General features: G+C 59.8%; 93 protein-coding genes, 1 tRNA gene and 6 pseudogenes (2 of these 100 cut by a window edge). 48 read left to right on the top strand and 52 right to left on the bottom strand.

Features of this window, described 5'->3' with window-relative positions; genetic code table 11:
- Positions 1 to 178 carry the end of a response regulator transcription factor gene (locus HV782_RS15270; RefSeq protein ID WP_123468784.1) on the top strand. Its footprint begins 482 nt before the window's first position, so the window shows 178 of its 660 coding nt (coding positions 483–660); its start codon lies beyond the left edge, outside the window; its stop codon occupies positions 176 to 178.
- Positions 175 to 1,497 carry a sensor histidine kinase gene (locus tag HV782_RS15265; RefSeq protein WP_186745361.1) on the top strand — a complete coding sequence of 441 codons (1,323 nt, stop codon included), beginning with the start codon at positions 175 to 177 and terminating at the stop codon, positions 1,495 to 1,497. Before HV782_RS15270 ends, HV782_RS15265 begins: the two co-directional genes overlap by 4 nt.
- A 190-nt stretch (positions 1,498 to 1,687) precedes the next feature.
- Here the strand turns inward: HV782_RS15265 and HV782_RS15260 are convergent, their stop codons facing one another.
- From HV782_RS15260 to HV782_RS15250, 3 genes and pseudogenes are all read right to left on the bottom strand, one after another.
- Complete coding sequence (locus tag HV782_RS15260) at positions 1,688 to 2,128, bottom strand: YeeE/YedE family protein (RefSeq protein WP_186745359.1); 441 nt, start codon at positions 2,126 to 2,128, stop codon at positions 1,688 to 1,690.
- Between the two features lie 2 nt (positions 2,129 to 2,130).
- Positions 2,131 to 2,565, bottom strand: coding sequence for a YeeE/YedE family protein (locus tag HV782_RS15255; protein ID WP_186745357.1), 435 nt, complete (start codon positions 2,563 to 2,565; stop codon positions 2,131 to 2,133).
- A 79-nt stretch (positions 2,566 to 2,644) separates the two neighbouring features.
- A pseudogene (locus HV782_RS15250) lies at positions 2,645 to 2,818 on the bottom strand (aldehyde dehydrogenase family protein); the annotation flags it as partial.
- Between the two features lie 295 nt (positions 2,819 to 3,113).
- Here HV782_RS15250 and HV782_RS15245 point away from each other — a divergent pair.
- Positions 3,114 to 3,659: a hypothetical protein gene (locus tag HV782_RS15245; protein ID WP_186745355.1), complete on the top strand. Its 546-nt coding sequence runs from the start codon at positions 3,114 to 3,116 to the stop codon at positions 3,657 to 3,659.
- A 145-nt stretch (positions 3,660 to 3,804) separates the two neighbouring features.
- On the opposite strand, the pseudogene HV782_RS15240 reads toward HV782_RS15245, so the two are convergent.
- A pseudogene (locus tag HV782_RS15240) lies at positions 3,805 to 3,996 on the bottom strand (solute carrier family 23 protein); the annotation flags it as partial.
- On the opposite strand from HV782_RS15240, the gene HV782_RS15235 reads away from it, so the two are divergent.
- On the top strand, positions 3,934 to 4,377 hold the full coding sequence (locus HV782_RS15235) for a LysR substrate-binding domain-containing protein (RefSeq protein WP_225931018.1): 444 nt from the start codon (positions 3,934 to 3,936) through the stop codon (positions 4,375 to 4,377). The pseudogene HV782_RS15240 and the gene HV782_RS15235 sit on opposite strands and share 63 nt — an antisense overlap.
- Here the strand turns inward: HV782_RS15235 and HV782_RS15230 are convergent.
- Positions 4,337 to 4,741 (bottom strand): acyl-CoA thioesterase, encoded by a 405-nt coding sequence (locus tag HV782_RS15230; RefSeq protein ID WP_186745353.1) that lies wholly within the window; start codon positions 4,739 to 4,741, stop codon positions 4,337 to 4,339. The genes HV782_RS15235 and HV782_RS15230 overlap by 41 nt on opposite strands.
- Before the next feature lie 362 nt (positions 4,742 to 5,103).
- The gene (locus HV782_RS15225; protein WP_186745351.1) at positions 5,104 to 6,669 is read right to left on the bottom strand and encodes a carbohydrate porin; all 1,566 of its coding nucleotides are present in this window, start codon (positions 6,667 to 6,669) and stop codon (positions 5,104 to 5,106) included.
- A gap of 167 nt (positions 6,670 to 6,836) precedes the next feature.
- Between HV782_RS15225 and HV782_RS15220 the strand changes: the two genes are divergently transcribed.
- The 10 genes from HV782_RS15220 (at position 6,837) to HV782_RS15175 (ending at position 16,156) form a co-directional block, all read left to right on the top strand.
- Positions 6,837 to 8,111 (top strand): ABC transporter substrate-binding protein, encoded by a 1,275-nt coding sequence (locus tag HV782_RS15220; protein ID WP_186745349.1) that lies wholly within the window; start codon positions 6,837 to 6,839, stop codon positions 8,109 to 8,111.
- Between the two features lie 21 nt (positions 8,112 to 8,132).
- Positions 8,133 to 9,095 (top strand): carbohydrate ABC transporter permease, encoded by a 963-nt coding sequence (locus HV782_RS15215; protein WP_186745347.1) that lies wholly within the window; start codon positions 8,133 to 8,135, stop codon positions 9,093 to 9,095.
- Positions 9,092 to 9,934 (top strand): carbohydrate ABC transporter permease, encoded by an 843-nt coding sequence (locus tag HV782_RS15210; protein WP_186745344.1) that lies wholly within the window; start codon positions 9,092 to 9,094, stop codon positions 9,932 to 9,934. Before HV782_RS15215 ends, HV782_RS15210 begins: the two co-directional genes overlap by 4 nt.
- 27 nt (positions 9,935 to 9,961) lie before the next feature.
- On the top strand, positions 9,962 to 11,107 hold the full coding sequence (locus HV782_RS15205) for an ABC transporter ATP-binding protein (RefSeq protein WP_186745342.1): 1,146 nt from the start codon (positions 9,962 to 9,964) through the stop codon (positions 11,105 to 11,107).
- Positions 11,104 to 12,606, top strand: coding sequence for a glycoside hydrolase family 32 protein (locus tag HV782_RS15200; protein ID WP_186745340.1), 1,503 nt, complete (start codon positions 11,104 to 11,106; stop codon positions 12,604 to 12,606). Before HV782_RS15205 ends, HV782_RS15200 begins: the two co-directional genes overlap by 4 nt.
- 75 nt (positions 12,607 to 12,681) lie before the next feature.
- Positions 12,682 to 13,674, top strand: coding sequence for a LacI family DNA-binding transcriptional regulator (locus tag HV782_RS15195; protein ID WP_186745338.1), 993 nt, complete (start codon positions 12,682 to 12,684; stop codon positions 13,672 to 13,674).
- A gap of 272 nt (positions 13,675 to 13,946) precedes the next feature.
- Positions 13,947 to 14,504: a GTP cyclohydrolase I FolE gene (folE, locus tag HV782_RS15190; protein WP_123468712.1), complete on the top strand. Its 558-nt coding sequence runs from the start codon at positions 13,947 to 13,949 to the stop codon at positions 14,502 to 14,504.
- A gap of 82 nt (positions 14,505 to 14,586) precedes the next feature.
- On the top strand, positions 14,587 to 15,129 hold the full coding sequence (locus HV782_RS15185; RefSeq protein ID WP_128614731.1) for a DUF3833 domain-containing protein: 543 nt from the start codon (positions 14,587 to 14,589) through the stop codon (positions 15,127 to 15,129).
- Entirely contained in the window at positions 15,126 to 15,836 is a 711-nt protein-coding gene (locus tag HV782_RS15180; protein ID WP_186745336.1) for an SDR family NAD(P)-dependent oxidoreductase, read from the top strand. Before HV782_RS15185 ends, HV782_RS15180 begins: the two co-directional genes overlap by 4 nt.
- A gap of 14 nt (positions 15,837 to 15,850) precedes the next feature.
- On the top strand, positions 15,851 to 16,156 hold the full coding sequence (locus HV782_RS15175; protein ID WP_064587549.1) for a DUF6482 family protein: 306 nt from the start codon (positions 15,851 to 15,853) through the stop codon (positions 16,154 to 16,156).
- 9 nt (positions 16,157 to 16,165) lie between these two features.
- Here HV782_RS15175 and HV782_RS15170 read toward each other — a convergent pair whose 3' ends face one another.
- Complete coding sequence (locus HV782_RS15170; protein WP_128614732.1) at positions 16,166 to 17,038, bottom strand: patatin-like phospholipase family protein; 873 nt, start codon at positions 17,036 to 17,038, stop codon at positions 16,166 to 16,168.
- A gap of 164 nt (positions 17,039 to 17,202) precedes the next feature.
- Between HV782_RS15170 and HV782_RS15165 the strand changes: the two genes are divergently transcribed.
- Entirely contained in the window at positions 17,203 to 17,841 is a 639-nt protein-coding gene (locus tag HV782_RS15165) for a cytochrome b/b6 domain-containing protein (RefSeq protein ID WP_128614733.1), read from the top strand.
- Complete coding sequence (locus HV782_RS15160; RefSeq protein ID WP_128614734.1) at positions 17,838 to 18,614, top strand: molybdopterin-dependent oxidoreductase; 777 nt, start codon at positions 17,838 to 17,840, stop codon at positions 18,612 to 18,614. The genes HV782_RS15165 and HV782_RS15160 overlap by 4 nt, the downstream gene beginning before the upstream one ends.
- A 55-nt stretch (positions 18,615 to 18,669) precedes the next feature.
- Here HV782_RS15160 and HV782_RS15155 read toward each other — a convergent pair.
- Positions 18,670 to 19,206, bottom strand: a pseudogene (locus HV782_RS15155) (NmrA family NAD(P)-binding protein); the annotation flags it as partial.
- A gap of 529 nt (positions 19,207 to 19,735) precedes the next feature.
- Here HV782_RS15155 and HV782_RS15150 point away from each other — a divergent pair.
- The 9 genes from HV782_RS15150 to HV782_RS15110 all read left to right on the top strand — a co-directional run bounded on the left by HV782_RS15150 (position 19,736) and on the right by HV782_RS15110 (position 29,653).
- Positions 19,736 to 20,482, top strand: a complete 747-nt coding sequence (locus tag HV782_RS15150) for a DJ-1/PfpI family protein (RefSeq protein ID WP_128614735.1) — start codon at positions 19,736 to 19,738, stop codon at positions 20,480 to 20,482.
- Between the two features lie 104 nt (positions 20,483 to 20,586).
- Positions 20,587 to 21,093 carry a cupredoxin domain-containing protein gene (locus HV782_RS15145; RefSeq protein WP_202894574.1) on the top strand — a complete coding sequence of 169 codons (507 nt, stop codon included), beginning with the start codon at positions 20,587 to 20,589 and terminating at the stop codon, positions 21,091 to 21,093.
- Positions 21,051 to 22,763, top strand: coding sequence for a multicopper oxidase family protein (locus HV782_RS15140; protein WP_202894573.1), 1,713 nt, complete (start codon positions 21,051 to 21,053; stop codon positions 22,761 to 22,763). The genes HV782_RS15145 and HV782_RS15140 overlap by 43 nt, the downstream gene beginning before the upstream one ends.
- 16 nt (positions 22,764 to 22,779) lie before the next feature.
- Positions 22,780 to 23,205, top strand: coding sequence for a hypothetical protein (locus HV782_RS15135; protein WP_123468693.1), 426 nt, complete (start codon positions 22,780 to 22,782; stop codon positions 23,203 to 23,205).
- A 101-nt stretch (positions 23,206 to 23,306) separates the two neighbouring features.
- Positions 23,307 to 24,830, top strand: a complete 1,524-nt coding sequence (locus HV782_RS15130; protein WP_186745334.1) for a tyrosinase family protein — start codon at positions 23,307 to 23,309, stop codon at positions 24,828 to 24,830.
- Positions 24,831 to 24,924: 94 nt separating this feature from the next.
- Entirely contained in the window at positions 24,925 to 26,382 is a 1,458-nt protein-coding gene (locus HV782_RS15125; protein ID WP_186745332.1) for a DUF7868 domain-containing protein, read from the top strand.
- A 10-nt stretch (positions 26,383 to 26,392) separates the two neighbouring features.
- Positions 26,393 to 27,163: a DUF2182 domain-containing protein gene (locus HV782_RS15120; protein ID WP_186745330.1), complete on the top strand. Its 771-nt coding sequence runs from the start codon at positions 26,393 to 26,395 to the stop codon at positions 27,161 to 27,163.
- A 4-nt stretch (positions 27,164 to 27,167) separates the two neighbouring features.
- Complete coding sequence (locus HV782_RS15115) at positions 27,168 to 29,141, top strand: hypothetical protein (RefSeq protein ID WP_225931017.1); 1,974 nt, start codon at positions 27,168 to 27,170, stop codon at positions 29,139 to 29,141.
- Positions 29,142 to 29,185: 44 nt separating this feature from the next.
- Positions 29,186 to 29,653, top strand: a complete 468-nt coding sequence (locus tag HV782_RS15110) for a hypothetical protein (protein ID WP_186745326.1) — start codon at positions 29,186 to 29,188, stop codon at positions 29,651 to 29,653.
- Here the strand turns inward: HV782_RS15110 and HV782_RS15105 are convergent.
- Positions 29,605 to 30,624, bottom strand: coding sequence for an NAD-dependent epimerase/dehydratase family protein (locus HV782_RS15105; protein WP_186745324.1), 1,020 nt, complete (start codon positions 30,622 to 30,624; stop codon positions 29,605 to 29,607). The genes HV782_RS15110 and HV782_RS15105 overlap by 49 nt on opposite strands.
- A 93-nt stretch (positions 30,625 to 30,717) precedes the next feature.
- Here HV782_RS15105 and HV782_RS15100 point away from each other — a divergent pair, with 93 nt between their 5' ends.
- The 3 genes from HV782_RS15100 to HV782_RS15090 all read left to right on the top strand — a co-directional run bounded on the left by HV782_RS15100 (position 30,718) and on the right by HV782_RS15090 (position 35,667).
- Complete coding sequence (locus HV782_RS15100; protein ID WP_186745322.1) at positions 30,718 to 31,605, top strand: LysR family transcriptional regulator; 888 nt, start codon at positions 30,718 to 30,720, stop codon at positions 31,603 to 31,605.
- A gap of 262 nt (positions 31,606 to 31,867) precedes the next feature.
- The gene (locus HV782_RS15095; protein ID WP_186745320.1) at positions 31,868 to 34,273 is read left to right on the top strand and encodes a glucose/quinate/shikimate family membrane-bound PQQ-dependent dehydrogenase; all 2,406 of its coding nucleotides are present in this window, start codon (positions 31,868 to 31,870) and stop codon (positions 34,271 to 34,273) included.
- A gap of 104 nt (positions 34,274 to 34,377) precedes the next feature.
- Entirely contained in the window at positions 34,378 to 35,667 is a 1,290-nt protein-coding gene (locus HV782_RS15090) for a carbohydrate porin (protein WP_186745318.1), read from the top strand.
- Positions 35,668 to 35,741: 74 nt separating this feature from the next.
- Here the strand turns inward: HV782_RS15090 and HV782_RS15085 are convergent, their stop codons facing one another.
- The 4 genes from HV782_RS15085 to HV782_RS15070 form a co-directional block, all read right to left on the bottom strand.
- The gene (locus HV782_RS15085) at positions 35,742 to 37,262 is read right to left on the bottom strand and encodes a sensor domain-containing diguanylate cyclase (protein WP_128614555.1); all 1,521 of its coding nucleotides are present in this window, start codon (positions 37,260 to 37,262) and stop codon (positions 35,742 to 35,744) included.
- 174 nt (positions 37,263 to 37,436) lie between these two features.
- A complete protein-coding gene (locus tag HV782_RS15080) occupies positions 37,437 to 39,296 on the bottom strand; it encodes an ABC transporter ATP-binding protein (protein ID WP_123468671.1) in 1,860 nt (619 codons plus the stop codon).
- Between the two features lie 169 nt (positions 39,297 to 39,465).
- Positions 39,466 to 39,714 (bottom strand): hypothetical protein, encoded by a 249-nt coding sequence (locus HV782_RS15075; RefSeq protein ID WP_186745316.1) that lies wholly within the window; start codon positions 39,712 to 39,714, stop codon positions 39,466 to 39,468.
- A 95-nt stretch (positions 39,715 to 39,809) separates the two neighbouring features.
- A complete protein-coding gene (locus HV782_RS15070) occupies positions 39,810 to 40,397 on the bottom strand; it encodes a TetR family transcriptional regulator (protein ID WP_186745313.1) in 588 nt (195 codons plus the stop codon).
- 147 nt (positions 40,398 to 40,544) lie between these two features.
- Here HV782_RS15070 and HV782_RS15065 point away from each other — a divergent pair.
- The 5 genes and pseudogenes from HV782_RS15065 to HV782_RS15050 form a co-directional block, all read left to right on the top strand.
- Positions 40,545 to 40,670: pseudogene (locus HV782_RS15065) on the top strand (alkene reductase); the annotation flags it as partial.
- 175 nt (positions 40,671 to 40,845) lie between these two features.
- Positions 40,846 to 41,634, top strand: coding sequence for an SDR family NAD(P)-dependent oxidoreductase (locus tag HV782_RS15060; RefSeq protein ID WP_186745311.1), 789 nt, complete (start codon positions 40,846 to 40,848; stop codon positions 41,632 to 41,634).
- Between the two features lie 40 nt (positions 41,635 to 41,674).
- A pseudogene (locus HV782_RS28605) lies at positions 41,675 to 41,773 on the top strand (alpha/beta fold hydrolase); the annotation flags it as partial.
- 59 nt (positions 41,774 to 41,832) lie between these two features.
- A pseudogene (locus HV782_RS15055) lies at positions 41,833 to 42,822 on the top strand (NADP-dependent oxidoreductase); the annotation flags it as partial.
- A 386-nt stretch (positions 42,823 to 43,208) separates the two neighbouring features.
- On the top strand, positions 43,209 to 43,745 hold the full coding sequence (locus tag HV782_RS15050) for a DinB family protein (protein ID WP_186745307.1): 537 nt from the start codon (positions 43,209 to 43,211) through the stop codon (positions 43,743 to 43,745).
- 873 nt (positions 43,746 to 44,618) lie between these two features.
- Here HV782_RS15050 and HV782_RS15045 read toward each other — a convergent pair.
- From HV782_RS15045 to HV782_RS15035, 3 genes are all read right to left on the bottom strand, one after another.
- On the bottom strand, positions 44,619 to 44,876 hold the full coding sequence (locus tag HV782_RS15045) for a DUF3630 family protein (RefSeq protein ID WP_225931016.1): 258 nt from the start codon (positions 44,874 to 44,876) through the stop codon (positions 44,619 to 44,621).
- 204 nt (positions 44,877 to 45,080) lie between these two features.
- Positions 45,081 to 45,824: an SDR family NAD(P)-dependent oxidoreductase gene (locus HV782_RS15040; protein WP_186745305.1), complete on the bottom strand. Its 744-nt coding sequence runs from the start codon at positions 45,822 to 45,824 to the stop codon at positions 45,081 to 45,083.
- Between the two features lie 11 nt (positions 45,825 to 45,835).
- Entirely contained in the window at positions 45,836 to 46,246 is a 411-nt protein-coding gene (locus HV782_RS15035) for a DoxX family protein (RefSeq protein WP_186745302.1), read from the bottom strand.
- A 95-nt stretch (positions 46,247 to 46,341) separates the two neighbouring features.
- Between HV782_RS15035 and HV782_RS15030 the strand changes: the two genes are divergently transcribed.
- A complete protein-coding gene (locus HV782_RS15030) occupies positions 46,342 to 46,722 on the top strand; it encodes a winged helix-turn-helix transcriptional regulator (RefSeq protein ID WP_128614456.1) in 381 nt (126 codons plus the stop codon).
- A 297-nt stretch (positions 46,723 to 47,019) separates the two neighbouring features.
- Here the strand turns inward: HV782_RS15030 and HV782_RS15025 are convergent, their stop codons facing one another.
- From HV782_RS15025 to HV782_RS14995, 7 genes are all read right to left on the bottom strand, one after another.
- Positions 47,020 to 48,417, bottom strand: coding sequence for a hypothetical protein (locus HV782_RS15025; protein WP_186745300.1), 1,398 nt, complete (start codon positions 48,415 to 48,417; stop codon positions 47,020 to 47,022).
- Between the two features lie 321 nt (positions 48,418 to 48,738).
- Positions 48,739 to 49,599, bottom strand: a complete 861-nt coding sequence (locus tag HV782_RS15020) for a hypothetical protein (protein ID WP_186745297.1) — start codon at positions 49,597 to 49,599, stop codon at positions 48,739 to 48,741.
- A 185-nt stretch (positions 49,600 to 49,784) separates the two neighbouring features.
- Entirely contained in the window at positions 49,785 to 51,131 is a 1,347-nt protein-coding gene (locus tag HV782_RS15015) for a glutamine synthetase family protein (protein WP_186745295.1), read from the bottom strand.
- A 21-nt stretch (positions 51,132 to 51,152) separates the two neighbouring features.
- Entirely contained in the window at positions 51,153 to 51,710 is a 558-nt protein-coding gene (locus tag HV782_RS15010; RefSeq protein WP_123468651.1) for a helix-turn-helix domain-containing protein, read from the bottom strand.
- A gap of 15 nt (positions 51,711 to 51,725) precedes the next feature.
- Positions 51,726 to 53,015 carry an NAD(P)/FAD-dependent oxidoreductase gene (locus HV782_RS15005; protein WP_186745293.1) on the bottom strand — a complete coding sequence of 430 codons (1,290 nt, stop codon included), beginning with the start codon at positions 53,013 to 53,015 and terminating at the stop codon, positions 51,726 to 51,728.
- A gap of 228 nt (positions 53,016 to 53,243) precedes the next feature.
- Positions 53,244 to 54,572 (bottom strand): ATP-binding protein, encoded by a 1,329-nt coding sequence (locus tag HV782_RS15000; RefSeq protein WP_186745290.1) that lies wholly within the window; start codon positions 54,570 to 54,572, stop codon positions 53,244 to 53,246.
- The gene (locus HV782_RS14995; protein WP_186745288.1) at positions 54,569 to 55,276 is read right to left on the bottom strand and encodes a response regulator; all 708 of its coding nucleotides are present in this window, start codon (positions 55,274 to 55,276) and stop codon (positions 54,569 to 54,571) included. Before HV782_RS14995 ends, HV782_RS15000 begins: the two co-directional genes overlap by 4 nt.
- A gap of 167 nt (positions 55,277 to 55,443) precedes the next feature.
- Here HV782_RS14995 and HV782_RS14990 point away from each other — a divergent pair, with 167 nt between their 5' ends.
- The 3 genes from HV782_RS14990 to proP all read left to right on the top strand — a co-directional run bounded on the left by HV782_RS14990 (position 55,444) and on the right by proP (position 58,169).
- Positions 55,444 to 55,767 carry a hypothetical protein gene (locus HV782_RS14990; protein WP_186745286.1) on the top strand — a complete coding sequence of 108 codons (324 nt, stop codon included), beginning with the start codon at positions 55,444 to 55,446 and terminating at the stop codon, positions 55,765 to 55,767.
- 55 nt (positions 55,768 to 55,822) lie between these two features.
- On the top strand, positions 55,823 to 56,473 hold the full coding sequence (locus HV782_RS14985) for a DUF3313 domain-containing protein (RefSeq protein ID WP_429540956.1): 651 nt from the start codon (positions 55,823 to 55,825) through the stop codon (positions 56,471 to 56,473).
- Positions 56,474 to 56,663: 190 nt separating this feature from the next.
- Positions 56,664 to 58,169 carry a glycine betaine/L-proline transporter ProP gene (gene proP, locus HV782_RS14980; protein ID WP_186745284.1) on the top strand — a complete coding sequence of 502 codons (1,506 nt, stop codon included), beginning with the start codon at positions 56,664 to 56,666 and terminating at the stop codon, positions 58,167 to 58,169.
- A gap of 144 nt (positions 58,170 to 58,313) precedes the next feature.
- Here proP and HV782_RS14975 read toward each other — a convergent pair whose 3' ends face one another.
- Positions 58,314 to 58,919 carry a TetR/AcrR family transcriptional regulator gene (locus HV782_RS14975; RefSeq protein ID WP_123468641.1) on the bottom strand — a complete coding sequence of 202 codons (606 nt, stop codon included), beginning with the start codon at positions 58,917 to 58,919 and terminating at the stop codon, positions 58,314 to 58,316.
- A gap of 158 nt (positions 58,920 to 59,077) precedes the next feature.
- Here HV782_RS14975 and HV782_RS14970 point away from each other — a divergent pair, with 158 nt between their 5' ends.
- The 3 genes from HV782_RS14970 to HV782_RS14960 all read left to right on the top strand — a co-directional run bounded on the left by HV782_RS14970 (position 59,078) and on the right by HV782_RS14960 (position 64,376).
- Positions 59,078 to 60,460 (top strand): aspartate aminotransferase family protein, encoded by a 1,383-nt coding sequence (locus tag HV782_RS14970; protein ID WP_186745282.1) that lies wholly within the window; start codon positions 59,078 to 59,080, stop codon positions 60,458 to 60,460.
- Positions 60,461 to 60,704: 244 nt separating this feature from the next.
- Complete coding sequence (locus tag HV782_RS14965; RefSeq protein WP_186745280.1) at positions 60,705 to 62,408, top strand: amidase; 1,704 nt, start codon at positions 60,705 to 60,707, stop codon at positions 62,406 to 62,408.
- Positions 62,409 to 63,080: 672 nt separating this feature from the next.
- Positions 63,081 to 64,376, top strand: coding sequence for an OprD family porin (locus HV782_RS14960; RefSeq protein WP_186745278.1), 1,296 nt, complete (start codon positions 63,081 to 63,083; stop codon positions 64,374 to 64,376).
- Positions 64,377 to 64,575: 199 nt separating this feature from the next.
- Here HV782_RS14960 and HV782_RS14955 read toward each other — a convergent pair.
- The 7 genes from HV782_RS14955 to fdnG all read right to left on the bottom strand — a co-directional run bounded on the left by HV782_RS14955 (position 64,576) and on the right by fdnG (position 73,647).
- Positions 64,576 to 64,671 (bottom strand) — tRNA-Sec (locus HV782_RS14955).
- A gap of 6 nt (positions 64,672 to 64,677) precedes the next feature.
- Positions 64,678 to 66,594: a selenocysteine-specific translation elongation factor gene (gene selB, locus HV782_RS14950; RefSeq protein ID WP_186745453.1), complete on the bottom strand. Its 1,917-nt coding sequence runs from the start codon at positions 66,592 to 66,594 to the stop codon at positions 64,678 to 64,680.
- On the bottom strand, positions 66,591 to 67,994 hold the full coding sequence (gene selA / locus HV782_RS14945; protein WP_186745451.1) for an L-seryl-tRNA(Sec) selenium transferase: 1,404 nt from the start codon (positions 67,992 to 67,994) through the stop codon (positions 66,591 to 66,593). Before selA ends, selB begins: the two co-directional genes overlap by 4 nt.
- A 45-nt stretch (positions 67,995 to 68,039) precedes the next feature.
- Positions 68,040 to 68,966: a formate dehydrogenase accessory protein FdhE gene (fdhE, locus tag HV782_RS14940; RefSeq protein ID WP_186745276.1), complete on the bottom strand. Its 927-nt coding sequence runs from the start codon at positions 68,964 to 68,966 to the stop codon at positions 68,040 to 68,042.
- A gap of 3 nt (positions 68,967 to 68,969) precedes the next feature.
- Positions 68,970 to 69,635, bottom strand: coding sequence for a formate dehydrogenase subunit gamma (locus tag HV782_RS14935; protein WP_123468631.1), 666 nt, complete (start codon positions 69,633 to 69,635; stop codon positions 68,970 to 68,972).
- Positions 69,632 to 70,567 carry a formate dehydrogenase subunit beta gene (fdxH, locus tag HV782_RS14930; RefSeq protein WP_128614945.1) on the bottom strand — a complete coding sequence of 312 codons (936 nt, stop codon included), beginning with the start codon at positions 70,565 to 70,567 and terminating at the stop codon, positions 69,632 to 69,634. The genes HV782_RS14935 and fdxH overlap by 4 nt, the downstream gene beginning before the upstream one ends.
- A 14-nt stretch (positions 70,568 to 70,581) precedes the next feature.
- Positions 70,582 to 73,647 carry a formate dehydrogenase-N subunit alpha gene (fdnG, locus tag HV782_RS14925; RefSeq protein WP_186745273.1) on the bottom strand — a complete coding sequence of 1,022 codons (3,066 nt, stop codon included), beginning with the start codon at positions 73,645 to 73,647 and terminating at the stop codon, positions 70,582 to 70,584.
- Between the two features lie 357 nt (positions 73,648 to 74,004).
- Here fdnG and HV782_RS14920 point away from each other — a divergent pair, with 357 nt between their 5' ends.
- The 4 genes from HV782_RS14920 (at position 74,005) to HV782_RS14905 (ending at position 78,060) form a co-directional block, all read left to right on the top strand.
- Positions 74,005 to 75,159, top strand: a complete 1,155-nt coding sequence (locus tag HV782_RS14920) for a MalY/PatB family protein (protein ID WP_186745271.1) — start codon at positions 74,005 to 74,007, stop codon at positions 75,157 to 75,159.
- Between the two features lie 113 nt (positions 75,160 to 75,272).
- On the top strand, positions 75,273 to 76,130 hold the full coding sequence (locus HV782_RS14915) for a glucose 1-dehydrogenase (RefSeq protein WP_186745269.1): 858 nt from the start codon (positions 75,273 to 75,275) through the stop codon (positions 76,128 to 76,130).
- A 98-nt stretch (positions 76,131 to 76,228) separates the two neighbouring features.
- The gene (locus tag HV782_RS14910) at positions 76,229 to 77,572 is read left to right on the top strand and encodes a cation:proton antiporter (protein ID WP_186745267.1); all 1,344 of its coding nucleotides are present in this window, start codon (positions 76,229 to 76,231) and stop codon (positions 77,570 to 77,572) included.
- A 191-nt stretch (positions 77,573 to 77,763) separates the two neighbouring features.
- Entirely contained in the window at positions 77,764 to 78,060 is a 297-nt protein-coding gene (locus HV782_RS14905; protein ID WP_123468620.1) for a hypothetical protein, read from the top strand.
- A 57-nt stretch (positions 78,061 to 78,117) separates the two neighbouring features.
- Here HV782_RS14905 and HV782_RS14900 read toward each other — a convergent pair whose 3' ends face one another.
- The 4 genes from HV782_RS14900 to HV782_RS14885 all read right to left on the bottom strand — a co-directional run bounded on the left by HV782_RS14900 (position 78,118) and on the right by HV782_RS14885 (position 84,624).
- Positions 78,118 to 78,654: a hypothetical protein gene (locus tag HV782_RS14900; protein WP_064118033.1), complete on the bottom strand. Its 537-nt coding sequence runs from the start codon at positions 78,652 to 78,654 to the stop codon at positions 78,118 to 78,120.
- Positions 78,655 to 78,731: 77 nt separating this feature from the next.
- A complete protein-coding gene (locus HV782_RS14895; RefSeq protein ID WP_186745265.1) occupies positions 78,732 to 80,651 on the bottom strand; it encodes a hybrid sensor histidine kinase/response regulator in 1,920 nt (639 codons plus the stop codon).
- 5 nt (positions 80,652 to 80,656) lie between these two features.
- On the bottom strand, positions 80,657 to 82,975 hold the full coding sequence (locus tag HV782_RS14890; RefSeq protein WP_186745262.1) for an ATP-dependent DNA helicase: 2,319 nt from the start codon (positions 82,973 to 82,975) through the stop codon (positions 80,657 to 80,659).
- The gene (locus tag HV782_RS14885; RefSeq protein WP_186745260.1) at positions 82,972 to 84,624 is read right to left on the bottom strand and encodes a VRR-NUC domain-containing protein; all 1,653 of its coding nucleotides are present in this window, start codon (positions 84,622 to 84,624) and stop codon (positions 82,972 to 82,974) included. Before HV782_RS14885 ends, HV782_RS14890 begins: the two co-directional genes overlap by 4 nt.
- Before the next feature lie 194 nt (positions 84,625 to 84,818).
- On the opposite strand from HV782_RS14885, the gene HV782_RS14880 reads away from it, so the two are divergent.
- Positions 84,819 to 85,043, top strand: a complete 225-nt coding sequence (locus HV782_RS14880) for a YgdI/YgdR family lipoprotein (RefSeq protein WP_123468612.1) — start codon at positions 84,819 to 84,821, stop codon at positions 85,041 to 85,043.
- An 83-nt stretch (positions 85,044 to 85,126) separates the two neighbouring features.
- Here the strand turns inward: HV782_RS14880 and HV782_RS14875 are convergent, their stop codons facing one another.
- The 14 genes from HV782_RS14875 to HV782_RS14810 form a co-directional block, all read right to left on the bottom strand.
- Complete coding sequence (locus HV782_RS14875; protein WP_186745258.1) at positions 85,127 to 85,504, bottom strand: hypothetical protein; 378 nt, start codon at positions 85,502 to 85,504, stop codon at positions 85,127 to 85,129.
- A 182-nt stretch (positions 85,505 to 85,686) separates the two neighbouring features.
- Positions 85,687 to 87,540, bottom strand: coding sequence for a polyurethane esterase (locus HV782_RS14870; RefSeq protein ID WP_186745256.1), 1,854 nt, complete (start codon positions 87,538 to 87,540; stop codon positions 85,687 to 85,689).
- Positions 87,541 to 87,740: 200 nt separating this feature from the next.
- Positions 87,741 to 89,429 (bottom strand): polyurethane esterase, encoded by a 1,689-nt coding sequence (locus HV782_RS14865; RefSeq protein ID WP_128616421.1) that lies wholly within the window; start codon positions 89,427 to 89,429, stop codon positions 87,741 to 87,743.
- Positions 89,430 to 89,485: 56 nt separating this feature from the next.
- The gene (locus HV782_RS14860) at positions 89,486 to 92,572 is read right to left on the bottom strand and encodes an autotransporter serine protease (RefSeq protein WP_186745254.1); all 3,087 of its coding nucleotides are present in this window, start codon (positions 92,570 to 92,572) and stop codon (positions 89,486 to 89,488) included.
- Between the two features lie 224 nt (positions 92,573 to 92,796).
- Positions 92,797 to 95,748, bottom strand: a complete 2,952-nt coding sequence (eprS, locus tag HV782_RS14855; protein WP_186745245.1) for an autotransporter serine peptidase EprS — start codon at positions 95,746 to 95,748, stop codon at positions 92,797 to 92,799.
- Positions 95,749 to 95,967: 219 nt separating this feature from the next.
- Positions 95,968 to 97,338 (bottom strand): TolC family outer membrane protein, encoded by a 1,371-nt coding sequence (locus HV782_RS14850; protein ID WP_186745234.1) that lies wholly within the window; start codon positions 97,336 to 97,338, stop codon positions 95,968 to 95,970.
- A gap of 2 nt (positions 97,339 to 97,340) precedes the next feature.
- Positions 97,341 to 98,690, bottom strand: coding sequence for an HlyD family type I secretion periplasmic adaptor subunit (locus HV782_RS14845; protein ID WP_186745231.1), 1,350 nt, complete (start codon positions 98,688 to 98,690; stop codon positions 97,341 to 97,343).
- Positions 98,687 to 100,462 carry a type I secretion system permease/ATPase gene (locus tag HV782_RS14840; RefSeq protein WP_123468597.1) on the bottom strand — a complete coding sequence of 592 codons (1,776 nt, stop codon included), beginning with the start codon at positions 100,460 to 100,462 and terminating at the stop codon, positions 98,687 to 98,689. The genes HV782_RS14845 and HV782_RS14840 overlap by 4 nt, the downstream gene beginning before the upstream one ends.
- 211 nt (positions 100,463 to 100,673) lie before the next feature.
- On the bottom strand, positions 100,674 to 101,096 hold the full coding sequence (locus HV782_RS14835) for an AprI/Inh family metalloprotease inhibitor (protein ID WP_158277043.1): 423 nt from the start codon (positions 101,094 to 101,096) through the stop codon (positions 100,674 to 100,676).
- 92 nt (positions 101,097 to 101,188) lie between these two features.
- Entirely contained in the window at positions 101,189 to 102,652 is a 1,464-nt protein-coding gene (locus HV782_RS14830; protein ID WP_186745229.1) for a serralysin family metalloprotease, read from the bottom strand.
- A 465-nt stretch (positions 102,653 to 103,117) separates the two neighbouring features.
- The gene (locus HV782_RS14825; protein WP_186745220.1) at positions 103,118 to 104,203 is read right to left on the bottom strand and encodes a polyamine ABC transporter substrate-binding protein; all 1,086 of its coding nucleotides are present in this window, start codon (positions 104,201 to 104,203) and stop codon (positions 103,118 to 103,120) included.
- A 55-nt stretch (positions 104,204 to 104,258) separates the two neighbouring features.
- Positions 104,259 to 104,603 (bottom strand): cupin domain-containing protein, encoded by a 345-nt coding sequence (locus HV782_RS14820; RefSeq protein WP_123468586.1) that lies wholly within the window; start codon positions 104,601 to 104,603, stop codon positions 104,259 to 104,261.
- A gap of 30 nt (positions 104,604 to 104,633) precedes the next feature.
- A complete protein-coding gene (locus HV782_RS14815) occupies positions 104,634 to 106,040 on the bottom strand; it encodes an NAD(P)/FAD-dependent oxidoreductase (protein WP_186745218.1) in 1,407 nt (468 codons plus the stop codon).
- 52 nt (positions 106,041 to 106,092) lie between these two features.
- The gene (locus tag HV782_RS14810) at positions 106,093 to 106,908 is read right to left on the bottom strand and encodes an AraC family transcriptional regulator (RefSeq protein WP_186745215.1); all 816 of its coding nucleotides are present in this window, start codon (positions 106,906 to 106,908) and stop codon (positions 106,093 to 106,095) included.
- A gap of 263 nt (positions 106,909 to 107,171) precedes the next feature.
- On the opposite strand from HV782_RS14810, the gene HV782_RS14805 reads away from it, so the two are divergent.
- Both HV782_RS14805 and ltrA read left to right on the top strand, forming a co-directional pair.
- Entirely contained in the window at positions 107,172 to 107,444 is a 273-nt protein-coding gene (locus tag HV782_RS14805) for a DUF1652 domain-containing protein (protein WP_123468581.1), read from the top strand.
- A gap of 477 nt (positions 107,445 to 107,921) precedes the next feature.
- Positions 107,922 to 109,343 carry a group II intron reverse transcriptase/maturase gene (ltrA, locus tag HV782_RS14800; RefSeq protein WP_186748782.1) on the top strand — a complete coding sequence of 474 codons (1,422 nt, stop codon included), beginning with the start codon at positions 107,922 to 107,924 and terminating at the stop codon, positions 109,341 to 109,343.
- A 71-nt stretch (positions 109,344 to 109,414) separates the two neighbouring features.
- On the opposite strand, the gene HV782_RS14795 is transcribed toward ltrA, so the two are convergent.
- Positions 109,415 to 111,889 (bottom strand): UvrD-helicase domain-containing protein, encoded by a 2,475-nt coding sequence (locus tag HV782_RS14795; protein ID WP_186746069.1) that lies wholly within the window; start codon positions 111,887 to 111,889, stop codon positions 109,415 to 109,417.
- A 262-nt stretch (positions 111,890 to 112,151) separates the two neighbouring features.
- On the opposite strand from HV782_RS14795, the gene HV782_RS14790 reads away from it, so the two are divergent.
- A complete protein-coding gene (locus tag HV782_RS14790) occupies positions 112,152 to 112,847 on the top strand; it encodes a pirin family protein (protein WP_128616375.1) in 696 nt (231 codons plus the stop codon).
- Between the two features lie 217 nt (positions 112,848 to 113,064).
- Here the strand turns inward: HV782_RS14790 and pgm are convergent, their stop codons facing one another.
- Both pgm and HV782_RS14780 read right to left on the bottom strand, forming a co-directional pair.
- Positions 113,065 to 114,711 carry a phosphoglucomutase (alpha-D-glucose-1,6-bisphosphate-dependent) gene (pgm, locus tag HV782_RS14785; protein ID WP_186746067.1) on the bottom strand — a complete coding sequence of 549 codons (1,647 nt, stop codon included), beginning with the start codon at positions 114,709 to 114,711 and terminating at the stop codon, positions 113,065 to 113,067.
- Between the two features lie 105 nt (positions 114,712 to 114,816).
- Positions 114,817 to 115,343, bottom strand: the 3' end of a protein-coding gene (locus HV782_RS14780; RefSeq protein ID WP_186746065.1) for an aminotransferase-like domain-containing protein. Its footprint extends 871 nt past the window's final position; the window shows 527 of its 1,398 coding nt (coding positions 872–1,398); its start codon lies off the right edge, out of view; the stop codon is at positions 114,817 to 114,819.

The raw sequence follows: 115,343 nt of genomic DNA, 5'->3' as shown, positions 1-115,343 counted from the left end.
TGTCCAGCGCCCCAGCGCCTTGCTGTCGAAGTCGCAACTCGAAGAGCGCTTGTACGCCTTTGGCGCCGAAATCGAGAGCAACACCATCGAGGTCTACATCAGCCGCTTGCGCAAAAAACTCGGTCGCGAGCTGATTGAAACCGTACGCGGCATGGGTTACCGGTTGATGAGCGCATGAAGTCGCCGTCAAGCCTGCAAAAACGTCTGGGCCTGGGGTTGACCCTGGGCATGACCTTACTCTGGCTCGGCGCAACGGTCGGCGCATGGCTGGTGGTGCAGCATGAGCTGAACGAAGCGTTCGACAGTGCACTGGAAGAGACCGCGCAGCGCATCCTGCCTCTGGCCGTGCTGGAAATCAGCAATCGCGAAGCCCCTCGTGAGTCGCAACATGTCGCCACCCTGAAAATGCACAAGGAATACCTGACCTACCTGGTGCGCGATGCCTCGGGTGAGATTCTCATGCAATCCCACGACGCAAACCCGAAGATCTTCAGCAAACAGCCAAGTGAAGGGTTTTCCACCACTGAAAAGTACCGTCTGTACAGTGCCTCGGCGCTGCGAGGAACGGTGTTTATCGAAATCGCCGAACCTCTGGGGCATCGCCGAGAAGCTGCGCGTGAAGCGCTGTTTGCCTTGTTATTGCCGTTGCTGGCACTGATCCCGATCAGCTTGTTGGGCACCTGGTTATTTGTGCGCATCAGCCTGCGTAGCGTGTTGGCCTATCGTCGCGCCGTGGAATCGCGGGGTGTGGGCGATCTGTCGCCGATCAACGTGGCGCGTCTGCCGGCGGAAATCGACCCGTTGGCCGATGCGGTCAACCATTTGCTGGAGCGTTTGCGCAAGGCGCTGGAGGCCGAGCGCAGCTTCACGGCCAACAGCGCCCATGAATTGCGTACACCGTTAGCGGCGACGTTGGCGCAGATTCAACGCCTGCGCCACGAAGCCCCCGAAGGCCCGTTGCAGGTGCGTGCGGAGAAGATCGAGCACTCGTTACGGGAATTGGCGCGGCTCTCGGAAAAACTCATGCAACTGGCCAAGGCCGAGGGGGGCGGCCTGTTGTCCGAAGCGCCCCAAGACTTGATTCCGTTGTTGGCCCATGTCGTTGATGAGTGGAACCACAGCAGCGGGCAGCGCATCAAGCTGCAACTGCCAAGCCAAGCCAGCGTTTTCTCGGCCATTGATCCCGATGCTTTCGCCATCCTGTTGCGCAACCTGATCGAAAACGCGCTGAAATACGGCGCGACAGACCAACCGGTCGAGGTCAGCCTGACCGATCAAGCGCTTCTGCGGGTGGTGAACGGCGGCCCGGCGGTGCCGCGAGCGGTATTGCATCGCCTGACCGAGCGCTTTGTGCGAGGTAACAACGAAGCCAGTGGGACAGGATTGGGCTTGGCCATTGCTAAAACCATTGTGCAGGGTGTCGGCGCCCACATGACCCTGGTGTCACCGGCGACAGGAAGGGGGGACGGGTTTGAAGTGAACGTCCAGTTTGTGTAGAGGGTAAAAGTTGGATGCTGATCGTGGACGTCATATAGGACTGTCCTTCGTCGCGCACCGATCAATGTCCTCGGTACATGGAAAGGCAGCAGGCCGATTATTCGACTTGCCCAAGGACAGCGTGCGCTTTGGCCGGCGTCAGGTCTGTTCACTGACGCACGTTGAAGGGACAGGAATCAGCTCGGTTTATTCACGGAGGAGGGGGTTGACGTAGCACGTTGTTTTTTCGCTCCAGCCATTCAAACAGCCCCATGCCGACCAGCATGGCGATGACAAAAACGGCGCCTTTGCCGATGCCTGAACCTAGCAGGACCAAGGCCGGGCCCGGACAGACGCCTGCAAGGCCCCAGCCGATCCCGAACAGGAGGCTGCCAACGATCAGTCGCCGGTCGATGTGTCGAGCGGTGGGCAGGTTCATGGGCAGGCCGAGCAGTGACCGGGTTCGGGTTCTGGCGAATTTGAAGCCTACCGCCGCCACCGCAATGGCACCGGCCATGACGAAGGCCAGCGATGGATCCCAGTGCCCGGCCAAATCGAGGAAGCCGATGACTTTGGCGGGATTGGTCATGCCGGAAATCAGCAAACCGATACCGAAAATCAGCCCGGCAAGCCACGCGTAGAAGAGCGCCATGGTCAAAGACCTCCCAGAAGGTGCTTAACGACAAAAACGGTAACGAAACCCGCCCCCATGAACACCAGTGTCGCTATCACAGAGCGCGTCGATAAGCGCGACAGTCCACACACACCGTGGCCGCTGGTGCAGCCAGCGCCATAACGGGTGCCGATGCCGACCAGCAGGCCCGCGACAATCAATAACGGATATCCGGCATCAATCTGTATTGCGGGTAAAGAGGCGAACAGGCGAAAAGCCAATGGCGCCATTAGCAGGCCCAAAATGAAAGCCGCGCGCCACGCTACATCCCCGGTTATCGGGCGCAGCAGACTGCCGACAATGCCGCTAATGCCTGCGATGCGCCCGTTGAACAGTATCAACAGCACTGCCCCCGTGCCGATCAGCAAGCCTCCGAGCAAGGCGCTCAACGGCGTGAAGTGGTTCATGTCGATCATGACGCTCTCCTTACAGGGGCGTGTGTAGTGAAGGTTAATCGCGATGCAACCTTGATCATCTGATGGACGTCGCATTGACCGCAAGAGCGGTCAGTTGCATTGCTCGGGCGAAACCGATGGCAGCGCCCATTTCCAGAGAAAGCGCCTGTGCAAGTGGCTCTTTTCGTTCAAGGATCAGGTCGTAAATCTTTCCAAGGAAACCCGCACGCTCTGCAACTACGCTTTCAGTCGCCGGATTGACTACGGGCAAACTCAAGCGCATCAAAGCCGATAGCTAATGCCCGGACCCGCTGAAGAAGGCGCGTGGTTGAATGCGCCAGCTGTTGGTCGTAAGCCTGAAGGGTGACCATCGAGGCGTTCAGCAAAGCGTTGATATATAACTAAACTAAACAAGCATTTAGTTTAGTTATAACTATATAGCATCAAAAGAGTAGGGTAGCTCATCAGATGAGCTAGGGGTAGCTCATCCTTGAACGCTATCTTCCAAAAATGGACGATAACGCTCAAGGTGAGAAAATCAGCATCTGCCAATAAGGGAAAAAACATCAATGAATCATTTCCCAGGCTGGATGCTGGAAAGCGCGCACAGCTACCTAAAAGCAGCGGAGCTGCTGGATGCGCAACATCTACCGCACGTAGCGCAAGTCAATGCAGCGATCGGTATGGAGATCCTGCTAAAGAGCTTTATTTCGATTCCTGACCAGCACCAAGGAACCACTGGTGAAACCTACGACCTTGATAAGGATGCCATCAAGGCGGCTCACAAACGGCTTCAGGACTCGGGGAAAACCGATCGTAACCAACGTCTTGATGGGCATGATTTGCTGACGTTGTTTCATGCCGTTCCTGAACAGATCCGGTGCAGCCTGGCACTGGACAGCCAAGAAGATTGCTTTGAGAGATATCGACGCGTGTTCACCAACAGCCGGTATCCATACGAGTCCACCAGCGCAAAATTTTCTGACCCGATTCTGATGAGGATGCTGCGGTGGACGTTGGCCAACGTGGTTGGATATCACAAAGAGCGCGGATCGCAGGATGCATTCATTGTGAGTTACATCGCCAACCAGCAAGCTGGACCAGGTGATGCGTAAGAGGCAGTGCCTGCCTTCAAATCTGACCACCAGAGCCCCCCAGACCTCTATAGGACGCTTCGCATAATGTATATTATGTTAAATGATATATTGCGCTAGGCACCCTCACGCTAAGCATGTCTCCACTTCGACAATCAACCCAGCACCTCCTCGTAGCATCTTCAAGCGCAATCAAACCGATGTTCTGGGTGAAGACGTTGTAGGGAAAGCTGTTGAACAAGCAGCCGAGCATGGTCGAGAAACCGTCAGCGCGAAACGCGTTATCGAGAGTCCGTTGCGTGGTCGGTTTGCCGATCGCCAGGCAGTTGTCGGTGGTCCCGGCCATGATCACCAATGTCACACTGACCGTGGCCAAGCCCGGCAACAGATTGGCGGGTTACCCAGGGAACTTGCGTTCCAGCAACTGGGCAAATTGATCATGCTGCATGTCTGCCAATCCGGCCATCCATTGGCACAACTCGATACCGTCACTTTCGACGACCAGCACGCTCATCGCCGCCTGGCCTTCAGCGCCCACGCGAGTAAATTGCCGCGCAGCGAATACCTGCGCTCGACCCAGTTGTGGCAAGCGGAAAGCTATCTGGCGTTATTCGAAATGGTTCGTGCCGTGCTCGACTGGACCACCCTGCCCCGGCAACTGATCAAGCGTGAATTGGCCATGGGTGAACTGGTGGAGTTTATGAAAGAAGTGCTCTCAACTGAGCGGGAATGGGTATAACTTCCTTGCTTTCTGGTGAGACGCATACGTGGGTGATATTCGCCGTAAAAGCCAATACGTCCTTACCTAAAAAACCCTCAACCAAAAAGGTAAACGAGTGCGCGCCCAACTTGGCCACACCGACTTTTATAATCATTTCATCATCCCACGTTACAGGGCTCAGCAACTCTATCGACATCGCGCGCACCGGCGGCAGAATATTAAAACCCATTAAAGTTCTAAGCCCTGGAGCGCCCAGCCACCGGTCAAGCGCTACATAGATAGCTTCTACAGCAAAATATGAGAACCGCGGAGTGTAAACCACTCCTGCCGGGTCACAATCTCCGAACAAAATGGTTCGACTTACAAAAACTGCATCCGGCATTAAATCATCCCTGTCGTTATTGGTTAGCCACGCCGCCGGCATCTTGCCTATTAACGCAACGGCCGCCCTACCACTCTATCAGGTCATTCAAACGAATGGCCGAAGCGACTCTGGGGCCACGTTCAGCGCCGTGGGCGCAGGCATGCAAAGTATCTATGTCGACGGTAAGGCGCTTAACAAGGGTTTGGTTGTGCGGACAGACAACGATGCCCCGGCAAGTAGTGCATATGATAACGATCAGGAAAATACCACCGCCATGCTTGAAAATGGCTAGTTCTTGACCGGGGATATAGGCTTCTTGCATGTAGCACTGCTGGCTTGGTGCAGTGCGACCAAGCCGCACTGCACTTGTCTCTCGGCCTTTAAAACCAGGTCTCCATCTGAATGCCGTACTGCCAGACACCTCCCGCATGGAAGTCGGTCATGCCAAAGGCATCTGTGGTGCTGAATCTGTCCAGATCCGAAGACCAGTTCATGAAGCTTGCGAACACTCGCAGTTCAGGACGCGTAAGAAGATCTGCAACGTCAAGTTTGAATGTCGGGGCGACCGTGAATTTCCAGAAGTTACCGTCAACCGCATTACGTTGCAGATAGCCCTTGGGGTCGAGGTTCATGGTTTGCCAGCTCAGTTCGTAGGCCATCTCGAAGTTACTGTTGATTTTGTTAGCCAGTCGCACGTTCAGAGTCAGCCAGCGGTAGTCGTCACCCTTGACGTATCGGTCCTTGCTTTGCTCGGCCAGCAAGCTGGGCCCGATACGCCAGTCAGGCGCAAGCGGGGTCTCCCCGTAAAGTGCCAGACGCAGCGCGCGGGCCTCGTCGATCAACTCCCCGTCCGAGCCAACGTTCTTGACCTCTGCACCCAGGCCTTGCCCATAGAGCAGCGCCGTTTTGAAGAAGCCTTCTCTGCCGAAAAAAGTTTTCTGGTGATTGGCCAGCATGCTGTGCAAGCCGGAATCCGCAGGCGTCAAACCGGCTTTATTGGTGCGGGTCGAGAAATCGTTTTTCTTCGCACCGATGGCGTTGTACATCCATTGCCACTGGCCATCCGCGAAAAACTGGTTGGAGGTCAGAATGTAGCTTTCCACATCGGCATTGATACCGCCTTGACTGAAATCCCCGTAGCTACGCCCAATCAAGGAGTAATTCGAGCGCCAGTTCTTGTTCATCTGCACATCGTAAATGCCACCGCCGGTGCCAGCCAGGTAGACGACGTCCGAGTCCAGCCAGTGGATATCGAAGTTGTCTCTGTCGAAGCGCTTGCCTGCCCACAGCGTGGCGTTCTCGAACACTGAATTGCCTTTGAACGCGGCGACATGGTCGAGCGTGGCGAATACCTGGCGCACGTTGAGTTTGCTTTCGTCGGCCGTCCAGTCGTTGGAGCTTTCCACCCCGTCGGCGATGGAAACCGTGAACTTGGAGCGGGTGCCGTTTTGTGCATGGATCTCTTTCGACAGGTCGATACGCATGTAGGTGTCGTCTTCGTTGCCGAGTCGCCCCACTGCACCGCCCACCGAGCCGGCCGGCGTTGTATAAGGGCCGCCACGGCCACCACCGAGTCCCTCGTCGACCAACAATCCGGAGCGCGCATAGCCGTTGAAGCTGAACCCATCAGTGAGGTGTCCGGTACTGCCCTCTTTCTCCGGGCTTTGCTGACGGGCTTCGAGTTTTGCCAGTCGGGTATCCAGGTCAGGCGCCGAAATGGCTGTTGCGTTAGACGCGGCGGGCTGCAAGGGAGGGGACGCAAGTTTGATCTGCTGCAATTCGCGGGCAAGTATTTGGGTCTGCTGTTCGGCCGTGGCTGCGCGCTTTTCGGCTGCGCTGGCACGGGCTTCAAGTGCGGCCATGCGCTGTTCCAGTGTCGCTGCCTGAGAGGTCGCCGCGGATGTGCCGAGCACACCTGCCAGGAGCCAGCCTGTTGCTTTCTGCATGTGAAATCCCTGTTTGTTTTTATTGTTGGTTGACGCTATTGGCGTTTTTTTACCGGAGCAGCGCGTTGTCGCAATCGACGAAAAAAAGGGTGCCTCATCGCAAATACGCTGCTACATTTGGCGATGTTAACGTTAACTTTTCTAAAAACAAAAATAAAGGACGCTCGATGAAACACCTGAAATCGCTCCTGCCCGCCACATTGATCACCCTGTTTGCCGCACTTCCATCCGTATCGAGCGCAGCCGATCTGACGATCTCGTGCGGTGCTGTGGGTGCGGAGTTGCAACTGTGCAAGGAGGCCGTCGAGAGGTGGTCGAAACAGACTGGCAACAGCGTCGAGGTGGTCTCCACGCCTAACTCGGCGACCGAGAGGTTGTCGTTCTATCAACAGATCCTCAGTGCGCAGTCCGCCGACATCGACATCATTCAAATCGACATGGTCTGGCCGGGGATGCTGGCCAAACATCTGATGGATCTGCGTGAGGTGCTTCCAGCCAACGCGACCCAAGGCTACTTCCAGGCACAGGTCGATAACGCCACCGTAAACGGACGTTTGGTGACGATGCCCTGGTTCACCGACTCGGGCCTGCTGTATTACCGCAAAGACTTGCTTGAGAAATACAACCGGCAGGTCCCCCAGACCTGGGAAGAAATGACTGCTACCGCGAGGGATGTTCAACAGGCCGAGCGCACCGCCGGGAACGCCAATGTCTGGGGTTACATCTTTCAGGGCCGCGCCTACGAGGGACTGACGTGTAATGCGCTGGAGTGGATCAGCAGCCAGCCGCAAGGCGGGCTGATCAATCAACGCGGCGACATCGTGGTCAACAGTCAGGCTTCAAGAGCAGCTTTGACGTTGGCGAAAAGCTGGGTCGGCGACATCTCCCCGCGTGGCGTGCTCAATTACACCGAGGAAGAAGGCCGTGGCGTTTTCCAGTCGGGCAATGCGCTGTTCATGCGTAACTGGCCCTATGTCTGGGCCCTGGTGCAAAGCCAGGACAGTGCCGTAAAAGACAAAGTCGGGGTCGCTCCCCTGCCCCGCGGCGGCGAGGCCGGCGACCATGCCTCCACCCTCGGTGGCTGGGGCCTGGCGATATCGCGCTACAGCGCCCATCCCGAACTTGCCGCCAAGCTGGTGAGCTACCTGACCAGCGCCCAGGAGCAAAAACGTCGAGCCCTGGCAGGCGCCTATAACCCGGTGATCGAGTCGCTGTATCAAGATCCCGAGTTACTCGCGGCCATGCCTTATTACGCTCAGTTGCACAGCATTCTCAACGATGGGGTCATGCGCCCCGCGTCAATCACCGCCGATCGCTATCCGCGGGTCTCCAATGCGTTCTTCGATCGCGTGCATGGCGTGCTCGCGGGCGAGTTGCCCGTCGATCAGGCGCTGGCCGAACTGGAAAGCGAACTCACGCGCATCAAACGCCAGAACTGGTAAGCCACAAGGAAGGAAATCACCATGTCTGTCTCTACTGCCCATGCCCCCTTCGACGAGCTGCTGCTCACGAGGGAAACGCCCGTACAACGCCGTCGGGTACGCGCCGCCTGGCTGTTCCTGACACCGATGCTGTTGTGTCTGGCCCTGGTCGCTGCCTGGCCGCTGCTGCGCACATTCTGGTTCAGCCTGACCGACGCCAGCCTGGCGGACAGCGGTGGCGCAACCTTCATCGGCTTGAGCAATTATCTGGTCCGCAACGGTTCCGCCTGGTCGGGCATCCTCGTCGATCCACAATGGTGGAATGCGGTGCGCAACACGTTGTATTTCACTGTGGTGTCAGTGGGCCTGGAAGTCGTACTGGGGCTGTTGGTGGCGTTGCTGTTGAACATCAAGTTCACCGGCCGTTCTCTGGTGCGTGCGCTGATTCTGATTCCGTGGGCGATTCCGACCATTGTCTCGGCAAAGATCTGGGCATGGATGCTGAACGACCAGTTCGGCATCATCAATCACTTGATGCTGAGCCTCGGCCTGATTGACGCGCCCCTGGCCTGGACGGCAGATGCAGACCTGTCGATGTGGGCGGTGATCATCGTCGACGTCTGGAAGACCGTGCCTTTTGTCACACTGCTGATGCTGGCGGCCTTGCAGATGTTGCCAAGCGATTGCTACGAAGCGGCCCGGGTCGATGGCATCCACCCGCTGAAAGTGTTCTGGCGTGTCACCCTTCCCCTGTTGATGCCTGCACTGCTGGTGGCAGCGATCTTTCGCATTCTCGACTCGCTGCGGGTATTCGACGTGATCTATGTGCTGACCTCGAACTCGTCGAGCACGATGAGCATGTCGGTGTATGCCCGCCAGCACCTGGTGGAGTTCCAGGACGTCGGTTACGGCAGCGCGGCTTCGACCCTGTTGTTTCTGGTGGTGGCGGTCATCGCCATGCTTTATCTCTACCTCGGCCGCCGTCAACTGGAGGCCCGTTCATGAGCCCGCGCCTGCTGAAAAAAGCGTTGTTGCGCCTCGGCTTCTGGTGTCTGATCGGGGTGTTGTTGCTGTATGCGGTTTTCCCCTTCTACTACGCCATCCTCACGTCGCTGAAGCCGTCCAGCGCCTTGTTCGAGGTCAGCTACTGGATCGCAAACCCGGACTTTTCCAATTATGCGGCGATCCTCCATCAAGCCTCATTCCTGCGGGCGATCGGTAATTCGCTGGTGGTTGCGCTGTGCGTGGTGACACTGGCGCTGTTCCTCAGCCTGACCGCCGCCTATGCCTTGGGCCGGGTGAAATTCCGCGGGCGTGGCACGGTGTTGATGATGGTGCTTGGCGTGTCGATGTTTCCCCAGGTTGCGGTGTTGTCGGGGCTGTTCGAAGTGATCCGTGCCTTGGGGCTGTACAACACGTCCTGGGCGTTGATCCTGAGCTACACGATTTTCACCCTGCCCTTCACCGTCTGGGTGCTGACCACATTCATGGGGCAATTGCCCCATGAATTGGAGGAAGCGGCAATCATGGATGGCGCCTCGCCTTGGGTCACGCTGACCCGAGTGCTGTTGCCGTTGCTATGGCCCGCGCTGGTGACCACTGGTTTATTGGCCTTCATCGCCGCGTGGAACGAGTTCCTGTTTGCCCTGACCTTCACCCTCACTGACACCCAACGCACGGTGCCGGTCGCCATCGCCTTGATTTCCGGCGGCAGCCCCCATGAGTTGCCTTGGGGCTTGTTGATGGCGGCATCGGTGCTGGTCACCGTCCCACTGGTGATTCTGGTGCTGATCTTCCAGCGCCGAATCGTTTCCGGTCTCACTGCCGGCGCGTTAAAGGGTTGATGCCCAACAAAGACAAGGAACAGCATCGTGATCAAATTAAAACTGGACAACGTGAACAAACAATTGGGCGGCGTGCGGATTCTTCGCGACATCAACCTGGAGATCGCGGCGGGTGAATTCGTGGTGTTCGTCGGCCCTTCGGGCTGCGGAAAGTCGACCCTGCTGCGGCTGATCGCCGGACTGGATTCGATCTGCGCCGGCGACCTGCTGATCGACGGGCGACGGGTCAACGACCTGGAGCCGCGCGAGCGTGGCGTCGGCATGGTGTTTCAGTCTTATGCGCTATACCCGCACATGAGCGTCTACGACAACATCAGTTTTGGTCTCAAGCTTGCGAAGACGGAAAAGAGCAGCCTGCGCGAGCGGGTGCTGAAAACTGCGCAAATCCTGCAATTGGACAAGCTGCTGCAACGCAAGCCAAAAGAGCTGTCCGGTGGGCAGCGTCAGCGTGTGGCCATGGGCAGAGCCATGGCGCGAGAACCGGACATTTTGTTGTTCGATGAGCCGCTTTCCAACCTGGACGCGTCCTTGCGGGTGCAGATGCGCAACGAAATCGCCCGGCTGCATGCCCGACTGCGCTCGACCATGATCTACGTTACCCACGATCAGGTAGAAGCGATGACCCTGGCCGACAAAATTGTCGTGCTCAATGGCGGCCATGTAGAGCAGGTCGGCGCACCGCGCGAACTCTATGAGCGCCCGGCCAGCCGCTTTGTCGCCGGTTTTCTCGGCTCGCCCAGAATGAATTTTCTGCCGGTGCGCCTGCAGACGCCAGGCGAAACCAGCCTGGTCGATACCCTTGTATGGGGAATCATGCCCCTGCCCTTCGACAGCTCGAACCTGGCGACGGGCACGCAACTGAGCCTGGGGATTCGTCCGGAGCATGTGTCGCTGAAGGTGGCGGATAAAGCCGCTGGCGTCATCGTTACCGCGGTCGAATACCTGGGCAGCGAAACCTATGTGCACCTCGAGACAGGTCAAGACGATCCACTGATCTGTCGTTGCGAAGTCAGCGCCGGATGGCAAGCCGGCGATCGGGTTGAGCTGCAACTGGACATCGACAACCTGCACTTGTTCGACGTCGACGGCGCGGCCTTGAAGCGCTACCCACAAGCCATTGAAACCCTTCCGGATGGCGTCTGTCTGCGCTCGGCACGAGCAAGCGCCCTATGACTGAGTATTTGAATTCTATGAACGACCCAATGTCTTGCGCCCTTGACCTTGCGCAGCATGCACTGAGTGATGGTCTGACTCGCGTCATCCAGGATTATCGTCCCGGTTATCATCTTGCCCCGCCGGCAGGCTGGATGAACGACCCTAACGGCGTCGTGTACTTTCGTGGCGAATATCACGTTTTCTATCAGCATCACCCCTTCGATGCGCAGTGGGGACGGATCTATTGGGGCCACGCCAAGAGTGCCGATCTGGTTCATTGGCAGCACCTGCCCATTGCGCTGGCTCCCGGCGATGACGTCGACCGTGACGGTTGTTTTTCCGGTAGCGCCGTGGTGTGTGGCGATACCTTGGCCCTGATCTACACCGGGCACACTTGGCTGGGTGATGTGGGAGACGAGCGTTTCATCCGTCAAGTGCAGTGCCTGGCAACCAGTACCGATGGCATCCACTTCGTCAAACATGGCGCCGTGATTGACCGCGCGCCGCAAGACACCATCATGCACTTCCGTGACCCCAAGGTCTGGCAGGAGGATGACTGTTGGTACCTGATTGCCGGCGCGCGTCTGGGCGACAGGCCGCTGCTGCCGTTGTACCGTTCCACGGATCTGCACACCTGGGAATTCCTCGACTATGTGTCCGCCGGCAGCGAGGGCGATGGCTATATGTGGGAGTGCCCGGACCTGTTTCGCCTGAATGGACGCGACGTGCTGCTGTACTCGCCCCAAGGCATGCAAGCCGACGGTTACGACCGGCTCAACAAATACCAGACGGGTTACCGAGTGGGCCAACTCGATAGCGCATGGCATTTCACCGGTGGGCCTTTTATCGAGCTGGATAACGGCCACGATTTCTATGCAGCGCAAACGCTACTGGCCGCCGATGGTCGGCGCCTGGTGTGGGCGTGGCTCGACATGTGGGAAAGCCCGATGCCGAGCCAGGCCCATCACTGGTGCGGCATGCTAGGTGTGCCGCGTGAACTGGAACTGCGCGGCGATCGCCTTTGCGTGTATCCGGCACGGGAGCTCAGCGCTCTGCGCCTGGCGCCATTGCCGGATACGCCCGGCTGGGAAGATACGGGATCGCGGTGGGTGCCGGAAGTGCGCGGCGATATGCTCGAAATCCATGTGCAACTGGATCTGCTCGACTGCACCGACGGCCACTTGGGGATCGCCTTGCGTTGCAGCGACGATGGCCGTGAAGAAACCCTGCTCTACTACGATGCAGCACTGCAGCGCCTGGTGCTTGACCGCAGTCGCTCGGGTGCGCAAGTCACAGGCCAGCGCAGCGTATGGATAGACCCGACACAACAGCGACTCGAACTGCGCGTGTTCCTCGATCGTTCGTCCGTCGAGGTGTTCGACGAAAACGGGCGCTTCAGCCTCAGCAGTCGCGTCTATCCGCGGCCCGACAGCCTGGGCGTGAAGCTTCTGGCAAGCGGGACTGGCGGACGTGTGTCGATTTGCAGGGCATGGCCTCTTGGTTCTGGATGGCTATGAACGGCGTCATTCGGGTCGCGAGAAGCGCGGGCCCTGTGTCATGATCCGGCGTCAACCTGACCGATTTTGCCTCACATGACTTCAGTGAAAGACGTTGCACAGCTGGCCGGCGTGTCCCTGATGACGGTTTCTCGTGCGCTCAACAGTCCGGAAAAACTGAGCGCCGAAACCCTTCAGCGGGTGCGTCGGGCCATTGATGAATTGCAGTTCGTACCGAGCCTGTCAGCGCGCAAGATGCGCGGCGATAACCTGCAGTCGCGGACCATCGGTGTGTTCGCGCTGGACACGGCAACCACGCCGTTCGCGGTCGAGTTGCTGCTGTCCATTGAGCAGACCGCACAGCAGGCAGGCTGGAATGTCTTTATCCTCAACCTGCTCAGCAACCCGCCCACCGACCAGAACATCGACCTGATGCTGTCGCACCGTCCGGACGGCTTGATCTTCAGCGCGATGGGATTTCGCCAGGTTTCCATTCCCGAACGATTGAAGAGCAAACCGTTGGTCCTCGCCAATTGCCTGGCCGATGACCGCCGTCTCGTCAGCTATGTACCCGACGATGAAGCGGGCCAATACCGGGCCGTACACCATGCGTTGAACCTCGGCTACAAGCGCCCGCTGTGTATCAATCTGCCCAAACAGAGTCTGGCCTGGGGGCTGCGCCAAAAAGGCCTGCACCGTGCCTGTCAGGCATTCGGACTGGCGCCGGAGGCACTCCTGCAATACGACCTTTCCGACCATGATGCCTATAGCGAAACAGCCGCTATCCTCGACCGGCACATCAACGATGGTCGCCCCCAATTCGATATCCTGATCTGTGGCAACGACCGCATTGCCTTTTGTGCCTATCAGCTGCTATTGGGCCGAGGCCTGAAAATTCCCGAAGATGTCGCGGTGCTTGGCTATGACAACATGGTCGGTATTGCGGAGCTGTTCATCCCCCCGCTGACCACGGTGCAACTGCCGTACTACGAGATCGGGCGCAAGGCTGTCCGGCACCTGATCGAGACCCTCGACGTATCGGGCGCCCAGCCGGTTGATTGTCCATTGGTGGTCAGAACATCGCTATGAGCCTGGAAGGGCCCGCGCAGGGCCCTTTTCGTACTTCAAGCAAAATGGCCCGGCCATTGAGCCAATCCTTCACCGTCTGATCGAAACCTGTCCCGACAACCTCACACACTGCGATGTGAGGTTTTCGCATCTGCACAAAAAAGATTGCCGATTCATTGTCAGGTGATTTTTTTCAGCCTATCTTGAATAAATCCTATACAGAACGCTTTGTCGCGTACAACTCTTTCGCTATGGATCGGCCTTAACGTACAGCACCGCCGCGAGAACCTTGAATGAACCCACTACTAGCCAGCCATTACCGTGAAATCCTCGTCGGCGTCGGTGAAAACCCCGAACGCGAGGGATTGTTGGACACGCCCAAGCGTGCCGCCAAAGCGATGCAATATCTGTGCAATGGCTACACGATGAGCCTGGAAGACGTCACCAACGGCGCGCTGTTCGAATCGCAGAGCGATGAAATGGTGATCGTCAGCGACATCGAGCTTTATTCCTTGTGCGAGCACCACATGCTGCCCTTTATCGGCAAGGCGCACGTGGCCTATATCCCCACCGGCAGAGTCCTCGGGCTGTCGAAGGTCGCGCGCGTGGTGGACATGTTCGCGCGTCGCCTGCAGATCCAGGAAAACCTCACCCGGCAGATTGCTGAAGCCATCCAGCAGATCACCGACGCTGCCGGTGTGGCAGTGGTCATTGAAGCCCGGCACATGTGCATGATGATGCGCGGCGTGGAGAAGCAGAATTCGGTCATGACTTCCTCCGTGATGCTCGGCGCGTTCCGTGACAGTTCAACGACGCGGCAGGAATTCCTGCAACTGATCGGACGGCGATAAACCTATACAGGGCCAAGGCACTGTACAAGCCGATCGTTCGACACTTCACCCTCTTCGCTCGAGTACTTCAGGGAGTAAGGCAATGACCCGATTTCTGCTGTTACTGACATTGGTCCTCAGCGTCGCGAGCTGCGGCAGTGTGGATGTCACCCGCTATGCGGACCAGCAACCGGCGTTGGATCTGGAGCAGTTTTTCAGTCAGCCCGTCAAAGCCTGGGGGATGTTTCAGAAGCGCAGCGGTGAGGTGGCCAAGCGGTTCGAGGTCAACATCGTCAGCCGTCGTGAGGGCAACAACCTGATTCTCGACGAGCATTTCCTGTACAGCGATGGCACCCGCCAACGCCGCGTCTGGACCCTCACGCCCGAGGGCCAAGGGCGCTGGAGCGGGCGCGCGGATGACGTGGTGGGCGTCGCCAAGGGCCAGGTCGCTGGCAATACCTTGCACTGGCGCTATCGCCTGAACCTGCCGGTCGACGACTCGACGTACGAAATGAGCATGGACGACTGGATGTACCTGATGGACGAGGACACGCTGATCAACCGCACCGCCATGTCCAAGTTCGGGGTAGAGGTCGGCCAGGTGACGTTATTCTTCCGTCGCCAGGGTGCCGGAGCAAGCCAATGAACCGCGCACTGACCATGGCCTCGCTCGGCGACGGTTACCGTGCGCTGGTGATCGGCGCCAGTGGAGCCCTCGGCACAGCTTTTTGCGAACAACTTGAACAGGATCCGCGCTGTGCCGGGGTTCGTGCGCTGGGGCGCCGGACCGTTCCCGCACTGGACCTGGAACGCCCCGAAACGATTGCCGGTGCTGCCACGGAGCTGGCAGCCGAAGCACCGTATCAGTTGATCATCCACGCGGCCGGCCTGCTCCATCGCGACGCGATCAAGCCGGAAAAAAGCTTCAGCGCGATCGAGCCGGAGGCGCTGCAAGCCGTGTTTCAAGTGAACACGCTGGGACCGGCATTGGTGCTGCGCCACTTTCTACCGCTGCTCGATCCTCAGGGAGCGATGGCGATGCTTTCGGCCAAGGTCGGGAGCATTGGCGACAACCGTTTGGGCGGCTGGTACGCCTATCGTGCATCCAAGGCTGCACTGAACATGCTGATCAAGACCGCAGCCATCGAACTGGCGCGCACTCGCCCGCAGAGCCGCTTGCTCAGCCTGCATCCGGGCACTGTCGTGTCGGCGCTGTCGCAACCTTTTCGCGGGGCGTCCAGCGCCCGGCCGGCAGACGTCGCCGCTGACCAGCTACTGACCGTGATTGACCAGTTGACGCCGGCCGACAGCGGCCATTTCTTTGCCTACGATGGAGAACGCCTACCCTGGTAGGCAAGGAGTGAAGCATGAACCTGCAAACCCTCACCGAACGTGCGGCCAACAGCGAAATCCGCGAGCTGGAGCTGCTGTCACTCGAAGGCGGTTTTTACCTGGCACGGATCCGCCTCGATCACGGCCAGTTCACCCTGCTTGATGATGCAGCCAAGCCGATGCACCTGCGTTCGATCACTCACCTGCGGGACCTGCTGCAAACCGTGCCGGCCTTTCCGTGCGTGCTGGTGCAGCAATGCGTACACGACGAAATGTGTGGCCGGGATACGGGGCCTGTCGAAGAGCTGCGTATTCCGTTTTCGCTCACCACGCCGTTATGAGGCGGACAATCACTCGTCATCCAGATGATGCGTGTGAGCCAGCAACGAATCGGGTATCCCGTCACGGATCAAACCACCCTCGCCTATCCAGGCCTGGGTGGATTGATATGCGCGTTGCAGCAGTTGATCGGTCTGATTGAAATCGAATACCGAAGCATCCAGCGGGCACAACGGCGGCACGACATGGATAGCTGCGCGCGCGCGATACAACTCGATGTCACGCACCAGCTGACGCATGCTCATCAAGTTAAGCGTATGCAAGGCCAACGCCACTAGCCCACTGGGCGGACACGGGCAGGCACAACCGAACCCGGTGGGTAAAACCACAACCCGTGTCGCACCCAATGCCACGGCACTGGCAATCGGTGTGTTGCTGGTGACCCCGCCGTCGACCAGAAATTTTTCGCCGAGTCGCACGCAGGGAAACACCAGAGGTATCGCAGCGCTGGCGAGCAAAGCCTGTTCAGCACTGCCACTGGATAAAAGCTCTTCGGCACCGCTGAGCAAATTGGTGGTGACGATATAGAGCGGTAACTCGGTATCTTCGATCAATTTGACCGGCAGTGACCTGCTTACCAAACGGTGCAAGGCGGATGCACTCAGCAGGTGACCGCGACGATTCAGAAGGCCCTTGAGGGTGTCGAGCGCCGAAAACGGGAACACGTCCGACTTGCGCAGGCTACGCCAGAAGTCCGCGAGCTCGCTCACGCCTTTGGCATTCGGTCTGGCTGCAAAGTAAGCACCGTTGATGGCGCCGACCGACGCGCCAACCACCAGGTCGAATACAACGTCAGCCTCCACCAGGGCCCGTAACATCCCGACCTGAACCGCCCCCAGGCTTCCACCGCCGGCCAGGACAAGCGCCGTTTTTATCGTTGGCATAACCCTGCCCTCACCGCTCTGTTCAGATGACAAGCCTAGCTGCTGGCGACCGTTACCAAGAGAATGTTTACGCTGCGCCCATATTGAAGGCAGGCGCTCTGGTCCGGGGTAGCGTCTACACTCGTCAATAGGTAAGACGTTGTTCAGAGCTGGAGGCTCCTCCAATGCCATCTGTACCTGAAACAACCAGTGCCGCTGCGCCGGCCCCGCCCAACAGCCATCCTGCCTGGCTGAGACTGGCCCATTGGCTGAACGCTTTGGCGGTAGTGGTGATGGTCACAAGCGGATGGCGTATCTACAACGCCTCTCCGCTTTATGGTTTCAATTTCCCCAACGCGATCACCTTGGGCGGCTGGTTGGGGGGCGCGTTGCAATGGCATTTCGCAGCCATGTGGGTGCTGGTCGGCGTCGGCCTTCTCTATGTGCTTTTCAATATTTTCAGCGGTCGACTGTCACGGCGTTTCTTCCCCGTTTCCCCCAAAGGCTTTTTTCATGACCTGTGGTCTGCACTGCATGGTCAGCTAGGGCATGACGATATAAGCCATTACAACCATGTGCAGCGTGTGGCGTATCTGTTTGTGATGCTCGACATTATCGTTTTGGTGATTTCCGGGTTGGTGTTGTGGAAATCAGTCCAGTTTCCGCTGTTACGCGAACTGCTCGGCGGCTACGACAGCGCACGGCATGTGCACTTCATTGCGATGTTTTTATTGGTGGCGTTCATCGTCGTGCATTTGGTGATGGTCGCACTCGTGCCGAAGACGTTATGGGCCATGATTGCAGGCCATAAGGAGCACGTATGAGGAAGCGCCCGGAACTGGATGAATCGGCCATTTTGAAGGACGCGCGAAAAATTATCTCGCTCAAGGTCGAAGATCACTCGCGACGCGCCTTCCTGCTGCGCAGTTTGACCCTTGGCGGCGTGGCCATGTTGTCCGGCTGCAATATCTCAGATAACGAACAGGTTGAAACGGCGCTGGCGTCCATGTCGCGCTTCAATGACCGGGTTCAGGGCTGGCTGTTCAACCCCAACGCCTTGGCCCCCACCTATCCTGAGTCGATGATCACACGGCCATTTCCCTTCAATGCCTTTTACGGCATCGACGAAGCACCGGCCGTCGATGAAGAGAGCTACCGCCTGGAAGTCTCCGGCATGGTCGCCGACAAGCACAGCTGGAAGCTTGAGGAACTGCGCGCCATGGCCCAGACCGAGCAGATCACCCGGCATATTTGCGTCGAGGGCTGGAGCGCTATCGGACGCTGGGGCGGTGTGCGCTTCAGCGAGTTCCTCAAGCGCGTCGGGGCCGACACTGATGCGAAGTACGTCGGTTTCAAATGCGCAGACGATTACTACACCAGTATCGACATGCCCACGGCGCTGCATGCACAAACCCTGCTGACACTGACTTACGATGGTGCCGTACTGCCGCGTCAATATGGCTTCCCGATGAAACTGCGGATGCCGACCAAACTTGGCTACAAGAACCCGAAACACATCCAGGCAATGTTCGTCACCAATACCTATCCCGGTGGTTACTGGGAGGACCAGGGCTATAACTGGTTCGGTGGTAGTTGACACCCAAGGTAACCTCATCGCGCGAAATGATCTGCGCTTATTCGCGAGTTGAGTTTCAAGGCCCAGGAAATGAATCGGAAATGGCATCGCGTACAAAGTCTTCATAGGTGCGCAGTGGATGCTCTATGAGGGTCTGTAGGTGTTCTACAGTTCCTTCGGCTGATCGCATGCCGAAGTTCTGAATACCCGACATCATCAGACGCATGTCATACGCCAGCCAGGTGGGGCCATACGAAGCCAGTTGTCCTTCGAAAGCGGCCACGTCATCCCCTCCATAGGCGATCTCACGGCCCAGGGCATGGCTCCAGATATTCGCCACCGACGTACCTGTGAGCACTTGCGGCCCAACCAATTCCAGAGTTTCACGGCGCAGCGCAGAGGGCGCCGTATCGCGTCGCAGTAACTCTGCGACCGCGACATCAGCGATATCGTACGTGTCAATCATCGACACGCCTGCCCCGCCGATTGGCATGGGGTAAACCGAGTAATTCTGAATAGTCTGCTGCACCATGTGGTCGTTTTGCATGAAGTAAGCCGGACGCAGAATCGTGGCTGGCATGTCCAGACTCTCGATCATGCGCTCAACCGTATAGTTACGCTTTTACGCGTCTGCCAGAATCGCTTGGTCATAGGCCACCGCACTTGGCGAGCACTCTGCGCTGAAAGAGTATCCGGTTTGATTAGATCACTCCGCGAAAAGGCTTCGAATTCGCTGCTCATTTCTCACTGCCCAGTTAACGTCGTGGCTAGGCGTTTGCAGTGTGCGACGACGGATGAATGTGCTGTAGGCCTTATCCGCACCCCTCCAGTGGCTGCACAAAAAATACGAAGTAGAAGTCATTTCCAGGCCAACATTTTGCATTGATAGGTGTGACTGTTTCAGGCTTCTTACAAGTCATGGTGCGAAAACCACCAGGCCCAATACCATTGGGCGGTTGCGCATAAAATCTTCTTGCACGCATGACAACCCCGACTATGCTGCCAAAACCCTCTCTACTGGCCATTGGCCTTGGGTGGACGACCTCCGGTTCCGCTGTCCGGGCATCGCATTGCTGATTGGCGCAACGCTATACACCTGACGACGCCAGTGCGTTCGCCGCGGTGTTCCCAAGGAGGGAGTCATGCCTGCACCAGGACACTACCTGATCGCAATTGCCATCTACGATGGTGTGGATTTGCTCGACATCAGCGCCCCTTACGAACTGTTCAACTGGATGAAGCTGGTTGAACCGCAGACGAACACCAGCGCCCCTCGCCGCTCCGTCCGGCTGATTTCCCTTGATGGGCCATCCATCACCACGCGTGATGGCATGACCATCGGTGGCGATCTACCGGTGTTCGATCAACATTCCGATGACATCGACCTGCTGTGGATTCCCGGCGGTGAACCCACCGATTTGCAACGTCTGATGAAAGATCCCCGGCGTATGACCTGGCTGTTTCAGCAAGGCAGTGCTGCGCAATATTGCGCCTCGGTCTGCGAAGGTGCCTTGCTCGCGGCCGCAGCAGGTTTGCTGGACGGTTATAACGCCACCACGCATTGGGCCTTTATCGCCTGCCTGAAACTGTTCACTCGGGTCAATGTGGTAGACGGTTATCCTCGTTACATCGTCGACAGACAACGTATCACCGGCGGTGGCATTTCATCGGGGCTCGACGAAGCCTTGGCAATCATTGCCTTGATTGCCGGTGAGCTGGTCGCCCAAAAGGTGCAGTTGAACATCCAGTACAACCCCCGTCCTCCCTTCACCAGCGGCGACCCTTCCGTCGCCAAACCACCGGTCTACACCCCGGGCGCCGGGCGCACCTGCGATTCGGCTCTCGCTGAAACCATCGCCCTTGTGCTCAAGCGCACCGGTTCTTCATAGGAGGCGCACAGCTACCGGCGTTCACATTGCCCGGTCGAACTATCTCAACGGACACCCGGCTGTCATGGCTGTGGGACATTTGCGCAATGCGCAGGGAGCAGGAAATGAATTCGCGTTACAGGATCTTCGCAGGGCTGATCGTGTGTGCAACCACCTCCACGGCGCTCGCCGAACTCACGGCTCAACCGTTCCTTTCACCGCCCAGGCTCCTTGAAAAAAGCCAGACAGGCACGCTGAAGGCCATTGAACTGGCCCAACCATCAACAGGGTGCGATCCGGCAGGTGACATCACGCGTGACGGGCAAACAGTCGAACTCAACCTGCAAGTGCAGAAGCGCGAAAACTACATCTACAACCCGGGGAGTCCCGACGGTGCCAAAGACAAGGTCATGTTGCGCTCATACGGCGGCTGTCTGACGGGGCCGCTCATTGATGTGCAACCGGGCAACACCCTGCGAGTGCATCTGGACAATCAACTGGAGAAAACGATCCCAGTTGTCCGGGGGGGCTTGATCCGGCGAATGGCGATCCCGGCTGTTTCAACACGATCAATCTGCACTACCACGGAATGCACGTCTCACCGTCCGGCAACAGCGATAACGTGCTGCTGAACATCGCGCCGCAAACAAAGTTTGAGTACGAGGTCAATATTCCCACCGATCACCCTTCAGGTACGTTCTGGTATCACGCACACCGACATGGTTCTACGGCGCTTCAGGTCGCCAGCGGCGCAGCGGGCGCGCTGATCGTGCGCGGCAATCGCCCCTACACCGGTGACAAGCCGGGAGACATCGACACCATCCTCAAGGACGCGGCGGGCAAGCCCCTCACCGAGCAAGTCTTTCTGTTCCAGCAAATTCCTTATGCGTGTTTCGACGACAAGGGCAACATCATCACGCAGAAGGACGGCACCTGGTCGTGCCCCGGCGATAAAACCGGTGTGGTGGAGAACTTCGACGCGCAACTCTCCTCCCCCACGGTCTGGGACAACAGCGGCCGGTTCACCAGTATCAACGGTGCGGTCCAGCCGACTTTGCGCGGCATAGCCGCAGGAGAAATTCAACGCTGGCGCTTCATTCACGGCGGCATCCATGACACCGTGAATTTGCAAATCGTGCCCATGAACACCAGTGGTGCCAAAGCCAGTCTTGCGCTGCAGGGCATACTCGGCGGCACGCCAAAGGAACAAGCAGCGCTGATCGCCGACCTGTGCCCGGTGACAGTGCCTGACTCCAGCAAACCGGTCGAACTTGTTCCGCAATTCGAGATCGCCGCCGACGGCCTGACGCGCACTGCCATCCGCCCGATCGGGGTGAACAAGAAAAGTGTCAGTGGTGGCATCGGCAGTAACTTTCTGCAACCAGGCTATCGCAGTGATGTGTTGCTGATGTTCCCCCGTGATGGCACCTATTGCGTGCTGAACCAGGCGGCAACGCCGGCAGAGCGCGCGAATGCCGGCCCCAATGGCGGCCCCGGCGGACAAGGTCCGAATGAAACCCAATTGCTGGCAACGGTGATCGTCTCCGGCGGTAAAGTGGTGACCGACGATCCGCAAAGCTATATCCAGCAGGCGCTCTATGACGCCAACAAAGGCTCATCGTTGCCGGTGGCAGCCCTCGAAGGACTGCGTAGCGGCAACCTGAAGCCGTGGCGCGCAATGCCCGACCTCAAGGATGCAACCGTCAACGACGACATCCAGAAAGCTGACTTTTTCATCGGGTATCCGCCATTTCCGCCGGCAGCTCCGGCCACGGCGCCGAAAAAACCGGGGGATCCGTGGTCTGGCGCCTTCGGCTTTTTCATCAACTACAAATCCTATGACCCGGACCGTATCGACTTCACCCGTCAGGTCAACACCACCGATGACTGGGTGCTGACGTCGCAGGGCGAACCTCACATCTTTCACATCCACGTCAACCCGTTCCAGGTGATGGACGTGCTCTACGCCAAACCCGGCGAAAAGCCCAAAAGCATCTTCGGCCCCAATGGCGAATGCCTGGTTCCGGCCGACGAGCTGGGATTGCAAAACCAGTACTGCGGGATGTGGCACGAGTTCAAAGACACGATCTTTGTCCAGAACGACTATCAGGTATTGGTGCGCACGCACTACGACCGCTACATCGGTGAATTCGTCATTCACTGCCACATCCTCGATCACGAAGACGGCGGGATGATGACCAATATCCAGATCGTGCCAGACCTCAATGCCGTCGGCGGCGGCATTGGCATGGCAGGGATGAAGCACACGTCGCATCAACATTCGGACGTCAAAAAACAGTGATAAGGAGATGTCAGTCATGAGCAATCCCTTTGCAGGAAAATGGACCTATAGAAGTTTCCTCAATAACCCCGCATTAACTGGAGGAGCGCCGGACAAACTCGCGGCACTGTTATTCGCCGAAGGCGTGTGGACCGTGGAGGACACTGCCGACGGGACATTTGCAGGTGAACTCGGTTTCGGCTCGAACGCGGTCATGGACTTGAAGGGCGTCATCACGCGCGCCCATGACGGACTACCCGACCACGTACACATTGTGGGCAGCGGGCGGCCCGGGACCTCCACTCAAGACTACTTCTACGACTATGACGGGGTGCTGACGGAGCACTGGCCAAACGGCGTGAATCAGGTGCCGGCCATCACTGGATCAGTCATCCGTGTGAAGCCTCACGACGGCGCGTCTGCCGGACTGGTCGCTTCGTTCATCGCCGTCAAGGCCAGTTAGCTATCGCTTGCAGGACGCTCGCGGGTCGTCTGGGTAGTTCCGCCTGCGAGCACGCTCGATTCACTGAAACTTCAATTGTTACCGACGACAAGGAGTCAGACATGACCGCAACCCCCGTCACCAACCCCACCTGGTATGCGCAGATTCGCGACATGTTCACATCCGTGGACCGCGCGCACATGGCCAGACAAGGTCTCGACCTGGCCAGCTACGACGCGGTGATGAACCACGCCGGCGACATCTATCAACAAGTTGCAGCAGGCAACATGCCGCCGGGTAATCCCTGGCCTGCCGACTGGGTGGGTACCTTCCTCAACTGGATGAACAATGGCTACCCCAAAGGCGTGCCCGTGACTCAAGCGAGCCAGGCCGACTTCGCGGCACGCTCATTGTTCAGTACAGCGGCCCCGGCCGGCAGGATGCGCAAGGACATCACCACGTTGTCGAGCAACGAACTCGACCAGCTCAAAAAAGCTTTTTCCGCCATTAAGGCCCTCGATCCCGCTGACCCGAACAGCTATTTCGTCCAGGCGGGCTATCACTGGTTTCCGGCACCCAATACCTATTGCATGCACCACGTACCGGGCTACAACCCCTGGCACCGGGCCTATCTGGTCAGTTTCGAAAATGCCCTGAGATCGGTGCCTGGTTGCGAGAACGTGACCCTGCCTTATTGGGATATCACCACGCCCTTCCCCGACGTGCTTAAAAGCCCACCCTTCGACCAATACGTGCTACCGAAAACCATTGGCGCGGATTTCCCCGAAGGGTACGTCACCACACGTTTTGACTACGACACGATTGCCCAGAACCTGATTGATAACGGCGTGACCGATGACGTCAACCGGGCAATGAGCAAAACCGACTGGGAAGACTTTCACGGCTACTGGTCCGGTGCCAGTCACAACACCATCATTGCCGCCCACGACAGTGGCCATGACTCCATTGGTCCGACGATGCAACAACAGGAAGTTGCGGCGTTCGACCCGGTGTTCTGGTTCTTCCACTGCAATTGGGACCGACTGTTCTGGGAATGGCAGAAGAAAATGCTGGCCACCGACCTGCAAGGGCTGTTGACCACTATCAACGAGGCTACCGACCCGATCAGTTTTCAGATATTCAACGATTCAGCGCTCGAGGTTCTGAATCCATTCACCCACAGCGCACTGGAACTGAACACCCTGGCAATCATCGACTCGGCAGGTCAGCTTGATATTGATTACGACCCGCCTGCCACAGCTTCGAACGTCGATTTTCTGCCCAAGACCCAGCGTACGCTCGCCGCGAACAAACAATTCACGGTCGAGACCGATCGAGTCAACGTACGCGTCAGCGGCATCAATCGTCTGAAAATCCCCGGCAGTTTCCGGGTGCACCTGCAAAAGGACGGAAGGACGATCGCCTCCAGAGCGCTGTTCCAGCCGGTTGAGGTGCAAAGCTGTGCCAATTGCGTGAGCAACGCGATGGCGCAGTTCGACTTCGAACTGCCAATGGCGGATATAGCGGGCGGCAAACTGAGTGTCTGGGTAGAACCGGTCGACAAGACCTTCGTAGGGGATCGCTTCCCGCAGAAGCTGATGGGCAACCCGGTCATCGATGTCCATCTATTACTGCTGACAGAGTAGCGCTGTGGCTGCTTGAAAAGTGCCGGATCTGACGTGATGAAGACCGGCACTGAAGTTGGGGGAGACATCACCTAACCGCAACGGAGCACCTATCATGACCGCTTTTCGCCAGGATGTTGCAACACTGGGTTCAGGATGGAACAAGACATTGCTGAACTACGCCAAGGCAATGCAGGCGCTGGACGCGCAACCGATACAGGACCGCACGAGCTGGAAATTCCTCGGCGCCATGCATGGATTCCATCCTCAGTTGTGGCTCAACGAAAATCTGATCAAGGCGAATACCCCGATTCCAGCAGACTTGACCAACAAGACGTACGGCAATCAGTGTCAGCACGGCAGTTGGTATTTCCTCTCCTGGCACCGGGCGTACCTGTTTTCGTTCGAAGCAATCGTCGCTGCGAAAGTGAAAGAGTTGACGGGGGACGACTGGACCCTTCCCTACTGGAACTACCTCAACAGCAGCGATCCGAAAGCCCTGTATCTGCCTGAGGCCTTTGTAGAAAAAACCTTACCCGACGGCAGCCCGAACCCGCTGTGCAAATACCCTCGACGCCCCGGAATCAAGGCGATCAAGCCCGGGGGCGGGTTCAGCCTTGAAGCGATGGAAGAGAATGATTTTATCGTCGGTAACGGAAACCTGGGATTCGGTGGCGGAATCACTGGCGATTTCGTCCAGTTCGCGGACATCACCGGAGAACTGGAGAGCAACCCGCACAACACGGTTCACGGTCTCGTCGGTGGTTATATGGGCAATGCCTATCTGGCAGGTCTTGACCCTATATTCTGGCTGCACCATTGCAACATTGATCGCCTCTGGGAAGCCTGGATGAACACGCCGGGCAAGACCATGGTCCACGACCCACTCTGGCTCAATGGTCCGGCCAACCGCAGCTTTATCATGCCGGTCCCCGGCGACAACGCACCTGGCGTAACGTTTACTAGCAAAGACACGTTGAAGGGCGGCAAATTTTATCGGCCCTATGATGATTTGAGCATCGGTACGGGTGTAAAGCCGGGAGTGAATGCAGTGGCACGGGTCAATATGGGTTCGCCCAGCAAGCAAACGGTACACCCCATCGGCGCCAATGCCGCTGCCGTCACGATCGGCAGTGCGCCGGTAGACAGTCATATCGACCTCGAACCCACGGCAGCCTCCAGTAGCATCGCGACCATGGGCGCGACATCGCCGGGTAAGGCGGTGGCCCGACTCTACCTGGCCCTGGAATCCGTGCGTGGCTCCGCACCTTCACCGCTGCTGGATGTGTACGTCAATCTGCCTGACGGCGCCAACCCGGCGCTCGACCCTGACCGGTACGCCGGCAGCCTGACGCTTTTCGGTCTCAACGTTGCTTCGGAAAAAGACGGCGAACACAACGGGTTGGGTTATACGATTGATATTACCGACCTGGCTCAACGGCTCACGGCCGCCGGGGACTTCGATCCGAATCATCTGCGCGTGACGCTTGTACCTGTCGAGCAGATTTCCGATGAAGCACCGATAACGGTTGAGCGCATCAGCGTTCTCAAGCGCAGTGGCGTCGTGACTTGAGGGCAGACTGATGCGGCCAGGTCTGGTTCTACGCAGTTTTACTTACGCACCGTGGCCAATTCTGCTGGCCACGGCAGGCGTGGGCCTGGCCCTTTCCCTCTACAACGATGTAAGCAGTGAAGGTCCCGCATTTTGCGTAGCGGTGAACGGGCTGTCGATCGTCACTCGCTGGCCGGCGGCGTTACAGGCGGAGCTCGCACTGAACCCGCTGCACCGCATCCTCGCCGGCTGGTTCCTGATGCTTTTGGCCATGATGCCGCCCCTGTTGGCAATGCCGCTCATGCATGTCTGGCACTCCAGCCTGGCACGTCGGCGAATGCGTGCATCCGCGCTGTTTCTGTTCGGCTATTGTGCGTTGTGGATGGCCGCCGGCCCTGTTCTATGGGTCTTGGCGTTGTTGCTCCAGTTCACGCTGGGCCAAAACGTGTTCATCGTGACATTGCTGATCGCGCTGGTCTGGAGCGCAAGCCCGTGGCATCGCGCAGCACTCAATCGAGTGCATCAACCCCAGCGGATCGGCTTGTTTGGCTGGCCAGCCGACAAGGACTGCCTGACCTTCGGCATGCGCCATGGCCTGTTTTGTATTGTTTCGTGCTGGGCGTGGATGCTGGTGCCGCTGGTGAGCGGGACCTGGCATATTCCGGTGATGCTATTGGCAGGTCTCATCGTGCTGGCCGAACGGCTCACGCCTCCTCGTCCTCCAGGCTGGCACTGGCTTGTGTCACCCATGCACTTTTATACGTTCGTCACCAAACATCTTTCGGAGCGTCCCCATGGTTAGGCGAGTGTGTCTGGCAATCGGCGTAAGCACCGTGACACCTGTTGCTAAAGAGGTCCTGGATTTCGCCTATCTGGATGGCGCCGTTTTAGCCGCGCGCTCCATGGGGGAATGGGCACTGCGCTCTGGTTTCGGCGTCGACAACGTCAAAGTCGTCGACGACGGCTGGGTCAATAACAAGCCAAACCCGGTCACACGGGTGCGCGTACAACAAGCCGTCGACGAACTGTTTCCAGCGGGGGCCGACGTCGTTGACCAATTGATCCTGTCATTTTGCGGACACGGGCTGACGGGGTCGAATTTTGGCGAGATCTTCTGGCTGTTCAGCGACTCGCTGCAGATGAAGTACCGCATTGTGGTCGACAGGTTTTACGAGGAAATGTTTCTGCTCGGCGTCAAGCGCATAACGCTGATCACCGACGCGTGCCGCGAAGCCCCCCAAAGCCTGGAGCTAATGCGCCTCGATGGTTCGCGCGGGATCCTTGTGCAAGGCACCCGGGCCGACGAAACAAATTTCGATAGCCTCGCTTGCTGCCATGACGGCCAACTGGGCTACATGGTTCGAGACCCTGCTGGCGCCGCACCGGGCAAATGCATTTTCTCGGGTGTCATCGCGGATATTCTCTGGGGACTGGAGCCCACTGCCATTGAAAATGGGCTCATAACCACGAATGCGTTGGGTAAATTCGCTCGCTCGCGCACGGCCGAACGCGCTCGCGATTACCACCTCAAGCTCGACCCTCACTGCCAGGTCGATCCCGACGCCGTGGTGCTTTACGACACTGCGACCCCACTCAAGCCCCCTGACGACATGCAACCGTGGCCATCCGGAAACACGGTAGCGGTGCTGGGCACTGAAAAAAAAGACGAGGCTCTGGATTCTGCTGGGTTCACCGCCGAGGAAATAACAACCCAGCGTTCAGTTCAGCAGCGCACCTTGCGCTATCGCCTTTTCAACAAACTCCCATGGTTCAGGCGATCTAAATCAAAAGATCCAGACAGTCGCGAAGTGGTCTCGGGAATCACACATCTGCGAGAGGACATGGATGAACTGCACAACATCGACATGGATACGCCTCGCCATAGGCAAATGATAAAGGAGTTGTCCGAACAGCTCAGAGCAGATTCGATCACCATGATGGTTCAACGTCGATTCCTGGAGATCGACCGCCCCGCTAACGCAAATCTCATTGTCTGGGGTGAGCAGGCGACACTGCTGTCCAACCGCGCGACTCATTCCCTCAGATCCGAGCCCCCCGTCAACGAGTTTTACGTTGAACCCCACACTAAAGGGGCGCCTGTTCTGGTGCGCATGGGCAAGGAGCAAGTTACGCCTGTCGTACCTTACGCAGGTCTGTATACCGCCGTCGTCCCCAGCCCCAACGGAGATGTTTTCCAGGTGTACGGAGCGCACAGTTCGCCGCAAAGGTATCTGGCGGGCATGCGGACCCTTCGTGAATTCTCTGCCGGGTACTTGCGAGCCGATAGCGTTGATCGACTGGCTGCAGACCTGCGGCACGAAAAGCATGCCGACCCGATGTTGGGCGTCATCTGCGCCTACCTTTACCGGGCGCTCGCCGACTACGACAACATCCGGCGCATGGCCTATTTTTATGCGACCCGTGGTCAGGCTGTGCCCTTCGACATCGCGCTGCTCGGAGGTATGGAGGTAACACGCAACACGCATGGCGCCCTGCAACTGCATGTACCAGCAGTGAAGGCCCGGGAATCGCGACCAAACGCGCCAGCACTCCCCGACTATGCCACCCAAGCTACCCCTGCCATCTTCGCCAGCGTCGGCGGACGATGCCCATGGCTCGGACTTGGCTGGGACTATGTCGTTGAGCCTCGATTGGAGTCGGCTCTGCTTGTCGAAGGTCTTGGCAAGCATGCGTCACTGATTCGGCGCAGCGGTTCGACCGTGTTGCCTGCGGCCTCAGCAAGGCAACTTGCAGAGGCCTGGGGTCTGCCGCCAGGTTAATTCGTTTTTTCTGCGTTGGCCGAGGTGTTCTCAGGGAGGAAAAGATGCTTGCAGAGTTGAGTTGGGCAGACGTCGTGGATGCACCCGCAGAGCCGCTTGAGTTCGGCGCCTGCCATGTCCACCAAGCGTGGCGACGCCATAAGACGCTCCAACAAAAATTCCCTGGGCTGCAGGCGGCTTTCGTGACCAGTCAGCATCGGCTGCCTCGCCTGCTGCAGTCTGTCGGATCAAACTCCAACGCACGAAACCATGCTGAAAGAGGACAAGCAATACTCGCGGCCGTCTGGTCACGCAATGCTCCGTGGGCAATTCTTTGCGATGCCACCCAGGCCGCTTTGATACCCAAAGACTGTATTGAAACCATTGCGGAAACCAGGGTGCGTGACGACGATCTCGTGGCTGTGCTCAGAGACCTTCTTGAGCGCTGTCCGCTGGAGCGAAAAACTCCGCTTGATGAGACGTTCTACGAACGCATTCTCGCTGCGGGCCGACGGCGAGAGAGGGCATCATAAGACTGATCAACACACTCCAACCCCACCAGCGTCGCCTCCACAGCTTCATCCAGCGGCGTATGCGGCTCGCGACCCAAGGTCGATTGCAACTGCGCGCCGTTCAGCCTTACCGGTTGTTGCCACAGGTAACGCATCTCCTGCATTTCGCGAAACGTTTCGACAAAGGGCGACAACACGTTGATCAACCACCAGGGAAACGCTTTGATCCTTGGCGTTTTACCGCCATGTCTTGCCACAACGCGGCGTATGGCTTCGGCCATTTGCCTGCCATCCGCATCCCAATGACCGTCCATATGAAACGCGGCGAACGGTGCAAGCGTTTCTCTGCGCTCCAGCAGTTGCGTCATGGTGTTGGCGACATCCGGCAAATAGGCCCATTGATTGCCGATGCCCTTGGCACTGGGTACCAGCACACGGGTGACTGCCCGCCCCGGTTTGACCAGCCCTTGGGAAAACCAGTTGTTGCCCGGCACCGGCCCGAAAAAGTTGCCGGCACGCACGATGATTACCCGGCATCCCTGGGTGCTGGCTTCGCGCAGATGTCGTTCAAGCTCGACCCGCAGCGCGCCTTTGCGGGTCACGGGGTGTTGTGGTGAGTCTTCGTGCAGCAACGGGAATGCGTCTGGCCCGTAGTTATAAACAGTGCCCGGCAGGACGATGGTCGCCCCTTGTGCAATGGCGGCCGCAATGGTGTTGTCGATCATGGGCAAGACCCGCTTGTCCCAGTCACGATAACCGGGTGGATTGACCGCGTGGACAATGACCGAGCAGCCCTGTGCCGCCGCCATGACCTGTTGGCGATTCATCGCATCCCCGTCAAACCAGGTAAAACCTTCAGCCCCTTCGTGAGGTGGACGACCACCGCGTCGCAGCGCACACACCTGCCAGCCGGATTCGCGCAGCTTGCGCGCCACTTCACCGCCGATACCTCCCGTTGCACCCAGTACCAAAACGCGTCGACTCAAGATCATGTTGATCGTCCTCTCGATGGAATGAGAAGAGTCTGAATGCGCCGTCGACTCAATGAAATTGCTTAAAATCGGCTACCAGCTATACATTTATGCATGGACAACAACATCAGCTGGGAACTGTACCGCTCGTACCTGAGCGTGCTGCAGGAAGGATCATTGTCGGGTGCCGCTCGAGCACTGGGGGTTGCGCAACCTACGGTCGGGCGCCATATCGACACGCTCGAGCAACAATTGGGCGTGAGTTTGTTCACTCGCTCCCAACAAGGGTTGCTGGCGACCGAAGCCGCGCAGGCCCTCAAGCCCTTCGCGCAATCCATGCAGGCCAATGCCGCCGCACTGTTGCGCGCAGCCGAGGCGCAAGGAAGCGGCGTCAGAGGCACGGTGCGCATCAGTGCCAGCGAAGTCGTGGGCGCCGAAGTGCTGCCTCCGGTTATTGCCGGCTTAAAAGGACAGTACCCGGAACTGAACGTTGAGCTGGTCCTGACCAATCGCGTTCAGGACCTGTTGCACCGCGAGGCTGATATCGCCGTGCGCATGGTTGCGCCCGAGCAAGGTTCGCTGATTGCCCGGCGCATCGGCGATATCGAACTGGGCCTGCATGCTCACCGCCGCTACCTCGATGCGCGAGGCACACCGCAGACACTGGAACAGCTCACTGAACACGCGCTGATCGGCTTTGACCAGGAGACGCCCTTTCTGCGCAGCGCCAGGCACTGGTTGCCGCAATGGCGTCGCGAACACTTCACCTTGCGTACCGACAGCGATCTGGCGCAACTGGCGATGATTCGTGCCGGGGTGGGCATCGGCGTGTGCCAGGTGCGAGTGGCGCAACGTGACCCTGCGCTGGTGCGCGTACTCGCACACCCCTTCAAACCCAGACTCACCAGTTGGCTGACCATGCATGAAGATTTACGCAACAGTCCGCGCTGCAAAGTGACCTTCGAGGCGCTGCTGTCAGGACTCGAGCAATACGTGGGCTAAGCTGTTTTTATCGCCGTGCGTCGGCTGAGCACTGTCGGCGGTTGAGTGCGGCAAAACAGCAACACTGTCATAACCCGCATTTTTCCTGACAGAAAAACCACTTTTTCAGTCATTCACAAGCGCTCTTCAACCCTCTGAGAACGGCCGTTTCGGCTCAGGCGCGTTATTCGATAACCGACAACGCTTTGTTACTGAATTTATGATTTAACTAGGTAGTTACCTAACTATATAATCCCCTTCTCATTTCAACGGGACATTCAACGTGAAGCAGAGTCAAGGCCTCTCTGGCCTTTCTAAATTCATTCTGGTCGGGCTGGGCGTGATCATCGCCCTGCTCGGCTTGGCGCTCGCTGCTGGCGGCGTGAAGTTGGTCAGCCTGGGAGGGTCGTGGTACTTCCTGATGGGTGGTCTGGTGATGGCGGTTTCCGGATGGCTGATCGCACGCTTCAAACCGGCGGGTGCGTGGTTGTTTGCGGCGTTCCTGCTCGGGACCGCAATCTGGGCCGTGAGCGATGCCGGGCTGGTGTTCTGGCCGGTGTTCTCGCGCCTGTTCATGTTCAGTGCGGTGGGTCTGGTGGTCGCGCTGGTTTATCCATTGCTCAAGCGTGCCAGCGGTGGCGTTCCAGGGCGCGGTGCTTATGCGCTGGCCGCTGTACTCGCGATCGGCCTGGCCGTCGCGGCCGCTAACATGTTTGTCGCGCACCCAACGGTAGCAGCCACCGGCACGGGCCCGGGGCTCACGCCAGTGGAGCCGGACAAGGCGCAGAAAGACTGGGCGCACTACGGCAACACCGAAGGTGGCAGCCGTTTCGCCGCGCTGGATCAGATCAACCGCACCAACGTCGACAAACTGAAAGTCGCGTGGACCTACCACACCGGTGACATCGCCGAGAGCGATGGCAACGGCGCCGAAGATCAGCTCACCCCGCTGCAGATCGGCAACAAGGTGTTCATCTGCACTCCGCACAACAACCTGATCGCGCTGGATGCCGACACCGGCAAGGAACTGTGGAAAAACGCGATCAACGCCAAGTCGAAAGTCTGGCAGCGTTGCCGTGGCATGGCCTATTTCGATGCCACCAAGGCCATCGCTCAGCCGGGCAATTCGAGCATCGTCGAAGCCAAACCTGCGCCGGCCGCCAACTGCCAGCGCCGCCTGCTGACCAACACCATCGACGCACGTCTGATCGCGGTCGATGCCGACACCGGCGAGTTCTGCCAGGGTTTCGGCAACAACGGTCAGGTTGATCTGAAGGCCGGTCTGGGTGATGTGCCGGACAGCTACTATCAGCTCTCCTCCGCGCCATTGATGGCCGGCACCACAGTCGTGGTCGGCGGGCGCGTGGCCGACAACGTGCAAACCGACATGCCGGGCGGCGTGATCCGTGGTTTCGACGTGATCACCGGCGCCATGCGTTGGGCCTTCGACCCGGGCAACCCACAGGATAAAAAGGCACCGGCCGACGGCAGCACCTATGTGCGCAGCACGCCGAACAGCTGGGCGCCGATGTCCTACGACCCGGCGACCAACACCGTGTTCCTGCCGATGGGCAGTTCGTCCACCGACATCTACGGTGTCGAGCGCAGCAAACTCGATCACACCTACGGCGCCTCGATCCTCGCGCTGGACGCCAGCACTGGCGATGAGCGCTGGGTGTTCCAGACCGTGCACAACGACCTCTGGGACTTCGACCTGCCGATGCAGCCGAGCCTGATCGACTTCGACAAGGACGGCAAAACCGTGCCGGCGCTGGTCATCGGCACCAAGGCCGGGCAGATTTATGTCCTGGATCGTGCCACCGGCAAGCCGCTGACCGATGTCAAGGAAGTCCCGGTCAAAGCCGCGAACATCCCGAACGAACCGTACTCGCCAACCCAGCCGAAATCGGTGGGCATGCCGCAGATCGGCGCGCAGCACCTGACCGAATCCGACATGTGGGGTGCCACGCCGTACGACCAGTTGTTGTGCCGGATCGACTTCAAGTCGATGCGTTATGACGGCCTGTACACCGCGCCGGGTACTGACAAATCCCTGAGCTTCCCGGGTTCGCTGGGTGGCATGAACTGGGGCAGCATCTCCACTGACCCGGTGCACGGCTTCATCTTCGTCAACGACATGCGCCTGGGTCTGTGGATTCAGATGATCCCGTCGCAGAACAAGGCGCAGGCCTCGTCCGGTGGCGAAGCGCTGAACACCGGCATGGGCGCCGTACCGCTCAAGGGCACGCCGTATGCGGTGAACAAGAACCGCTTCCTGTCGGTGGCCGGCATCCCTTGCCAGGCTCCGCCGTTCGGTACCCTGACGGCGATCGACATGAAGACGCAGAAAGTCGCCTGGCAGGTTCCAGTCGGCACCGTTGAAGACACCGGTCCCCTGGGCATCCGCATGCACCTGCCGATCAAGATCGGTCTGCCAACCCTCGGCGGCACCCTGTCGACCCAAGGTGGCTTGATCTTCATCGCCGGCACCCAGGACTTCTACCTGCGCGCCTTCAACAGCGGCAACGGTGAAGAAGTCTGGAAAGCGCGCCTGCCCGTCGGCAGTCAGGGCGGCCCGATGACCTACGTTTCGCCGAAGACCGGCAAGCAGTACATCGTCGTCACCGCCGGTGGTGCACGCCAGTCGACCGATCGCGGCGACTACGTGATGGCCTACGCCTTGCCGTAAGCCGAAGTGCCCGTGTTGACCACGGGCACTTTCTTTTGCGCGCGGCACCTGAGGGTGCCGCGCTGCTTCGCGCTATCGCCCTCGATTTGAGCAGGAAGATCTCCATGTTTCGTTTTTCTCATACCGGCTGGCTCAACGGCGTGCTGTTGGGCCTGACCTGCAGCGCCACCCTGCCCGCCTTTGCCGACACCGATGCCAACCTCCTCAGCCGCAATACCCTGACCGGCGACTGGGGTGGCTTGCGCCACCAGATGGACGAAGACGGCATCAAATTCACCGGTGACTACACCGGTGAAATGGCTTACAACGCCGACGGCGGCCTGCATCGCTCGGGCCGTTACTCGCAGAACATCAAGCTCGGCGCACAGTTCGACCTGAGCAAGCTGTATGGCGTGGAGAACGCCGGCAAGGTCCAGTTGACCATCAACGACCGGCGCGGCAACAGCGCCTCGGAAGACCTGGTCGGCAACCGTCTGCCGATTCAGGAAAACTACGGCGGCCTCTACACCCGCCTGACCGAGCTCAGCTACGAGCGCAGCCTGTTCACCCCGGCGCTCAACGTGAAGCTGGGTTACATGGCCATGGGCAACGACCTTGGTGGCCTCGACAGCGGCATTCTCTGCAACTTCATGAACGCCGGCTTCTGCGGCCATCCGTTGAACATGTCCGGTGGCAGCGGCTGGACCAACTACCCCAATGCCCATCTCGGCGTGCGGGTGAAGTACGACCTGTCGTCGGCGTGGCAGCTGCGCGTCGCCGCGTTCAATGTCGATCCGCAAAGCAACGGCAATTCCAGTCGTGCCTGGCACTTGGGACCGAAGCACACCACGGGCACTGTGGTGCCGATCGAACTGGTCTACAAGCGCGCGGGGCAGTTGCCCGGCGAATACAAGCTTGGCTACTACTACGACAGCTCCGACGTGAAACGCATCGGCAGCGATAAAGAGGTGTCCGGCCGCGGCGGTCATTACCTGCTGATCGACCAGGCCGTGTGGCGTTCGGCATCGTCCGAGGGCCGCAGTCTGCACGCCTTCGGTCAATACTCGGCCGCCAGCGAAGCGGCTTCGCCGTTCAGCAAGTGGTACGGCACTGGCGTGGTGCTATACAAACCGTTCGAAGGGCGCCCGCGTGACACCCTCGCGCTCGGTTATGGCCGGGCCGTGCCGAACCCGCGCAGTCGTGACGTGCAGCAAGAGGCGGCGCAGGCCAACGGCGCGGCATTCCCGAACCTGGACAGTGCCGAACAGTTGATCGAACTCGGTTACGGTTACCAGGCCACCCCGTGGCTGACCTTGCGCCCCAATGTGCAATACATCATCGAGCCGGGCGCGTTTTCCGGGCAGGACATCGACAATGCATTGGTGTTTGGCTTGCAGGTAAAAGCGGCGCTCTAAGGCATTCGCAGCATAAAAAAACCGGCGCAAGGCCGGTTTTTTTATGCTCGACGATAAACCGAGGTCTGACGACGTTACCCGGATTCGCTCTCACTAATCCCCCGCACGAAACGGTTACGACCCTGCGCCTTCGCGCTGTACAACGCCTGATCTGCCATCTCGATCAACCCCTGCACATTGTCCAGTCGAGAACCGCTAGCGGTCGCCATGCCGATGCTCACACTGAGCCGACCGAACGGACTGGTGTCGTGCGCAATATGCTCTTGCTGCAAACGGTCGAGGATCAGTTGCGCCACCACGGCGGCACCATCACTGTCGGTGTCAGGCATGATGATGCCCATCTCTTCGCCGCCATAGCGAGCCACCAGATCCGACGGCCGCCTGACACACGCTTCGAGAATGCGGCCCACCCTCTGCAGGCAGGCGTCGCCAGCCACATGCCCGAACGCATCGTTAAAACGCTTGAAGTAGTCGATATCAATCATCAGCAAGGCCAGCGTCGTGCCGTCACGCTGTGCTCGTCGGGCTTCCATCGCCAGGCTCTCATCAAACCAGCGCCGGTTGGCCAGACCGGTCAGGGCGTCTTTCATCGCCAGCAACTCAAGTTGCCGGTTTGACGACAGCAACTGCTGCTGAGCCCCGCGCAATTGATCCTCGGCCGCCGTGCGCCGGCGGATATCGAGGATCAGAAACCAGCCGATCAGCCCCGTCAGGCCGAGCAATCCGGTGACCACCACCGCCGACAGCAACGCCTCCATTCGCCACGCAGCAAGGGCTTCGCGCTTGCCGAGGGCGACGGTCGTGATCAGCGGCAGCCGGTCGCTCTTGCGAAAAGCGTAGAGCCTTTCCACACCATCCAGGCTGGAGGTGAACGACGCAGTGCCGACGGATCGATCAACCAGGTATTTGGCGTAGATGGGCGATTTGGAAAAGTTGCGGCCCATGTCCTGTTCGCGGAAAGGATAGCGAACCAGCAACGTGCCATCGGTATAGGACAAACCGATCGCGCCCTCCTGCCCCACATCGATTTTTCCAAACAGTCGCAGGAAATTTTCCACCCCAAGGGTCACCGCCACCACACCGGCGAACTCGCCATCGGGACCATTGAAGCGACGGCTGACGGTGATCACCCATTCCTGATTGGAGCGGCTCTGGATCGGCGGACCGATAAAGGTCTCGCGGGACGGATCGTCACGGTGATGGATGAAATAGACCCGATCACTGCTATTGGCCCCGGCTGGAATCGGCCGGTTGGAGGACATCAGCCAGCGGCCCTGAGTGTCGTAGATCGTGATGCCACTGAGCTGTGGCATCAGCGGTTCCTGGCGCTCGACCAGTGCAGTCAGTCGCTGAATCTGGGCAGGGCCGCTGCCTTCGGTCTCCAGACGCTCGACGAGCCCGAGCAAAAGCAGCGAACTCTGGCGGACAATGCCCTCGGAGTAAGTCGCCAGCGCCTGGGTCAGGTTCAAGCCATGGACATTCACCTCCTCCAGTGCCCGCTCACGGGAGGCCAATACCTTCCACACCGTCAATGACGCGAGAGAGCAGCCAATGACCAACAGCAAAAGCACCACCAGGTGGGAATCACGCTTCACGTTACTACCTTAAGGAAAGTCCGGTTTTCCATTCCAGCAACATTGGGTCAGGGCAATAGCGGCAGCCATCCATCCTTCTTCTGGCCAAGAATACAAGCAGCGCTGAAACGATGCAGTAACTGATAGGTACATTTTGCAAAGAAATCAGCTGAATTCACCCGCCGCGCTCCGCATTCACGCCGGGTCCACCGCCTCGATCACGCCCTTGTCCTCGCCCAGGAAGCCACCGCTTTGATGCGCCCACAGCCGCGCATACACGCCGTTTTTCTCGAGCAGTTCGCTGTGCGTGCCCTGTTCGATGATGCGCCCGTCGTCCATGACGATCAGCCGATCCATCGCTGCAATCGTCGACAGTCGGTGGGCAATCGCGATCACGGTCTTGCCTTGCATCATCTCATCGAGGCTTTCCTGAATCGCCACTTCGACTTCCGAGTCCAGCGCGCTGGTGGCTTCGTCAAGCAACAGGATCGGCGCGTTTTTCAGCATGACCCGGGCAATCGCAACGCGTTGCCGCTGACCGCCGGAGAGCTTGATGCCCCGCTCGCCCACCAGAGTGTCGTAACCAGTATGCCCCTGACGATCGCTCAACTGGCTGATGAACTCATCGGCCTGCGCATTGGCCGCAGCGCGGCGCACTTGCGCGTCGGTCGCATCCGGTCGGCCGTAGGCAATGTTGTCGCGAATGGAACGGTGCAGCAGCGAAGTGTCCTGGGTCACCATGCCGATGGCACTGCGCAGACTGTCCTGGGTCACGTGCGCGATGTTCTGGCCGTCGATGCGAATTTCCCCGCTGTCGACATCGTAGAAACGCAGCAGCAGGTTGATCAGCGTGGATTTGCCGGCGCCGGAGCGACCGACCAGACCGATTTTTTCCCCGGGCCGGATGCTCAGGCTGAGGCCGTCGAACACCTGACGCTCGCCGTTGTAGTTGAAACGCACCTTATCGAACGTGACCGCGCCGCCAGTGGTCACCAGCACACCGGCATCCGGTGCGTCCTGGACTTTGGCGCCTTGGGTCAGCGTCGCCATGCCATCCTGAACAGTGCCGATGCTTTCGAACAGCGAAGTCATTTGCCACATGATCCAGTTCGACATGCCATTGATGCGTAACGCCATCGCGGTGATTGCCGCCACGGCACCTGCGCCGACGTCACCCTGGTGCCACAGCCACAACGCGTAACCGCCGGCGGACATGATCAACGCCACCACCAGAGCCTGGTTGACGATCTCGAACAGACTCACCAGACGCATCTGGCGAAAACCGGTCAATTTGAAATCTTCCATCGCCGCCCGGGCGAAGTGCGCCTCACGGTTGGAGTGCGAGAACAGTTTCACCGTGGTGATGTTGGTGTAGGCGTCGGAGATCCGCCCGGTCATCATCGACCGCGCATTGGCTTGCTCCTGCCCCACTTTGCCCAGACGCGGCACGAAGTACCACATGGCCAGCCCGAAAAACACGACCCACGCCAGGAACGGCAGCATCAGTTTCAGTGCAAAGCCGCCGGCCAGCGCGATGATCGCAATGAAATACACACCGATGCCGGGCAGGATCTCGATCAGGGTAAACAGCACATCACGCACCGCCAGCGCGGTCTGCATGACCTTGGTGGTAACCCGGCCGGAAAACTCATCGGAAAAAAACGAAAGGCTCTGCCGCAGCATCAGCCGATGGAAGTCCCAGCGCAGGCGCAACGGCAGGTTAATCGCCAGAATCTGGTGCTGCACCATCGTGCGCAACGCCACCAGCCCGACACTGAACACCATGACAATGCCCATGCCCCACAACACTCGACTCTCCTGCGCAGCGGCTTCACCGCCGGCCTGCCAGGTCGACAACAGATCCACGACCTGTCCAAGGAAGGAAAACAGCCACGCTTCATAAATCGACACGGCCGCACTGAGCAATGCCAGCGCCAGGACATAACCGCGCGCGCCGCGCGTGCAGGCCCAGAGAAAGCGGGCCAGTCCGTTGGGGGGTGGTGGGACCTCGTCAGGAGGAAAAGGGTCGAGTCTTCGTTCGAACACACGAAGCATGGTGGTCTCCAAAACTTTCAAGTTAAGGGGATTCTGCCATCGAATGGTTGCCGGGAGGTCTTTGTGAAAAAGTGTGAGTTTGCCAAGGGCCGGTGTCGGCGCACAGATCAATAGTCGTCGGCCACGGCCTGAGCAAGCCAGGGCGCAATGCCCTGGCAGATCAAAGTGGTCACTTTTTCTTTTTCGCGGTCTTTTCGGCCTTCTTCGGTTCCTTGGCCTTATCGGGTTTGCTGTCGGCTTTTTTGGCAGATTTTTTCGGTTCGACGTCTTTTTTCTTGTCTTTCTTTTCGGAAGATTTTGAAAGCGCCGCAGCCGCCGCAGATTTCTTCGCCGGCGAGGCCTTTTTGTCTTTCAAGTCCTTGCCGGCTTTCGAAGCTTCACCTTTGCTTTTCTTTTCGTCTTTAGCCACGTTGACCACCTCTCGGAGTGTGCCGGTATTGGCACGGTGCCTGCGCGATTGACCACAAGCTGATCATTAGGCGAGCACGTCCCTGAAGCGGTTCAAATTATTTTCTACACCGCCGTCTCGTCATCCACGGGCAATGAAGCCAGCATCTCGGCGCGGCACACCTGAAGAATCTCATCCGCCAGCGCGGAATCATCCGGACAGGCGCGCGACAGGATAATCGCACCGGCAGCACGCGACAGCAGGTCGATCATTTTCCGCCGCCCCTCACCCGGCGCGGCATCCGGGCCTGTCGGGTATTTGTCGCCGAGGGTTTGCAGGGTGCGTTCGATGCCTTCGGCAAACGTCGCTTTCACAGCGTCCGGTTGCCGCGCCGCGTCACCACACAACGCGGCCATTGTGCAGCCGCTGCTGCGTCCATCCCGATGTGCGCGGGTCACATAAACATCAATGAAGCCCGCGACATCGAGCGCTTCCGCGGCGGCCAGCGATTTGGCCAGACTGCAGGCCGAGGCTTCGGCCATCAGATCGGCCTTCGATCCGAAATGTTTGTAGAAGCCTCCGTGGGTGAAACCGGCCGCCGCCATGAGATCGGCCACACCGACACCGTCAAAACCGCGCTCACGGAACAGTTCTGAAGCCGTTTCAACGATGTGCTCTCGATTGGCTTGCGCCTGGGCCTTGGTCACTCTCACGTCAATACCTCGTGTCCGCTGGGAAATCCTGCGCCGATGATACATAGATGCTGGTCATAATCAAAACCGTTGACAGCTTAGATTTCGATCATCATCATAATTGCACGCACCACCGATCTTCATTAACGGACACGGAAGAAACACCAGATGACCGACCCGAAACTGTTCACCCCTTACACCCTCGGCGCGCTCACGCTGTCGAACCGCGTCGTGCTTGCGCCGCTGACACGCAACCGCGCCGGCCACGGCTTTGTACCCAGCGAGTTCGCGGCCCTGCGCCAGCGCTTCAAAAACACCTACATCGGCAACAACGGCTCCGACCTCGACCTGGCGACAGCGCGGCGGGCTACATCGACTACCCGACGCAGGCTGAATCGAGCACTGCCGCACGCTGAGCAATCCCTGATCGCGTTTTCTGTTTCTCCCATCCTGAAAGAGAGATGAACCCATGAACACTCGCCCTACTGTTTTGATCACTGGCGCCTCCACCGGCATTGGCGCCGTCTACGCCGATCGCTTCGCGCAACGCGGCCACGATCTGGTCCTGGTCGCCCGTGATTTGGCGCGCCTGGAGGCCCTTGCCACCCGGTTGCGCCGCGAGCACGACGTCGCCGTCGATGTGATTGCGGCTGACCTGACCCAAGCCGGCGATCTGGCCACGATTGAGTCCCGTCTGCGTGATGACGCCCGGATCGGCATCCTCGTCAATAACGCCGGCGCCGCGCTGTCCGGTCAGTTCATTGACCAAAGCACCGACAAGGTTGCGCAATTGGTCGCCCTCAACACCACTGCGCTGGTGCGACTGGCCAGCGCCATCGCTCCACGCCTGGTCAAAGCCGGCGACGGCGCGATCATCAACATCGGTTCGGTGGTGGGTCTGGCGCCGGAGTTCGGTATGACGGTCTACGGTGCGACCAAGGCCTTTGTGCTGTTCCTTTCCCAAGGCCTGAGCCTGGAACTCTCGCCACAGGGCGTCTACGTGCAGGCCGTGCTGCCGGCCGCCACCCGCACGGAAATCTGGGATCGCTCCGGCGTCGACATCAACACCTTGACCGAAATCATGGAAGTGGGCGACCTGGTGGATGCCGCGCTGGCCGGTTTCGATCGTCGCGAACCGGTGACCATTCCGCCCCTGCACGAAGCAGAACGCTGGGATGACCTGCAGACCGCACGGCAGGCCCTGCTGGGGCAGATCCGCCAGTCTGCAGTTGCCCAGCGCTACCAGACGCCAGAGTGATCCCCAAGTAGCGAACACCCGTACCGGATTCGATGCAGCCAACGCACAACTGGTGATTTATGAGGATGCCGGCCACGGCGGGATTTTCCAGCAGCACCTTGATTTTGTGACCAAGGCGTCGGCGTTCCTCGATGCCTGACAACGCGGCGCCGCGACCCCGCAACTACGCTCCCTGCAACCGACAAGAGCCATACCGCAATGAAAGCATTTCTGATTGATCGCTATGGCCAGAACGGCGGGCGTATTGGCGAAGCACCGGCCCCTGTGGTGGGCGCCCACGACGTCCTGATCGAGGTGCACGCCAGCAGCATCAACGTGCTGGATTCGAAGATCCGCAAAGGCGAATTCAAGCTGATCCTGCCCTACTCGTTTCCGTTGATACTGGGCAACGATCTGGCCGGCATCGTCGTTGAAGTGGGTTCAGCGGTGACCCGCTTCAAACCGGGAGACGAAGTTTACGCACGCCCACCAGAAACACGGATTGGCACGTTCGCCGAATTAGTCGCCGTGAACGAAGACGCGATTGCACTGAAACCTGCCAATACTCACATGGCACAAGCCGCGTCCATCCCTTTGGTGGCACTGACCGCCTGGCAAGTGCTGGTTGAAACCGCCCGACTGAAAAATGGCCAGAAAGTGCTCATCCATGCCGGATCCGGCGGCGTCGGCACCGTGGCCATCCAGCTCGCCAAACACCTCGGGGCCTTTGTCGCCACCACCACCAGCACCGCGAATGTCGCATGGGTAAAAGCGCTGGGGGCCGATCAGGTGATCGACTACACACAGCAGAACTTCGAAAGCGTCCTGCACGACTTCGACGTGGTATTGAACAGCCTTGGTGCCGATGTATTGGAGAAATCCCTCAAGGTGCTCAAACCCGGAGGCCAGCTAATTTCCATCTCCGGGCCACCCACTGCGCAGTTCGCCCGGGAGCAAGGGTTGTCCTGGCCTTTGCAACAAGTCATGCGTCTGCTGAGTTTCAGTATCCGGCGCAAGGCGCGCCAGCGGGACGTCAGCTACGCATTCGTCTTCATGCGGGCCAATGGCGCGCAACTGCAGCACATCACCGTGCTCATTGAGGCCGGCATCATCAAACCGGTGATTGACCGCACCTTCCCTTTCGAATCGACAGCTGAGGCGTTGCAATACGTCGAGCAGGGCCGCGCCCAGGGCAAGGTGGTGGTGACCAGGCCGTGGGTTGATGAGCCAAGCGCAGAGGCCGCACAACGATTGCCGCTTCGGCCTTCGTCATCCGAAGCTACTTTGCCAGCGTTGAGTAAAAAGGAAGAGCAGCTACCGGAGGCGGTATCGGTTGAAGCACCGGTGATTCTCTGGCGCAGTCTGATGCTTGAACAATAGGTTCTGACCGTTCCCGAGTCGCTGTGAGACCTACACGTCGCGGCATCAAGCAGCATGAGGAAATCTGCCGTGCCTTCGCATGAGTGGTCTGCGGGGCTGGATTCGCTCTGACGCATCATTGACTATAGCCATCGCTGGCGCTGCCGTACCGACCGTTTAGAAGGGCTCGGTTTCACCCTGTACCAGGGCGCGTAAACGAACCAAGGGCGAACACAATGAATCGTACCGACCATGTCTGCCTGATGGCGACTTATAACGAATGGATGAACGCAAATATTTATGAAGCGGCCAAGCGCTTGTCAGATGAAGAGCTTTCACTGAATAGAAACGCATACTTCGGTTCTATTATCGGGACGCTGAACCACTTGGTGGCGGGAGACGTTATCTGGCTGCAGCGATTCGCCGGGCACCCAGCGAACTACTCGGCTCTGAAGCCGGTTCAGCAACTTCCTGCCCCGAAAAGTCTCAACCAGCTGACGTTCTCAAACATCCGCGATTTGTCGGCTCATCGGATATGGCTCGATAGAGTAATTATGGAATGGTCTCGCTCCATTACAGAGGCACATTTAGATGGCACCCTGAGTTACACAAACATGGCAGGGACGCCCGCAGACAAAAGTTTCTTTGGTTTGCTCATGCATTTCTTCAACCACCAGACTCATCATCGCGGGCAAGTCTCTACCTTGCTTTCACAAGCGGGTGTCGACATCGGTAATACAGATCTGGTTCTCCTCATTCCATCCGAACCCTGAATACAGTAGAGAGTCCAGGTGCTGGATCGGGTTTCGTCCCATTGGATTGGAACTGCCAAGCAGTGCGGCCATGCAAGATGGTGTCGAGTGCCGAGTGCCGAGTGCCGAGTGACGGCAATCGGCCATTAGCTGCCGGTAGTGAAAGGAAGCAAACGGCCAAAACGCTCCCCAACCGCTGAATGACGGCTAAGAAATCTGATTACCTATCACTACGATAGGTACTCCGAACGTTACGCCAGATAGCCGGGTAACCTCAGCCAATGCCCGTAAAGGGGCCGGTAAGTCGAAAAGTGTCAATGGATTCAGTGGACGGTATTGCAGCTCATATCCATTCAAGGCTAGGCGCGTAGTGCGATGGACGTCCGACCAGTCATATGCAAAGAACCCACGCTTGGCAAAGGCAGCGAAAGCGTTTGCGCCAGACATCGAAGTAACCAGATCCACATCGGACACCTCTGGCAATGAAAGGACCGCCTCTTCGGAGTTCTCGACGGAGGGAAGTGCGGAGCAAGGAATCGGCCCCGGACCAGCCGTAGTGAAGAGCGCAACCTGCCCGATGGCGTCAGTAGCGATCCATCCAACGTCAACGTCCTGAAGAACGATAGAAGTAACCATTGGCACCTACTTTAGAAAAAGGGACTAGTTGATTTTCCGACTCTAAACTTACCAGCCCAGAGTGTGTAAAAGCGCGTCCGCAAATTGCAAAGCCTGGAAGAAATGCGATGGATTTATTCTCCTTGCTCTAAACGTCCTCTTCTGGCCGATAGCTGCCAACGGGATCGGCAGCTATCGGCCAGAAGCTGATAATAGCGACATGCAGAAATCGACCCACAGCTGCCTTTTAGATCAGTTGGGATCTTTGTCAGAGCGGGCTTACCCGCAAGGAGGCCGATTAAGCAACGCACATACTCTTCGAGCGATGTCATCTGCGCTATCGGGAATGACCACTGAAATGCCTAAATAGTGTTCAAGGTGTAGGGTGAGCGTGTGTTCATCCACCAACAGATCCCAATAACGCTGGTCCGGGCCATCGAGCCTCTCTTTCCAGGAACCGCCCAGCCCTTGCTCAATAACCCCGGCCACGTCCTCGAAAAGCTTCCAGTCGGCTTCTTCTGATACTTCAATCCTCACTATGCGTCACCTCACCACCAACATTCCTCCGATTGTGGTGGCTCCTGCGAATGGCCGCAATGGGTCGACACCTGACGGAGGAGGATGACCGCTATTGGCCGCGAGCGGTTGCTTGCGTATGTCCGCTTTTGGCCGAAAACAGTCTGTCGTGACCGGCAGAGATCGGCCCAATTTCCGTTGCGTCGTGGGGTTTGGACAGGACCGTCAGCGGGCGCTGTCGATGATTTGGCCTCCGTCCGGCGTGAGACTGTATCCCGTCAAGAACTGCGCATCCTTGCTAGCGAGAAACAACACCACCGGCGCAATATCCTCTTCCGGTGATCCATAACGGCCAAGTACGTTAGTGGGTGCAGGTACATCGACCGCTGCTTCCCAAGTGTCAGCGACCGGCATGACATTGTTGACAGTGATCTTGTCACCGCCCCACTCCCTGGCCGCCGAGCGAGTCAAGGCACGTACCGCCTCCTTTGCCATGTTGTAAGGCGCGTAGCCCTGCATGCCGACGACACCAGCCAGGGAAGCGAAATTGATAACCCTGCCCTCACCACTGGCTTTGAGATGGGGATAGCACGCCTGCATCGTTCGCAGATAAGCAATGGGGCCCATTTCGAAATTGCGCTGCAACTGCTCGGCTGACAGCTCGACCACCGATGAAAACACCACCGAGGGATCGAAAGCATTATTCACCAGTATGTCGATCCGCCCATAGGCAGTCATCACCTTGTCGACAGCGGCAGTAATTTGATCAGGGTCAGCGATATCGCAAACGATTCCGAGGGCGGCGCCGCCAGCGGCCTGGATATCGGCAACCACCTGATCGACATTTTCAGCCGTGCGCGAAACGACCGCGACTTTCGCCCCCTGCATCGCGAAAAGTCTGGCGGTAGCTCGGCCGATACCACGACCGGCGCCGACGATAATCGCAACTTTTCCACTGAGTCGAGTCATGGCGATCTCCATTATTTGAGAGTCGTCTGGACGACCGCTGACGGCGGTGCGTACGGCGACGGATATTCGCGAACAGCGTTTTGTGTCACGAAGGAGGTGGCCAGGAGAATGAGTCCCAAGGCTGCCGGGATAGAACCTTTGGGCTTGTGAACACCCAGGTGCGCTGAAGCTGAAAGCAGCAGGTGATAAAACATGCCGGCATAAGCGAGATCACTGAGTGCGGCATTGAAGCGCCACAAAATCGCGGCGGGCCCCAGTATCTTGACCACGATCATCAAAGGCACAAGGTGGGAGGCTGAATAGCCCAACTCCGCTTGTGCGCTTCGCACATAGTCTCCTTTGGCGATGTACATCAAGGCCGAGGCCAGATAGAGCAGCGAAAGCAGGACCGTGCTAATCCAGTAAATATAATGTTCGATCATTTGGTTTTCCCAAGCAGGTATTGTTACGTCGACTTAGGGCAAATATCTCGTCTAACATGAAAACCCACAAGTAGGATGAAAAACCGGTACTTAGTATGGAAAACCAGACTAATGATGAAGAGCAGATCAATATGCACGAGGAAATGCGGCGTGCATTTTCGCTACTTTCAGGCAAGTGGAAGCTGGAAATAATGTGGCTGCTAAACCAGCGGATTTATCGTTTTGGGGAACTGCGAAAGGCGATTAACGGCGTCACCCAACACATGCTGACAGCACAACTTCGGGAGCTTGAGAACGATGGCCTGATCTCGCGAACAGTCTTCGCAGAAGTGCCCCCGCGTGTTGAATATGAAATGACAGCAAAAGCACGTGCACTCGGGCCAACGATGGAGGCGCTCGCTAAATGGTGGAGCGAGTACGGCAAAAGCGTACCGGTGAAGCCTGCCTCACGCGGCCGCAAAGTAAAAAAAACCTAGGCGGGTCAGAGACGTATTTGAGTCGATCTTTGCTCAGCCTGAAAGGCTGCAATGAGTCCAGGCTGAGCATCTCTTCGGGACGCTCAAGCAATGGATGGGGTGAGCGCCGAGATGAGTTTGAACGTGCTCGCCTACAACCTGAAAAGGGTCATGAAAATCATCGGCATCACTGGTTTGATGAAAGCGTTAACGGCGTAAAGCCAGGTTTTTACCCCGGCCAAATGCCTTTTAAAGGCTGCTGAGCTGTTTTAACTGTTATTCAAAGCGTCCTGACGTGGATTCAGCCCCCTGCCCTGATCAGCGCCCGGGACACTTCAAGACTTCACCACGGGCAGCGCCGCAACGGATAATGTCGCGCACGTCCGGGTTTTTAAAGTAGTCGACGTGCGCATGCTCGGGGCTCTCCATGATCAGGAGCTTGGGTGCATTTTGCACAAATACGTCCGTTACATCGATTCGCGGCCGTCCTCCCGGTGTAGCCACGGCGTTAGCGTACCAGCGCGGAATGTGCCAGGTGAGCAGATCATTTGTGTCGTTGAATGAGACGATCTGAAGGCGGTAGGATGGTTTTGCGCTGCGCTTTTCTGCGTTTTCCTTCAAATTCGCGAGTTGCAGAAAAACGTTGCCGTAGACTTGCGGCCCTGATGTCGCTTGCGACGAATTCGATTGGCTATCGAGGTCGTCCAGGGGAAACAACTGCCAGAAAAAAGGACGTGCAACGCCATCATTGGAACGTGCTTGCGGCGGTACGTTGGCCAGACCCAGTAATGAAAGCTGATTCGCCATCATGTAAAAAGCAGGCGTGTTGGCGAGCATGTTTTCGATGAAGCCCTGTGCGATTTTGCGCTCTTCCCAAGGTATAGGGTTGGTCATGCTGTCTTTTGTCTGGTCGAGAAGATGAAGGAACATGTCATACATCATGCGACTGCCCAGGCTGTGGGTTACGAATAAATTCTTGTGTGGGTTGTTTTCACTTGCCTGCGCAGAAGGCCATATACATTTTTCATTGTTGGCCGTAGGGGTGATGGCATGGCAAATCCCCTCTGCAAGCCCGCGCACCATTGTCTCGCCATAGGTGCCTGTATAGACAATCGCATCGGACAAGTTGCGGTCAAAAACCTGTTCTTTGATTGTTTTATCAAGCCAGAGCCTTGGGGGCGCCTGTACCGTTGAAGGAATTCTCGGATCGGGAAGTTCAATGCACGGTTCGCGATGTTTATCTTCGAAAACAGAGGGCGAGTCATATCCAAGCTGATTGCTTTTCAACCAGCGGGTCAGCGGGGACCAGGTAATTTCTATCGCCTCTACGCTCACTGTATTTGCCCTGTCGGGCAATGTCAGTGAGTAACGTCTTTTGAGGACGTTCACCCCTGAGTGCGGGTCTTCATTTCCTCCCATATAGACGTTTACATTGATGAAATCAGCCGCTGCGATTTTGTCGGATACGGGTTTCAACCCCATCGCTTCAGCATTTTTGTCATTCAACCAGCCTTCAGGACCAAGCGCGTAACCAGGACAGTGATCACCTACACCATGAACAAAAAACAGCCTCACGGGGGTGTTGTCAGGCAGCAGTTCCTGTAACGGTTTTATCTGGCCCGGAGAGTTATCGCTAGCATTGTAGATAACAGGGGCGGACGAGCATGCGCTCAAACTCAATAGGATAATTACACAGAGCACGCGGGGAATATTCATCTTCGGACTCCTTGCCTATGGATGTCGCTATCCACTCAGGGCATAGAAATCCTGCAGCTTTGAAGCTGGCAGAGCGCGCACCGATGCCCATGTTGAGGTTAGGTGTAAATGGCCTGGCTGCAACCCGCGTTCTGACAATCGAGATCAACCTCGACCAAGCGACTTGATCAGTCCGCAGCACGGACACCATCGTGCACATGGGCGGTGACGAATTTATCGTTCTACTGCCGGACCAGTTGTGTGACGAGGATGCTGTACCGGTGGCCGAACGCTTGATGGCCAGCATTACCGGCCCGAACTGCCTCGTTCGATGGCGGTGCTCTACAAATTTCCGTTGTTTGAATTGCATCGCCCTCGGCATGTCAATTCGTGCGCAGGGTTTACCGTCGGAGCAAAGGCAGGATATTGGTTGCGATAGGTATATTTTCTGTTTCCATACATTCTCGACAGAATATTTAAACCTTCGCTACCGGTATCTACTCTTACGGAATTCCTCAGTAAATGCCTGATCGTCGCGTCATAGGCACTCGCGTGCCACTCGGCAAGCCAGGCGGCGCGATGAGTGGCACTGCAGCCAAGATCGTCGAATAACAACTGCGCCATTTCACCTGCCGGTTGTGTTTGTTCCACACCATGTCGCGCTTCAATCAAAGAAGGCAGGCTCCAGTACCTCACTGCTGTCACCTGGTCGCTGCCCGCGACATCCCATGAGTAATAGAACGTTGAAAGTTGCGACTTCAATCTGACGATATAGTACTGGCCATCTTGCGCCGCAACCGTTGTAGCCAGGGGCTGGATGCTCAGAATGTCGATCGGTTGCATGAGTTCTTCCCGGGCCTCTCGCTCGATGACTTGTTGATCCGTCTCCCGGACATAACCCAAGGCCGTTATTCGCAGATCTCTTGCTCCGCCGACGCAGATAGGAACAGGCAGTATATAAGCGCCAGCGTTGTACTGACGCCCGACAGGAACATAGATCCCGCATCCGTTGTTGGCTTCTATCACCCCGTATACCCGGGGTGAGTTGCCCCCTTCGTAGGCTGCATCGAAGACAATTTCGCCGTTGACGTCATGGGCCTTGAACAGGCCCCATTTATTTCGGGAAAAGACGTTGGTGGGAACAGCGACCATCGGGCACAGTCGTTGTTTCAATGCGCTGACATTGCAGAAATTCATGAGCATTTCCCGTCCTCCCTGACATGGCCGGTACAAACAGGGTAGTCAGCTTTTTTTCTATTTCAACTCCAGGTCAAAGGACGGACAGGCTGCACTGCCATGTAAAGTCTGCTCCCGAAATCCAGTCAGGCTGTGGGAATGTGCGGTCTTGAAGCTATGACCGCAGACTCCCCCTGCATCGGCCCCACAACTTACAGATACCAGCGATACTCCCGCGCACTGATCTCTTGCATAAATGCCAGATGATCCTGCCGTTTGTTCTCGCAATACACATCGACGAACTCAGCGCCCAGCCCTTCGCGCAACTGCGCCTGAGCCTGCATCGCCCTCACCGCTTCAAACATTTCCGTCGGAAAGCCGATCCCGCTGTTGCGATCTTCATTCAACGGTGCAATTGGCTCCTTGCCCGACTCCAGCCCATGCTCCAGTCCCACCAGAATCGCCGCCAACACCAGATACGGATTGGCATCTGCCCCCGCCAGTCGATACTCGATGCGCAGGTTCTTCTCGTCCGAATCGGGAATGCGCAAGCACGCATCACGGTCCTCGAATCCCCAGCTCGCTTTGGTCGCCGTGTTCACCGTACCGCCCAGACGCCGCATCGCATTCTGGTTCGGCGCGAAGATCGGCATGCTGTGCGGCAACAGTTCCAGGCATCCGGCCACCGCATGGCGTAGCGGTTGTTGTTGATTGGCCGCCAACAGATTGTTGCCCTCGGCGTCGTACAGGCTGACATGCACATGCATGCCACTGCCCGGATGCTGCAAGTACGGCTTGGCCATGAAACTGGCGCGGTAGCCGTGTTTGAGCGCGGCGCCACGGGTGCTGCGGCAGAACAACGCGGCCCAGTCGGCGGCACGCAAGCCGTCGTCGAGGTGGCCGAAGTTGATTTCGAACTGACCAGGGCCGAGTTCGGCGGTGATGACCGTGGCGTCGATACCTTGGGCGCGCGTCGCTTCGACCATTTCATCGAGCACCGGGGCGAAGCGTGACAGGCGTTCGATGTGCATGTTCGGCTGGTCATCGGCGTCGTCGGTCAGGTCGTCGCGGGGGAATTGCGGCAGGCCGTTGCGCAAGGTCTTGTCGAACAGGTAGAACTCCAGTTCGAACGCCACCACCGGATGAATGCCTTTGCGCGCCAGGCGATTGAGCACTTGCGCGAGGACTTCGCGGGGTTCGAATTCGATTGGCTTTTCGGTGCCGTCCGAGGTGATCAGCATCTGCCCCAGCGGCTGCGCTTCCCAGGTCACCGGTTTCAGTGTGCCCGGCACCAGGCGGCGCACGGCGTCCGGGTCGCCGTCGTTGAAGCAGTAGTCGCCAATCTTGAACAGGCCGCCCTGGACGCCGAGCAAAACGCAATTTTGTGGCAGTTTGAGGGCACTGCCCGCGGCAACCTTTTCGAGCATGTCCACGGGATAACGCTTGCCGTAAAAATGCCCGGGAATGTCCAGCGAGATCAAGTCGACATAACGGACCTCGGGGTAGCGTTGGCGAAACGCCCGAACTTCGGCGAGCAGGTCAGCGCAGACAGCGTCCATCGTGTTCATCCTTTGTGGTTATCAGGTGTAGACCCAGAGCACGCGGGTCAGGTGCTCGGTGAGGTTGCCGTAACGGCAACGGGTGTGACTGTCGAATTGAAAGCTGTCGCCGGCCTTGAGCGTGACCGGGTCTTGATCGTCGCCCAGCCACAACGTCAGTTCGCCTTCGAGGACGTAACCGCCCTGCTCCGAGCTGTCGGTCAGATGGCGGTCGCCGCTGCTGGCGCCGGCCTCGAGGTGACTTTCGAGCATGGAGAATGATGCGCGGATCTGCGGCGACACCAGAATGTCGGTGATGCCGTTGGCGAAATACAACGTGCGCCGCTCGTCCGGCCGGGTGACCCACGGCAGTTCCTTGGGTTTGGGCAGACTGTAGAAATAGGTGGTCGGCACGCCGAAGGTTTCGCTGATCGCCGTCAGGTCCGCCACCGTCGGCCGTGACAGGCCGCGCTCGACTTGCGAAAGGAAACCCACGGAGCGGCCGATCTTGTCGGCCAGCTCCTTGAGGGTCCATTTCTTGTGCTTGCGCAGGTCGTGAATCAGGATCGCCAGCGCCGCGATTTCTTCTTGCTTGTCCATCACAGGGATTCCAGGTCAGAGGCTGTCGCGCAGTCGGTACCAGGCCTTGCCGATCGCTTCGAGCGGCGCCGCGAGGTATTTGCCGCCGGGAAAGCTGCCATTACTCAAGCCTTGATACAACGCCAATTCATCCGCGTTGCCGAGGATCGCGTCGGACACTGCACGTGCGGCAGCCAGTGTCGGCAGCACGCCGTGGCCTGAATAGCCTTGCATCCAGTAACGATTGCGCTCGCCGCCGACATCCGGTGTGCGGTTGATCGTCAAGTCGATATGGCCGCCCCAGGCGAACTCGATATCGACACCCGTGAGTTGCGGGAACACCCGTTGCAGGAACGGCCGGGTGGCTGCCGCGATGTCTTTGGGCATGCCGCCGAGATAGGTGCAGCCACCACCGAACAGCAAACGGTTATCCGGGGTGCGGCGGAAGTAGTCGAGGACGAACTGGTTGTCGGTCACGCAGACATTGCCTGGCAGCAACGCCGTAGCTTGCTCCGGCGTGAGCGGTGCGGTGGCGACTTGATAGGTGCCCACCGGCAGGATGCAGCTCGACAATTGTGGATCGAGTTGATCAAGGTAGGCGTTACACGCGAGGACCAGCACATCGGCGCGAACCGATCCGTGCTCGGTGTTGACCCGCCAGCCTGTGCCCTCCTCCTGATAACTCAAGGCTTTGCTTTGCTCGTAGAGGCGGCCACCGGCGCGCTCGATCGCCATCGCCAGACCCGACGCGAGTTTCAGAGGATTGAGGTGCGCGCCTTCGGGGTCGTACAGTCCCGCCTGATAACGCTCGCTGGCCACCCATTCCGGCAACTGTTCACGCGGGATGAACTGCAGCGCATCGTGGCCCCACTTTTGGCTGGCCTCCTCCTGCCATTCAGTGAGCAGACTGACCCGACGCGGCATCACCGACGTCCACAAATGCCCGGGGCGATAATCGCAGTCGATACCATGCCGCCCAGGCAACTCGCGTAATTCCCGAGCCGCCCAGCGCATGCCGTCCCACAGCCGTCTGGCCCGCTCACGCCCCAGCGCGGCTTCCAGCGGCGGCATGTCGCAAGACCAGCCAAGAATCGCCTGTCCGCCGTTACGCCCCGAGGCCGCCCACGCGACGCGGCTGGCTTCCAGCAGTATCACGCGCTTACCGGCCAGCGCCAGACGCAATGCGGTGTGCAGGCCGCTGAAACCAGCGCCGACGATCACGATGTCGGTGTCTTGATCGCCCTGCAGCATCGGCCGATCGCGCAGGAGATCGGCGCAACTGTGGGCGTAATAGCTGTCGACGTGCTGGCTGGATTGCAGAAACATGCGCGGCCTCATGAAATTTATTTCTTATAATTTCATGAAAATCTACAGAATAAATTTCACGACAGCAACTCAAAAAGTGCAGCGGCAGATCCGGGATCGGGCCATTTTCAGGTTGCTAAGTTGCGAGAGCGGACCAAGGCGTGCGGATGGCCGAGGTGTTTTCAGGGACGCTTCTTATCGGGACAGGAGACCTGTTAACCGCCCGCAACGCGCAAATGCTTCAAGGCATTACAAAGGCAGTTCGACCCGCGCGATCAGACCGCCGCCGCTGCGGTTGCTCAACGTCAACGTCCCCCCCTGCTCCCACACGATCGCCCGCGCAGCGGACAGCCCCAGCCCGACGCCGCCGGTGTTACGGTTGCGCGAGGTTTCGAGGCGAAAAAACGGATCGAAGACCTTTTCCAACGACTCTTCAGCAATGCCAGGCCCCGTGTCACTGACTTCGATACTGACCAGGCGCTCGTTCGCGCGAAGTTCGATGCGCGGTTGTTGCGCATATTTTTCGGCGTTTTCCAGAAGATTGACAATCACTCGCTTGATACCCAGCGGCCGCCCCTCATAAACCAGATGCGCGGGCCCCTCAAAGTCAACGCTGATGTGTTGATCGCGGTAGTCATCGACGATCGTTTGCAAGAGTTCCGACAGATCGAATGCAGTGGTCTCCTCGCGGTGCGTGTCTTCACGGAAGAACGCCAGCGCCGCGTTGATCATCGACTGCATTTCTTCGATATCGCGGATCAGCTTGCCCTGGTGATCGAGGTCTTCCATGAATTCGCTGCGCAGGCGCATACGGGTCAGCGGTGCGCGCAAGTCATGGGAAATCGACGCCAGCATGTGCGTGCGTTCGCTGATGTAGTGCTGAATCTGCGCCTGCATGGTGTTGAAGGCGATGATCACCTGGCGGATTTCGTTCGGGCCTTCGATCTTGATCGGCGGCGCGCGCAGATCACCGCCGAAACGGCGCGCGGCGCTGGCGAAACGCTGCAGCGGTTGGGCCAGTTGGCGGGTGGCAAGCCAGGCCACCAATACCGTGGCAATCAGGCCCAGGGCGATGATGATCGCGATGCGTGTGCCGATGTCCAGTCCCCAGGAGCGCTCGCGTGAAGCGAACAGCAACCAACTGGCATCCGGCAGTTGAATCAGCGCTGCGTAGCGGGCCTGCGGACTGCTGCTCGGCCAGTCCGCGGGATTGAACACCTGAATGTGTCGATTATCGCCCAACAACTGATGCAGCACCGACGCCTTGTTCGCGATGAGTGGCGTACCACCCGCCGGCAATCCGAGTTCGGCGCGTTGCGCACTCCACGTCACTTCCTGGGTCGGGCCACTTGCCGCTTGTGCCAGTTGCCGGCGTAACGGTGCCGGTGCGGCTTCGATCACTTTGACGGTGGCGGCAATCTGCTCCAGCAACCCGGTGCGTTCAATGGGCGGTCGCGCCCAGGTCCCCGCCACCTCGACGAACAGGAAATTCAGCGCCAGCGAAGCGAGCATGGCCGCGACAATGGTCAGGGCAATCCGCCGACTCAGCGGGTCGCGCTGCAGCCACCGGCGGATCATGAGCGCGTGACCTTGGCGGTGAACATATAACCGCCGTTGCGCACCGTGCGGATCAGGTCCGGGCGTTTGCTGTCCGGCTCGATCTTGCGCCGCAAACGGCTGACCTGCACGTCGATGCTGCGATCGAACGCGTCATGGCCTTGGCCACGGGACAGGTCGATCAGTTGCTCTCGGGTGAGGATGCGCTGCGGATGATCGAGAAACACCACCAGCAGATCGAACTCGCCACCGGACAGCGGAATCATCACGTTTTCCGGCGAGCGCAGCTCGCGGCAAGTGATGTCCAGATGCCAACCGGCGAAGGCGATAACCGGGCGTGAAGGTTCCAGCGCCGTCCGCTGTTCTCCGGCCCGACGCTGCAAGGCGCGCACGCGGGCCAGCAGTTCTTGCGGGGCAAAGGGCTTGGTCAGGTAATCGTCGGCGCCGAGTTCCAGCCCGACAATGCGGTCGCTCAACTCGGCCATCGCCGTGAGCATGATGATCGGAATGCCCATCTGCGCGCGTATTTTCTGACACAGACTCAAACCACCTTCGCCGGGCAGCATCAGGTCGAGGATGATCGTGTCCGGCCGCTGCAGCGCAATCGCCGCCCACATCGCAACGCCGTCAGCGGCGACATCGACTTCGTAGGCGTGCTGGACGAAGAACTTCTTCAACAAGGCGAGAATTTCCACGTCATCGTCGACGATCAGCAGTCTGCTCACGTTCACAGGATCCTCAGGCCAGAAAAAGAACGCATCTAAAACTATTCCGGCGCCCGGGTCATTTATTTCAATCGGGCAACATTCCTTCGCCCCGGACATCAAGCGGACATCCTGCGGCAAAAACCCTCGGGCACCCTGCACAGCCATCGAAAACAGGGGGGCATTTCATGAAGGCTTTGCACAACAGGTATACCGCCGAGGGACACGACGCCCGCTATCCGTTGATCCTCAGCCAGCGCACCACCGCACCCGAACCCGATCAGCCGCTGCTGTTTCAGGAGTTCTGCCTGGGCCTGGCGAATGATCAGAGCCGGATTGTCCTGCGCCGCTATTTCGAGCAGTTCGGCCCCACCAGCGCCCAATGGGTCGAGTACGTCCACTCGATTCCGGCCGCCGATCTCATCCACTGGATCATGACCCACGGAACGCTGCACATCGAGTGTTCGGACAACACCGCGCCACTCGCCTCCTCGACCACCGCCCACGACTGAACCTGCGGGCAATAGACGTATAACAAGGAACTCCATGATCAGAAGCCATTGCTTGATGACGCTGCTGTGTACCGCGTCCCTGAGCCTGTCGGCCTGCAGCAGCAAAACCGTCGAGCCTGAAAAATACAGCGGCTTTCTCCACGATTACAGCGTATTGCGCGAGCACCAGTCGCCATCGGGCCTGCCGGTTCTGGGTTGGGTCAGCCCGGCCCTGGCCCGTGGCCGTTATACGCAGGCCTATCTGGCGCCGAGTCAGTTTTACCCGAGCGCCGAGCCGACTGAACGCATCCCGCTGAGCACGCTCGCCGGCGTAACCGATTACTACGACGCGGCCCTGCGGCTCGAACTGGGCAAGGTACTGAAACTGGTTCCGCACCCCGGCCCGGACACGCTGACGGTCAGACCGGCGATCACCCGTGTGGCCGCCAGCACCCAGGGTTTGCGGTTTTATGAGTGGCTGCCGGTCACCTTGATCGCCGCCGGTGTGAGCAGCGCCACCGGCATCCGCGATCAGGACAGCGAAATCGCCACCGAAGTGTCGTTCGAGGACGGTTCGACCGGTGAAGTGGTCGCCGAAGTCGTACGCAAGGGCACTGGCGTGGCGCTGGAAAACGACCGGCAGGTGCTGACCGCCGATGACGTCAAAGGCGTGCTCGACGGTTGGGCCAATGACCTGGGCAAATCGTACGCGGCGATTCGCAAATAGTGGCGACGGGACTTATCCCGTTCGGCTGCGCCCTCATCACGCTCTGCACTCACAGGGCAATTAATTCGGCGACACCCGGAAAAAATTCAGCGAGCGCTGAATTTTTTCGTGTCTTCTTGTATCAGAGCCAATAAGTCCATGCCATCAAACAGATAGCACCGATACAGCTCAGGTACAGGGAATACGCCACATGACATCCAGCAAACCCGCGGTCAGTCCGATCAGACTGAAAGACATCACCATTGTCGACGACGCCAAGATGCGCAAGGCCATCACCGCCGCCGCGCTCGGCAATGCGATGGAATGGTTCGACTTTGGCGTCTATGGCTTTGTCGCCTACGTGCTCGGCAAAGTGTTCTTTCCGGGCGCCGATCCGGGCATTCAAATGATCGCCGCATTGGCGACCTTCTCCGTGCCGTTTCTCATTCGGCCACTGGGTGGCCTGTTTTTTGGCGCCCTGGGCGATAAGTACGGACGCCAGAAAGTCCTCGCGGCCACCATCGTGATCATGTCGCTCAGCACCTTTGCCATCGGCTTGATCCCGTCCTATGCCTCGATCGGCATCTGGGCGCCGATCCTGCTGTTACTGGCGAAAATGGCTCAGGGCTTCTCGGTCGGTGGCGAATACACCGGCGCCTCAATCTTCGTCGCCGAATATGCACCGGACCGCAAACGCGGGTTTCTCGGCAGTTGGCTGGACTTCGGCTCGATTGCCGGTTTCGTCCTCGGCGCCGGCGTGGTGGTGTTGATTTCCAGCACGCTCGGCGAAGCGAAGTTCGAGGAATGGGGCTGGCGTCTGCCGTTCTTCCTCGCGTTGCCGCTGGGCATGATCGGCCTCTATCTGCGTCACGCCCTGGAAGAAACCCCGGCCTTCCAGCAGCACGTCGAAAAGCTTGAGCAAGGTGACCGCGAAGGCCTCGCCGGCGGCCCGAAAGTCTCGTTCAAGGAAGTGGCGACCAAGCACTGGCGCAGCCTGATGACCTGCATCGGCGTAGTGGCAGTGACCAACGTCACCTACTACATGCTGTTGACGTACATGCCGAGCTACCTGTCGCACAACCTGCACTACAGCGAAAACCGTGGCGTGCTGATCATCATCGCGATCATGGTCGGCATGCTGTTCGTGCAGCCGGCGATTGGCTTCATCAGCGACAAGATCGGCCGCAAGCCTTTCATCGTCGTCGGCAGCATCGGTCTGTTCATCCTGGCAATTCCGGCGTTCATGCTGATCAATAGCGGCAAGATCGGCCTGATCTTCGCCGGCCTGCTGATGCTGGCCGTGTTGCTGAACTTCTTCATCGGCGTCATGGCCTCGACCCTGCCGGCGATGTTCCCCACGCATATTCGCTATAGCGCCCTGGCCAGTGCATTCAACGTCTCGGTGCTGATCGCCGGTCTGACCCCGACCGCTGTCGCCTGGCTGGTAGAAAGCACCAATAACCTGTACATGCCGGCGTATTACCTGATGGTCATTGCCGTGATCGGCCTGATCACTGGCGTCACCATGAAGGAAACCGCCAACCAGCCGTTGCGTGGCGCTGCGCCGGCGGCTTCCGATCTTGAGGAAGCCAAAGAGCTGCTGCAGGAGCATCACGATAATATCGAGCAGAAAATTGAAGATATCGACGCGCAAATTGCGGAGCTGGAGGACAAGCGCAAGTTGCTGGTGCAGCAGCATCCGCGTATCAACGAATGAGTTGAATTAATTCCCCTTGTGGCGAGGGAGCTTGTCGAATCGTCGTACCGTCCCGCTGGGGGGCGGAGCGGCGTTTCTTTCAAAAGCATGGGTTCGCAGTGCAGTGCAGCGGACGTAAGCGCCCTCGCCACAGGGTTGAGTTATTCAGTTCACCAACATGCCGTGACACATCAAACTCAAAACGCTGCGCATATGCCGCGCATGCGCCTCTCTGTCCGGCGTCGCCTCGGTCGCCAGGCGAATAAACGCCACATTCGCATACTGGTTAAACAGCGTCGCCGCGACATTTATGTCGATGGATTCGCGGATTTTACCGACGCGCTGAAAATGCATCAGCAATGCCTTGGTCTCTTCGATCACCGCGGCGTTCCATGGGTCCAGCGCGCGGGCCAGTTCGCCGGTGAACAGGAACGGCGCCAGTTCCCGCCATAGCGAAGCCGGCATCGCTTGCAGCTGGTAGTGAGTCATCAGACCCTCGAACTCGCACAGCGCCTCCAGTGGATCACTGTCGTCATCCAGATTGGCCCGCGCCTCGCGCATGGCCTGCTCGTCCGGTTGCTTGAGCAGCGCCAGCAGAATCTCCTGCTTACCGCCGAAATAGTTGACCACGGTCGGCGCGGACACGCCGGCCTGCACGGCGATCTGGTCGAGGGTGGTGGCGGCGAAACCATTGCTTTTGAACAGTTCCAGCGCCGCCGTTGCGATGACTTCCCTGCGCTGTTCCTTTTGCCGCTCTCTGAGTCCGCTCATGTTGCCTCTGTTGATCCTTGCCAATGGCCCTCAGCCTACGGATATCTTTTTTCACCGACAAATATTTTCTTTACAAAAATATTTTTAAGTGACAAAACTTTATCCGTGCACCGCTGGAATGAACGCACCCACTCGTCCCGTTTATCTGGAGATCCGCCATGTCCGCCGAATTCGATCCTGCCCGCAGCACCCGCGATTACCAGGCCGCCGACGCCGCTCACCACATTCACGCGTTCGTCGATCAGAAAGCCCTCAACGAAGAAGGTCCGCGGGTGATGGTCAGCGGTGATCGCCTGGCGTTGTGGGACAACGACGGCAAGCGTTATCTGGACGGCATGTCCGGCCTGTGGTGCACCAACCTCGGTTACGGGCGCAAGGATCTGGCCGCCGCCGCGACCGCGCAGCTGGAGCAACTGCCCTACTACAACATGTTCTTCCACACGACCCACCCGAAGGTGATCGAGCTGTCCGAGCTGTTGTTCAGCCTATTGCCGAAACACTACAGCCACGCGATCTACACCAACTCCGGCTCCGAGGCCAACGAGGTGCTGATCCGCACCGTGCGCAAGTTCTGGCAGGTGATGGGCAAGCCCGAGAAGAAAATCATGATCGGCCGCTGGAACGGCTATCACGGCTCGACCCTGGCCGCGACGGCGCTGGGCGGCATGAAGTTCATGCACGAAATGGGCGGCACCATCCCCGATGTTGCGCACATTGATGAGCCTTACTGGTTCGCCCATGAAGGCGACCTCAGCCCGGAGGAGTTCGGCCTGCAAGCGGCGCGGCAACTGGAAGACAAGATTCTCGAACTGGGTGCCGACAAGGTTGCCGCGTTCGTCGCCGAGCCGTTCCAGGGCGCGGGGGGCATGATCATTCCGCCGGCCACTTATTGGCCGGAAATTCAGCGCATCTGCCGTAAATACGATGTTTTGTTGTGTGCTGACGAAGTGATTGGTGGTTTTGGTCGCACGGGCGAATGGTTCGCCCATCAGACATTCGGTTTTGAACCCGACACGCTGTCGATCGCCAAAGGCCTGACCTCGGGTTACATCCCCATGGGCGGTTTGATTCTGTCGCGGCGCATGGCCGAGGCGCTGGTGGAAAAAGGTGGCGTGTTCGCTCACGGCCTGACCTATTCCGGGCACCCAGTGGCGGCCGCCGTGGCGATTGCCAACCTCAAGGCATTGCGTGATGAAGGCGTGGTCGCGCAGGTCAAATCCGACACCGGGCCTTATTTGCAGAACTGCCTGCGCGAGGTGTTCGGCAACCACCCGTTGGTGGGTGAGATTCAGGGTGTGGGCCTGGTCGCGGCGTTGCAATTCGCTGAAGACAAGGCCAGTCGCAAGCGCTTTGCCAATGAAAACGACATCGCCTGGCGCTGCCGCACGATTGGCTTTGAAGAGGGGTTGATCATTCGTTCGACACTGGGACGGATGATCATGGCCCCAGCGTTGATCGCCACGCGCACGGAGCTGGATGAGTTGATCGACAAGACGCGGATTGCGCTGGATCGTACGGCGCGTGAGTACGGCGTGCTGTGATCGACTGAGGACATATCTGCCTTCTGTGGGCGCAATAAACTCGTGTGGCAAGCCAGCTCCCGCAGGGAATGATGAGCGCCTGAAAGGATTAAATCGGTGGGAGCACCATCCCGCCGATTACTCCGCGCGCCGCTTGGTGTTAAATAGGCGCCAGTCTTAACCTTGTCGCTTATAGCTGTGCCACGAGAGTCGATATGAACACCCATTCCAGGAAAAGAACCCCAATTCAAACGGCGGTGACCGCATGATCGAAGTCACCGAAGTTTCCATTGCCCAACTGCGCGCCGCGCTGGAATCCGGTCAGACCACTTCGGTGGAGCTGGTACAAGCCTATCTGGCGCGCATTGATGCCTACGACGGCGCCGACACCCCGACAGCGCTGAATGCCGTGGTGGTGCGCAACCCGGAAGCGCTCAACGAAGCGCGAGCGTCCGATGCCCGTCGCGCCAAAGGTGAAATCCTTGGCCCACTCGACGGCATTCCCTACACCGCCAAAGACAGTTACCTGGTCAAGGGCCTGACCGCTGCGTCCGGCAGCCCGGCCTTCGCCGACCTGATCGCCTACCGCGATGCGTTCACCATCGAACGCCTGCGTGCCGCCGGGGCGATCTGCCTGGGCAAGACCAATATGCCGCCGATGGCCAATGGCGGCATGCAGCGCGGTGTCTACGGTCGCGCCGAAAGTCCTTACAACGCCAATTACCTGACCGCGCCATTTGCTTCAGGCTCGTCGAACGGTGCCGGCACTGCCACTGCCGCGAGTTTCGCCGCGTTCGGTCTGGCTGAAGAAACCTGGTCGAGCGGGCGCGGCCCGGCTTCGAACAACGGTTTGTGCGCCTACACCCCGTCACGCGGGGTGATCTCGGTGCGCGGCAACTGGCCGTTGACGCCGACTATGGACGTCGTCGTACCTTACGCGCGCACCATGGCCGACCTGCTCGAAGTCCTCGACATCGTTGTCGCTGAAGACCCGGACACCCGTGGCGACCTCTGGCGCCTGCAACCGTGGGTGCCGATCCCGAGCGTCAACGAAGTGCGCCCCGCCGCTTACGCCGAGCTCGCCGTCGATGCCAAGGCGCTGGCGGGCAAGCGTTTCGCCGTGCCGCGCATGTTCATCAATGCCGATCCTGAAGCCGGCACCAGCGAAGCCCCGGGCATCGGTGGCCCGACCGGCCAGCGCATCAACACCCGCGCCTCGGTGATCGACTTGTGGAAGCAGGCGCGTCAGGCCCTCGAAGCCGCTGGTGCCGAAGTCATCGAAACCGACTTCCCACTGGTCTCCAACTGCGAAGGTGACCGTCCCGGCGCACCGACGGTGTTCACCCGCGGGCTGGTCTCGAAAGAGTTCCTCCACCATGAGCTGTGGGACCTGACCGCGTGGGCGTTCGACGATTTCCTGCAAGCCAACGGTGACCCGAAACTCAATCGACTGGTCGACGTCGACGGGCCGAAGATCTTCCCGCACGATCCGGGCACCCTGCCCAACCGTGAAGGCGATCTGGCCGCCGGCATGGATGAATACGTGCGCATGGCCGAACGCGGCATCACGCCGTGGAACGAGATCTCCACCGTGCCTGATGGCCTGCGAGGTCTGGAACAAACCCGGCGGATCGACCTGGAAGACTGGATGGACACACTCGGCCTCGACGCCGTGCTGTTCCCGACCGTCGCCGACGTTGGGCCGGCAGACGCGGACGTCAACCCGGAATCGGCGGACATCGCCTGGAGCAACGGCATCTGGGTGGCCAACGGCAACCTCGCGATCCGCCACCTCGGCGTACCGACCGTCACCGTGCCGATGGGCGTGATGGCCGACATCGGCATGCCGGTGGGGCTGACCTTCGCTGGCCGGGCGTATGACGATTCGAACCTGCTGCGTTTCGCGGCGGCCTATGAATCGACCGGCAGCAAACGCCAGATCCCGCCGCGCACGCCGCCACTCTCGTAACCGGATCAAACCTGTGGGAACGCGCTGTGTCAGAGCAGCAGAAATGTTGGCTGACAAACCGCCATCGCTGGCAAGCCAGCTCCCACAGGGTTCTGCTCCAGTCACAAAACCCGTGTTGAACGCAAAACCCTTTAGGAGTGTGTGTGGTCACCATCGGTGAGCACACCCTGAATCCCTGTGGGAGCTGGCTTGCCAGCTCCCACAGGGTTCTGCTCCAGTCACAAAACCCGTGTTGAACGCAAAACCTGTAGGAGTGTGTGTGGTCATCATCGGTGAGCACACCCTGAATCCCTGTGGAAGCTGGCAAGCCAGCTCCCACAGGTTTCTGCTCCAGTCACAAAACCCGTGTTGAACGCAAATCCCTGTAGGAGTGTGTGTGGTCATCATCGGTGAGCACACCCTGAATCCCTGTGGGAGCTGGCTTGCCAGCTCCCACAGGGTTCTGCTGCAGTCACAAAACCCGTGTTGAACGCAAATCCCTGTAGGAGTGTGTGTGGTCATCATCGGTGAGCGCACCCTGAATCCCTGTGGGAGCTGGCTTGCCAGCGATGGCGTCAGCGCCTTCACCACCTCATGACCTGACAGCCACAGCAATTCAGCACACCCGCTCAATCGCCCTTCCTGCATTCCCGCGATCATCCCGGTCACCTTAATTGCCGCTGGCCACTGACCATGATCGACTGCGTCCCCTCGCGCCTCACTCTGCTCGCGCTGCTCTGCGGTCTCGCTACAACCGCCCACGCCAGCGGTTTTTTCGACGATGCCAAAACCGAAGTGCTCAGCCGCAATTTCTTCCTGAGCAACGATTACCGCTCGCCCTCAGCGTCCGGTAAAAACTACAAACAGGAATGGGCTCAAGGGTTTATCGGCACCTTCTCATCCGGTTTCACCCCCGGCACAGTCGGTTTCGGCATCGACGCCCACGCCTTCGCCGGGCTGAAACTGGATGGTGGCAAGGGCCATTCCGGCACCGGGTTGCTGCCGGTCGACAGCGATGGCCGCAGCGAAAACGACTACTCCAGCGCGGGCGGTGCGCTCAAGTTGAAAGCGTCGCGCACCACCCTCGCCTTCGGTGAAATGACCGTGGAAACCCCGGTGTTCGACACCTCCGACAAACGCCTGCAACCGGAATACGCCACCGGTTTCCTGCTCAACAGCGCCGAGTTCGACCACGTCAATCTGGTGGCCGGGCATTTCACCGCGTTCAAGAATCAGGACAGCTCATCAGGCAAGGGCGATTTCTACGGCTATGGCGCCAATACCGAGGCCGGCGGGATCAGTTTTCTCGGCGCCGATCTGTTCAGCGACAGCCCGATAGGCGGCGCGTTGTATGCCTCGGACCTGAGCGACACCTGGCATCAGTACTACGGCAACCTGCACCTCAAGCAGTCCGGCGTGTTGCTCGACGCCAACCTTTATCACACCCGCGACAGCGGCCGGGCACTTGCCGGCGCCATCGACAACACCGCGTTCAGCCTTTCCGGCAAATACACCTTCGGCCCGCACGCGGTGATGCTCGGCTGGCAAAAGATCAATGGCAACACACCGTTCGACTTCGTCGGCGGCGACTCGATCTACCTCGCCAACTCGATCAAATACGCCGATTTCAACGGCGCCAACGAACGCTCATGGCAGGCGCGCTATGACCTCGACCTGGGCGCCTTCGGCATCCCCGGCCTGAAGTTCATGACCCGCTACGTCAGCGGTAGCCACATCGACGGCACCCACGCGCCCAAGGGCGGCGCCTACAACCCGTTCGATCCTGACAGCGGCAGTTACCAGCCGCAGCAAGGTGACGGCGGCAAACACTGGGAGCGGGATATTGATTTGAAGTACATCGTTCAGTCGGGCGCGGCGAAGGATCTGTCGGTGCAGGTCTCACATGTATCGCACCGGGCCAATGAGGCGCAGGCCGGCGATGACATTGACCGGATCTATGTGGTGATCCAGTACCCACTTGGTTTCTAACCCACCGCCCATCCCGATTTGAAACGCTATCCCCTGTAGGAGTGAGCCTGCTCGCGATAGCGTCTTTTCAGCAACATTCATGCTCACTGATACACCGTTATCGCGAGCAGCCTCACTCCAACAGGTTTGGGTTTCAGCCAAACATCCGTGTACGCAACACACCTTTCACGGCCAGCCATGTAGGTGCTGTTGATTGAAATGGCGGAAGGCAGCCGGAGTCGAACCTGCCCGGGAACGGATGCCGTCCCCAACCGGGTTTGAAGCCCGGCCGCGCCACCGGGCGCGATTGCCTTCCTTGAACTCATTGGGCGTCGACGTCGGCCAGCGCGTTGTCGGGGCGGATCTGGCGGGATTCGCCGAGGCGTCGGGTCAGGCCGACGCGGTCGAAATATTCGAGGTACTGAATACAGCGTTTGCGTCCCAAGCCTAGCGCATCGCGGAAGGTTGTCACCTGGATCTGCGGATTTTCCCTGGCCAGTTTGAGCAACACTTCCGCCATTTGGCGCAGTTGCACGTCGCTCAAAAACAGGTCGCGCACTATTTGATGCATCAAACCCAAGCGCGCCAGTTTACGCAGCAACAAGCGCACAACCGCGTCGTCCTGCCCCAGCACTGTCGCCACGTCACGCACCCACGGCGGATCGAAACCGGCCTGTTCGAACAATGGCTGCAACCCTAGCCAGAGGCTTTCGTCCTCGGCATTCAGGCGCACCTGATGATCCGGCAGGTGCAGCCACGGACCGCTCGCCTGGATCGATCCGGCCGTCAGCAATTCATCGAGCAAGCTCGCGAATATTGAACGTTCGAGTGCCAGCCCGCTGAAGCGACGCAAGCGATCGCGATCCGGGCCCATCTGGTCAGGTTCCCGTTCATGGAACTGCGCGAGGTGCTCCAGCAGCGTGAACTTCAGCTGCGCCCAACGCTGCACATTGAACAGCACCGGGCCTTGGCGCGTGTCGATCAGGCGCACGTTGTCGGCTAACGACCAGGTTGAGCGCGGGCGATTGAATTGACGCTCCAGTCGTTGCGGGTCAAGGCCCCCAGCGCTGTGATTGAGCAGCACCGGCAAGGCTCGTTCAAGGCTATCGCTGGCAGCCAGGGCTTGCAGTTGCGCCAGACGTTCGGGGCTGCGCCGTTGTCGTGCCGGTGCAAACGGGTCGAGGACCTGACCGCCACCCAAGGTCCGTTGCGCGCTCTGGTCGCGCAGAATCAGCCGATCGCCCTTCAACGCCTGCACCGGCACATTGATCAGCAATTGCGCGAACATCCGCTCGCCGGGACTCAAGCGGGGCCCTTCGAGCAAGGCCACCCGGGCGATGACATCCTGCGTGCCGAGATGCACATGCACCGGGTGAAAGTGTTCGAAGGTGCGTTCGCCGGGCAATAGGTGAAAGTCGATGTCGACCCGTTGTGTCGGGGCGTGCAACCACTCGCTCAGCAACCATTGGCCGCGATGGATCTGCGCCAGTTCAAGGCGTTCACCGCTCAGATTCAACGCCACCCGTTGCCCGGCGAAGGCCTGTTCGGCGGCTTGGTTCTGCGCGTGCAAGCCGCGCACCCGCACGGTTTTCCCGGATGGCCCGAGGGTCAGTTTGTCGCCGATCGTAACTGCGCCCGACAACGCCGTGCCGGTCACCACAATCCCCGCGCCCGCCACGCTGAACGCGCGGTCGATGGCCAGGCGAAATCCCCCTTCACGGCTACGCTCATGTACCTCGCTTTGCGTCTGCACCAGCAGCTCGCGCAGTGCTTCAATGCCCTGCCCGCTCAAGCTCGACACAGTCATTATCGGCGCCTCGGCAAACGGCCCCGGCGCGAGTAGATCCAGCACTTGACGTTGTACTTCTTCCACCCTGCCCGCCTCGGCTCGATCGCATTTGGTGATCGCCACCACGGCCCGCGAAATGCCGAGCAATTCAACAATCGCCAAGTGTTCGCGGGTTTGCGGCATCACACCGTCATCCGCCGCCACCACCAGCAACACCAGATCAATGCCTTGCGCACCGGCGAGCATGTTATGGGTGAATTTTTCGTGGCCGGGGACGTCGATAAACCCGGTCAGCCCCGTGCCGGGTTCAAGTTCGGCGTAGAGATAACCCAGGTCGATGGTCATGCCGCGCTCGCGTTCCTGCGGGCGGCGGTCGCCGGTTTGCCCGGTCAAGGCTTGCAGCAGCGACGTCTTGCCGTGGTCGATGTGCCCCGCCGTGCCGACAATCACGAATCGACCTGCAAGTGCGGCAATTGCGCGAGCCACGCCGGTTCATCGTCGAGCTGACGCAAATCCAGCCACAGCGCATCATCGTCAATGCGTCCAAGCACCGGGATCGGCAAGGCGCGCAGCGCCGCTTCCAGAGTCAGCAGGCAACGCCCGCGCAAGCGCTTGGACACTTGCGGGCGCAGGCACAACGCCGCGCTCGGCAAGCGCGCCACCGGTTGGCTGCCGCTGCCAATCATGCCCAAGGCGTGGACTGCGCTGACATTCCAGGTTTCGCCCAATACGTCGGCCAGCGCCGGCTGCAGCCGTGATGCCTGGGCGAAGATGTCGGCTTGCGGGCGCGTCAACAGGCGCAGGCTCGGCAGACGTTCAGCGAGGCGGTCCGGGTCGCGGTACAACCCCAGCACCGCCTCCAGCGCGGCCAAGGTCAGTTTGTCCACCCGCAACGCGCGTTTCAGCGGGTTCTTCTTGATCTTCGCGATCAGTTCTTTGCGGCCGACAATCAACCCGGCCTGCGGCCCTCCCAGTAATTTGTCGCCACTGAAGGTGACGATATCTGCACCGTCGAGCAACGCCTGGCGCACCGTCGGTTCCGCCGGCAAGCCCCAACGCGTCAAGTCCAACAAACTGCCGCTACCGAGATCTTCCAGCAACGGCAGGCCATGTCGGTGGGCCAACTCGGCCAGTTCCGCTGTCGGCACGCGGGCGGTAAAACCTTCGATGCTGTAGTTGCTGGCATGCACGCGCATGATCAAGCCGCTGCGCGGGCTGATCGCCGCCTCATAGTCGCGGGCATGGGTGCGATTGGTTGTGCCGACTTCGTGCAGACGCACGCCGGCGCGGGCCATGATGTCGGGGATGCGGAACGCGCCGCCGATTTCGATCAGCTCGCCACGGGAAATGATGCCTTCCTTGCGTGCGCCGAGACTGTTCAGGGTCAAGAGCACGGCGGCGGCATTGTTGTTGACCACGGTGACGGCTTCGGCGCCGGTCAGTTCGCGGATCAGGCCTTCGATCAGGTCATCGCGATCACCGCGTTTACCACTGGCCAGATCGAATTCCAGATTGAGCGGATAACGCGCGGCCATTTGCACGGCGTCGATGGCTTCGTCCGGGAGCAAGGCGCGGCCGAGGTTGGTGTGCAACACCGTGCCGGTCAGGTTGAACACCCGCCGCACGTTGCTGCGCTGTTGCCGGGCCAGGCGTTCACCGACGCGGCCAGCGAGCACTTCGGGGCTGATTTCGACGGCGGACAATTGCCCGCTCAAGACAGCGGAACGCAACTCATCGAGCAACTGGCGTAAACCCGCCAGCAGCGAATCACGTCCATGACGCTCGGCCAACGGCAGGCAGGCCGGGTGACGCAACAACCCATCAATGGAAGGTAACCGCAGGGACATCAGCCACTCCTGGAGACAGATCACTGGGCCAGAGTGTAGACCCTGCGTTCACTCATCTCCCGGAGCCAGCAAGAGATTCGGTGCCAGCCGCTGATAACCGTCCTGAGCCAGACGCATATCCAGCAGCAAACTGCCGAGATCTGCCGACAACGCCTCGGCATCGGCATCGTTCTCCAGATAAACCAGTTTCAGGTAGCTGTTGCAGCCCGGACAGACCTCCGCCCTTAACGGCGCCTGATTGGCCGCATGCCGATCATCCTCAAAGCTCAAATAGTCGAGCCCTTTGCTCGACTCGCAATACACGCACTTGACCCGCACCACATGCCATTCGCAGGCACACAGCGAACACACCAGATAACGCAGACCGTTGTGTTTGCCGCGATGGCGGATCACCCCGGCCATCGCCGGTGACCCGCAGGCCGGGCATTGGCTGAGGCTGTCGCCGGGTTTCAGTTGCAGGTCGTGCACGCTGAGCAGCCAGTGGCTCCACGCCACTTGCAGTGCGGCGCCGAGGAACGGCACCAGCTGCGCCGGCACCAGCGAATACTGGCCACTGACCAGAGCCACGGCCCACGCACGCAACTGACCGGGACTGGCGGCGCGCAGCGTGTCGAGCGCATCCACAACCGCAGGTTGATGCGCCGGCTCATAACGCTGCAGCAACGCGTCAAGCCAAGCCTGCCAGCCCTCTTCGCGCACCAGCGTGTCGGCGGCGAACGGCGGTAAACCATGTTGCTGACAGGCAGCAATCCTTTGCTGATCGATCCGCGCCGTCTGCGGTGGGTCGTCGAACACCTGTTGCTGAACACGGCACAACCCGGCAATCAACCGCAGGTACTCAGCCAGTGGATGCCCCTCGGCCAGTTTTTCCAGTCGATCGGCGCGGAGCGCAAACAGGTCAGGCGGCGGCAGATGCAGAAACGGCGGCGAACTGGCCGCCGCCTCGATGTCCCCGGCTTCAAGAATGGTTGCCAAAGGTCAGCCCTTTTTGGTGATCGGTCGTTCCGGCACGTCCGGACGGCGTTCGTCGCGAGTGATTTCGCGGTACCAGAGTTCATGGTGTTTCTTCGCCCAGGCGCGACTGACCCAGCCGTGCAGCATCGCGTCCACCGAGCCCTTGATCCACAGCCCGGCGTAAATGTGAATGATGATGCTCAGGATCAGCACAAACCCCGCCAGCGCATGCAAGAGCATCGCCCAGCGGATCACGGTGATGCCGAAATACGCACTGAACCAGGCCCGCCAGATCACCAGCCCGGTGAACAGCAACGCGAACATGCACAGGAGTAAAGTCCAGAACAGCAGCTTCTGCCCGGCGTTGTACTTGCCCACCGGCGGCACGCTTTCTTCGTCGTTGACCATCACCCGATTGATCCGCCGCAGCCACCGCCGGTCATTGGCGATGAAGAAATTGCTGCGCCAGAAGCTGAACACCAGGCCAAGGAACAACACGAACATGGCGATGCCCATGTACGGATGCAGAATCCGTGTCCATGGCCCGCCGCCGAACAGATTGGTCAGCCAGAACATCGACGGATGGAACAACGCCAGCCCCGACAGCCCGGCCATGAAAAACAGAATCGCCACCAGCCAGTGATTGGTGCGCTGGTTGGCGGTGTAACGCAGGATCGTCTTGTTGCTCATGGCCGGTCCTCCCCACGTGGATCGAAGGTGTGCACCGCCGGATCGACGGTATGCACCGAGGTGTCGGGCGGCGTTGGATGGTCATCCTCCTCGACCCGGTTCGGCCCGATGCGCACATAGTGGAAGAACCCGGCCAGCACCGCCGCGCCCATTGCCAGCAGGCCCAGGGGCTTGCTGATGCCTTTCCACAGGCCCACCAACGGACTGATGGCCGGCGCATCCGGCAACCCGGCGTAGATCTTCGGCGTGTCGGCATGGTGCAGCACGTACATCACATGGGTGCCGCCGACGCCTTCCGGGTCGTACAGGCCGGCATTGTCGAAGCCACGGCTTTTCAGGTCGACGATGCGTTCGGCGGCGTGTTCCTTCATGTCTTCCTTGGTGCCGAAGACGATGGCGCCGGTCGGGCAGGTTTTCACGCAGGCCGGTTCCAGCCCCACCGCCACCCGATCCGAACACAACGTGCATTTGTAGGCCTTGTGATCCTTCTGCGAAATCCGCGGAATGTTGAACGGGCAACCGGTGATGCAATAGCCGCAGCCGATGCAGTGGTCCTGATCGAAATCGACGATGCCGTTGGCGTGCTTGATAATCGCCCCCGGACTCGGGCAGGCCGCCAGGCAACCGGGCTCGGCACAGTGCATGCAGCCGTCCTTGCGGATCAACCATTCGAGGTTGCCGGCGTCGGTTTCGTGCTCGGTGAAGCGCATCAACGTCCAGGTTTCGGCGCTCAGGTCTTGCGGATTGTCGTAGGTGCCGTGGTTGTGGCCCACCTCGTCGCGCAGCTCGTTCCATTCCGAGCACGCGACTTGGCAGGCCTTGCAGCCAATGCATTTGGTGGTGTCGATCAGCTTCGCCACCTCCTGCTGATTCCTCACCGAGGGTGGCACCGTGGTGGTGGCCGAGCGGGCAATGATGTCTTGGCTGGCCATTTAAAGATTCTCCATCAGAGCTTCTCCACGTTGACCAGGAATGACTTGGATTCCGGGGTCTGGGTGTTGCCATCGCCGAGGAACGGCACCAGGGTGTTGGTCAGGTAACCGTGACGCGTCAGGCCGGTGAACCCCCAGTGCAGCGGGATGCCGATCTGATGCACGACCTGGCCGTTGACCTGCAACGGCCGGATCCTTTTGGTCACCACCGCCACCGCTTCGATGAACCCGCGTTTACAGCTGACGCGCACGCGATCACCGGCGGCAATGCCCTTCTCTTTCGCCAGCACTTCGCCGATCTCGACGAACTGCTCGGGCTGGGCAATCGCATTCAATTTGCAATGCTTGCTCCAGAAGTGGAAATGCTCGGTCAGCCGGTAACTGGTGCCGGCGTACGGGAAGTCCTTGGCTTCGCCGAGGCTTTCCCAAACCGAATCGAAGATCCGCGCCGCCGGGTTACTGGTGGCCTTCTTGTTTTGCGGGTGCAGCGGGTTGATGCCGATCGGCGTTTCGAACGGCTCGTAGTGCTCGGGGAATGGCCCCTCGTTCATCTTGTCGACGGCAAAGAACCGCGCCACGCCTTCGGGGTTCATGATGAACGGGTTCATCCCGGCTTCCGGCGGCACGTCGGCCTTGTAGTCCGGCACATCGGTACCGCCCCAGGCCTTGCCGTTCCACCACACCAGACGCTTTTTCGGGTCCCACGGTTTGCCGGCGACATCCGCCGAAGCACGGTTGTAGAGAATCCGCCGGTTGGCCGGCCAGGCCCATGCCCAACCCAGATGCTGATGCATGCCATAGGGATCGGCGTTGTCGCGCCGGGCCATCTGATTACCGGCTTCGGTCCAGCTGCCGGCGAAAATCCAGCAGCCGGATGCGGTACTGCCGTCATCCTTGAGCAAGCCGAAACCCGCCAGTTGCGTGCCGGCCTTGACCGCGACGCCGGTGGCATCGGTGAAGTCGGCGACGGCGCTGCCGTTGATCTCCTTGGCCAGTTCTTCCGGCGAAGGCTCGTCGGGGATCTTGTACGGCCACGACAGCTTCAGCAGTGGATCGGCGAACTTGCCGCCCTCGGCCTGATAGCGCTTGCGCAGGCGCAGGAACAGCTCGCTCATGATGCGAATGTCGGTCTGCGCTTCGCCTGGGCCATCGGCACCCTTCCAGTGCCATTGCAGCCAGCGGCTGCTGTTGACCAGCGAACCGTCCTCTTCGGCAAAACAGGTGGTGGGCAGGCGAATGACTTCGGTCTGGATCTCGGCGCTTTTCACGTCGTTGTACGGCCCGACGTTGTGCCAGAACTCCGAGGTTTCGGTGGCCAGCGGGTCCATCACCACCAGCCATTTCAGTTTGGCCAGTGCGCCCATCACCCGGTTCTTGTCGGGCAGCGCAGCGATCGGGTTGAAACCCTGGCAGAAGTAGCCGTTGACCTTGCCCTGGCTCATCAGGTCGAACATCTTCAGGACGTCGTAGTTGGGGATGTCCAGTTTCGGCAGATGGTCGTAGCACCAATTGTTCTCGACGGTGGCATTGGCGCCGTACCACGCCTTCATCAGGCTGACGTGGAATTTGCTGTAGTTCTGCCAGTACGACAATTGCCCAGGACGCAGCGGCACTTGCGTGCGTTTGTGGATGAAGGCGTTGTAATCCTGCTCGGTGTCGGTGCCCAGCGTCAGGTAGCCCGGCAGCGCATTGGAAAGCAAGCCAAGGTCGGTCAGGCCCTGAATGTTCGAGTGCCCGCGCAACGCGTTGACTCCGCCGCCCGGCATGCCGACGTTGCCCAGCAACAGCTGGACCATCGCCGCACTGCGAATGATCTGCGCGCCGATCGAGTGTTGCGTCCAGCCGAGCGCATAGAGAATGGTCATGGTCTTGCCGGGCGTGGCGCACGTGGCAATCTCATCCCAGATTTTCTGCATGGCATCGACCGGCATCCCGCAGATCTGGCTGGCGAGGTCGATGTTGTAGCGGCTGTAATGCTGTTTCATCAGTTGATAGACACAGCGCGGGTCCTGCAGGGTCGGGTCGACTTTGACAAAGCCGTCCTCGCCCAGCTCGTAGCCCCAGCCGGATTTGTCGGTATAGCTGCGCTTGGCCACGTCGTAGCCGCTGAAGATGCCATCCTCAAAGCCATAGCCGGCTCTGACGATGAACGACATGTCGGTGTAGTTGCGCACGTATTCGTGCTGGATCTTGTCCGTGGTCAGCAGGTAATTGATCAGGCCGCCCATGAAGGCGATGTCGGTGCCGGTACGGATCGGCGCGTAATAGTCGGCCACGGACGCGGTCCGGGTAAAACGCGGATCGACCACGATCAGCCGCGCGGCGTTGTGCGCTTTGGCCTCGGTCACCCATTTGAAGCCGCACGGATGCGCTTCTGCTGCGTTGCCACCCATCACCAGGATCAGATTCGCGTTGGCGATATCGGTCCAGGTGTTGGTCATGGCTCCACGGCCGTACGTCGGGGCAAGACTTGCCACCGTCGGGCCGTGTCAGACACGCGCCTGGTTATCGAACCCCAGCATGCCGAGACTGCGGATCACCTTCTGGGTGATGTAGCCGGCTTCGTTGGACGCCGCCGATGCCGCGAGAAACCCGGTGCTCAGCCAGCGATTCACTGTTTGCCCGTTGGCATTTTTCTCGATGAAGTTGGCGTCGCGGTCGGCTTTCATCAGGTCGACGATGCGGTCGAGCGCTTCGTCCCAACTGATTCGCGTCCATTCGCTGCTGCCCGGCTTGCGCGTTTGCGGGTAGAGCAAACGGCCGGGGCTGTGAATGAAGTCGAGAAGACCTGCGCCTTTCGGGCAGAGGGTGCCGCGGTTGACCGGGTGGTCGGCGTCGCCCTCAATGTGAATGATGCTTTGCGCTACGTTCTTCGCGGTATCGCCCTGGCTGTACATGATCAACCCGCAACCGACCGAGCAATACGGGCAGGTGTTGCGGGTTTCATGGGTGTGGGCAAGCTTGAAGTGGCGCACCTGCTCGGCGAAGGCTGGCGTCGGGGCCATGCCCAACGCGCCCAGGCTAGAGCCTGCAAGGCCGATACCGGCGACCTTGAAGAACTGACGACGGCTGAGATCCATCGTGCACTCCTGATCAGGTGGAACCCGGTACTGATGCCGGGCTTTTTCTGGACAAACACGGTTACGGCAAACGTGTGCCGACTTTTTCACTGTAGACAATGACCACACGGTCTGTGTGAAAACCGACCGTCGGCCGTTTGTCGGGTCTTTAACTGAAGACCACCAAACCCTGTGGGAGCGAGCTTGCTCGCGAAAGCGGTGTGTCATTCGACAACGATGCTGACTGGCACGACGCCTTCGCGAGCAAGCTCGCTCACACAGGTATTGTGTGAACCTTATAAGCAGCAAACTCGCCCCCACAGGGGATGGAGGCTTAGAATGGCCGGCAGGACCATTCCCGCCTTCACGAGACCGCGCATGACTTTCGATTTTGATCAGGTATTCGACCGCCACAACACCGGCAGCACCAAGTGGAGCCGCTACCCGGCCGACGTGTTGCCGATGTGGGTCGCTGATATGGATTTCGCCGCACCGCCGGTGGTGATCGAGGCACTGCAGCAGCGTCTGCTGCACCCACTGTTGGGTTACAGCGTGGCGCAGGACAACCTGCGCGAGGCCATCGTTGCCGACCTCTGGAACAAGTTCGCGTGGCAGGTCAAACCTCAGGAGCTGATCTTTCTGCCGGGCGTTGAGTCCGGTTTCAACATGGCCTTGAAAGCGCTGGTGCAGCCGCAACAGAACGTCGTGGTGCAAGTGCCCAACTACCCGCCGCTGCGCCATGCGCCGGGCCACTGGGGCTTGAACAAGGTCGAGCTAGAATTCGTCGCACAGGCTGACGGCACTTACCTGACCCCCTTGGAGGGCTTGCGTGAATCACTGATCGGTGGCGGCGCGCTGCTGCTGAGCAACCCGCACAACCCGATCGGCAAGGTGTTCGGCCGTGAAGAACTGCAAGCGGTGGCGGATATCTGTGTTGCCCGGGACGCGTGGATCATCTCCGACGAAATCCACGCCGAGCTGTGCTTCGACGGTCGCGTGCACATCCCGACCGCTTCCCTGAGCCCGGAAATCGCCCGCCGCACCATCACCCTGATGTCGGCGAGCAAGGCCTACAACATCGCCGGTCTCAAGACCTCGTTCATGATCATCCAGGACGCCGCCCTGCGCGAACGCGTCAACCACGCCCGCTGCGGCATGGTCGACAGTGTCAACCCGCTGGGCATGGAAGCCACCCGCGTCGCCTACAGCGAAGCCGGGCCGTGGCTGGCCGAGTTGAAAACCTACCTGCAGGCCAACCGTGACTGGCTGGTGGACGCCGTGCGCCGCCGTTTGCCCGGCGTGACCCTCAACGTGCCGCAGGGCACGTATCTGGCGTGGCTCGATTGCTCGGCGCTGGATCTGGGCAATCCTCAGCAGTTCTTTCTGGAACAGGCCAAAGTCGGCTTGAGCGCCGGTCTGGACTTCGGTGACCAGCACCAACAGTTTGTGCGCCTGAACTTCGGCTGCCCGCGTTCAATGCTCGAAGACGGTATTGCCCGGATGGAGCGAGCCCTGGCTGACCGCAATACCTGAAAACACTTTGATTGATGTGGGAGCTGGCTTGCCAGCTCCCCAAATCTGATCGAACTCACGGCAAACCGCCCGGGTCAACCTCTCATACCTGCCATGAGACCCGGAGATTTGCGATGACCGACTATCCAACCCCCCCCTTCCCCAAACAGGCCCAGGCGGTGCCCGGCGAGCAAGGCAAAATGCAGCCTTATCCCGACTGCGGCGAACAAAGCTATGTCGGTTCCGGCCGGCTGGCCGGCAAGATTGCGCTGATCACCGGCGCCGACAGCGGTATCGGTCGCGCCGTGGCGATTGCCTTTGCCCGTGAAGGCGCAGACGTCGTCGTGGCTTATCTCGATGAACATGACGACGCCAAAGAGACCGCACGCTGGGTCGAGCAGGCCGGTCGCCAGTGCCTGTTGTTGCCCGGTGACCTCGCGCAAAAGGCCCACTGCCAGGCGCTGGTCGACCAGACCATCGAACGCTTTGGCCACATCGACGTGCTGGTCAACAACGCCGCGTTCCAGATGACCCACGAAACCTTTGAAGAAATCCCCGACGAAGAATGGGTGATGACCTTTGACGTCAACATCACCGCGATTTTCCGCTTGTGTCAGGCGGCGATCAAACACATGCGCCCCGGCGCGTCGATCATCAACACCAGCTCGATCAACTCCGATTTGCCCAAGCCGACCCTGCTCGCCTACGCCACCACTAAAGGCGCGATCGCCAACTTCACCGGTGGCCTGGCCCAGTTGCTCGGGCCGAAAGAGATCCGCGTGAACTGCGTGGCACCGGGGCCGATCTGGACCCCGCTGATCGTCTCGACCATGCCGGATGAAGAAGTCCAGAATTTCGGCAGCGAAACCCCGCTCGGGCGCCCCGGGCAACCAGTGGAAGTGGCGCCGATCTATGTGCTGCTGGCGTCGGACGAAGCCAGCTACATCACCGGCCAGCGCTACGGCGTGACGGGTGGCAAACCGATGCTCTGATTCCGCGCTATTCACACAGCAACACGACCCTGCAGGCGCTGCCGAAGGCTGCGCCTGCTCACAACGGCAGTCACACCCAATATCCAAGGCGGCATCTTATGAGCTTTACCGTGTGGGTCGCCGTGCTGGGCGCTGTGCTGTTGACCCTGGCGCTGACCTCGTCGTACCTGCGCTGGATGCCGGTGACCACATCGGCGGTCTGTCTGCTGCTGGGGATCGGCATCGGTCCCAGCGGCCTTGATCTGTTGAAACTGTCGCTGGACGACGCCTCGTTATGGATGGAGCACCTGACGGAAGTCGCGGTGCTGTTTTCGCTGTTCGTCTGCGGCCTCAAGTTGCGCTTGCCGCTGCGCGACAAACGCTGGCGGATAGCCTTCGGCCTCGCGGGCCCGGTGATGGTGCTGACCATCGCCGGGGTATGCCTGCTGTTGCATTGGGGCTTGCAGCTACCGTGGGGGCCGTCGCTGCTGATCGGTGCGATTCTGGCGCCAACCGACCCAGTGCTCGCCGCCCTGGTGCAGGTCAATGATGCGCGGGACGTCGACAGTGTGCGGTTTGGGCTGTCCGGTGAGGCCGGGCTCAATGACGGGATCGCCTTCCCTTTTGTGATTCTCGGGCTGTTGCTGATTCACGCTGACGGCACGACTGGCGACTGGCAGGGTTGGGTCTTGCGCAATCTGCTGTGGGCCGTGCCCGCCGGCCTGTTGACCGGTTACTGGATGGGCCGCGGCATCGGCCGTGTGACCCTGTCGCTGCGCATCCACAATGACGACAGCACCCTGAGCCCCAACGACTATCTGGCGTTGTCGCTGATTGCCCTGGCTTACGTCGTTGCCGAAGCCATCGGCGGCTACGGTTTTCTGTCGGTCTTTGCGGCCGGCCTTGGCTTGCGTCAGGTTGAAGTGAAATCCACCGGCGCCAGCCAGCCGCCCGCCGAACACCTGGTGCAACCGGTGGTCGGCCACCAGAACGTCGAGCCGCAACATGCGATGCACGGCGATACCGAACGGCTGGAAAGCAGTCAGGTCGCAGCCGGCATCATGATGGGCGATATGCTGTCGTTCGGCAGTCTGGTGGAACGGGCCATGGAAGTGTTTCTGGTCACCCTGCTGGGCGTGGTGCTGATTGCGCACTGGGATTGGCGCGCGTTGCTGGTAGGCGGTGTGTTGTTCTGCCTGATCCGTCCGGTCTGCGTTGCACTGATGCCGTGGGGTGGCCTGTTGCTGGGGCGGCAACGGCTGTTGATTGGCTGGTTCGGCATCCGCGGTATCGGCAGCCTGTTCTACCTGTTTTATGCGTTGAATCATGGCCTGACCGACGCTGTCGCCACGCTGTGTACCGACCTCACGTTGTCTGTGGTGGCCCTGAGCATTTTGCTGCACGGGGTCAGCACCCAGCCGATTCTTGCCCGCTACGAACGACGCCAGAAAGCTCTTTTATAGGAGCAGCCTGCGGTAGCTCCTCCCGCGGAATGGCAAGGTTAAAAATCCTGCGAAAAAAAATGGATCTCTGCGCGACGCTTGGCGGTCACAACGTTAATCCCTCGCCGAGCCCCTCGGCGGGGCCTGGCAGGTTCGGTTCCCCTGCGGCGAAACGCCTATGAAAAGGAATCCCGAAAAATAAGGTTACGGTCATGAAAGAATGCTCGACTCCTGCGCAAATCAAGGCTTGCAGAGCGCTGGCTCTGGAACGCAATCGCCAATTGTTCGAAGAGGCGCAGGCGCTGAACCTCGCGGCTCACGAACTGCTGGAAAGCCGAGAGATGGATATGGAACAGTTTGAACACTATCGCGCGTTACGGCGTAAAGCCGACCTGAAGTTTGCCGATGCGATCGAGCATTTGTGCGTGCTCAACGAAGACTTCCCGCCGATCCCGATGTCGCCGCACAACTCGCAGGGATTGCGTCGCCAGCTTGAAATTGCCGAGTGATCCCTCGCCCCAAAAAGCAGCCCGGCAATCAGTGCCGGACTGCTTTTTGCCTGCTGATCAACCGCCCGGATTGGTCACCTGAATAAACACCGCATAACTGCCCAGCAATACCCAGAACGTGGCAAAGATCCACGGGGTGCGCACCGAGAACAGCAGCGACTTGCGGTACCCCTTGTGGCTCGACTCCATTTCGCTGAACAGCGGCGACTCGTCATATGCCAGTCCCATCAAGGGCTCGCTGTGCAACAGATGACTCTGCTTGAAGTGCCAGTGATCAATGATGTCGTACGCGGCGCGAATGCCCGGCCAGGCATTGAGCGAACTGAGCAGCCCGAGCAGCGCCAGAAACGGCGGCACCACCAGGGTGAACAACTTGCCCCATTCCGGGTTGAGGTTGGCCATGCACGAGGCAAAGGCAATCACCAGAAACGACTGCGCCGCCAGGTAGGCGTCGGTGCGGTTGGCGAGGATGCTGGTTTCGTACTGGATCTCCCGGCGATAGAAATCCAGCCGCTCCTTGGGCGAACCGAACATCTTGGCATTATGTTCGGTCAGGGTTTCTTCAGCGGTCGGCTGGGTCAATATGCGAGGCAAGAGACGCACGCTCCGGGGTGGGGAAAACGCTTAGAAGCGCGCGTTTGCAGACAAGTTCAGCCGGATCGCCCGCCGGGTCATTTCATTGCCAGGGCAATCACTTCCACCAGATTCAACTGGGTAAACGGCTTGGGCAGACGCGGCAGTTGCGCGGCGAAGCCTTCGAGCCGTTCGGCGTAACCGGTGGCGAGGATGATCGGCAGGTCGGGTTTGAGCAGGCGCACGGCGTGGGCCAGTTGTGCGCCGCTCATGGTCGGCATGGCCATGTCGGTGATCATCAGGTCGATGACTTCGCCCTCATCGAACAGCGCCAGCGCCCTGGCGGCGGACGTGGCATTGATCACCCGGTGCCCCAGGTCCTCGAGTAACAGGCTGGTGCTGGTCAAAACCAGCGAATCGTCGTCCACCACCAGTACGCTGAGCCGTGGTACTGCAATCGGTTCGACCGGCAGCCGCGAGGGTTTGGCCGTCACGCCCTCGCCGATCACCGGCAACCAGAGTTCGGCCGTCGTGCCATGGCCTTTTTCGCTCTTGAGGACAAAGCGCCCACCGAGTTGCTCGATGAAGCCGTGCACCATCGACAGGCCCAGGCCGGTGCCCTTGCCCAGGCCCTTGGTGGTGAAAAACGGATCCCTGGCCTGGGCCAGGGTTTCTGTGTCCATGCCCTCGCCGCTGTCGATCAGGCTCAGGCACACATAATGCCCCGGCGTCAGCGCCGAATAACTCTGCTCAAGCACGACTTCCGGCTGCGCACTGATCACCACTGTGCCACCGTCGGGCATGGCGTCGCGGGCGTTGGTCGCCAGGTTGAGCACGGCCAGTTCCAGTTGGTTGCTGTCTGCCAGCACCGGCGAAAGGTTCGGCGCAAAGCGTGTCTCGATGTGAATTCCTGGCCCCAGGGAACTGCGTAACAGCCCGGTGATGCCTTGCACCAGTTGCGGAATATCGACCGGTTCGGTCTTGAGTTCCTGCCGGCGTGCGAACGCCAGCATGCGCTGGGTCAGCGACACACCGCGCAAGGCGCCCTGGGTGGCGTTCTCCAGCAAGCGGCTGATTTTCGGTTCGTCACCGATGCGTTTCTGCAGAATTTCCAGGTTGCCCAGGATCACCGTCAGCAGGTTGTTGAAGTCATGGGCGATGCCGCCGCTGAGCTGACCGATGGCCTGCATCTTCTGCGCCTGGAACAACGCCTCGCGGGTCTTTTCCAGGGCCAGTTGCGCCTCATGGGCTTGCGTCACGTCACGGGTGATCTTGGCAAACCCCAGCAGCGTCCCGGTTTCCCCGCGAATCGCATCGACTACCACGTGCGCGAGAAAACGCGTGCCATCCTTGCGTACGCGCCAGCTCCTGTTCTCAAAGCGGCCTTCGCGGGTGGCGATGTCCAGGGCCCGCGCCGGCTCGCCGAGTTCACGGTCTTCGGGGGTGTAGAAAACCGAAAAATGCTCACCGATGATTTCTTCCGGCGTATAGCCCTTGATGCGTTGTGCACCCTGATTCCAGTTACTGACGCGGCCTTCCGGGCTGAGCATATAAATCGCGTAGTCGGTAACGCCTTGCACCAGCAGGCGGAACTGCTGCTCACTTCGCTTGAGGGTTTCCTCGGCCATTTTGCGATCGGTCAGGTCGCGGGTGATCTTGGCGAAACCGAGCAAGCGGCCATCCGGCGCGATGATCGGGTCGATCACCACGTGGCACCAGAAATTCGTGCCGTCCTTGCGCACCCGCCAGCCTTCACCTTCATATCGTCCTTCGCGGACCGCCGTATCCAGCGCCCGCTGCGGCAATCCGGCAGCGCGATCGTCCGTGGTGTAGAACCTTGAAAAGTGCTCGCCGAGAATTTCCGCCTCTTCATAGCCCTTGAAGCGTTTCGCGCCGGAGTTCCAGCTGGTGATGATGCCGTCGGGGTCGATCATGTAGATCGCGTAATCGACCACCGCATCGATCAGGAGCCGAAATCGCATCTCCTCCATCGCCCCGGTCTTGCTGTTATCGCTCATTCCACTCACCGCACACTGATATGAGCAGGAGTATGCGTGAATCCGTCGATTTGGGAAGCGGCGGGCTCGTTATCGATCGCCCACCAGCGCGGCAGCAGTTGCTGAATGCGATGCTCGGCAAAGCGATCGTCGATCAGCATCACCACGCCGCGATCCTCGCGGGTACGGATCACGCGACCGGCGGCCTGCACCACTTTCTGTACCCCGGGAAACAGGTAGGTGTAGTCGTAGCCGGCGCCGAAAATCGCCGCCATGCGCTGCTTCATCTGTTCATTGACCGGGTTGAGCTGCGCCAGCCCCAGGGTGGCGATGAACGCACCGATCAGGCGGGCGCCGGGCAAGTCGATGCCTTCCCCGAAGGCGCCGCCCAGCACCGCAAACCCGACGCCCTGGCTGTCGGCGGTGAACTGATCGAGGAACGCCTGACGCTGCCCTTCGGCCATGCCCCGTGATTGCTGCCACAAGGTGATGTGCGGGTGCCGTTCGGCCAGCAACTGCGCGACCTGTTGCAAGTAGTCAAAGCTGCTGAAGAACGCCAGATAGTTGCCCGGCCGTTCGCTGAACTGGCGAGCGATCAGCTCGACGATGGGCGCCAGCGAAGCCTGGCGATGGTTGAAGCGCGTAGAAATGCGGCTGACGATGTGCACCTGCAACTGCTCGGCGCTGAACGGCGACTCTACGTCGATGCACACGGTATCGGCGGGTGTCCCGAGCAGGTCGGCGTAATAGCGGCGCGGGCTGAGGGTGGCGGAAAACAATACGCTGCTGCGCGCCGCTTTCAGGCGCGGGCCGATGAACGCGGCCGGCACCACATTGCGCAGGCACAGTTGCGACAGCGGTCGCTTGCGATCGAGGTCGCGCTTGCTGATGTCGAACAGATAATGCTCGTCGTACAGCTCCGCGACCCGGCCAAATTGCAGCAGGTCGAAGTAGACATTCTGCAAACCGCTGTCGAGCCCTTGCGGGTGATCGTTGAGGTAATCGCCGATGGCCGCGCAGCACAGCGAGATCGCTTGCAGCAGTTTTTCCGGCGCCTTGTCGTAGGCCTGATACGGCGCCAGTTGCGGCGCATGCAACGCGTTCCACTCGCGGTTGACCCGTTGCAGGACGTTTTTCAGCGCCTGCGGGGCGGTTTTGCGCACGCTGCCGAAGGTGCCCTGATCCAGACTGGCGCTGTACATCTGCCGGCCGCGCTCCACCAGGTTGTGCGCCTCGTCTGCCAGGACGGCGACTTTCCACTGATTGAGCTGGGCCAGCCCGAACAGCAAAGCACTGAAGTCGAAATAATAGTTGTAGTCGGCTACCACCACGTCGGCCCAGCGGGCCATTTCCTGGCTCAGGTAATACGGACAGACCGAGTGTTGCGCGGCGACGTCGCGCATGGCCGCCTGATCAAGCAGGTTGATGCGACTGGCCGCTTCGCGGGCGGCGGGCAAACGATCGTAGAAGCCTTGCGCCAGGGGACAGGATTCACCGTGACAGGCCTTGTCCGGGTGTTCGCAGGCCTTGTCCCGGGCGACCATTTCCAGGACCCGCAAGGGCAATGTCGGCGTCTGATCGAACAACACCTGACTGGCGTCCAGCGCCAGTTTGCGCCCGGGGGTCTTGGCGGTCAGGAAGAACACCTTGTCCAGTTGCTGCGGCGCCAGCGCCTTGAGCATCGGGAACAGGGTGCCGAGGGTCTTGCCGATCCCGGTCGGCGCCTGGGCCATCAGACAACGACCGGTGCTGACGGCCTTGAACACCGATTCGGCCAGGTGCCGCTGGCCGGGGCGAAAACCGGCATGGGGAAAGCTAAGGTGCTGCGCCGCTCGATTACGCGCATCACGGTGCGCCATTTCCTGTTCGGCCCAATGCAGAAACAAGCGGCATTGGTGCTCGAAGAAGTCCTGCAGGGTCTTGGCGTCGAAGGCTTCGACCAGGCAGGTTTCCTTCTCGCTGACGATGTCGAAATACACCAGCGCCAGGTTGATCTGCTGCACATCGAGCTTGCGGCACATCAACCAGCCGTAAACCTTGGCCTGCGCCCAGTGCAATTGCCGATGATTGGCCGGTTGCTTGCTCAGGTCGCCACGGTAGGTTTTGACCTCTTCGAGGCAGTTTTGCGCAGGGTCGTAGCCATCCGCCCTGCCCTTGACCTTCAGTTGCAGGTACTCGCCTTCCAGCGCGACTTCACTTTGATACTGCTCGCTACGCCGCGAAGCCACGGTACGATGCCCGGCAATGCCTTCCAGCGCTGTGGGGGACGGTGTGAAACGCAGGTCGAGGTCGCCGCATTTCGCGGTGAACTCGCACAGTGCGCGCACGGCAATGCTGTAGCTCAAGCGCTCTGCTCCGCCCATTGCACGTAACACACGGCAACCGGCATCTGGTGTTGATGGCAGAACTCCAGCCAGCGCAGCTGGTTATCCTGCAAGCGGTCGCCGGGGCCTTTGACTTCGATCATCCGGTAAGTTTTGTGCTGCGGCCAGAACTGGATCAGGTCGGGCATGCCAGCACGGTTGGCCTTGATGTCGAGCAGCAGCCGGTTGAACCAGTGTTTCAGGTGTTCGGCCGGCAGACAGGCCAGTGCCTGCTCCAGCAAGGCTTCATTCAAGGCGCCCCAAAACACGAATGGCGACTGGATGCCCCACTTGGCGACAAATCGTTCGCGAATGGTCTGCGCATAGCGACCATCGTCGAGCTCAGCCAGACAGGCCTGGAACAGTTCGGCGCGGCGTTGCTGAAAGTCTTCATTCAGCAAATCCACCGGCCCGCGCTGGAACGGGTGAAAGAACGCGCCCGGCAGCGGCGCAAAAATCGCCGGCCAGCACAACAGGCCGAACAGCGAATTGATCAGACTGTTTTCCACGTAATGCACCGGGCCATCGTCGTCGTGCAGATGGGCCTGCACGTAGTACTCGACCGACAACCCTGGATCGCTGCGCAGCAGCTGCAGATCCAGGCGCTCCACCGGTCTGGCCGCCACCCGTTTCAATGGCGGACCACCGAGTTTGCGCCGCAGCCGTGGCACGATGCGTTGCAGGCCTTGTTGTTCGGCAGCACTCTCCACGGCCTGCTCCGCCACAGTGGCGAGTTCCAGGGCCAAGGCGTATTCACCGCAGCGCTCCAGCACCCGGATCATGCGCAATCGCGCGCCCGGGTAGGCACAGTCGCGGTAGATGTTCAGGGCCAGGGCAAACTCGGTGGTGCGCTCGCAATACTGGGCGATCTGGAACAGCACCTTGCCACGCCGCCGTTGCAGCCACGGGTTATCGAAATGCATGGCGCTGACCTGCTCGACAATGATCTCCAACGGTTCGCCGGCCTCGAAGCGCAGCTGGCAGGTGTGCAGAAACAGGCAGGCGTCAACGTCTTCGCGGCTGCGCAGACCACGGGAGTCGGCGCAGAACTCGACTTTTTCGTAGGTGAAGATCCCGAGGTCGGCGAGGACGAACTCCGACCAGTCCTGGTACAGGTTGCCGAAGAACATCAGGCGCAAGCGGTCGCACAGGTCCATGATGGTCAGGCTGAACAGACGCTCGGCGAGCAACGGTGCCCAGTCGCACAGGCGGCGGGTTTCCGGGAACAGCCCGGCGAGTGCGGGCAGCCAGTCGTCCTTGCGGCCCTTGGGTTGCTCGATGAACGCGGCGAACGCTTGCAGGATTTCGGCCTTGAGCAACACCTCGAACACCTCGGCCAGCGCCAAGGGGGCGTGTTCATCCAGCCAGCCATGCTCCAGCAACGGTCGCGCAGCCTCGGCGATGTCACCGATCTCGGCATAAGCGAGTTTGCCGGCACGAAAATGCACGCCCTTGCGCATCACCATGCGCACCAGCAAACCTTGCGACGGTTTGGGCAATGCCTTGAAGTCGCGAATGAAGGCGTGCTCGGTTGCGCTCATCACATCGGCATAGCGCAGCTCAAGCCAGTCAAGCACTTGCCGGAAGTTGTTGAGGTAATAGAACGGATCGTCGAGGGGATTGGCAGTCACGGAAATTCAGGGCCATGGCGAACGAGTACTGGTTATGCGTACAGATACCAGCTCAGCCCCGTCCGGTGCAAACGGAAAAGGATCAGTGGCATTTTTTGACCGGCGCATCGAACTTTTTCCCGCGTGATGGCACCAACCGCGTTAGAAGACCGACATTGCTCGGTATCACATGGAACGAGGATCTAGAAGTGGGTATGAAAATCAAGACGCTGGGCATTCCTCTGGCAGTTGCGGCTTTGCTGGCTTTGGGCGGTTGCTCGACCCAGACCGTGGTCACCCTGCAGAACGGCACTCAGTATTTGACCAAGGACATGCCGAAGACCAAAACCAAGGACGGTTTCTATGAATTCGAGGATATTTCCGGGGCCAAGGTGAAAGTGCGCGCCGATGAGGTTGCCACTGTTCGCGAAGAAGACTGACACCCTGCTGCCGTTCGTTCCCACGCTGTGCGTGGGAACGATCAAGATCGCCGCCTCGGCAGCTCCTGCACAGGCGTCTCGGGTTATTCGAAAGCGGGCATGCCCGGGATGCTGTTGTCGCAACTGAAGTAGCTGCCGCCACGTCGTACCAATTCGCCTTGCAGGCGCTGGCAACGCTCCAGGTCCTGCTGGGCCATGCGGTCAATGCTCGGATTGCCTGTGGTTTGCGGCGGTGGTTTGCCGTCACCCAGGCGAATAGTCACGAAGGGCTGTTCGGGCTGGATCTGAAAACGGCTTTTCTCCTCGACCGGCTCGACCGCTTTGGTCTTGGCCGGGCTCGGCAGTTGCTCGATGCTGGTGCCGTAACGGCTCAGAATCGAGGTTTGAGGCAGATCGGCCCAGACATTGGCGGAACACAGCGCCAGTCCGACGAAACCGATAGACCCCTTGAAACTTCTCACGTGTGAATCTCCTGTACTCAATGGCGGCTAGCTATAGAACGTGTGTGCACGTTCTGGCTTTAGGCCGCTTTTCCTGTTTGCACAGGGTTTGAGTCAGAGAATGGCCATCGAGTCACTTCCAGCACCCGATTGTGGCGAGGGAGCCAGCGCCCTCGCCACAGGTTGTGTGTTGCCAATCAATATCAGGCGATCACAATACCGTCGGCACTCAAGCTATTGAGCGCAACCCCGACCAGCGTCACCGAATCATTGCCAAACGTCAGCACCGTGTCCTGCCCCACTGTCGCGGCATGGGCACGCAAGTCATCGGTCGGCAACACCCCCTGCACGCCCAGGAACACCAGTTTGTCGTTGGACGTAAACCCGACCACCCGGTCCTGGCCGAACGCCCCGTTGAACAGGAACGTGTCCGCCCCGCCGCCCGACTCCATCAGGTCGTTGCCGGCGCCACCGACGAAGACGTCATTACCGGCGCCACCCACCAGATGATCGTTGCCATCGAGCCCGAACAGCCAGTCACCGCCAGCATGCGCCTTGAGTGTGTCGGCACCGCTGCTGCCTTTGACGCTCGACTCATACGCGGTGAGGTTGTTGCCGACCTTCAAGCCGCTGCTGGTGACGCTGTGGGTCACGTCGTCCTTGAACAGCCCCCAGAGGAAGCCCGGCTCCTTGGTGACGATGCTGCCGATATCGCGGGTGATGCTGATCCCGCCTTTGGCATCGCGGATGTACAGGTTGCCGGCGCCGTCGTTGGCAAAGTCGAAGGTGTTCACCGATTTCTGCAAGTCGAGGGTGTTATTGCCGGCGCCGCCGAGGATGACGTTGTAGCCGCCACTGTCGCGGAAGGTGTCGTTGCCGGCGCGGCCCTCCAGATAGTCGTTGCCACTGCCGCCCTGGATCAGGTCGTTGGCGTCGCTGCCGATGATAAAGGTGCTGCCCTTGTGGGTTTCGGCATTGCGATTGAGGTCCTGCACCCAGGTATTGGCGCGCGCCGGGTCCGACAGGTTGGCGACGATGATCGTCGAGTCCTTGCTGGTCAGGTCGTAGAACTTCGACTCGATGATCCGGTTCATGCCGTCGCCGTAAGCAGTCGGCAGGTGTGAGATCCAGGTCGGGATGTTGAGGATCGAGAACGGCAGCAGATTCCACGCGGTCGAGGCGTAGTGATCGTTGAAGCTGACGATGTTGTCGGTGGCCGATTCCTTCGGCGCGTCGTGCACGCCGATCGAGGCGCCGGTGAAGTTCGAGCCGTCGAGGGCGCGGAATACCGGATCGTTTTCGTAACCGACGTTGAGCACCTTGTCGGTGCTGCTCTGGGTCGGTGAGGCGTAGGCAATGTAGTTGGAATCGGCGAAGAAGCCGCCCCATTTGCCGCCGCTCAGGTCGGCCATGCTGTTGACTGCCAGCCCGCCGAGGCTGTGGCCGCTGACCAGCACGTCCTTGCCGGTCAGGCCGTTGGCCTTGGCGAACGCCACGACATCACTGAGCAGGTTGCCGAAGGCTTCACCGACGTAGTTCCTGGCGTAGTCCTTGGGACCGAACGCCGCCAGCAGGTCGTTGATCACATCGCCGATGGAGTCGAGGATCAAGTTTTCCCGCGGGCCGCTGGTGCCGCGAAAGGCGATGCCGATTTCCGTCAGATGGCCCTGGGCGTCGTACTTGCCGAGGATTTCGACCTGCGCGGTAGCGTAACCGGCCTTCTCGCCGAAGAAGGTGCCGCGTGCGTCGGTCTTGCCTTCATACCCCAGTTGCGACGCGGTGATCGGCGTCCAGCCGGCCTTCTTCACGGCGTCGAGGGCGAGTTTTTCCGAATCGAGGTTCCACGGAATGCCGGGGATAACCCCCTGGGAGTCCGTGCCGCCCAGCAACGCCGTGACCAGCGTGGCCGGCAGGCCAAGGCCGAAGCCGTTGTGCTGATAACCCGTGGCAAAGCCGTTATCGAGGTTGTGGTAGGAATACAGCGTGATCGCCATGGCGTCGCTGAACAGCGCCTTGGAATCGGCTGTGCCGAAGTTTTTGTAGTCAAACACACCCATTGCTATTGCCTCTCTTTTGTTGGAATTGTCAGAGATAGCTCACAGCCAGGGCGCCCCTTGGGGGACGCCCCGGAGCATTTCAGAAACTACGTTTAGCGTTTAACTGCAGGAGTGAGGCTGCTGGCGATAGCGATGTGTCTGATTAATAAATGCAAACTGACACACCGCTATCGCGAGCAGGCTCGCTCCTGCAGGGAGTACTAGGCAAAAACGAATGCCGAGTCCGACAGGTTAGCCACTCCCACCCCGATCAGGGTCACGGCATAGTCGCCAATCTTCAGCACGGTGTCGGCCCCGGACTGCGAGGCGTGCTGCTTGTAGTCGTAGCCCTGCCCCGCGCCTTCGACGCCCATGAACACCAGTTTGTCGCTGCCCTGGTAGCCATTGATGGCATCGAAGCCGAACGCGCCGCTGAACAGGAAGGTGTTGTTGCCACCCACCGCCGTCATCACGTCGTTTCCGGCGCCGCCGACGAAGGTCACGTGGCCCTTGTCGCTGACCAGTTTGTCGTCGCCACCGAGGCCGAACAGCCAGTCACCGTCGGCGGTCGCGTGCAACGCATTGCCGTACGCATCGCCGTTGAGCGAATGGGTGTACTGGGTCAGTTGGTTGCCATTGCTCAAGCCCTTGGCCGTGACGCCCCAGGTGATGTCCTTGCTGCCCCACCACGACCCCGCCTCCTTGCTCACCAGCGCACCGATGTCGCGAGTCATGCTGATGCCGCCGTAGGCGTCGCGCACGTACAGCGTGCCGTCTCCGTCGTTGGCGAAGCTGAAGTTCTGCAACGGTTTCTGCAATTCGAAGGTGTTGTGACCCTGGCCACCGAGCAGGATGTTGAAGCCACCGTCGTCACGGAACCGGTCATCGCCGGCACGGCCTTCAAGGAAGTCGTTGCCCGCCCCGCCCTTGAGCCAGTCGTTGCTGTCGGTGCCGATGATGAAGGTGCTGCCGGTGTGCGGCTCGCCGCTGCGCCCGAGGTCCTCGACCCAGGTTTTGCCCCGGGATGCTTGCTCCAGGTTGGAGACGATGATCGTCGAGTCCTTGTCGGTGAGGTTGTAGAACTTCGAGTCGATCACCCGATTCAAGCCATCGGCATACCCCAGCGAACTGTGCGCCGACCAGCTCAGCGGATTGATGATGCTGAACGGCACCAGGTTCTGTGCGGTGGACGCATAGTGGTCGTTGAAGTTGACGATGTTGTCGGTAGTCGAATCATGCGGCTTGTCGTGCTTGCCCATCGAGGCGCTGCTGAACGTGGTGCCATCAAGCACGCGGAACACCGGGTCGTTCTCATAGCCGATGTTCAATACATTGTTGCCGGTGCTGCTCTGGGTCGGCGAGGCAAACGCAATGTAGTTGGCGTCCTTGAAGAACCCGCCCCAATTGTTTGCACTCAACTCGGCCACGCTGTTGACCCCGAGCCCGCCGAGGCTGTGGCCGCTGATCAAGACGTCCTTGGCAGCGATGCCATTGGCGATGGCAAACGCAGCGACGGCCTTGAGCAGGTTGTCGAAGGCGTTTTTCGCGTAGTTGCTCGCATAATCCGCTGGCCCGAACGCCGCCAGCAGATTGTTTTTCATGTCGCCGAAGGTGTCGCTGTAGTCCAGCCCGCCGGTACCACGGAAGGCCACACCGATACCGATCAGTTTGCCGGAGGCGTCGTACTTGCCGAGCACTTCGGCTTCGGCGCTGGTAAAGCCGTCTTTCTCGCCGAAGAACGTGCCCTTGTCGCCAACCTTGCCCTGATAGCCCAGCGCCGTCGCGGTCACCGGGGCCCAGGCCGTCGCGGGCAACGGTTTGCCGGTCGGTGTGTAGGCGTACAACGTCAGCGCGATGGCGTCGCTGTACAACGCTTTGCCATCAGCATTCTTGTAATCGAACAGTCCCATGCTGTGCCCTCTCTTCCTTCAAGACCGGCAGTTCTCGCAAGAACTGCCGGCATGCCTTAGAACTGCCAGTCGAGGGTCAGACCCACGCCGTGGTTCTTCTCGTTGTTACCGATCAGCCCGTTGTAATCCAGGTTCACCCGCACATCGCGATTGAGCGCCAGACCGGCGCGTACGCCCACCACCGCCGCATCACGATCCATCGACACGCTCTGCACGGTGAACGCGCTGTTGCCATTGGCGAAGGCCAGGTGGCTGTCCGCATCGACGCTGCTCAGGTTGTGCTGCCAGCCAAGGCTCGCCCCCAGTTCCAGCTGATGCTGGTCCGACACGGCAAACGTGCGCTTGGCACGCACACCCAGGGTCGAGAGCACCACGTCGCGGTTGTCTTCGCCGCTTTTGAGCGCCGCCGCGTCACCCTTTTCGGTGAAGCTTTCGGTGTTCAGGTGCACGTACGACAGATTGGCGAACGGCTCCAGGTTCATCGGTTGCAGGCCCAGGTCGTAAGCCGCTTCAGTGAACACCTGAGTCGTGGCGGCGTCGTGCTTGGTTTTCTGTCTGCCGCTGACACCACCGAACTGCAGTTCACGCTTCACGTCCACGCGATGCCAGCTGTAGGCCGCACCGGCGGTCAGGCGCAATGCGTCGATCTGATGCCCCAAGTACGCACCCAAGTGGTAGCTGTCGACCGACGCCGACGAATGCGTGCCACTGCCCATGTTCAACGAGCTGTCGCTGTAACCGGTAACGAAACCCAAGCGAGTATCTTCAGCAATCAAGCCGTCGACACCGGCCAGCAAACCACTGATCGAGCTGTTGGAGTCGGCATTGTCATGCCCGCCATCGCTCTTGCCCCACGAACCCAGGACCTTGACCCAGGCGTTGCTGCGGTCATCGGTCGGTGCACCGGCGTTGAACAGGTCACGTTCGCGCAGACGCTCGCCCACTGCCTCACGCAGGTAACGGCTGTCGTTGATCAACAGCGTGCCGATAGCCGGGTGGATTTCGCCGGACAGTTGCTGGAAGGCCTGTTGCGCCGAGGCCGCGTTCGGCGACAACAGCAAGGTTTCGAACAGCGCATTGCCCGCGCCCAGCCGTTCGGCAGCAGCACCGACCGCACGCTGGTTCGGCGTCAGGCCGACGCTGGCGAAGGAGGCTTCGTTGCGCCCGACCGCCAGCTGGATACCGCCCGCCGAGTAATCGAGGATGCCACCGAGGAACGCGTAATCCGGCAATACCTGACCGAAGCGGCCTTCGATCCCGCCCGCTGCTTGCAGGATGTTGTAGCGGGTGCCGAGCAGGCTTTGCACTTCGCTGGTGGTCAGCAAGGTCGGGCTGTTTTCCAGGGACATGCTCACCGTCGCGCCTTCAATCACCGCTTTGCCGGTGGCGATGATCTGGTCGCTGCTGGTCGGCGACAGTTCAACGGCATAGGTCGAGCCCGGGGCGAAGGTCACGTCGCCGGCCACGTTCAAGGTGCCGATGGAGTTGCCGGGTGCCACGGTACCGCCGCTTTTCACCGACAGCGCGCCAATATGGCCGTTACCGCCGAGGACGCCGCCGTCATTCACGGTCACCGCCGATTGCAGCGAACCGTTGATCGCCAGTCGTCCCTGATTGACCAGGGTCGGGCCGCTGTAGGTGTTGTTGCCGGTCAACACCAGAGTGCCGAGGCCCTGCTTGGTCAAACCGCCATGACCGGAAATATCGTTGCGCCAGGTGTCGAGGCCGCAGGTGATGTCGTTGCAGACACGCTCGGTGGGCTTGCCCTTGTCGATGATCGCGCCGATACCCGGCAAATCAGCGACGAACTGACCGGAGCCGTAAGCCCCCTGAATGCGGAACTCTTCGGGGATGTCCTGCTCGTTGACGAACATCGCCGGGCCGTCGATGCCCTTGCGCAAGTTGATCATGCCCCAGCCGTACAGGGCGTCGATGCCCGGTGCGCCGAGGTCGGTGGCGGTGGTGCGCAGCACCGTGGCGACCTGGTCGCCGGACATGTACGGGAAGCGCTCCATCAGCACCGCCATCGAGCCGGCCACGTGTGGCGCGGCCATCGAGGTGCCATTGTAATTTTTGTAACCGGTGGTCAGGTTGTCGGCGTTGGTGCCTTCGATGATCGCGCTGTAGATTTTCGTGCCTGGCGCCGAGACGCAGAAACTCGCGGTGTAGCCGCAACGCGAAGAGAACGTGCTCATGATGTACGGGTTGGCGCTGGCCAGGTCCGGGTTCTTCTGCAACGCAGCGACGGTGATCCAGTTGGGCGCGATGTCCGGGACGAAATAGCCGAGGCCGGCGATGGCGTCCGGGTTGTTGAGGTTGTAGTCGTTACCGGCGGCGAAGATCGTCACGATACCGCTGCGGGCCGCCGCGATTGCACCGTCGTAGGCGCCGCCGGGTTTGGTGCCGAGCAGCGTGCGGATTTCGTTGAACTGCAATTGCGCGTCGTTGACGGTGAAGTGCGGGTACGCCGGATCGCGGCCACCGAGGTCGAAACGGTCGGTGATGCCGATGCCCCAGCTGTTGTTGATGATCCGCGCGCCGCTGGCGATCAGCGCATCCCAACCGGCCTTGTACACCGCGCCGTCATTACCGCGCACGATACCGTCTTCCGGGCCGGGGTCGCCGTTGTCGGCGCTGATGATCTGTGCGCCGAACGCTACGCCGTGCATCGGCCCGCCGTCACGACTGCCAGCGGCGATACCCCCGACGTGGGTGCCGTGGGCACCGAGCTTGCCGTCGGAGCCGACCGAGGGCGAGCCGTCGTACAGGAACGCATCACCCGCCTTCACCGGAATGTACGGGTCGGTGTATTCGCGGATCCCGCGCGTGACCAGGGTGATCACCTTGTTGCTGCCGGAGAACTCCGGATGCGCGGCGTACACCGGCTGGTCGAAAATGCCCAGCTTCACGCCTTTGCCGGTATAGCCGGCGGCATAGGCGTAATCGGCACCGATCGCACCCAGGCCCCAGTCGGCCTGGAATTCGGCGCTGCGCCAACTCGAGGGATCACCCTTGCGACCGTTTTCCACGTAGGGCGCCGCGTGCGCGGTGCCCCAACTGGTCAGTGCGCACAACACGGCGCACGTGAGGGTTTTCAGGGCAAAGCGGCCACCCGTTTGCGCGGGGGTATTGTTGTTATTCATCCAGCGACCTTCCTTAGTGATGTTGCGAAAAATCCGTTTATCTCGAATGCATGCACTGCCTTGTGGCGAGGGGATTTAAGCGGCCCCCTGCAACCTTTCAGGCAAACCGAGTCGTATGGGTCTGCGACTGCTGCGCAGCCGAACGGGGATAAATCCCCTCGCCACAGGTCTGTGTTTGCGCAGCCTGCCGCAGCTCCTGCAGGGATTGGCGTCCCTCCCCTCGGTCAGAACTGCCAGTTCAAACTCAAGCCAACGCCATGACTCTTTTCGCGGCTGGCCAGTTGTCCGGTGTAATCGAGGTTCACCCGCACGTCCTTGCTCAACGCCAGGCCGGCCTGCACGCCCACCAATGCGGCATCGCGCAGCAGTGCCGAGCTCTCCACCGAATACGGCGTGCCGCCGCTGGCAAAACGCAGGTGCTGCCCGGAGTCGATAGCGCTCAGGCTGTGCTGCCAGCCGAGGTGGCCGCTGACGTCCAGCGATTGCTGCGCCGACAGGTTGAAGGTCTTCAGCACGCGCACACCGAGGGTGCTCAGTACCGCATCACGCTGGTCGCCGGTGCTTTTCAGTGCCGCTGCATTGCCCTTTTCCCTGAAGCCTTCGGTGTCCAGGTGCACATACGCGAGGTTGGCGAACGGCTCCAGTGCCAACGGTTGCAGGTGCAGTCGATACGCCGCTTCACCGAACACTTGCGTGGTGCTCGCATCGACCTTGGCCTTCTGTTTGCCGCTGACGTTGCCGTACTGCAAGTCGCGCTTCACATCCGCACGGTGCCAGCTGTACGCCGCTCCGGTGCTCAAGCGCCAGGCGCCGGTTTCATGGCCGGCGTACGCGCCGAGGTGATAGCTGTCGACCTTGGCCGATGAATGCGTGCCCGAGCCCATGCTCAATGAGCTGTCGCTGTAGCCGGTGACCAGACCGATGCGGGTCTGCTCGTCGAGGGCGCCGTCGACACCGGCCAGCAGGCCGCCAATCGAGGTGCTGTAACCCGCCGTGTCATGGCTCGAATCGGTGGTGCCCCAGGCGCCGAGGGCCTTGATCCAGCCGTTGCTGTGCGCCGCCGAGGCATCGTGCAGACGTTCACCCAACGCGTCGCGCAACTGGCGGCTGTCATTGATCAGCATCGAGCCGAGCGCCGGATAGATCTCGCCGCTCAACTGCTGGAAGGCTTGTTGCGCGGCCGGCGCGTCGGCCGCCAGCAACAGGCTTTCGTACACCGAATTGCCGGCGCCGAGACCTTCCACCGCCGCCGCCACCGCACGTTGGTTCGGGGTCTGGCCGACGCTGGCGAACGCGGTTGCATTACGTTCTATGTCGAGCTGAATGCCGTTGCCGGAATAGTCGAGGCTGCCACCGATAAACAGGTAATTCGGCAGCACCGCACCGAACCGGCCCTGTATGCCGCCCGCCGCTTGCAGGATGTCGTACTGGCGCCCGAGCAGGCTTTGCGTCTCGGCGCTGCTGAGCAGTGTCGGGCTGTTTTCCAGCGACAGGCTGACCGTGGCGCCGCTAACGGTTGCCGTGCCGCCGGCAACGATCCGATCGCTGCTGGTCGGCGAGAGTTCTACCGCGTAAGTCGAACCCGGCGCGAAGGTCACGTCACCGGCCACGTTCAAGGTGCCGATGGAATTGCCCGGCGCCACGCGGCTGCCGCTGTTGGCGGTCAATGCGCCGATGCGCCCGGAACCGCCGAGCGTAGCGTTGTCGTTCACGGTCACGGCAGACGTCAGCGCACCGTTCACCGTCAACAAGCCGCCATTGACCGTGGTCGGGCCGCGATAGGTATTGTTGCCGGTAAGAATCAGCTGCCCGGCGCCGGACTTGATCAGGCTGCCCTGATAAATCCGCTGCGCCGCCGCTGCGTCGCGGGCGCTGCCGATGGCATAGTCGGTCTGATCCTGCTGACTGGCACCGCCCGGGACGCCGTTCTGCCAGCCCTTGTCCTGCAGGGTTTGCTGCCAGGCATTGTGCTCGGCGAGATCCTCGCTCTGACGCTGGATCAGTGCCTTGTCGGAGATGTCATTGCTCCAGATATCGCGCTGCCCCGCCCCCAGACTGGCATCGAACGCGCCGAGCAACTGGCCCGGCCCGCGCATGGCCCGGTTCAGGTTGACCACGCCCCAGCCGACCTGAGCGGTCGGTGCGTCGGTAGCCGAGCCATCGAGCTGCGTGGCGGTGGTCAGCAGTACTTCAAGCGCCTGCTGATTGTTCATGTACGGGTAACGCTCCATCACCAGCGCCAGGGCGCCAGTGGCGTGCGGCGCCGCCATCGAGGTGCCGGACTTGATCGCGTAACCGCCACCGGGGATGGTGCTGTCGATCTTCGCCCCCGGCGTGGTGATGCACCAGTACTTGGCGAGACCGCATTGGTTGTACTTCTGCTGATTGCCTTGGTCGAGCCCGGAGACGGCCAGCCAGTGACCTTCAAGGTCCGGCTGAAAGTACGGCAGCGCCGAACGCACGCTGGCATTCGGGTAACCGCTGTTGCCGGCACTGAACACGTTGATCACACCACGGCGCGACACGTCGCCTGCGGCGTCGAGCCACGTGCCTTGGTTGTAGTGTTGGGCGTAGGCGGCGTGCAGATCGGCCAGGGTGCGATAGCTGACATCCGGCGGCTGACTGCCCCAGCTGTTGTTGATCGCGCGCACGCCGGCATCGGCCAGGGCGTTATACACCGCTTTGAAATAACGCGGGTCGGGGTTGGGGCCGAACAGGAAGCTGTCGTTCTTGTTGGTGTTGCCGACGTAGAGCTGCGCGTTATACGCCACCCCGTGCATGCCGCTGCCGTCGCGGGACGCCCCCATGGTGCCGACCACGTGGGTGCCGTGGGAGTCGTTGTTCGGGTTGAGGGTGCCGTCGACGTTGAACAGCGAGCCGTCAACGTAGCTGCCGCTGGCCAGTACCGGGTGATAGCGGTCGCTGGCGAACTCGGGATGGGCGGCATCGAAACCGGAATCGAGCGCGCCGATTTTCACCCCTTTGCCGGTGATGCCGGCGGCATAGGCTTGGTCGGCCTGCATGCGTTCCAGGCCCCAGTCGCGCAGAAACTCGGTGCTGCGCCAACTGGCGGGATCGCCGGGTTTGCCGGTTTCCAGGTACTGCGCCTGGGCCTGCGCAACAGAAACTGCAAGCAACAGGGTGCCGACCGATGCCGGCTTGAAGCGTACGTCCATGTTCACCACTCACTTTTATTGTTTTATGCAGGTTTGTCTGCGGTGCTGCCTGTTCCCCTCACCCCAGCCCTCTCCCCGAGGGAGAGGGAGCAGACCGAGCTGTCTTGCGTCATTCAACGACCTGAAGAAACGGGTCGATTGTGGATTCAGCGCCGCTCGATCAGGTCGGTGTACCTCTGAAATATCCCCCAATCGGTCCCCTCTCCCTCTGGGAGAGGGTTAGGGTGAGGGCTCTTGAGCTACCACAAAAGCTTCATCCACCCGCGCCAGATCCTGTTCGTTCAAGGTCCCGGCGTAGTAATGCAATTTGGTCCAGGCCATCAAATAGTCGTACCGCGCCTGCGCCAGATCGCGGCGGGTGGTGAACAGTTGCTGTTCGGCATTCAAGGCGTCGAGGTTGGTCCGTTCGCCGCCGAGAATGCTTTGTTTGGTCGACACCACCAGCGCTTCCGCCGAGGTCAGCGCTTTCTGATAAGCACGCAATTTGCTCACCCCGGACAGGCACGCACTGAACTGACGCCGCAGCTCGATCAGTGTCTCGCGCGTCTTGCCATCCAGTTCGTACTCCGCCTGTTCCATGGTGCGACTGGCCTGGCGCGTCGATGCCGACACCCCGCCACCGGCATACAACGGCACGCTGACTTCAAAACCGATGGTGTTGGTTTCGTACCGCTGGTTGTAGGTATTGCCGCTTTCCGATTCGTTCTGCCGCATCGACGCGTAGGCGCTGACTTTCGGCAAGTGCCCGGCGCGGTTGCGCTCCACTTCGTAGCGTGCCACTTCCACCGCCTGGCGTTGCGACGCCAGGTTGGGGTTATTGCTGATCGCCATTTCGTGCCAGGTGTCGTAGTTGGCCGGCATCAGCGCGAAGGTCTGGAAGTTCTGATTCAGCGGCACCAGATCACCGATATCCACCGCCGGCACACCGACCAGAGCGCCCAGTTCACGCAGCGCGGCATCCTGCTCGTTGCGCGCCTCGATCTCTTCGGCGGTCGCCAGTTCGTAACGCGACTCGGCTTCGAGAATGTCGGTGCGGGTGCCCTCGCCCTGTTTGAACATGTGCTCGTTTTGCTGGAACTGCTGCTCGTAGGCCTTCTTCTTCGCCTGGGCGATATCAATCTGATCCTGGGCAAACAAGGCCTTGGTGTAGTTGTCCAGTACCCGCACCAACAGTTCCTGACTCTTGCCACGGAAGTTCTCGTCGGCGAACAGCGACTGCGCCACGCCTTTGCGATACGCGGCATAAGCCTCGTAGTCGAGCAACGGTTGTTGCAGGGTCAGGGCCGAGCCGTAACTGCTGTAGTTGCGGTCATCGGTACGATTGCGCGCACGTTCGTCGAGCGAGGTCGCCTTCGACGAGTTACGGCCCTTGTTGTAGGTGTAACCGATTTTCGGCAACAGCCCGGCGCGGCCAATGGCGCGGTTCTCCAGGCCGGCATCACGCTCCTTGATCGCGCCGAGGAACACCGGGTCGTTGCGCAACGCTTGTTCGTAAATCTCGAACGGCCCCATCGCCGCCACTGCTGTGTGACTCGTCAGGAGCATCATTGCCGCCGCGAGCATGGAAAGCTTATTCATACAGCCGAACATCCTTATTCCTCGGTCAACGCGGAGCCTGCCCGGTCGAGCAGCGGTTTGAACAGATAGTTGAGGAGTGAACGTTCACCGGTACGCACGAACATCTCTGCCGGCATGCCGGGCTTGATCACCAGACCGTTGAGTTTTTCCATGGCCTGATCACTGACACTGCTGCGCAACACGTAGTACGGCACGCCGGTTTTCTCGTCGATCATCTGGTCGGCAGAAATCAGGCTGACTTCACCCGGTACCCGCGGGGTTTTGCTCTGGTTGAACGCGGTGAACAGGATGTCCACCGGCAAATGCGTGCCGACCTTGTCGATCAGGTTGATCGGCAAGTGCCCTTCCACTTCCAGGCTGGTGCCTTGGGGTACGATCTCCAGCAGGGTTTCGCCCTGCCGGACCACGGCGCCTTCGGTGTGCACACCGAGGTTGACCGCCACGCCATCGGCGGTGGCGACAATCTCGCTGTGTTGCAGGTCGAAACCGGCGGAGGTCAGTTGCTCGGACAGCGTGACGCTTTTCAACTGGGCATCGGCCAGTTGCGTGCGAACTTCCTTCTGATATTCCTCGCCGTGCTGTTGCAGTTTCAGCCGCGATTCGAGGATGCCCTGCTCCACACGGCCGCTTTCCCCGGTGTTCTCTGCCAGTTGCTGCTGCACTTGCGACAATTGACGCTGATATTCCATCAAACGGTTGCGCGGGATGTAGCCGTTGTCTGCCAGCGGCTGCAGGTTGCTCAGTTGTTGCTGCAGCGAATCGGCCTGGGCATTGAGATCAGTGCGCGCACGGCGCATGCCGGCCAGTTGCGCGGTGGCGCCTTCGATGCTGGCGCGCAACCCGGCCTGCTCGCGGTAGAACGCTTCGCGACGGCTGCTGAACAGTTGACGCTGGCCTTCGAGCACCAGGGCCAGACGCGGGTCCGGATCACTGCTCAGTTCGGCCGGAAAGGTCACCTGCTTGAGGTTGTCACGCTCGGCCTGCCAACGCGCCAGGCTGGCCCAGGCCATGCGGTATTGCGCTTGCAGCGATTGCACGTCAGCCGCAACCTGGGTCTGGTCGAGACGAAACAGCGGTTGCCCCTGTTTCACGATCTCGCCTTCGCGCACCAGAATGCGGCTGACCACACCGCTGCTCATTGACTGCACGGCTTTGCGTTTGCCTGTCACCACCACGGTGCCCTGCACCGGAATCCCCTGATCCAGCGGCGCCAATGCCGCCCAGGTGAAGAAGCTGCCGGCGCCGACGATGGCCAGAATCCAGCCCATGCGGGCGAAAAACTTCGCGTCGCGCTCCGGGCGTTCAGTGATGTAGGCGTGTTCCATGTTCGCTTCGTTTTCAGTGTTCATGCTGGCGCTGCTCATACACCCGAATTCCTTGTCGAGGGCTGGTACTGCCGGCTCATGCTGAGCCCGCCCGGTGCTTGTGCAGCTTTCTCACGTTGTTGCTCCTGCTGGCCGGACAGCGCCTTGAGCACTTCCTGACTCTGACCGAAGGCCTGCAAACGACCCTCGTTGAGTACCAGCAACTTGTCGGCCTGAGCCAGCACCGAAGAACGGTGCGTCACCAGCACCACCGTGGTGCCCTGGGCCTTGAGCTGGGCGATGGCGCTGGCCAGGGCGGCTTCGCCGACGGTGTCGAGGTTGGAGTTCGGTTCGTCCAGCACCACCAGACTCGGCGTGCCGTACATCGCGCGGGCCAGGGCCACGCGCTGCTTCTGGCCGCCGGACAGACCGCTGCCGTCCTCGCCCAGTTGTGTGTCGTAGCCCTGCGGCAGACGCAGGATCATCTCGTGGACGCCGGCCTGTTGTGCGGCCGCCACCACTTTCTGCGGGTCGGCCTCGCTGAACCGCGCAATGTTCTCGGCGATGCTGCCGCTGAACAGTTCGATGTCCTGCGGCAGGTAGCCGATGTACGGACCGAGCTGGTCGCGGTTCCAGCGATGGATGTCGGCGCCGTCCAGGCGCACGATGCCGCCGAGGGTCGGCCACACGCCGACGAGGACTCGGGCCAGCGTCGACTTGCCGGAGCCGGAAGCCCCGAGCACACCCAGCACTTCACCGGCACCCAGATGGAAATTGACCATGTGCAAGGTCGCTGCACGTTGCCCCGGTGGGCCCGCGCTGACTTGCTCGAAGGTGATCTGCCCTTTCGGCGCCGGCAACGCCATCGCTTCGTCGCTCGGTGGAAACGCTTGCAGCAAGGCGTCGAGACGGCGATACGCCAGCTTCGCCCCGCTCCACTGTTTCCACACGGCGATCAACTGGTCGATCGGGCTCAGAACGCGGCCCATCAGAATGGAACCGGCGATCATCATCCCGGCGGTCATGTCGCCCTTGATCACCAGCAACGCACCCAGCCCCAGCACCAGCGATTGCAGGCACAGGCGCAGGGTTTTACTCATCGAGCTGATCACTGCCCCGGTGTCACTGGCCTGATTCTGCAGGCCGAGGAAACGCGAGTGCACCTGGAACCAGCGCTTGCGCAGCGAACCAAGCATGCCCATCGCCTGAATGGTTTCGGCGTTATGCAAATGACTGGTCGCCAGTTGACTGGATTTCTGCGAAAAACCGGCGGCATCGCCCAACGGCTTTTTGGTCATGTATTCGTTGAGGCACGCCAGCGCGATCAGCAGCAGCGCGCCCGCCGTGGCGAGGACGCCGAGCCAGACGTTGAACAGGTAAATCACGAACAGATAGACCGGGAACCACGGCGCGTCGAAAAACGCAAACAGCGCCGGCCCGGTGACGAACTGGCGGATGTGGGTCAGGTCGCCCAGCGACTGCCCGGCATTGCCCTCGCCCTTGAACAGGTTGCGCTCGAACGCGGCCTGATAGACCCGCAGGTTGAAACGGCGCTCCAGTTGGCTACCGATGCGGATGACGATGAAGCTGCGGATTACCTCGAGCAGGCCGATAAAGGCAAAGAAACCAACGACCATCAGCGACAGCATCGCCAGGGTGGTTTCGTTCTGCGACGACAGTACCCGGTCATACACCTGAAGCATATAAATGGAGGGCACCAGCATCAGCACGTTAATCAGTGCGGTAAAGCAACCGACGCTGATCAGAATGCTTTTATAGTCACCCAATGCCTTGATGAGGGGAGCGGTGGCTGGGGCCTTCGCCATCTTCATTGATTATTCCTGAGAGATATCTCTCGCCAGTCTTTGACGAGACTTCAAATTAATTAACCGCACACAGTCGGCGCTTTCTTTGCCGGTGGCCGCTTACACTTTCATAACAACTAGCGCTATTTAATGCGGCGCAGCTGCCATGAACATCGCGGCTTATAACCTTTCATTGACGCTTTATATTAAAACCCTTTCATGCGCTGCCTGATCAAGACTATTGCGCCGAGCGCTCAAGTGTAATCACCAAGCCTGATTTCAAAGTCGTCAGATAAAGCCCATCACGTTGTCGGCTGAAAAACTGGATTCTTGAGCCTTCCTTACCGGTGACCGACAGGCCATCGGGCTCGGGAAACCAGCCGATGGGTGTTTGCTCAAGCCATGCGCCCAGGCAGTCGGCACCTTTGCCCAGGGTCTGATTGGCCTCCAGCTCGATGACGCACGTGTTCGAGGGTTTGTCCTGCAGGGTCTGCGCCTGCGGCGCATCTTCGCGCGCCGTCAGCGTCGCCTGCCATTGCCCGGCAAATACCGAGGGATCTTCGAGTCTGAGGCTGCTTGCCATACTTGTTTCTCCAGAAATCATGATGAACGCCGCGGAAAGCCACGCCACTGCCTTGTAGGTAAAAGCTTTACTGATCATGGGAATATTCGCTCCGGCGCGTAGCCTTGCCTACAGATCCAACCGATGCAAGTAAAGAAAGCGGCGCATGACGCGCCGCTTTCCCTGTTACATCACGCCACGATGTCGCTGGTCGCTGCCTGGCCCACGGTGCTGACCTGGAAGTCGGCCACGCCGTGCCCGGAGAAGTCCACCGACAGCAGGCTGTTGCCGCCCGACGAGGTCAACACGGCATCGCCCGCCGCACCGGTGAAGGCGCTGACGAAGTGAAGGCCGGCGCCGTTGGTGATGCCGGTCAGGTCGATTTTGTCCAGACCGCTGACGAAGTCGAGGATCTGATCAATCGCACCCGGCTTGGAGTCGGAGCTGGCCGCGAACACGAAGGTGTCCGAACCCGCGCCGCCCCACAGCTTGTCGGCACCGCCAGCCCCGTAGAGGATGTCGTTGCCGGCACCGCCCTTGAGCTCGTTGGCCACGCTGTTGCCGATCAGCAGGTCGTTGCCCGAACCGCCGATGGCGTTCTCGATGATCGCGCCCTTGGCGATGGACACGTTACCCACCATGCCGCCAACGTCGGAGAACGAGGCATCATTGAGGTTGATCTTCTGGTTCTGGGTGAACCCGGAGAAGTCCAGGGTGTCCTTGCCGCCCGCGTCCCATACCGAGAACACGAGTTTGTCGCTCGACGACGAAGCACTGAGGAAGTCGCGACCGGTGTTGGAGTTGAAACCGTAGGTGGTGTCACCGGTACGGGTGGTGGTGTTGGCACCGTAGAGCTTCTGAATCGCCGCGATGTCGTCCATCAGCGGGCCGGACGCGTAGGCTTCTACCCCGCCCTTGCTGAAGTTCTGATTGGTGTTGCTTTCACTCCAGTAACTCATAAGGCTGTAACCGCGGGTGTCTTGCCCGTAGGAAGCATCCTTGTAAGTCGGGTTGCCTTCGCCGGCGTTATAGTCGCCAGGGTGAGACAGGCCCAGGGTGTGGCCGATTTCGTGCGTCAGGGTCTGACGCCCGTAATTGTTCAGGCCCGGTGTCTTGTTAACGTCGTAGCCACTGCCGGTCAGGTACCAGGACTGACCGTCATAGCCTGGCTCGGTGCCTGGCAGGAAGGCAAACGCTGCTGCACCGTCCTGGCCGCCGCTGTAGTTACCGAAGGTCATGTGACCGTCGCCACCACGGGCAGCTTCGGTGAATGTCACGTTGGCAACATCCGCCCAGGATTGCATGGCGAGCACGGCCTGGGCTTTCTGCAGGGCGCTGAACTGACTGAAACCGGTGACGCCCAGACCGCTGAAGTTGGCGGTTTTGGCCGTCAGAAAGGTGTAGGTCAGTTCGATCTTGCCGCTGTTGTTGAGGTCGTGCCAGGAAGCACCGTCCCGCAACAGTTGGGTAGCGGCTTGATCCACCGAGAAGGAGGGTTTGCCATTGACCGTGAGATTACCGCCACGGTCGTACTGATGGCTGAAGCTATTGATCTGGTTCCAGGCGGAGCTGGTGGCAGCCAGAGACTGCACGGCGCCGACAGGCACAAATGTGTCTGCGGTGGTATCAATAGCGTTAGCTTTTACTTTCGACATAAACACACTTCCTTGTTTAGCAATGGAACAGTTTTTGTCCGATAGCGACAATCTCTGGCGAGATCGTCCTATCACTCGCCCAATGAAGGCGTAAGAAACCTGACACAATTTGAAATCTGTCGTAAAGCATTTTTTTGAGATCAAATTAAGCTGTTTCGAAAAACTGCCGTAAACAAAGCGTGCGGGGTCGAAAGAATGTTTTAAGCGATGTGCTTTCGCCTAATTGTCAGACGATTTTCTATTTAAATATTAAATATCGGTAAGTTGTTTTTTGTTAGCCGCGTCTCACTTTCCTGCACTTTATTAGTGCGTGCCAGCGCATTGATATCAATCGTTCAAATACTGGAAATCCCTGTGGAAGCGGGCTTGCTCGCGAAGGCATCGGATCAGTCAACATTGCCGTCGAATGACACACCGCTTTCGCGAGCAAGCCCGCCCCCACAGGGATTTGTAGACGCAAGAATATCAGCTGCCGGTGCGGATTTTGTTCCAGACACGGGTACGGATTCGGTCGATGTTGAGCGGCATCGCCTCCAGCGCAAACAGCTTGCCCATCATCTCCGGGCTCGGATAGACCTTGGTGTCATTTTTGATCGCCGGGTCGATCAGGCTGTCGGCCTGTTCGTTACCGTTGGCGTAATGCACGTAATTGCTGATGCCGGCCATGACGTCCGGCCGCAGCAGGTAGTTCATGAACGCATAGCCGGCCTTCTCGTCCGGCGCGTCGGCAGGCATGGCAACCATGTCGAACCAGATCGCCGCGCCCTCCTTGGGAATCGCGTAGCCGATCTCGATGCCGTTTTTCGCTTCCCTGGCGCGGTTTTCCGCTTGCAGGATGTCGCCGGAGAAACCCACCGCGACACAAATGTCGCCGTTGGCCAGGTCGCTGGTGTACTTCGAGGAATGGAAGTAACTGACATACGGTCGCACTTTCATCAGCAGCGCTTCGGCCTTTTTGTAGTCTTCGGGGTTCTTGCTGTGTGGCGGCAACCCGAGGTAATTGAGCGCCGCCGGCAGTAGTTCCGGGCCGTTGTCGAGGATGGCCACCCCGCATTTCTGCAGTTTTTCCATGTACTCGGGCTTGAAAATCAGATCCCAGGAATCCACCGGCGCGTTGTCGCCCAGTACCGCTTTGACCTTGGCGATGTTGTAACCGATGCCGGTGCTGCCCCACAGATACGGGAAGCCGTGCTCATTGTTCGGGTCGTTGGTCTGCAACGCTTTGAGCAGCACCGGATTGAGGTTCTTCCAGTTCGGCAACTGGCTCTTGTCGAGTTTTTTCAGCGCCCCGCCCTGAATCTGCCGCGCCATGAAGTGGTTGGAGGGAAACACCACGTCGTAACCGGATTTACCGGTCATCAGTTTGCCGTCGAGGGTTTCGTTGCTGTCGTAGACGTCATAGGTGACGCCGACACCGGTTTCCTTCTCGAAATGCTTGGTGGTGTCCGGCGCGATGTAGTCGGACCAGTTGTATACCTTGACCGTTTCGGCCGCGTGACTGATGGAGGCGGCCAGCAACAGCGGCGCCAGTGCGAGGGTTTTCTGGATCATGGGTCGATTCCTGTAGGGGCTTTTTTTGTTGGCAGGCAATCAAAGGATCAAACAATCAGAAAATCAGGACATAGGTCTTGCGCACGGTCTCCTGGATATCCCAGACACCGAGCGTGTTGGCCGGCAACATCAGTGCGTCGCCACCTTGTATGTGCAGGGTTTCGCCGCCACCGTCCGGGGTGAAAGTGCAACGGCCGGAAATGAAATGGCAAAACTCCTGGGCGGTGATCTGCCGGCGCCAGCGCCCGGGGGTGCACGCCCAGACGCCGGTTTCGACGCCATCGTCGCGCTCGACACTGGTGGTCGACGCAATGGCGACCGGCTCGCCCAGCGGCACGGCCACCGGGTTGGATTCGTCCAGCTGCAATGTGGCGGTGTTCTTGAACTGCGTAATGCTCATGGTCTGACCTGCTGTTGAATAGAACGGCGTTTAGTGCATGAAACCTTCCATGAAGCCAGCCACCCGACTGGCGAGTTTGCGCCGCCAGGGCGCGGTCGCCGGGTTGGCCAGGGTCTGGTCCTCATGGACAAAGCTTTTGATGATGGCGTTGTAACCGAGCCAGCGGCACGGCTCCGGTTCCCAGGCGCGCAGGGCGTGAATGCCGCCGTCCGGCAACACCCAGGGTTGCTGCGTCAATTCGGTGTCGCGCTCGAGAATCAGGTCCGCCAGCGTACGGCCACCGAGATTGCTGGCGCCGACGCCCTCGCCGCCGTAACCGCCCGACAGCGCGATCCCGTTGGCGCGGTCGCAGAGCATGTGCGGCTTGAAATGCCGGGACATGCCGAGATTGCCGCCCCAGGCGTGAGTGATCTGCACGTTTTTCAACTGCGGGAACAGTTCACCGAACAGATAGCGGCGCAGTTCGACTTCATCGCGGGTCAGATCGAAGTTGTGGCGCAACTTGCCGGCGAACTGATAGCCGCCACGAGCGCCGAAGATCAGGCGATTGTCGGCACTGCGCTGGCCGTAGGTGACCTGACGGCTGAATTCACTGAAGGCCTGGCCGCGATTGAGCCCGATCTCGTCCCAGGTGGCCGCAGACAATGGTTCGGTGGCGACGATCAGGCTTTGCACCGGCAACTGGTAGCGCCCCAAGGGCGGCAAGGTCACCGAATACCCCTCCACCGCCGGCACAATCCAGCGACTGCGCACACTGGCCTTGGCCGTGCGCAAGCTGCCCGACTGCCAATGGGTGACCGGACTGTTTTCGTAGATCTTCACGCCCATGCCCTGAACCGTCCGCGCCAGGCCACGCACCAGCTTCGCCGGGTGGATGGTCGCTACGTGCGGCGCAAAGATGCCGCCGTACGGTTTGGCCACGCGAATCTGTTGTGCCAGTTGTTCAGGGCTGAGCCAGCGGTAGTCGTCGTCTGTCAGGCCCTGGCTGTGCAGTTTGGTCAGGTAGTCGCGCAGAGTGGCTTCCTGCTCGGGATAGCGTGCCGCGCAATACAACACGCCGCCCTTGCGATAATCGCAGTGAATACCTTCGCGTTCGAGGACGATCTCCACTTCATCGGGGATGCAGTGCAGCAGATCGAACGAGGCGCGACGCTGTTGCGGCGACAAACCGGCAAGCAAGCGATCCTCGCCCAGCATATTGCCCATCAGCCAGCCGCCATTGCGCCCGGACGCGCCGAAACCGGCGGTTTGTGCCTCGATAATGGCGATGTCCAGGCCGGGGGCGAGTTTCTTCAGGTAGTACGCCGTCCATAACCCGGTGTACCCGGCGCCAATGATCGCCACGTCGACATCCAGATCCTGCTCCAGCGCTGGCCGCGCCATGAGCGGCTCGTCGAGTTGATCCATCCACAAACTGATAGTGCGCCACGCCGGCATGCAAGACTCCGCCACTGAAAACCTTCGATGGCGTCGATCCTAGTGCGTGGGCTCAGGAGAAGTCTTGCGCGCGTGTCCGCAAAGAAATTTGTTTGGCGTACGCCTTCGGCGACTGGCCGGTGTGCTGGCGAAAACAGCTGTAGAACGCCGACAACGAGTTGAAGCCGGCGGCGAACGCCAGTTCATCAATACGCAACGGTGGCGCGGCAATGTCCAGCGAGCGCAGCAGATGCTGCAGGCGCGCCTGATTGACGTAGCGATAGAAGCTCTGCCCCAGCACCTGATTCAACAGGTAGGAGATCTGATTGCGACTGTAGCCACACTCCTTCGCCACCCGTTGCAGGTCCAGTTCGGGATCGAGATAGGGTTGCTGGCGCTCGAAGTACTGCTGCAGATCGTCAGCCATAAAGCTCAATTGGCGCGGCGACAGGCCGAGGCGACTGACCGCTGGACGCTGGCTCGGTGCCTTGCTGCTTTGATTCTGCGTGCGCACCAGCGAGGCGTATTCGTTGACGCGCCAGATCAAGCCGTCTTTGACCGTGAGCGCCTCACTGGAACGGAACGACACCAGCCCTTCACCACCGCGCAATGTCACTTCGTACTGGATGAAGGCGGTATTGCCGTCGACACGGATGCGATCGCAATGCTCGAGCAATTCGTCGGATTCTCGCGGCATGCTGACGCGCACGTACTCGCGCAACTCGTCGAGGCCGAGCACGCGATTCTGGAAGAAATCGTTGTACTGAATGTCCGGGTGATACAACGCCATGACGCTGTCCAGGTCGCGATGCTTCCAGCTCAAGTGATAGCGCATGACCGTGGCGGCCGTGGCCTGGGTCTGTTCCGGGCCGTCATTATCGGCGTGCATAAAGGGCTCGGCGAAAAAGAACCGAGCTTGCCCAAGTTCGGCATCTGCATCAATGCCTAATCGCTAGTGGCCTTTTGGCGATGATTGTGTAGGCCGTGACTTACATCAAAAAATGCGAAGCAATCGCAAAATGAACTGAAAAATCTCACAGGAATTTCACATCCGGATGCTACTTTTAAGGTCAGTCACCGGTTGAGCCAATGAAGGCTCTTCCCTCCTAACATGGGCAAAAGGAAGCGCTCGATGAAGAAGGCGGGCAACACATGAATAAAGGGTCAAGCAAAGTTACGTTCCCCAATGCCTGCCAACTGATGCGCTGGCATTTTCATCCCATGGGTTTCGAAGCCACGATGGATGCGCCGGGCAGCATGATTGCCCGCCTGTTTGATCGCGCCAGCGGTGAAACCATGATCGCCATCGCCGGCATCCCTTGCGCCACCGTGATGAATGCAGCCGATGTCGAGCGCATCATTGAGGCGGTGGAAGATGAGCTGGAATCCTTCGTACCTCCAGAATCCATTAAAAATTACGCCTAAGCTTTTGATAGAAAACAAAAAAGCCCGCACTGATGCGGGCTTTTTCATGGGTGCGCCAGGCATGGCGCGTTGCGCGCAAGCGCAACCAGCTTGGCTGTGGTGGCCATGCTGGTGACTTGGAGGTGAAAGTCCTCTACACACCCGGCAAGGGGAAGTGTTAGCCAGAGGCAAGGGTGTCGCGGGCGACCGCGAATCTGAAGGAAGCCCGAGGCAAAATGCTGGCCTGACGAACAGGAAGCGGATAGAGGCGGCGCAGCGGGGTAAGACGGCCCAAATCGTCAAAGCCCAATACTTGCACGGAACGCTGTGACGTAAATCCGACAGGCATAAGCAGGAAGGTCGCGCGAATTACCCTGGGAGATCTGCACGTTTGCCACTGTGCTACCGAGCGTCGAGAGGCGACGGGATGAACGTGCAGAAGTCAGCCGAAGCCGTAGTAAGTGACGAGTAACTCCGTCACCAAGGGCCGAACAGGTTATGCCGTCAGTAGGCGTCAGAGTCTCGTTGAGTACCGAAATGCAGAAATTTCTCCCAGAGAAGACTGTCACTCCGAGTCCCGGACAGAATCCGAGGATGACGGCTGACAGCGCACAGGTATCACCGGCGGCTGTGACGTGGACGAACGCGGAGCCGGACACGCTGATGGGGCGGGTGCTTGCACCCGCCAACCTCAAGCGTGCGTATCAACGCGTAGTCAGCAACAAGGGCGCACCGGGTGCCGATGGCATGACGGTCGACCAATTGGCAGGCTACGTGAAACAGTATTGGCCGATCCTCAAAGCTCGGCTGCTGGCCGGCGAGTATCACCCGCAAAGTGTACGCGCCGTCGACATCCCCAAATCCAAAGGCGGAACACGGCAGTTGGGTATTCCCTGCGTCGTGGATCGCCTGATCCAGCAGGCTTTGCTGCAACAGCTCACGCCGACCTTCGATCCGTTGTTTTCGGACTACAGCTACGGCTTTCGTCCGGGCAGAAGCGCCCATCACGCCATCGAAACAGCCCGTGACCATGTGGCGGCGGGACACCGTTGGTGCGTGGAGCTTGATCTGGAGAAGTTCTTTGATCGGGTCAACCACGATGTGTTGATGGCCCATGTTGCGCGTCAGATCGAAGACAAGCGGGTGCTCAGGCTCATTCGCCGTTACCTCGAGGCCGGCATGATGGCGGGCGGGATCGTCAGCCGACGGCAGGAAGGGACGCCGCAAGGCGGCCCGCTCTCGCCGTTGCTGTCGAACATCTTGCTCAACGAACTCGACCGCGAACTGGAACGACGGGGCCATCGCTTCGTACGCTATGCCGACGATGCGAACATTTATGTGCGCAGTCATCGTGCAGGCGAACGGGTCATGGCCAGTGTTGAGCGCTTCCTGACTCAGGGCCTGAAGCTGACACTGAATCGGGAAAAGAGCCGTGTGGCACGGCCTTGGGCCTGTGATTACTTGGGTTATGGGATGAGCTGGCATCAACAGCCGAAGCTGAGGGTCGCGAGCATAAGCCTGCACCGCCTGCGCGACCGACTCCGGGAACTCTTGCGTCGGATACGGGCCCGCTCAATGAGATATATCGTTGAGCAAATGACTCCCGTGCTGCGTGGTTGGGCTGGCTACTTCAAGCTGAGTCAGAGCAAGCGGCCACTTGAGGAGCTGGATGGCTGGGTGCGTCACAAACTTCGTTGCGTCATATGGCGTCAATGGAAGCGGCCCTCTACGAGGGCGCGCAACCTGATACGTTTGGGCCTCGACGAGGCGCGGGCGTGGAAATCGGCGGTCAATGGCCGAGGCCCATGGTGGAACTCGGGAGCGTCACATATGAATCAGGCGCTACCGAAGAAGCTATGGGATCGACTCGGGCTGGTCTCAATACTGGATACGATAAACCGGCTTAATCGCATAACCTGAACCGCCGTATACGGAACCGTACGTACGGTGGTGTGAGAGGACGGCGGTTGTGAAACCGCCTCCTACTCGATTCAGGCACTTTGTTTGTCGGGGCGATGGTCGACAAAGAACGGTTTGCCCTTGGCGACCCGGTCGGATGCTCGGGGCATGTTCACCGCCTGCGCGTCCTGCGGTTCGACGTACCAGTAACAATGGCTGACCGCGCGGGTGATGCCGACGTAAGCCAGGCGCAGGATCTCGTCCTTTTGCGCCGTGTCGTAGGGTTCACTGTCGCCGCTTTTGCCCAATCCGGCCATGCGATACACCTGATTCTTGTAAGGCGAACTGGTCAGGTGCTGGCAATCGCCGAGCAAAAACACTGCATCGGCCTGCAAGCCTTTGGCACTGTGATACGTCAGCTGCTTCAGGCGTCGGGCTTCGTAGGGCAATCTCGAATCCACATTAACTACCGACTGAATATGCTCTTCAATCAATGACTTATCGCTGCTTTTTCGATAAAGCATCAAGATCGAATGACCTTGGCGATAGTGTTCGGCAAGCCGTTGCGCCAATCCCTGATCATCACGTTCCAGCACATTGACCGGTTGCACCGGCTTGGGCTCGCCACTGGCCCTGGCTTTCTTGCCGGGAATCGCCGGCGCTGCGCGGACGATGTGTTCAGCCGCATCAATGATGTGTTGGTGACTGCGGTAGTTGTCGCTCAGCATCACCCGCGTGGTACTCGGTGACGGGAATTCCTTGTTGAATTCCATGAAGTAACTCGGCGAACTGCCGCGCCAGCCGTAAATCGACTGCCAGTCATCCCCGACACACAGCAACGATGAGCGTTGCGCGCCTCGCCCGACATGCATGGCCGGGCCCCGGCTGCGGATCTCCGTGAGACTGGCGCGAATCCAGGAGACGATTTGCGGCGACACGTCCTGGAATTCATCGATCATCAGGTGTGCCATCGGCCGGAGCAATTCGTCACCGAGCAGTTTCAGATTTTCCGGCGAGTGCTCACTGAACAGCGCAAACATTCGGTTGTAGGTCATCACCGGCGGTTTCTGATCGAGCAAGTGATCTTCGAAAGCGCGCCAGAACAGACTCAGCGCCTCGAAGAAGAACCGGTCCGGGTCATCCTTGGCGAAACTCATGCGGCCCACCGCGTCCGGCACGTCCAGACCCAGGTTTTCGATGAAACCGGCGGCGGCGACAAAACAGTCGAGCAACGGCGCCGATGCCAACTCGCCCTTGACCTTGTAATCGAAGCCGGGACCGGCCGTCGCGTCGCCCGCCAACGTGGCCAGAACGCGCTTTGATGATTCGTAACTGTCCAGCCAGATCAATGGCTTACGACAGAAAGCTTGAAACAGGGTGCGCTTGACCGCCCATTCCGCACGTACCGTCAGCTTGGCGTTGGGCCGGCAGACTTGCGGGTTTTCCCTTGGATCGAAGCCGAGCACGACCCAGGCGTCCAGACTCGGAATGTAGCCATGGCAGTGGAATGTCGAGCCGTTGATGTCGAACGTCTGGCGATTGGGCTCAATGCCCTTGATCGGCCAGGCACCCGCACGAAACCACAGATCCTCGACGACATCGCACAGCTCTTCATCGCGTCGGGACGCAAGCTCGGTCACCGCCATGCGCTTTTGCACATCCGGGTGATCGCGCTCCAGCTCCTTGAGCTGCAAGCCCGCCCGGGACAGCGGCTGGATCAGTTGCCGAAAACGCTCGTCTTCGTTGAACAAGCGGTGATAGCAGGCATTGAGTTGCTGGCGCTGGGCGTCGTTGATCCGCAGGTCGAACGGATTGCTGTCCACCTCGTCTTCAGCGCCCTGAACCCGGTGACTGAGGTTCTCGAACGCCTGCAAGCGCTCGAAACCCGGCAAGCTGCGCACCATCGGCAGAATGCGCGAATGGAAGGTGCGCACCAGCTCCCGCGCCTGCTTCAGGTTCAGCGGCTGGCCCCAAAGGGCGAACAGTTCGAGCAGTTTGTTGATGAAATCCTTGCGCGACTCACGGGTGAAGGTCACCACGGTCATCGAGTCGAGCTCAAAGCCCAGATAATGCGTGAGCAACAGAATGCGCAGCACCAGCGTGGTGGATTTGCCGGCGCCGGCGCCCGCGACAACGGATGTCGACGGTGTATCGCTGAAAATCATCTTCCACTGTGCTGCGCTCGGTTGCGCGGACTCGGGCAGTAACCGCGCAACATCAGCCTTCATACGCTTCTTCAGCTCGGCGGTGAGCGGCAGGCGCCAGTCATCGAATAAATGGTTGTCGACATTCGGCGGACGATGTTCAGTGCTGCGACTGTCACGGATCAGCAGCACCTGCCGCCCTTCTTCCAACCCTTCGAGCTTGCCCTCTTTGAAGCCGTATTCGACACCGGCGGTATGACCGCTGCGGAAACCATCAGCCTGGCCGTGCAACCACGACGCTCGGTGTTGCGCGCGCAGGCGGGTCAAGCCATGACCAAAGAAACGCGCGGCCAGACGCTTGAACCAGGGCATCTCGGCCAAAGGACGAAGTTCAGGGGGAAGATCGGGTGTGTGTTGCGCCACGCTGACGGACTCCGGGGTGAGGCTGTTGCGGCTATGGTGTCTGTATTCGCCGCCGAGTTCTAGCGAAATGCTTACAGGTCATCGGCTTAGCGGATGAACTGAAGGTACGATGCGACGATTTTTCAGCTGTTCCCATCAATTTATTCGATGCTCATGCCGCACTTTTTACGCTTTTTATCGATGCTTTCCTGATAGATGATCGCCGTCATATACCACTGGGTGCAGTCCGCACGCCCGTGGCGAACCTTCAAAGGAGACGATCATGCTTGAACTCAGACCCTTCAGCTCGCTGGGCGGCGCCCATCACGGCTGGCTGGATGCCCATCATCACTTCTCGTTCGCCGAATACTATGACCCTCAGCGCATGAGCTGGGGCAACCTGCGCGTATGGAACGACGACGTGATTGCCGCGGGCACCGGTTTCCCGCAACACCCGCATCGCGACATGGAAATCATTACCTATGTGCGTGAAGGCGCGATCACCCACCAGGACAACCTCGGCAACAAGGGCCGTACAGAAGCGGGCGACGTGCAAGTCATGAGCGCCGGCACCGGTATCGCGCACAGCGAGTACAACCTGGAAGCGAAAGACACCAAGATCTTTCAGATCTGGATTCTGCCGACCGAAACCGGTGCACCACCGTCGTGGGGCGCGAAACCGTTCCCCAAAGGTCAACGCGAAGGCTTTGTAACCCTGGCCAGCGGCAAGGCTGGCGACGACCAGAGCTTGCGGATCCGCGCCGATGCGCGCCTGGTGGCCGCCAACATCAAGGCCGGGGAAACGGCGGAATATCGCCTCGATGAAGGGCGCCGGGCGTATCTGGTGCCGGCGACCGGCGTGATTGAGGTCAACGGTTTGCGCGCTCAGGCGCGGGACGGCGTGGCCGTGGCGCATGAACGGGTGCTGACCGTGACCGCGATTGAAGACAGTGAAATCGTGCTGGTGGATCTGGCGTAAATGGCAGGCAAAAAAACGGGCGACCATGACGGTCGCCCCTTTTTTCTATCTACCGCCAACACGGTTCTTATGGCGAGAGATTATCCCCACTGGGTCGCGAAACGGCCCTGCTTTTCCATTGAAGGGGACTGCTGCGCAGTCCAACGGGGATAAATCCCCTCGCCACAGATAGCCCCCTCCAAAAGCAGATAAGCCCTCACATCGCATACGCGTGGCATTACTTGGCGGAAATGGCGCCATCCACCAAGGTCTGCGCTTCAGCCACCAGTTGCTTGAGGTGGTCGTCGCTGATGAAGCTTTCGGCGTAGATCTTGTAGATGTCTTCGGTGCCCGAAGGACGCGCCGCGAACCAGCCGTTTTCAGTCATTACCTTCAGACCGCCAATGGCCTGGTCGTTGCCCGGTGCATGACTGAGGATGCTCTGGATCTTTTCGCCGGCCAGTTTGGTCGAAGTCACTTGCGCTGGCGACAGCTTGCTCAGCAGCGCTTTCTGCTCCGGATTGGCCTTGGCATCGACACGTACCGCGAACGGCTCGCCCAGCTCATCGGTCAATGCGCGATAGGCCTGGCTCGGGTCGCGACCGGTTCGGGCGGTCATTTCAGCGGCCAGCAGCGCTGGAATCAGACCGTCCTTGTCGGTACTCCACACGCCACCGTCCTTGCGCAGGAACGACGCACCGGCGCTCTCCTCCCCGCCAAACCCCAGAGAACCGTCGAACAGACCGTCGGCAAACCATTTGAACCCGACCGGCACTTCGTACAAACGACGACCCAGACGCTTGGCCACGCGATCAATCAAACCGCTGCTGACCACGGTTTTACCCACGGCGGCATCAGCGCGCCACTGCGGACGGTTCTGGAATAGATAGTCGATGGACACCGCCAGATAGTTGTTCGGAGCGAGCAAGCCACCGGACGGCGTGACGATGCCGTGACGATCGTGATCCGGATCGCAGGCGAAGGCGACGTCGAAACGCTCCTTGAGGCCGATCAAGCCCTGCATGGCATGGCTGGACGACGGGTCCATACGAATCTGGCCGTCCCAGTCGACGGTCATGAAACGGAACGTCGCATCGACTTCCTTGTTGACCACCTCGAGATCCAGACGGTAATGCTCGGCGATGGCCGACCAGTAGCGCACTCCGGCGCCGCCCAGCGGATCAACGCCCAGACGTAGCTTGGCGTCACGAATGGCATCGAAGTCGATCACGTTGATCAGGTCGGCCACGTAGGTGTTCACGTAGTCGTGACGGTGAGTTGTGGCAGCCTTGAGCGCTTGCTCGTAGCTGATGCGCTTCACACCAACGAGTTTGTTGGCCAGCAACTCGTTGGCCTTGGCCTCGATCCACTTGGTGATATGGGTATCGGCCGGGCCACCATTGGTCGGGTTGTATTTGTAACCACCGCTTTGTGGCGGGTTATGCGAAGGCGTAATAACCACACCGTCAGCCAGGCCCGACGTGCGCCCGCGGTTGTAGCAGAGAATGGCGTGGGAAATGGCAGGCGTCGGCGTGTACTCATCGCCCTCGGCGATCATGACCGTCACGCCGTTGGCTGCCAGGACTTCCAGCGCGCTCGCGCCGGCCGGGGTCGACAGTGCGTGAGTGTCGATACCGACAAACAGCGGGCCAGTGATCCCTTGCGCTTCACGGTACAGGCAGATTGCCTGGCTGATGGCCAGAACGTGCCATTCGTTGAAACTCAAATCAAAGGAGCTGCCCCGGTGTCCGGATGTACCGAACGCCACACGCTGCGTGGAAATCGAAGCGTCCGGTTGGCCGGTGTAATAAGCCGTTACCAGTCGCGGGATGTCGACCAACAATTCTGCCGGTGCCGGTTTGCCCGCAAAAGGACTGAGAGTCATGCAAAACCTCTGAAATAGAGTGGTTCAGGAATACAGCGCAGTTTACTGGCAGTTTGACCGCAGTGCGATCAGATGTATCCGGAACGCTCCCGATGTTTTTTAACGTTATTCGCCGGGCGCCAGTCGCAAGGCGTCGCTCAAAAGTCCGACGACACTGGTCAGGTCGGGGTCGCCATGGCTCAGCGGGCTCAGACGCAGATGGTGCGCATGCAAGCCCCGCAGGCTGAACAGCTCGCCCGGGGCGATGATGATCTGCTGCTTGAGCAGCCGTTGAAACACATCCCCCATGTCGACCGGCCTTAGCGAGCGGACCCACACCGTCGCCCCGCCTTGCGGCTCGACGATCTGCAACACATCGCTGCGCTCGCGCAATATCTGGATCAAGTGGGTTCGACGTTCCTTGAGCAGTCGCCGCAGTACGGTCAAATGCTGATCCAGTCGCCCTCCACTCAAGAGCCGGGCAATCGCCTTCTGGCGGATCGGCGACAGGCGGAACGCACGCAACAGGAAATGGCGCTGTAGCTCGCTACGCCAGTGTCGTGACAGGACAAACCCGTATGGCGCCTCCGCGCCGATGAACTTCTCGAACGAGGAAAACACCAGCAGGCGATCGGGATCCAGATAATCACGCA

It is taken from the genome of Pseudomonas monsensis (assembly GCF_014268495.2).
Lineage (GTDB): Bacteria > Pseudomonadota > Gammaproteobacteria > Pseudomonadales > Pseudomonadaceae > Aquipseudomonas > Aquipseudomonas monsensis.
Note: the sequence above shows the minus strand (reverse complement) of the source record. Positions and strands in the feature narration are given on the sequence as shown.

Coding starts and splice junctions, on each gene's coding strand:
- HV782_RS15265 (WP_186745361.1), top strand. CDS start 175: ATGAAGTCGCCGTCAAGCCTGCAAAAACGTCTGGGCCTGGGGTTGACC.
- HV782_RS15260 (WP_186745359.1), bottom strand. CDS start 2,128: ATGGCGCTCTTCTACGCGTGGCTTGCCGGGCTGATTTTCGGTATCGGT.
- HV782_RS15255 (WP_186745357.1), bottom strand. CDS start 2,565: ATGATCGACATGAACCACTTCACGCCGTTGAGCGCCTTGCTCGGAGGC.
- HV782_RS15245 (WP_186745355.1), top strand. CDS start 3,114: ATGAATCATTTCCCAGGCTGGATGCTGGAAAGCGCGCACAGCTACCTA.
- HV782_RS15230 (WP_186745353.1), bottom strand. CDS start 4,741: ATGCCGGATGCAGTTTTTGTAAGTCGAACCATTTTGTTCGGAGATTGT.
- HV782_RS15225 (WP_186745351.1), bottom strand. CDS start 6,669: ATGCAGAAAGCAACAGGCTGGCTCCTGGCAGGTGTGCTCGGCACATCC.
- HV782_RS15220 (WP_186745349.1), top strand. CDS start 6,837: ATGAAACACCTGAAATCGCTCCTGCCCGCCACATTGATCACCCTGTTT.
- HV782_RS15215 (WP_186745347.1), top strand. CDS start 8,133: ATGTCTGTCTCTACTGCCCATGCCCCCTTCGACGAGCTGCTGCTCACG.
- HV782_RS15210 (WP_186745344.1), top strand. CDS start 9,092: ATGAGCCCGCGCCTGCTGAAAAAAGCGTTGTTGCGCCTCGGCTTCTGG.
- HV782_RS15200 (WP_186745340.1), top strand. CDS start 11,104: ATGACTGAGTATTTGAATTCTATGAACGACCCAATGTCTTGCGCCCTT.
- HV782_RS15195 (WP_186745338.1), top strand. CDS start 12,682: ATGACTTCAGTGAAAGACGTTGCACAGCTGGCCGGCGTGTCCCTGATG.
- folE (WP_123468712.1), top strand. CDS start 13,947: ATGAACCCACTACTAGCCAGCCATTACCGTGAAATCCTCGTCGGCGTC.
- HV782_RS15185 (WP_128614731.1), top strand. CDS start 14,587: ATGACCCGATTTCTGCTGTTACTGACATTGGTCCTCAGCGTCGCGAGC.
- HV782_RS15180 (WP_186745336.1), top strand. CDS start 15,126: ATGAACCGCGCACTGACCATGGCCTCGCTCGGCGACGGTTACCGTGCG.
- HV782_RS15175 (WP_064587549.1), top strand. CDS start 15,851: ATGAACCTGCAAACCCTCACCGAACGTGCGGCCAACAGCGAAATCCGC.
- HV782_RS15170 (WP_128614732.1), bottom strand. CDS start 17,038: ATGCCAACGATAAAAACGGCGCTTGTCCTGGCCGGCGGTGGAAGCCTG.
- HV782_RS15165 (WP_128614733.1), top strand. CDS start 17,203: ATGCCATCTGTACCTGAAACAACCAGTGCCGCTGCGCCGGCCCCGCCC.
- HV782_RS15160 (WP_128614734.1), top strand. CDS start 17,838: ATGAGGAAGCGCCCGGAACTGGATGAATCGGCCATTTTGAAGGACGCG.
- HV782_RS15150 (WP_128614735.1), top strand. CDS start 19,736: ATGCCTGCACCAGGACACTACCTGATCGCAATTGCCATCTACGATGGT.
- HV782_RS15145 (WP_202894574.1), top strand. CDS start 20,587: ATGAATTCGCGTTACAGGATCTTCGCAGGGCTGATCGTGTGTGCAACC.
- HV782_RS15140 (WP_202894573.1), top strand. CDS start 21,051: ATGCACGTCTCACCGTCCGGCAACAGCGATAACGTGCTGCTGAACATC.
- HV782_RS15135 (WP_123468693.1), top strand. CDS start 22,780: ATGAGCAATCCCTTTGCAGGAAAATGGACCTATAGAAGTTTCCTCAAT.
- HV782_RS15130 (WP_186745334.1), top strand. CDS start 23,307: ATGACCGCAACCCCCGTCACCAACCCCACCTGGTATGCGCAGATTCGC.
- HV782_RS15125 (WP_186745332.1), top strand. CDS start 24,925: ATGACCGCTTTTCGCCAGGATGTTGCAACACTGGGTTCAGGATGGAAC.
- HV782_RS15120 (WP_186745330.1), top strand. CDS start 26,393: ATGCGGCCAGGTCTGGTTCTACGCAGTTTTACTTACGCACCGTGGCCA.
- HV782_RS15110 (WP_186745326.1), top strand. CDS start 29,186: ATGCTTGCAGAGTTGAGTTGGGCAGACGTCGTGGATGCACCCGCAGAG.
- HV782_RS15105 (WP_186745324.1), bottom strand. CDS start 30,624: ATGATCTTGAGTCGACGCGTTTTGGTACTGGGTGCAACGGGAGGTATC.
- HV782_RS15100 (WP_186745322.1), top strand. CDS start 30,718: ATGGACAACAACATCAGCTGGGAACTGTACCGCTCGTACCTGAGCGTG.
- HV782_RS15090 (WP_186745318.1), top strand. CDS start 34,378: ATGTTTCGTTTTTCTCATACCGGCTGGCTCAACGGCGTGCTGTTGGGC.
- HV782_RS15080 (WP_123468671.1), bottom strand. CDS start 39,296: ATGCTTCGTGTGTTCGAACGAAGACTCGACCCTTTTCCTCCTGACGAG.
- HV782_RS15060 (WP_186745311.1), top strand. CDS start 40,846: ATGAACACTCGCCCTACTGTTTTGATCACTGGCGCCTCCACCGGCATT.
- HV782_RS15050 (WP_186745307.1), top strand. CDS start 43,209: ATGAATCGTACCGACCATGTCTGCCTGATGGCGACTTATAACGAATGG.
- HV782_RS15040 (WP_186745305.1), bottom strand. CDS start 45,824: ATGACTCGACTCAGTGGAAAAGTTGCGATTATCGTCGGCGCCGGTCGT.
- HV782_RS15035 (WP_186745302.1), bottom strand. CDS start 46,246: ATGATCGAACATTATATTTACTGGATTAGCACGGTCCTGCTTTCGCTG.
- HV782_RS15030 (WP_128614456.1), top strand. CDS start 46,342: ATGGAAAACCAGACTAATGATGAAGAGCAGATCAATATGCACGAGGAA.
- HV782_RS15025 (WP_186745300.1), bottom strand. CDS start 48,417: ATGAATATTCCCCGCGTGCTCTGTGTAATTATCCTATTGAGTTTGAGC.
- HV782_RS15020 (WP_186745297.1), bottom strand. CDS start 49,599: ATGCTCATGAATTTCTGCAATGTCAGCGCATTGAAACAACGACTGTGC.
- HV782_RS15015 (WP_186745295.1), bottom strand. CDS start 51,131: ATGGACGCTGTCTGCGCTGACCTGCTCGCCGAAGTTCGGGCGTTTCGC.
- HV782_RS15010 (WP_123468651.1), bottom strand. CDS start 51,710: ATGGACAAGCAAGAAGAAATCGCGGCGCTGGCGATCCTGATTCACGAC.
- HV782_RS15005 (WP_186745293.1), bottom strand. CDS start 53,015: ATGTTTCTGCAATCCAGCCAGCACGTCGACAGCTATTACGCCCACAGT.
- HV782_RS15000 (WP_186745290.1), bottom strand. CDS start 54,572: ATGATCCGCCGGTGGCTGCAGCGCGACCCGCTGAGTCGGCGGATTGCC.
- HV782_RS14990 (WP_186745286.1), top strand. CDS start 55,444: ATGAAGGCTTTGCACAACAGGTATACCGCCGAGGGACACGACGCCCGC.
- HV782_RS14985 (WP_429540956.1), top strand. CDS start 55,823: ATGACGCTGCTGTGTACCGCGTCCCTGAGCCTGTCGGCCTGCAGCAGC.
- proP (WP_186745284.1), top strand. CDS start 56,664: ATGACATCCAGCAAACCCGCGGTCAGTCCGATCAGACTGAAAGACATC.
- HV782_RS14975 (WP_123468641.1), bottom strand. CDS start 58,919: ATGAGCGGACTCAGAGAGCGGCAAAAGGAACAGCGCAGGGAAGTCATC.
- HV782_RS14970 (WP_186745282.1), top strand. CDS start 59,078: ATGTCCGCCGAATTCGATCCTGCCCGCAGCACCCGCGATTACCAGGCC.
- HV782_RS14965 (WP_186745280.1), top strand. CDS start 60,705: ATGATCGAAGTCACCGAAGTTTCCATTGCCCAACTGCGCGCCGCGCTG.
- HV782_RS14960 (WP_186745278.1), top strand. CDS start 63,081: ATGATCGACTGCGTCCCCTCGCGCCTCACTCTGCTCGCGCTGCTCTGC.
- HV782_RS14935 (WP_123468631.1), bottom strand. CDS start 69,635: ATGAGCAACAAGACGATCCTGCGTTACACCGCCAACCAGCGCACCAAT.
- fdxH (WP_128614945.1), bottom strand. CDS start 70,567: ATGGCCAGCCAAGACATCATTGCCCGCTCGGCCACCACCACGGTGCCA.
- HV782_RS14920 (WP_186745271.1), top strand. CDS start 74,005: ATGACTTTCGATTTTGATCAGGTATTCGACCGCCACAACACCGGCAGC.
- HV782_RS14915 (WP_186745269.1), top strand. CDS start 75,273: ATGACCGACTATCCAACCCCCCCCTTCCCCAAACAGGCCCAGGCGGTG.
- HV782_RS14910 (WP_186745267.1), top strand. CDS start 76,229: ATGAGCTTTACCGTGTGGGTCGCCGTGCTGGGCGCTGTGCTGTTGACC.
- HV782_RS14905 (WP_123468620.1), top strand. CDS start 77,764: ATGAAAGAATGCTCGACTCCTGCGCAAATCAAGGCTTGCAGAGCGCTG.
- HV782_RS14895 (WP_186745265.1), bottom strand. CDS start 80,651: ATGAGCGATAACAGCAAGACCGGGGCGATGGAGGAGATGCGATTTCGG.
- HV782_RS14880 (WP_123468612.1), top strand. CDS start 84,819: ATGAAAATCAAGACGCTGGGCATTCCTCTGGCAGTTGCGGCTTTGCTG.
- HV782_RS14870 (WP_186745256.1), bottom strand. CDS start 87,540: ATGGGTGTGTTTGACTACAAAAACTTCGGCACAGCCGATTCCAAGGCG.
- HV782_RS14865 (WP_128616421.1), bottom strand. CDS start 89,429: ATGGGACTGTTCGATTACAAGAATGCTGATGGCAAAGCGTTGTACAGC.
- HV782_RS14860 (WP_186745254.1), bottom strand. CDS start 92,572: ATGAATAACAACAATACCCCCGCGCAAACGGGTGGCCGCTTTGCCCTG.
- eprS (WP_186745245.1), bottom strand. CDS start 95,748: ATGGACGTACGCTTCAAGCCGGCATCGGTCGGCACCCTGTTGCTTGCA.
- HV782_RS14850 (WP_186745234.1), bottom strand. CDS start 97,338: ATGTTCGGCTGTATGAATAAGCTTTCCATGCTCGCGGCGGCAATGATG.
- HV782_RS14845 (WP_186745231.1), bottom strand. CDS start 98,690: ATGAGCAGCGCCAGCATGAACACTGAAAACGAAGCGAACATGGAACAC.
- HV782_RS14840 (WP_123468597.1), bottom strand. CDS start 100,462: ATGAAGATGGCGAAGGCCCCAGCCACCGCTCCCCTCATCAAGGCATTG.
- HV782_RS14835 (WP_158277043.1), bottom strand. CDS start 101,096: ATGATCAGTAAAGCTTTTACCTACAAGGCAGTGGCGTGGCTTTCCGCG.
- HV782_RS14830 (WP_186745229.1), bottom strand. CDS start 102,652: ATGTCGAAAGTAAAAGCTAACGCTATTGATACCACCGCAGACACATTT.
- HV782_RS14825 (WP_186745220.1), bottom strand. CDS start 104,203: ATGATCCAGAAAACCCTCGCACTGGCGCCGCTGTTGCTGGCCGCCTCC.
- HV782_RS14820 (WP_123468586.1), bottom strand. CDS start 104,603: ATGAGCATTACGCAGTTCAAGAACACCGCCACATTGCAGCTGGACGAA.
- HV782_RS14815 (WP_186745218.1), bottom strand. CDS start 106,040: ATGCCGGCGTGGCGCACTATCAGTTTGTGGATGGATCAACTCGACGAG.
- HV782_RS14810 (WP_186745215.1), bottom strand. CDS start 106,908: ATGCACGCCGATAATGACGGCCCGGAACAGACCCAGGCCACGGCCGCC.
- HV782_RS14805 (WP_123468581.1), top strand. CDS start 107,172: ATGAATAAAGGGTCAAGCAAAGTTACGTTCCCCAATGCCTGCCAACTG.
- ltrA (WP_186748782.1), top strand. CDS start 107,922: ATGCCGTCAGTAGGCGTCAGAGTCTCGTTGAGTACCGAAATGCAGAAA.
- HV782_RS14790 (WP_128616375.1), top strand. CDS start 112,152: ATGCTTGAACTCAGACCCTTCAGCTCGCTGGGCGGCGCCCATCACGGC.
- pgm (WP_186746067.1), bottom strand. CDS start 114,711: ATGACTCTCAGTCCTTTTGCGGGCAAACCGGCACCGGCAGAATTGTTG.